At 37.7% G+C, this 115,343-nt stretch carries 100 protein-coding genes, 2 tRNA genes, 1 other RNA gene, 2 pseudogenes and 1 riboswitch (1 of these 106 running past the window's edge); of the genes and pseudogenes, 43 read left to right on the top strand and 62 right to left on the bottom strand.

Annotated features, from left to right (window positions below; genetic code table 11):
- The 17 genes from KKW16_RS00515 to purE form a co-directional block, all read right to left on the bottom strand.
- Positions 1-375, bottom strand: partial view of a HyaD/HybD family hydrogenase maturation endopeptidase gene (locus KKW16_RS00515; protein WP_005638555.1) — the 5' portion only. Its footprint begins 99 nt before the window's first position; only the first 375 of its 474 coding nucleotides appear in the window; the start codon lies at positions 373-375; its stop codon lies beyond the left edge, outside the window.
- Positions 375-2,084, bottom strand: a complete 1,710-nt coding sequence (gene hybC, locus KKW16_RS00510; protein ID WP_048953233.1) for a hydrogenase 2 large subunit — start codon at positions 2,082-2,084, stop codon at positions 375-377. Before hybC ends, KKW16_RS00515 begins: the two co-directional genes overlap by 1 nt.
- Positions 2,084-3,310, bottom strand: coding sequence for a Ni/Fe-hydrogenase cytochrome b subunit (gene hybB / locus KKW16_RS00505; RefSeq protein WP_005629305.1), 1,227 nt, complete (start codon positions 3,308-3,310; stop codon positions 2,084-2,086). Before hybB ends, hybC begins: the two co-directional genes overlap by 1 nt.
- Positions 3,303-4,343: a hydrogenase 2 operon protein HybA gene (gene hybA / locus KKW16_RS00500; RefSeq protein ID WP_005636015.1), complete on the bottom strand. Its 1,041-nt coding sequence runs from the start codon at positions 4,341-4,343 to the stop codon at positions 3,303-3,305. The genes hybB and hybA overlap by 8 nt, the downstream gene beginning before the upstream one ends.
- A 2-nt stretch (positions 4,344-4,345) precedes the next feature.
- Positions 4,346-5,491, bottom strand: coding sequence for a hydrogenase 2 small subunit (gene hybO, locus KKW16_RS00495; RefSeq protein WP_048953232.1), 1,146 nt, complete (start codon positions 5,489-5,491; stop codon positions 4,346-4,348).
- A 209-nt stretch (positions 5,492-5,700) separates the two neighbouring features.
- Positions 5,701-7,134, bottom strand: coding sequence for a bifunctional indole-3-glycerol-phosphate synthase TrpC/phosphoribosylanthranilate isomerase TrpF (trpCF, locus tag KKW16_RS00490; protein WP_048953239.1), 1,434 nt, complete (start codon positions 7,132-7,134; stop codon positions 5,701-5,703).
- Positions 7,135-7,174: 40 nt separating this feature from the next.
- Positions 7,175-8,176 (bottom strand): anthranilate phosphoribosyltransferase, encoded by a 1,002-nt coding sequence (trpD, locus tag KKW16_RS00485; protein ID WP_048953231.1) that lies wholly within the window; start codon positions 8,174-8,176, stop codon positions 7,175-7,177.
- Positions 8,177-8,228: 52 nt separating this feature from the next.
- Positions 8,229-8,615 carry a tautomerase family protein gene (locus tag KKW16_RS00480; RefSeq protein WP_005636019.1) on the bottom strand — a complete coding sequence of 129 codons (387 nt, stop codon included), beginning with the start codon at positions 8,613-8,615 and terminating at the stop codon, positions 8,229-8,231.
- A 48-nt stretch (positions 8,616-8,663) separates the two neighbouring features.
- Positions 8,664-9,245 (bottom strand): aminodeoxychorismate/anthranilate synthase component II, encoded by a 582-nt coding sequence (locus KKW16_RS00475; RefSeq protein ID WP_048953230.1) that lies wholly within the window; start codon positions 9,243-9,245, stop codon positions 8,664-8,666.
- Positions 9,246-9,257: 12 nt separating this feature from the next.
- Complete coding sequence (gene trpE, locus KKW16_RS00470) at positions 9,258-10,808, bottom strand: anthranilate synthase component I (protein WP_048953229.1); 1,551 nt, start codon at positions 10,806-10,808, stop codon at positions 9,258-9,260.
- 104 nt (positions 10,809-10,912) lie between these two features.
- Positions 10,913-11,677, bottom strand: a complete 765-nt coding sequence (locus tag KKW16_RS00465) for a glycosyltransferase (RefSeq protein ID WP_048953238.1) — start codon at positions 11,675-11,677, stop codon at positions 10,913-10,915.
- 188 nt (positions 11,678-11,865) lie between these two features.
- A complete protein-coding gene (locus tag KKW16_RS00460; RefSeq protein WP_048953228.1) occupies positions 11,866-12,702 on the bottom strand; it encodes a DUF4198 domain-containing protein in 837 nt (278 codons plus the stop codon).
- Positions 12,703-12,857: 155 nt separating this feature from the next.
- Positions 12,858-13,787, bottom strand: coding sequence for a universal stress protein UspE (gene uspE / locus KKW16_RS00455; RefSeq protein ID WP_048953227.1), 930 nt, complete (start codon positions 13,785-13,787; stop codon positions 12,858-12,860).
- 133 nt (positions 13,788-13,920) lie between these two features.
- Positions 13,921-14,694 carry a fumarate/nitrate reduction transcriptional regulator Fnr gene (gene fnr / locus KKW16_RS00450; protein WP_048953226.1) on the bottom strand — a complete coding sequence of 258 codons (774 nt, stop codon included), beginning with the start codon at positions 14,692-14,694 and terminating at the stop codon, positions 13,921-13,923.
- A 257-nt stretch (positions 14,695-14,951) separates the two neighbouring features.
- Complete coding sequence (locus KKW16_RS00445; protein WP_065264795.1) at positions 14,952-16,142, bottom strand: amino acid aminotransferase; 1,191 nt, start codon at positions 16,140-16,142, stop codon at positions 14,952-14,954.
- Positions 16,143-16,281: 139 nt separating this feature from the next.
- A complete protein-coding gene (gene purK, locus KKW16_RS00440) occupies positions 16,282-17,370 on the bottom strand; it encodes a 5-(carboxyamino)imidazole ribonucleotide synthase (protein WP_065264796.1) in 1,089 nt (362 codons plus the stop codon).
- A gap of 69 nt (positions 17,371-17,439) precedes the next feature.
- Complete coding sequence (gene purE / locus KKW16_RS00435; RefSeq protein WP_065264797.1) at positions 17,440-17,934, bottom strand: 5-(carboxyamino)imidazole ribonucleotide mutase; 495 nt, start codon at positions 17,932-17,934, stop codon at positions 17,440-17,442.
- A gap of 170 nt (positions 17,935-18,104) precedes the next feature.
- Here purE and KKW16_RS00430 point away from each other — a divergent pair, with 170 nt between their 5' ends.
- The 6 genes from KKW16_RS00430 to KKW16_RS00405 all read left to right on the top strand — a co-directional run bounded on the left by KKW16_RS00430 (position 18,105) and on the right by KKW16_RS00405 (position 25,724).
- Positions 18,105-18,353, top strand: a complete 249-nt coding sequence (locus KKW16_RS00430; RefSeq protein WP_048953222.1) for a type II toxin-antitoxin system HicA family toxin — start codon at positions 18,105-18,107, stop codon at positions 18,351-18,353.
- Positions 18,350-18,694, top strand: a complete 345-nt coding sequence (locus KKW16_RS00425) for a type II toxin-antitoxin system HicB family antitoxin (protein WP_048953221.1) — start codon at positions 18,350-18,352, stop codon at positions 18,692-18,694. The genes KKW16_RS00430 and KKW16_RS00425 overlap by 4 nt, the downstream gene beginning before the upstream one ends.
- Before the next feature lie 53 nt (positions 18,695-18,747).
- A complete protein-coding gene (gene pepN, locus KKW16_RS00420) occupies positions 18,748-21,357 on the top strand; it encodes an aminopeptidase N (protein WP_215767733.1) in 2,610 nt (869 codons plus the stop codon).
- 198 nt (positions 21,358-21,555) lie between these two features.
- Positions 21,556-23,826 (top strand): 5-methyltetrahydropteroyltriglutamate--homocysteine S-methyltransferase, encoded by a 2,271-nt coding sequence (gene metE / locus KKW16_RS00415; RefSeq protein ID WP_048953219.1) that lies wholly within the window; start codon positions 21,556-21,558, stop codon positions 23,824-23,826.
- Positions 23,827-23,999: 173 nt separating this feature from the next.
- A complete protein-coding gene (locus KKW16_RS00410) occupies positions 24,000-24,749 on the top strand; it encodes an ESPR domain-containing protein (RefSeq protein WP_048953218.1) in 750 nt (249 codons plus the stop codon).
- A 357-nt stretch (positions 24,750-25,106) separates the two neighbouring features.
- Positions 25,107-25,724 carry a YadA family autotransporter adhesin gene (locus KKW16_RS00405; protein ID WP_053087831.1) on the top strand — a complete coding sequence of 206 codons (618 nt, stop codon included), beginning with the start codon at positions 25,107-25,109 and terminating at the stop codon, positions 25,722-25,724.
- A gap of 331 nt (positions 25,725-26,055) precedes the next feature.
- Here the strand turns inward: KKW16_RS00405 and metF are convergent, their stop codons facing one another.
- Positions 26,056-26,937: a methylenetetrahydrofolate reductase gene (gene metF, locus KKW16_RS00400; protein WP_048953217.1), complete on the bottom strand. Its 882-nt coding sequence runs from the start codon at positions 26,935-26,937 to the stop codon at positions 26,056-26,058.
- 310 nt (positions 26,938-27,247) lie between these two features.
- Between metF and rplM the strand changes: the two genes are divergently transcribed.
- The 4 genes from rplM to KKW16_RS00380 all read left to right on the top strand — a co-directional run bounded on the left by rplM (position 27,248) and on the right by KKW16_RS00380 (position 29,349).
- Positions 27,248-27,676, top strand: a complete 429-nt coding sequence (gene rplM / locus KKW16_RS00395; RefSeq protein ID WP_005628896.1) for a 50S ribosomal protein L13 — start codon at positions 27,248-27,250, stop codon at positions 27,674-27,676.
- A 16-nt stretch (positions 27,677-27,692) separates the two neighbouring features.
- Complete coding sequence (rpsI, locus tag KKW16_RS00390) at positions 27,693-28,085, top strand: 30S ribosomal protein S9 (protein WP_005631594.1); 393 nt, start codon at positions 27,693-27,695, stop codon at positions 28,083-28,085.
- Between the two features lie 173 nt (positions 28,086-28,258).
- Positions 28,259-28,897: a stringent starvation protein SspA gene (sspA, locus tag KKW16_RS00385; protein WP_005633569.1), complete on the top strand. Its 639-nt coding sequence runs from the start codon at positions 28,259-28,261 to the stop codon at positions 28,895-28,897.
- Entirely contained in the window at positions 28,897-29,349 is a 453-nt protein-coding gene (locus KKW16_RS00380; RefSeq protein WP_048953216.1) for a ClpXP protease specificity-enhancing factor, read from the top strand. Before sspA ends, KKW16_RS00380 begins: the two co-directional genes overlap by 1 nt.
- Before the next feature lie 35 nt (positions 29,350-29,384).
- Here KKW16_RS00380 and dxs read toward each other — a convergent pair whose 3' ends face one another.
- The 3 genes from dxs to xseB are packed head-to-tail and all read right to left on the bottom strand — an operon-like array spanning position 29,385 to position 32,446.
- Entirely contained in the window at positions 29,385-31,262 is a 1,878-nt protein-coding gene (dxs, locus tag KKW16_RS00375; protein ID WP_048953215.1) for a 1-deoxy-D-xylulose-5-phosphate synthase, read from the bottom strand.
- Between the two features lie 54 nt (positions 31,263-31,316).
- On the bottom strand, positions 31,317-32,207 hold the full coding sequence (ispA, locus tag KKW16_RS00370) for a (2E,6E)-farnesyl diphosphate synthase (protein WP_048953214.1): 891 nt from the start codon (positions 32,205-32,207) through the stop codon (positions 31,317-31,319).
- Complete coding sequence (xseB, locus tag KKW16_RS00365; protein ID WP_048953213.1) at positions 32,207-32,446, bottom strand: exodeoxyribonuclease VII small subunit; 240 nt, start codon at positions 32,444-32,446, stop codon at positions 32,207-32,209. Before xseB ends, ispA begins: the two co-directional genes overlap by 1 nt.
- Positions 32,447-32,604: 158 nt before the next feature.
- Between xseB and thiI the strand changes: the two genes are divergently transcribed.
- The 5 genes from thiI to moaE all read left to right on the top strand — a co-directional run bounded on the left by thiI (position 32,605) and on the right by moaE (position 36,585).
- A complete protein-coding gene (gene thiI, locus KKW16_RS00360) occupies positions 32,605-34,056 on the top strand; it encodes a tRNA uracil 4-sulfurtransferase ThiI (RefSeq protein ID WP_048953212.1) in 1,452 nt (483 codons plus the stop codon).
- 163 nt (positions 34,057-34,219) lie between these two features.
- Positions 34,220-34,361, top strand: a riboswitch (molybdenum cofactor riboswitch).
- Positions 34,350-35,363: a GTP 3',8-cyclase MoaA gene (gene moaA, locus KKW16_RS00355; protein ID WP_048953211.1), complete on the top strand. Its 1,014-nt coding sequence runs from the start codon at positions 34,350-34,352 to the stop codon at positions 35,361-35,363. (Overlaps the previous riboswitch by 12 nt.)
- Positions 35,364-35,393: 30 nt before the next feature.
- Positions 35,394-35,876, top strand: a complete 483-nt coding sequence (gene moaC, locus KKW16_RS00350) for a cyclic pyranopterin monophosphate synthase MoaC (protein ID WP_048953210.1) — start codon at positions 35,394-35,396, stop codon at positions 35,874-35,876.
- A gap of 9 nt (positions 35,877-35,885) precedes the next feature.
- Positions 35,886-36,131, top strand: a complete 246-nt coding sequence (gene moaD, locus KKW16_RS00345) for a molybdopterin synthase sulfur carrier subunit (protein WP_048953209.1) — start codon at positions 35,886-35,888, stop codon at positions 36,129-36,131.
- A 1-nt stretch (position 36,132) separates the two neighbouring features.
- Positions 36,133-36,585: a molybdopterin synthase catalytic subunit MoaE gene (gene moaE, locus KKW16_RS00340; RefSeq protein ID WP_048953208.1), complete on the top strand. Its 453-nt coding sequence runs from the start codon at positions 36,133-36,135 to the stop codon at positions 36,583-36,585.
- Positions 36,586-36,628: 43 nt separating this feature from the next.
- On the opposite strand, the gene trpA is transcribed toward moaE, so the two are convergent.
- The 4 genes from trpA to KKW16_RS00320 form a co-directional block, all read right to left on the bottom strand.
- Positions 36,629-37,435, bottom strand: a complete 807-nt coding sequence (trpA, locus tag KKW16_RS00335) for a tryptophan synthase subunit alpha (protein ID WP_048953207.1) — start codon at positions 37,433-37,435, stop codon at positions 36,629-36,631.
- Positions 37,435-38,631, bottom strand: a complete 1,197-nt coding sequence (trpB, locus tag KKW16_RS00330; RefSeq protein ID WP_048953206.1) for a tryptophan synthase subunit beta — start codon at positions 38,629-38,631, stop codon at positions 37,435-37,437. The genes trpA and trpB overlap by 1 nt, the downstream gene beginning before the upstream one ends.
- 17 nt (positions 38,632-38,648) lie before the next feature.
- On the bottom strand, positions 38,649-39,407 hold the full coding sequence (locus KKW16_RS00325; RefSeq protein ID WP_080351544.1) for an SDR family oxidoreductase: 759 nt from the start codon (positions 39,405-39,407) through the stop codon (positions 38,649-38,651).
- Positions 39,408-39,582: 175 nt separating this feature from the next.
- A complete protein-coding gene (locus tag KKW16_RS00320) occupies positions 39,583-40,167 on the bottom strand; it encodes an FMN-dependent NADH-azoreductase (protein WP_048953204.1) in 585 nt (194 codons plus the stop codon).
- Between the two features lie 284 nt (positions 40,168-40,451).
- Between KKW16_RS00320 and thrS the strand changes: the two genes are divergently transcribed.
- The 7 genes from thrS (at position 40,452) to recD (ending at position 50,407) form a co-directional block, all read left to right on the top strand.
- Positions 40,452-42,383, top strand: coding sequence for a threonine--tRNA ligase (thrS, locus tag KKW16_RS00315; RefSeq protein ID WP_048953203.1), 1,932 nt, complete (start codon positions 40,452-40,454; stop codon positions 42,381-42,383).
- A 62-nt stretch (positions 42,384-42,445) separates the two neighbouring features.
- Entirely contained in the window at positions 42,446-43,258 is an 813-nt protein-coding gene (locus KKW16_RS00310) for a D-hexose-6-phosphate mutarotase (RefSeq protein WP_048953202.1), read from the top strand.
- 129 nt (positions 43,259-43,387) lie between these two features.
- The gene (gene infC / locus KKW16_RS00305) at positions 43,388-43,933 is read left to right on the top strand and encodes a translation initiation factor IF-3 (RefSeq protein ID WP_498932704.1); all 546 of its coding nucleotides are present in this window, start codon (positions 43,388-43,390) and stop codon (positions 43,931-43,933) included.
- A gap of 210 nt (positions 43,934-44,143) precedes the next feature.
- Entirely contained in the window at positions 44,144-44,341 is a 198-nt protein-coding gene (rpmI, locus tag KKW16_RS00300; RefSeq protein WP_005596065.1) for a 50S ribosomal protein L35, read from the top strand.
- A 65-nt stretch (positions 44,342-44,406) separates the two neighbouring features.
- Positions 44,407-44,760 (top strand): 50S ribosomal protein L20, encoded by a 354-nt coding sequence (gene rplT / locus KKW16_RS00295; protein WP_005596075.1) that lies wholly within the window; start codon positions 44,407-44,409, stop codon positions 44,758-44,760.
- 110 nt (positions 44,761-44,870) lie between these two features.
- Positions 44,871-48,485: an exodeoxyribonuclease V subunit beta gene (recB, locus tag KKW16_RS00290; RefSeq protein ID WP_140524486.1), complete on the top strand. Its 3,615-nt coding sequence runs from the start codon at positions 44,871-44,873 to the stop codon at positions 48,483-48,485.
- Positions 48,485-50,407 carry an exodeoxyribonuclease V subunit alpha gene (recD, locus tag KKW16_RS00285; protein WP_140524489.1) on the top strand — a complete coding sequence of 641 codons (1,923 nt, stop codon included), beginning with the start codon at positions 48,485-48,487 and terminating at the stop codon, positions 50,405-50,407. The genes recB and recD overlap by 1 nt, the downstream gene beginning before the upstream one ends.
- A 37-nt stretch (positions 50,408-50,444) precedes the next feature.
- Here recD and ybaK read toward each other — a convergent pair whose 3' ends face one another.
- Positions 50,445-50,921, bottom strand: a complete 477-nt coding sequence (gene ybaK / locus KKW16_RS00280) for a Cys-tRNA(Pro) deacylase (protein WP_140524491.1) — start codon at positions 50,919-50,921, stop codon at positions 50,445-50,447.
- 58 nt (positions 50,922-50,979) lie between these two features.
- On the opposite strand from ybaK, the gene KKW16_RS00275 reads away from it, so the two are divergent.
- Both KKW16_RS00275 and KKW16_RS00270 read left to right on the top strand, forming a co-directional pair.
- The gene (locus tag KKW16_RS00275; RefSeq protein WP_140524494.1) at positions 50,980-51,933 is read left to right on the top strand and encodes an oxidoreductase; all 954 of its coding nucleotides are present in this window, start codon (positions 50,980-50,982) and stop codon (positions 51,931-51,933) included.
- Between the two features lie 25 nt (positions 51,934-51,958).
- Positions 51,959-52,315, top strand: coding sequence for a DsrE/DsrF/TusD sulfur relay family protein (locus KKW16_RS00270; protein ID WP_118795721.1), 357 nt, complete (start codon positions 51,959-51,961; stop codon positions 52,313-52,315).
- 109 nt (positions 52,316-52,424) lie between these two features.
- Here KKW16_RS00270 and KKW16_RS00265 read toward each other — a convergent pair.
- From KKW16_RS00265 to ftnA (KKW16_RS00255), 3 genes are all read right to left on the bottom strand, one after another.
- A tRNA-Leu gene (locus KKW16_RS00265) sits at positions 52,425-52,510 on the bottom strand.
- 147 nt (positions 52,511-52,657) lie between these two features.
- Entirely contained in the window at positions 52,658-53,152 is a 495-nt protein-coding gene (gene ftnA, locus KKW16_RS00260) for a non-heme ferritin (RefSeq protein ID WP_048953196.1), read from the bottom strand.
- 15 nt (positions 53,153-53,167) lie between these two features.
- Positions 53,168-53,656: a non-heme ferritin gene (gene ftnA / locus KKW16_RS00255; protein WP_048953195.1), complete on the bottom strand. Its 489-nt coding sequence runs from the start codon at positions 53,654-53,656 to the stop codon at positions 53,168-53,170.
- A gap of 640 nt (positions 53,657-54,296) precedes the next feature.
- On the opposite strand from ftnA (KKW16_RS00255), the gene KKW16_RS00250 reads away from it, so the two are divergent.
- On the top strand, positions 54,297-54,647 hold the full coding sequence (locus KKW16_RS00250) for a hypothetical protein (RefSeq protein WP_053087830.1): 351 nt from the start codon (positions 54,297-54,299) through the stop codon (positions 54,645-54,647).
- Positions 54,648-54,819: 172 nt separating this feature from the next.
- Here the strand turns inward: KKW16_RS00250 and sbcB are convergent, their stop codons facing one another.
- The 6 genes from sbcB to mukF all read right to left on the bottom strand — a co-directional run bounded on the left by sbcB (position 54,820) and on the right by mukF (position 64,980).
- A complete protein-coding gene (gene sbcB / locus KKW16_RS00245) occupies positions 54,820-56,241 on the bottom strand; it encodes an exodeoxyribonuclease I (RefSeq protein WP_048953194.1) in 1,422 nt (473 codons plus the stop codon).
- Positions 56,242-56,253: 12 nt separating this feature from the next.
- Entirely contained in the window at positions 56,254-57,129 is an 876-nt protein-coding gene (locus KKW16_RS00240; RefSeq protein ID WP_048953193.1) for a DMT family transporter, read from the bottom strand.
- A 3-nt stretch (positions 57,130-57,132) separates the two neighbouring features.
- The gene (locus KKW16_RS00235) at positions 57,133-58,041 is read right to left on the bottom strand and encodes a DUF5655 domain-containing protein (RefSeq protein WP_048953192.1); all 909 of its coding nucleotides are present in this window, start codon (positions 58,039-58,041) and stop codon (positions 57,133-57,135) included.
- 78 nt (positions 58,042-58,119) lie between these two features.
- Positions 58,120-62,652: a chromosome partition protein MukB gene (gene mukB, locus KKW16_RS00230; protein ID WP_048953191.1), complete on the bottom strand. Its 4,533-nt coding sequence runs from the start codon at positions 62,650-62,652 to the stop codon at positions 58,120-58,122.
- Positions 62,652-63,386, bottom strand: coding sequence for a chromosome partition protein MukE (gene mukE / locus KKW16_RS00225; RefSeq protein ID WP_048953190.1), 735 nt, complete (start codon positions 63,384-63,386; stop codon positions 62,652-62,654). Before mukE ends, mukB begins: the two co-directional genes overlap by 1 nt.
- Positions 63,387-63,645: 259 nt before the next feature.
- On the bottom strand, positions 63,646-64,980 hold the full coding sequence (gene mukF / locus KKW16_RS00220; RefSeq protein ID WP_048953189.1) for a chromosome partition protein MukF: 1,335 nt from the start codon (positions 64,978-64,980) through the stop codon (positions 63,646-63,648).
- A 370-nt stretch (positions 64,981-65,350) separates the two neighbouring features.
- Here mukF and KKW16_RS00215 point away from each other — a divergent pair, with 370 nt between their 5' ends.
- Positions 65,351-65,908, top strand: coding sequence for a YbhB/YbcL family Raf kinase inhibitor-like protein (locus KKW16_RS00215; RefSeq protein ID WP_106014275.1), 558 nt, complete (start codon positions 65,351-65,353; stop codon positions 65,906-65,908).
- Here KKW16_RS00215 and KKW16_RS00210 read toward each other — a convergent pair.
- A complete protein-coding gene (locus KKW16_RS00210) occupies positions 65,905-66,693 on the bottom strand; it encodes an AraC family transcriptional regulator (RefSeq protein ID WP_240610353.1) in 789 nt (262 codons plus the stop codon). The genes KKW16_RS00215 and KKW16_RS00210 overlap by 4 nt on opposite strands.
- 446 nt (positions 66,694-67,139) lie before the next feature.
- Between KKW16_RS00210 and ttcA the strand changes: the two genes are divergently transcribed.
- The 3 genes from ttcA (at position 67,140) to KKW16_RS00195 (ending at position 68,729) form a co-directional block, all read left to right on the top strand.
- Entirely contained in the window at positions 67,140-68,081 is a 942-nt protein-coding gene (ttcA, locus tag KKW16_RS00205) for a tRNA 2-thiocytidine(32) synthetase TtcA (RefSeq protein ID WP_111407424.1), read from the top strand.
- A 1-nt stretch (position 68,082) separates the two neighbouring features.
- Positions 68,083-68,412: a TusE/DsrC/DsvC family sulfur relay protein gene (locus KKW16_RS00200; protein WP_111407425.1), complete on the top strand. Its 330-nt coding sequence runs from the start codon at positions 68,083-68,085 to the stop codon at positions 68,410-68,412.
- A 107-nt stretch (positions 68,413-68,519) separates the two neighbouring features.
- Entirely contained in the window at positions 68,520-68,729 is a 210-nt protein-coding gene (locus KKW16_RS00195; protein ID WP_005631673.1) for a TOBE domain-containing protein, read from the top strand.
- Between the two features lie 93 nt (positions 68,730-68,822).
- On the opposite strand, the gene cdd is transcribed toward KKW16_RS00195, so the two are convergent.
- Complete coding sequence (cdd, locus tag KKW16_RS00190; RefSeq protein ID WP_111407426.1) at positions 68,823-69,701, bottom strand: cytidine deaminase; 879 nt, start codon at positions 69,699-69,701, stop codon at positions 68,823-68,825.
- Positions 69,702-69,974: 273 nt separating this feature from the next.
- On the opposite strand from cdd, the gene KKW16_RS00185 reads away from it, so the two are divergent.
- Positions 69,975-70,457 carry a Dps family protein gene (locus tag KKW16_RS00185; protein ID WP_111407427.1) on the top strand — a complete coding sequence of 161 codons (483 nt, stop codon included), beginning with the start codon at positions 69,975-69,977 and terminating at the stop codon, positions 70,455-70,457.
- A gap of 95 nt (positions 70,458-70,552) precedes the next feature.
- Here the strand turns inward: KKW16_RS00185 and topA are convergent, their stop codons facing one another.
- A complete protein-coding gene (topA, locus tag KKW16_RS00180) occupies positions 70,553-73,159 on the bottom strand; it encodes a type I DNA topoisomerase (RefSeq protein WP_111407428.1) in 2,607 nt (868 codons plus the stop codon).
- 95 nt (positions 73,160-73,254) lie between these two features.
- Between topA and KKW16_RS00175 the strand changes: the two genes are divergently transcribed.
- A complete protein-coding gene (locus KKW16_RS00175; protein ID WP_111407429.1) occupies positions 73,255-74,148 on the top strand; it encodes a LysR family transcriptional regulator in 894 nt (297 codons plus the stop codon).
- A gap of 38 nt (positions 74,149-74,186) precedes the next feature.
- On the opposite strand, the gene KKW16_RS00170 is transcribed toward KKW16_RS00175, so the two are convergent.
- The 8 genes from KKW16_RS00170 to KKW16_RS00140 form a co-directional block, all read right to left on the bottom strand.
- Complete coding sequence (locus KKW16_RS00170; RefSeq protein WP_111407430.1) at positions 74,187-75,011, bottom strand: PHP domain-containing protein; 825 nt, start codon at positions 75,009-75,011, stop codon at positions 74,187-74,189.
- Positions 75,011-76,030 carry a quinone-dependent dihydroorotate dehydrogenase gene (gene pyrD, locus KKW16_RS00165; protein ID WP_111407431.1) on the bottom strand — a complete coding sequence of 340 codons (1,020 nt, stop codon included), beginning with the start codon at positions 76,028-76,030 and terminating at the stop codon, positions 75,011-75,013. Before pyrD ends, KKW16_RS00170 begins: the two co-directional genes overlap by 1 nt.
- Positions 76,031-76,171: 141 nt before the next feature.
- Positions 76,172-78,706: a translation initiation factor IF-2 gene (gene infB / locus KKW16_RS00160; RefSeq protein ID WP_111407432.1), complete on the bottom strand. Its 2,535-nt coding sequence runs from the start codon at positions 78,704-78,706 to the stop codon at positions 76,172-76,174.
- A gap of 11 nt (positions 78,707-78,717) precedes the next feature.
- Positions 78,718-80,205, bottom strand: coding sequence for a transcription termination factor NusA (gene nusA, locus KKW16_RS00155; RefSeq protein ID WP_111407433.1), 1,488 nt, complete (start codon positions 80,203-80,205; stop codon positions 78,718-78,720).
- Between the two features lie 16 nt (positions 80,206-80,221).
- The gene (gene rimP, locus KKW16_RS00150) at positions 80,222-80,677 is read right to left on the bottom strand and encodes a ribosome maturation factor RimP (protein ID WP_111407434.1); all 456 of its coding nucleotides are present in this window, start codon (positions 80,675-80,677) and stop codon (positions 80,222-80,224) included.
- Between the two features lie 185 nt (positions 80,678-80,862).
- Positions 80,863-80,939 (bottom strand) — tRNA-Met (locus KKW16_RS00145).
- Between the two features lie 103 nt (positions 80,940-81,042).
- A complete protein-coding gene (locus tag KKW16_RS09030) occupies positions 81,043-81,177 on the bottom strand; it encodes a hypothetical protein (protein ID WP_258183674.1) in 135 nt (44 codons plus the stop codon).
- The gene (locus KKW16_RS00140) at positions 81,177-81,899 is read right to left on the bottom strand and encodes a BUD32 family EKC/KEOPS complex subunit (protein WP_111407436.1); all 723 of its coding nucleotides are present in this window, start codon (positions 81,897-81,899) and stop codon (positions 81,177-81,179) included. The genes KKW16_RS09030 and KKW16_RS00140 overlap by 1 nt, the downstream gene beginning before the upstream one ends.
- A 68-nt stretch (positions 81,900-81,967) precedes the next feature.
- Here KKW16_RS00140 and KKW16_RS00135 point away from each other — a divergent pair, with 68 nt between their 5' ends.
- On the top strand, positions 81,968-82,531 hold the full coding sequence (locus KKW16_RS00135; protein WP_111407437.1) for a YceB family lipoprotein: 564 nt from the start codon (positions 81,968-81,970) through the stop codon (positions 82,529-82,531).
- A 29-nt stretch (positions 82,532-82,560) separates the two neighbouring features.
- On the opposite strand, the gene bioD is transcribed toward KKW16_RS00135, so the two are convergent.
- From bioD to apbC, 4 genes are all read right to left on the bottom strand, one after another.
- Complete coding sequence (bioD, locus tag KKW16_RS00130) at positions 82,561-83,292, bottom strand: dethiobiotin synthase (protein WP_048953265.1); 732 nt, start codon at positions 83,290-83,292, stop codon at positions 82,561-82,563.
- Positions 83,293-83,394: 102 nt separating this feature from the next.
- Positions 83,395-83,661: a YcgL domain-containing protein gene (locus KKW16_RS00125; protein ID WP_048953264.1), complete on the bottom strand. Its 267-nt coding sequence runs from the start codon at positions 83,659-83,661 to the stop codon at positions 83,395-83,397.
- A gap of 3 nt (positions 83,662-83,664) precedes the next feature.
- Entirely contained in the window at positions 83,665-84,693 is a 1,029-nt protein-coding gene (gene add / locus KKW16_RS00120) for an adenosine deaminase (protein ID WP_111407438.1), read from the bottom strand.
- A 108-nt stretch (positions 84,694-84,801) separates the two neighbouring features.
- Positions 84,802-85,914, bottom strand: coding sequence for an iron-sulfur cluster carrier protein ApbC (gene apbC / locus KKW16_RS00115; protein ID WP_111407439.1), 1,113 nt, complete (start codon positions 85,912-85,914; stop codon positions 84,802-84,804).
- A gap of 150 nt (positions 85,915-86,064) precedes the next feature.
- On the opposite strand from apbC, the gene metG reads away from it, so the two are divergent.
- Positions 86,065-88,113, top strand: coding sequence for a methionine--tRNA ligase (metG, locus tag KKW16_RS00110; RefSeq protein ID WP_048953261.1), 2,049 nt, complete (start codon positions 86,065-86,067; stop codon positions 88,111-88,113).
- Positions 88,114-88,225: 112 nt separating this feature from the next.
- Entirely contained in the window at positions 88,226-89,086 is an 861-nt protein-coding gene (gene tehB / locus KKW16_RS00105; protein ID WP_048953260.1) for an SAM-dependent methyltransferase TehB, read from the top strand.
- A gap of 66 nt (positions 89,087-89,152) precedes the next feature.
- Here tehB and dapD read toward each other — a convergent pair whose 3' ends face one another.
- Positions 89,153-89,980, bottom strand: coding sequence for a 2,3,4,5-tetrahydropyridine-2,6-dicarboxylate N-succinyltransferase (gene dapD, locus KKW16_RS00100; RefSeq protein ID WP_048953259.1), 828 nt, complete (start codon positions 89,978-89,980; stop codon positions 89,153-89,155).
- Positions 89,981-90,333: 353 nt separating this feature from the next.
- On the opposite strand from dapD, the gene purR reads away from it, so the two are divergent.
- Both purR and ppc read left to right on the top strand, forming a co-directional pair.
- Complete coding sequence (purR, locus tag KKW16_RS00095) at positions 90,334-91,344, top strand: HTH-type transcriptional repressor PurR (RefSeq protein WP_048953258.1); 1,011 nt, start codon at positions 90,334-90,336, stop codon at positions 91,342-91,344.
- Between the two features lie 182 nt (positions 91,345-91,526).
- Positions 91,527-94,166 carry a phosphoenolpyruvate carboxylase gene (gene ppc, locus KKW16_RS00090; RefSeq protein WP_215767731.1) on the top strand — a complete coding sequence of 880 codons (2,640 nt, stop codon included), beginning with the start codon at positions 91,527-91,529 and terminating at the stop codon, positions 94,164-94,166.
- A 37-nt stretch (positions 94,167-94,203) separates the two neighbouring features.
- On the opposite strand, the gene KKW16_RS00085 is transcribed toward ppc, so the two are convergent.
- Entirely contained in the window at positions 94,204-95,616 is a 1,413-nt protein-coding gene (locus tag KKW16_RS00085; protein ID WP_215767730.1) for a YcjX family GTP-binding protein, read from the bottom strand.
- A 69-nt stretch (positions 95,617-95,685) separates the two neighbouring features.
- Between KKW16_RS00085 and KKW16_RS00080 the strand changes: the two genes are divergently transcribed.
- The 5 genes from KKW16_RS00080 to KKW16_RS00060 are packed head-to-tail and all read left to right on the top strand — an operon-like array spanning position 95,686 to position 101,072.
- Positions 95,686-97,380: an ABC transporter substrate-binding protein gene (locus tag KKW16_RS00080; RefSeq protein WP_215767729.1), complete on the top strand. Its 1,695-nt coding sequence runs from the start codon at positions 95,686-95,688 to the stop codon at positions 97,378-97,380.
- Entirely contained in the window at positions 97,380-98,345 is a 966-nt protein-coding gene (locus KKW16_RS00075; RefSeq protein ID WP_065264851.1) for an ABC transporter permease, read from the top strand. Before KKW16_RS00080 ends, KKW16_RS00075 begins: the two co-directional genes overlap by 1 nt.
- Entirely contained in the window at positions 98,335-99,222 is an 888-nt protein-coding gene (locus KKW16_RS00070) for an ABC transporter permease subunit (RefSeq protein WP_065264852.1), read from the top strand. Before KKW16_RS00075 ends, KKW16_RS00070 begins: the two co-directional genes overlap by 11 nt.
- 3 nt (positions 99,223-99,225) lie before the next feature.
- The gene (locus tag KKW16_RS00065) at positions 99,226-100,275 is read left to right on the top strand and encodes a peptide ABC transporter ATP-binding protein (RefSeq protein ID WP_048953252.1); all 1,050 of its coding nucleotides are present in this window, start codon (positions 99,226-99,228) and stop codon (positions 100,273-100,275) included.
- Positions 100,275-101,072 (top strand): peptide ABC transporter ATP-binding protein, encoded by a 798-nt coding sequence (locus KKW16_RS00060; RefSeq protein WP_111407442.1) that lies wholly within the window; start codon positions 100,275-100,277, stop codon positions 101,070-101,072. Before KKW16_RS00065 ends, KKW16_RS00060 begins: the two co-directional genes overlap by 1 nt.
- A gap of 2 nt (positions 101,073-101,074) precedes the next feature.
- On the opposite strand, the gene rnpB is transcribed toward KKW16_RS00060, so the two are convergent.
- Positions 101,075-101,451: RNase P RNA component class A (rnpB, locus tag KKW16_RS00055), an RNA gene on the bottom strand.
- Between the two features lie 171 nt (positions 101,452-101,622).
- On the opposite strand from rnpB, the gene KKW16_RS00050 reads away from it, so the two are divergent.
- Entirely contained in the window at positions 101,623-102,558 is a 936-nt protein-coding gene (locus tag KKW16_RS00050) for a KpsF/GutQ family sugar isomerase (protein WP_111407443.1), read from the top strand.
- 9 nt (positions 102,559-102,567) lie between these two features.
- The gene (locus KKW16_RS00045; RefSeq protein ID WP_111407444.1) at positions 102,568-103,110 is read left to right on the top strand and encodes a KdsC family phosphatase; all 543 of its coding nucleotides are present in this window, start codon (positions 102,568-102,570) and stop codon (positions 103,108-103,110) included.
- A 60-nt stretch (positions 103,111-103,170) separates the two neighbouring features.
- Here the strand turns inward: KKW16_RS00045 and pntB are convergent, their stop codons facing one another.
- The 9 genes and pseudogenes from pntB to KKW16_RS09055 all read right to left on the bottom strand — a co-directional run.
- Positions 103,171-104,595, bottom strand: a complete 1,425-nt coding sequence (pntB, locus tag KKW16_RS00040; RefSeq protein ID WP_005637794.1) for a Re/Si-specific NAD(P)(+) transhydrogenase subunit beta — start codon at positions 104,593-104,595, stop codon at positions 103,171-103,173.
- Positions 104,596-104,605: 10 nt separating this feature from the next.
- Positions 104,606-106,144: a Re/Si-specific NAD(P)(+) transhydrogenase subunit alpha gene (gene pntA / locus KKW16_RS00035; protein WP_111407445.1), complete on the bottom strand. Its 1,539-nt coding sequence runs from the start codon at positions 106,142-106,144 to the stop codon at positions 104,606-104,608.
- Positions 106,145-106,434: 290 nt separating this feature from the next.
- Complete coding sequence (locus KKW16_RS00030) at positions 106,435-106,965, bottom strand: ankyrin repeat domain-containing protein (protein WP_111407446.1); 531 nt, start codon at positions 106,963-106,965, stop codon at positions 106,435-106,437.
- 1 nt (position 106,966) lies between these two features.
- A pseudogene (locus KKW16_RS00025) lies at positions 106,967-108,502 on the bottom strand (polymorphic toxin-type HINT domain-containing protein); the annotation flags it as partial.
- Between the two features lie 7 nt (positions 108,503-108,509).
- Positions 108,510-108,836 carry a hypothetical protein gene (locus KKW16_RS00020; RefSeq protein ID WP_048953336.1) on the bottom strand — a complete coding sequence of 109 codons (327 nt, stop codon included), beginning with the start codon at positions 108,834-108,836 and terminating at the stop codon, positions 108,510-108,512.
- 3 nt (positions 108,837-108,839) lie between these two features.
- On the bottom strand, positions 108,840-109,148 hold the full coding sequence (locus tag KKW16_RS00015) for a hypothetical protein (protein ID WP_111407447.1): 309 nt from the start codon (positions 109,146-109,148) through the stop codon (positions 108,840-108,842).
- A gap of 2 nt (positions 109,149-109,150) precedes the next feature.
- Positions 109,151-109,453 carry a MafI2 family immunity protein gene (locus KKW16_RS00010; protein ID WP_048953334.1) on the bottom strand — a complete coding sequence of 101 codons (303 nt, stop codon included), beginning with the start codon at positions 109,451-109,453 and terminating at the stop codon, positions 109,151-109,153.
- A 6-nt stretch (positions 109,454-109,459) separates the two neighbouring features.
- On the bottom strand, positions 109,460-110,266 hold the full coding sequence (locus tag KKW16_RS09075) for a polymorphic toxin type 50 domain-containing protein (RefSeq protein WP_502793451.1): 807 nt from the start codon (positions 110,264-110,266) through the stop codon (positions 109,460-109,462).
- Positions 110,255-115,343, bottom strand: a pseudogene (locus KKW16_RS09055) (hemagglutinin repeat-containing protein); the annotation flags it as partial. The gene KKW16_RS09075 and the pseudogene KKW16_RS09055, both read right to left, overlap by 12 nt.

Raw genomic sequence — 115,343 nt, 5'->3', positions numbered from 1 at the left:
CGGCTCAAAAGTTTCTGGTTGAACCCCAATTAAACATAGGTTTTTAGGGAATTCATCCGTTAATTTTAACGCAGAAAGCACATCACAAATGCCAAGTTGGTGTGGTGAAATTTTACGCGAGAAAAATACTGGCACTTGCTCATCATGAAGCACAATGATTTCTCCTGGCTGTTTATTGGCGAGTACAGCATCAATGATGATGATATGCTCACGATTTGCCATTTCATCGAGTAATTCCATGCCGCAAGTGCCACCGTCAACCACATCAAAGTGCGGTAAAATTTCAGGGCGATTTTCTAGGGCTTGGGCGATTCGTACGCCCACCCCTTCATCGCCGAGTAAAATATTACCAACACCTAAGATTAATGGTTTCATTAGAGCACCTTCACTTGTGTGACTTCACCATTTTCTGTGTTCACAACATGCACTGCGCATGACATACAAGGGTCAAAAGAGTGAATTGTGCGCACAACTTCTAATGGTTTTGTCGGATCTGCTACGGGTGTGCCGATGATGGAAAGCTCATAAGGCCCCATTTCATCATTTTGGTTACGAGGACCTGCATTCCAAGTTGATGGTACAACGGCTTGATAATTTTCGATTTTGCCATTTTTAACGACAACCCAGTGAGAGAGCATGCCACGAGGCACTTCACCAAACCCAACACCTTTAAACTCACCAGTTTGTGGAATGTCTGTTTTGAGATAAGCAACGGTATCACCTGTGCCAATATTATCAACAAGTAGTTTCCATTGTTGTTCAAGAATATCATTTAGCACGCAACAATGTACGGTACGAGCAATAATACGCCCTAAGGTTGAATGTAAATGGTCAACGGATAAGGTATTGCCGCTCAGTTTTTCATACAGCCCTTTAATATGGTTAAAGTGATGTAATGTATCTTTATTTTGGTTTGCCAAGTTACACATTAAATAGGCAAGAGGGCCGACTTCAACAACTTTTCCGTAGAAACTTGGCGCTTTAACCCATGAATATTTGCCTTCATCTTGCCAGCCTGTATATTTCGGACGTGTTAAGCCAGCCCAAGGTTCAAGCGGTTCATCGTCTTCATACCAAGCGTGTTTACCACTTTCTTTAATGCCTTTTACAACAAATTCATCTTTCTGTTGGGTAATTAGACGGAAGGTCGAAATATCGAAGTTTTCAATATAGCCACCCGTTAGAACAAATTTAGAATTATCACCATCAATTGGATATTCAGGCACTGAAAGGTAGTTACCCGATGTTTTACCAAGATTGAGCCATTCAGGGTAATAGGCCGCAATGATCGCCGCATCAACACGATAAACTTGGGTAACAAAGTCATTTAAACGATCAATACAGGATTTTACAAACATTAAACGTTCTAAGTTTAATACTGATTGAGAGTCTAAGTTGATTGGGTTTGCCACGCCACCAATTGCTAAGTTTTGAATGTGCGGTGTTTTTCCGCCGAGTAATGCCACAATACGGTTACAATCACGTTGACATTCAAGGGCTTGTAGATAGTGAGCCACAGCGATTAGGTTTACTTCTGGAGGTAATTTCATTGCAGAGTGACCGAAATAACCGTTGGCAAAAATACCAAGCTGACCGCTTTCAACTAAAGATTTAATTTTATTTTGTACATTGCGGAATTCATTTGCACTGTTTAGCCCCCATGTTGAAACACCTTTAAGCATTTCAGCGGCTTTATCGGGATCAGCGTTAAGTGCCGCAGTGATATCCACCCAGTCCATCGCAGAAAGTTGATAAAAATGAACGATATGGTCGTGCATGCTATGAGCAGAAAGAATCATATTGCGGATATATTGTGCATTCACTGGTACTTTGGCACCGAGAGCATCTTCCACTGCACGCACACTCATAATGGCGTGAACGGTTGTACAAACGCCACAAATACGTTGCATAATCATCCAAGCGTCACGCGGATCTGAACCTTTCACGATATTTTCCATACCACGCCACATTGTGCCTGATGACCAAGCGTTTGTTACTACGCCATTTTCAATTTCGCAATCGATACGCAAATGGCCTTCAATGCGTGTGATAGGGTCGATTGAGATACGTTTTTTTTCAGTCATTATTCTGCTCCGCTCATTTTTTTACTGAATTGTGCTTTTTCGGCAATAATTTGTTCCGAGTCTTCATGATGTTTTTCTTTCAACACTGGTAAGACAGGGAATAGACGAATTATTAAAATATAGGCGCAAATTTCGATGGAAACGAAACCAATAGAAATTAGCAATTCTTCTGCTGATGGGAAGTAACGATAGCCATTACCTGGATCGTACATAATCATTGAGTAATTTAAACGCCATAGGGCTGCGCCGAGTAACATGCTCAAGGCTGAGATAAATAGCCAACGTGAATCAGATTTTTTCTCACCAAGGAATAAAGTGAGTAATGGTAATGTCATTAACCATACTTCCATCCAAAACATCCAAGCTTCAAATTTACCAAGTTTATCGAATCCGAATACATAATGGAGTTTGTCATGGTAAATCAACTCACCAAAGCGTACTGCAAGGAAAAGTGCGATTAATCCAGCGGTCACTTTTGCAAGCTGGGTAAAGAGTGAACGTTCATCTGGTGTTTTTCCTGCTAAACCTGCGCGCACTAAAGAACCTTCAAAAATTACGATAGAAAAGCCCATAATAAATGCGGTAAGCAAGGATAAGATTGGTAATGCTTCATAGCTTTGCCACACTTGATGAACTTTATGACCAGCGGCGATCATTAATGATCCCATAGATGATTGGTGCATCATCGGTAATAGTGCGCCAAGTGCGATGACAAAGAACATAATTTTGTTGAGCTTATTGAACCATTTTTTCAATCCTAAGAACCCGAGCCAAACTGGCGCAAATTCAAGGGTAACAACAATGATGTAAATCGTCATACAAAATGCGGTTTCAAATAACACCGAGTTTGTATTGAATTGACCTGGAATGTAGAAGTAAGGCAAGTGCCAGTAACGCCCCATATCAATGGTGATGGAAAGACCACCTAGTGAATAGCCGAATAAGCTTGCAAGCAATGCGGGACGCACAAGAGGGTGATATTTCCCTTTATTGAAAATATATACTGTCCAAGCTAATGCCCAACCACCACAGGCAAAACCTGTACCTACAAGTAAGTCAAAGGAAATCCATAAGCCCCAAGGATAACCCCCGTTAAGTGCGGTGACGGAACCGATACCTAAGAACAAACGCTTAATAATTAATAAGATACAAATTACAGCCAAAGGTGCAAAAAAGAGAATACTGGCGGAAACTAATCGTCCGCCTACCGGACGTGGATTACCCATGATGTTCATCCTCCGCTTCTTCCATTTCTTTACGTGCTTGGCGCATTGCTTCTTTTTGCGCTTCAATTCGTTCACGAATCTTATCGCCGTGCATATTCTTATAAGTCATCATTGTTAAACCAGCTAACGCCACCAGTGGCAATGCCAAACCGCGATACAGGAAGTGTTGTAAATGCGCTGCGCGTGCACCTGTAGCAATATCATCTAACTCAGGAAAACCTAAATTTTCTTGTGGAACCGCACTTAACACTAATACTTGTGTACCGCCACCTTCTTTTTCACCGTAAATACGATATTGATAGGCTGGCACAGTTGCGCGATAAGTGTCTTTACTGTTTACATGTTGGCGAGGATAGTCATATTCTGTGCCACGTAATAAACTTAAACGACGTTTTGCTTCTGCTAAAAGTTCTTCACGGGTACCAAAAATAATTGCCCCAGTTGGACAAACATGACAACAACCTGGTAATTCACCTTTATCTAAGCGTTCCACACCTTTTTGGTTGCAAAGTTCACATTTGCTGATTTGACCAAATGGATTGTCATAATCATATTTTGGCACGTCAAACGGACAGCCCACCATACAATAACGGCAACCAGTACAAATATCAGGATCGTATTTAACAATACCTGTTTTAGGATCTTTGGTTAAAGCCTGTACAGGGCAAACAGAAACGCAGTTTGGATCAACACAATGCATGCATTGTTTTTTAACATAAGCATAACCGTTTTCTGTTTTATCTTTATTTTTGCCGTCGCCATCACTCCATACTTGAATCACATTGCGTGTGAACGGAGTGAGTTTGTCATTGTTTGCCCAAGTTTGCTCACCTTTTGGATTGACAGGTGTTTTGTTTACTTGCTGACATTCTGCTACACAAGCCTGACAGCCAACGCAAAGTGTGGAGTCATAAAGCATCCCAAGTGCGCCAGGAATTGGAGGAAGATTTTCCACCGCTTCTGCTTTTGCAACGGGCAGACCTGATGTGACTGTTCCCAGCAGACCTGCTTTAAGGAAATTTCGTCTATCCATCTTTAGTGTCCTTGATCTTGATTGGCTTGATTGTCTGCAGCTTTGTTCGCTTTATGTTGTTTGCTCAATTCTTTCAAGGTCATCACGCTGACACCTGCTAAAATGGCTGCAGCACCGCCTAATAAGCCAATCGCCGTCATTGAGGCACCTTCGCCTTCAACATTGTTTACATCTGGTTTTTCCACGCGTGGCGTTGGATTTTCGACGTTCGCTAATTGGAAAATGCCTTTGGTAAAGCCGATACCTTGATCGTTACAGCCATAGCAAGGATGTCCGATACCTACTGGCCAGTTATTACCACCAACATCACAGAATTCTAGTGTAGAGCAGTTGCCGTAAGTTTCTGGTCCTTTACAACCTAAATGATATAAACACCAGCCATGGCGATGACCATAATCGCCAAATTCTTTTGCGAAACGGCCTGCATCAAAGTGCGGTCGGCGATAACAGTTTTCATGGATTAGACGGTCATAAGCAAACAATGGGCGATTTAATTTATCCATTGCTGGTAATTTTTTATAAGTGATGATATAGGCAACGGTTGCCAAGAAATTATGTGGGTTAGGAGGGCAACCAGGAATATTAATAATTGGTGTGCCTTTTGGTAAAACTTCAGAAAGACTGACCGCACCTGTTGGGTTGCCACCGCAAGATGGAACACCGCCCCAAGATGAGCAGGATCCAATTGCAATAATGGCTGCGGCACCTTTTGCGGCTTCACGAATATGTTCCACAATTGGTTTGCCTGCCACCATGCAGTACACACCGCCGTCTTTAATTGGAATGGAACCATCGACCACAAGCACATATTTGCCATAATAATTATGGATAGCATTATGTTTATTTTCTTCCGCTTGTTCACCAAATGCGGCAGAAAGCACCTCATGATATTCGAGGGAAATTAAATCTAGTACGAGATTTTCAACAGTTGGGTGGGTTGCACGCAGTAAAGATTCTGTACAGCCAGTACATTCTTGTGCGCCAATCCAAAGCACTGGTGGGCGTGCTGGACTGGTCATTGCTGCCGTCATTTCCGCGCCCGCTTTAGAATTTAGCCCCATCGTAGCCGCAAGTGCGGTACATAATTTCATAAAATCTCGGCGAGAAACATCTGCCAGTGCAGAAAAAACGCCATCCGTATTATTCATAGTATCACTCCAAAGACACACATTTATTGTGGGAATTGGCCAATGATAAATGTTTTCTTTAAAAAAAATTTGATCATAATCATGAAATGAAGAATTTATAGAAAAAATATGTCTAAATTGTGAACGGAATGTTATTGTATTTGAGAGTAGTTCTTATTTGATTGAAAAAGAATAAAAATAAAGGCTGTAGAATACAGCCTTAGATTGGATTAAGCACAAATTTTTTCAAAAACTAACCGCACTTTTTCTTGATCTTTTACGCCCGCAGCACTTTCTACGCCAGAATTAAGATCTAAGCCTAAGCAATTTTGTTGAATGGCTTGTTCCGCATTATTTGGTGAGATGCCGCCAGCTAAAATAATCTTGTGTTTAAGATTTTCAGGAATTAATGACCAATCAAAAGTTTTCCCTGTGCCACCTTGTTGGTTCGCTGTTTGGCTATCAAAAATATAACGATCTACATTTAAATCATCAGTAAAATTGACCGCACTTTGGGCTTCAGTATTGACCGAAATCGCTTTCCAGATCTGCGTGTTTTTTGATAGTTGCTGACGAAGTGCTGTAATAAATGATTCATTTTCTGCACCGTGTAATTGCACCGCATAAAGTTGCAACTGGCTGGCTATTTTTGCGATAAAGTCAAGTTCTTGATTCTGAAACACACCAACAAATCGAAGTGGAGCAGTGGTTACCAATTCTTGCGCCTGGCGTAAACTCACACAACGTTTTGAATGTTCTACGAAGATTAATCCGCCGTAAAGTGCGCCGTTTTCGTAAACGATTTTGACATCTTGCGCGCGCGTTAAACCGCATACTTTATTTTCTCCAAAAATCACCGAGCGAACCGCATTATTCAAATCTTGGTTGCCCATTAAGCTGCTCCCAATTAAGAAACCATGCGCCACTTTTTGTAATTGACGAATTTGCTTGTGATTGTAAATGCCTGATTCGCTAATAATACGTACATCAGCAGGGATTCGGTCGGCGTATTTTTCAGTGAGTTCAACAACACGATTTAAATCCACTGTCAAATCATGTAAGTTACGGTTATTAACACCAATAATTTTCGCACCAAGCGCAAGGGCGCGTTCAAATTCTTCTTCATTACTAGTTTCTGTCAATACGCCCATACCAAGAGAATGCGCAAGATCTGCCAGTACATGATAAGTCTCATCGTTTACCACAGAAAGCATTAATAAAATTGCATCCGCTTGATAGTAGCGAGCAAGGTAAACTTGATATTCGCTAATCATAAAATCTTTGCAAAGCACAGGTTGACTCACGATACCGCGAACTAAAGGCAAGAACTCAAAATTACCTTGGAAGTATTTTTCATCTGTCAGCACAGATACAGCAGAGGCATAATGTTTATAGACATTGGCGATATCTTCCAAATTAAATTCAGCACGAATTAATCCCTTGGAAGGAGAGGCTTTTTTACATTCCAAAATATAGGCTGGCTTTTGATGTGTGCCTTTTGATAATGCAGCGTAAAAAGAGCGGTCAGATTTTTGAACGTTTTGTTTAAACTGAGAAAGCGGAAATTCAGTTTCCTTTGCTTTAACCCATTGTGCTTTATCAAGTACAATTTTTTGTAACACCGTAGCGGAATCAATGGGTTTGGTAAAATCTTGAGTGATCATCATTTTTCTTCTTATTATGGCGTATTAAATTAGCTTTTTATTAATATGTGGTTAATTTCTGTAATGTTTCAAAGGCTTTACCTGATGCAAGATGCGCCAATACATTTTGCACATTTTGTTTTAAGTCATCGTGTCCGAATAATTTCAATAATAATGCCGTGTTTGCTGCTACAGCATTTGCGTGTTCAGCTTTTCCTTTGCCTTGTAAAAGTGCGGTGAGCATTTGGGCATTTTCTTGTGGTTCACCACCGCGAAGAGTTTCGAGGGATTGCGCTTTTAAGCCAAAATCTTCAGGCGTTAAAGTGAAATATTCAATTTTGCCATTTTTAATTTCTGCCACTTGTGTTTCACCGTGTAATGCGACTTCATCTAAGCCTGAACCATGTACAACAAAGGAATGTTGATGCCCTAAGGCGACTGCGGTTTCAGCATAGGTTTTCACTAATTCAGGTGCATATACGCCAAGTAAATGATAAGTCGGGCGAGCAGGATTGATAAGCGGCCCTAAAATATTAAAGATAGTGCGTGTTTTTAAAGCTGCACGGACTGGCGCAACGTGGCGGAAACCAGAATGATATTGTTGAGCAAATAAAAAGCAGACACCAATTTCATCTAATGCTTGTCGAGCTTGCTCTGGTGTGACATTCACATTCACGCCAAGTGCGGTTAACACATCGCTAGCACCTGATTTGCTTGATACGCTGCGGTTACCGTGTTTTGCTACTTTTGCTCCCATTGATGCTGCAACAATGGCACTAGCAGTAGAAATATTAATGGTGTTTTGCCCATCACCACCCGTTCCTACAATATCCGCAAAAGGATAATCTGGACGTGGAAATACTTTGGCATTTTGTAATGAGGCAGCAACCGCACCCGTAATTTCTTCAGTATTTGCTCCCCGCACTTTTAACGCAATCAGCATTGCAGCAATTTGTTCATTGGAAAGCTCACCTTGGATGACTGCATTAAAAAGTGCGGTGCTTTCTGAAGCCGAAAGTGAATGTCCGCTATAAAGTTGTTCTAATAATTGGTTGTGTTGCATAGTCTATTCCTGTTTTTCTTTGTATATGGATTTGCTAATTTTCTATATTTTATTAAACATAAATATCGTAATCTAAATCGCGCGCTTCATCGCCTGTCATTCCGCGGAAGCCCCAGCAATGCGCAGGTTGTTCCTTAATCGTAATCTCCACATCGTGAGCACGGATGCCGAGCTTGTACTCTAATTCGCTAAATAGCATTTTTATCAAGCGTTTTTTCGTGCCTTCCATACGACCAGCCATCAGGTTAATTTCGATGACCGTGTAATCATCGCTACGGTCGAAAGGGTAGTAAAAATCTTCTTTTTCTAAACACAAAAAGCGAATCGCGTGTTTGCCTTTTGGAATATCTAAGCCAAGGTAGAGGCTGTTATAAATGACTTCTGCCAGTTGTTCACGACGTGGTGCGAGTTTGGATTTAAGTCCGAATACGGTGATCATTTTTTCTCCTTTAAAGTGCGGTTAAAAATCACCGCACTTTTTGATGTCTTATCTATTTAACAACCATTCAATTGATTGTTGTAATAATTGCGAACCTTGCACAGTTAAAATGCTTTCAGGGTGAAATTGGAATGCGCAAATGGGTAAATCGCGATGACGAATTGCCATGATAATGCCATTATATTCCGCATTGACGATAAATTCTTTTGGTGAATCTTGTCCCATTAAAGAATGATAACGCGCTACAGGCATTGGATTAGTAAGATCTTTAAACATGGCTTCGTTATCATGGGTGATACGAGAAACTTTACCATGCAATACTTCGCCAGCGTGAACAACCTTCCCGCCAAAGGCTTGAATCAATGCTTGATGGCCTAAACAAATTCCAATAATTGGAACATGATTTTTTAAGCGTTCGATCAATGGCAGCAAAATCCCCGCTTCTGATGGTGTTCCTGGCCCTGGAGAAAGTGCAAGAATGGTATCTGGTGTATTAAGTGCCGTTTCTACTAGTTTTTCTAAATCGCAATCATTGCGGTAAATTGTCACGTTGTGACCCAATACACGGAATTGATCCACAAGATTGTAAGTAAAGGAATCGAAGTTATCTAAAAATAAAATATTAGCCATAATAATTCTTCCTTATTTTGCTTGTGTATTAACTTGACGAATAGCTTTTAAGACAGCCGCTGCTTTGTGGCGTGTTTCATCGGCTTCCATTTGTGGATCAGAGTCCAATACTTCTCCGCAACCTGCCTGTACATGAGCTATCCCATTTTGTACGAAAGCAGAACGGATCACGATACAGGTATCAAAATGTCCATCAGAAGTGAGATAACCCACTGCACCACCGTAACTATGGCGTTTTTGTTGTTCAAATTGATAAATAAGCTGCATTGCTTTGATTTTTGGCGCACCAGTTAATGTGCCCATATTCATACAGGCTTGATAGGCGTGGAGCGCATCTAACTCAGGGCGTAATTTACCCACTACGCGAGAGACCAAATGCATAATGTGAGAATAGCGATCCACTTGCATTAATTCTGCCACTTTACGGGTGCCGCTTTGGCAAACTCGAGCAATATCGTTACGCGCTAAATCAACCAACATTAAATGTTCCGCTTGTTCTTTGTGATCAAGACGAAGTTCCAGTTCTAAACGTGCATCTAATTCAGGATCGATATTGCCGTGAGCATCAAAACCACGAGGGCGTGAACCTGCGATTGGGTAAATTTCTAACTGACGATTTTCTGGCTCATATTTCAGCGCACTTTCTGGCGATGCACCAAACAAAATAAAGTCTTCATCGTTCATATAGAACATATAAGGGCTTGAATTATTTTGTTTGAGTTGGGCGTAACTGGCTAATGTATTCGGGCAAGCAAGGGAGAAACGTCGAGAGGGTACAATTTGGAATACATCACCAATGTTAATATGGTGTTTTAAGGCTTTCACAATGCCAGTAAATTCTGGATCGTCAAAGTTTGTTTTAACTTCATCACTTGCAGCTTTGATAGAAAGAACATTATCAATATTTTTTAGTTTTTGTGCGATAGAAAGTGAGGTTTTGGCAATATTGACTTGTTCTTCTTGAGCAAAACAGAAACTTTTTAGTGTTGCTTGTTGATTTTGATGGTCGATAGTAATGAGGTGATCGGCAAGATAGAAACTGTAATCAGGGCAGTTGATACCATCATGTTGCAATGTAATGCCATCCATTGGAATGAAATTTGCGACGAGATCGTAAGCAAACAATCCACCTAAGAAAATAGGCGTTTGGCTATGTTGATAAAGAGTAGAAACAACACGCAGTCCATCAAAAATAGTAGCAGACTGTAATTTGCTATCTTCATCGAGTTGATTATCAAGTGGAGAAAATTGTACAGAAAATTCATCATCAAAATTGACCGCACTTATTTTTCCAAGTGCGGTTAATTTTGGATGAATTTCTTTTAAAACTTGTTTTCCATTTTCATTTAATGCTTTAAATGTGACGTTGTGACCTAAGCAAGTTATCTTAACTGCAGCATTGACTAAGATAAGGCTTTGTAAGCTGTTTTTATTCCCGATTTCGGCAGAGTCGAGTAGAAGAGAATTTGAATTAGGTTGGCAAAGTGTATTAAAAATAGCAGTGGTGTCAGCATAATAAGGAACGGGTTGAGCTGTCACCGCAATAAAGGCTTGAGTTTGCATATTGATATCCTTTTGGAAACTTTTGTACTATTAAACTAGTACATGAGAAATAAGTCAAGCCTGAATTAAGATTTTTTATGTTTTTTGATGAAAAATGTTTACTTTTATTCCTTTGCCCAAGGACGGCCGTCGTAATATTCAATATTTTGCTGATTAATTAGCTTTAATATGCCGGCAGAAATATGATCATTTAATTCATCTGATAGTGTTAATTGAGGGAAGAAACTACGAGCAACGATTAATTTATTAAAATCAATGGTATATTTGACAGTATATTTTCCAGAGGTTTGTCCCATTAAACCTAAATCTTTTAGGGCTGATAAAAATCCTCGGTCACCGATAGATGGGGTATACCAGCCATACGCTGCTTTCTGAGCTATTTCACGAGGCACGGCATAACAATTGGTATCGATATGAGCATTGATGCCATTAAAGTTAAAATGTATTTGTTTTTGAATATCTTCTATTTTAACATCTACGAAAATATCGCTTTTTGTATTCCAATTTCCTAGAGATTCAAAATCATCATGGCAAATAAATTGATGATTTAAGTCGTAAAAAGCTCGTAAGGAATAAGCAAAATCAGCACCTTGTTCAATCACGTTTACTAAGCTTTCCACGTGATCATCTCGTAGCTGATTGTCATCATCTAAATAACAAATAATGTCTTCTTCAACAAGAAAAGCTGCAGCAGCATTAATGGCTCCGTTAAGGATTCTGTTTTTTCCTGTATTCATTGGTAAGTAAATAGGAATTACATCAGGGAATTGTTCTAATATAGATTTAGCCTTATCCCAGAAAATATTGCTATCGATAAATACATAATGCTTACATGGATAAGTTTGATTTTGCACGCTTTTAATAGCCAAAGCTAATTCTGGACGACCAATTGTTGAAGTGACTACCGCAACGGTTTTACTATTTTGTTTGTTCATCGATATACATCTCTTTTTATTTTGCTATATTGAATAAAAATGGATATTTTTCGTAAGAAAAATATCCATTTTATTGCTAGCGTTTTTGCATTCTATCACCACTATTTTATGGTGTATAGACATTAATGATGGTGATGCTCTGGTCGTGGCGGCAGTTTATCTAAACCTTTTCCAATTGGAAGAATCAATGTTGAGTAGTTTGCCGATTGTTGGCAAATTTGTTGTTCTGGAAATGAAGTTTTATGAATAACTTTGATTTTCCAAATTCCCTCAATAAGAGGAATAATATTTACACGACCTTGTTCATCGGTTTTCCCTGAGAATCCTTGTGGTTCACGATGTCCATCAACGGCCTCAAAATCTTTCATTGCGATGGTATCGGATGTCGCAATGACAGTTTCTCCCGCTAAAGGCTGATCATTATAGAAGATTTGAACAGGGAACGGTTCGCCTGCTTTTACTTTACTTGGATCCTCTAATGGTACAATTTCAAGTGGTAAACCAATACGTGTTTTTGCCATTTCAGCATTTAATTTTTGTTTACCTACAGTAATAAGTTTTTTAGCAAACATTTGGGTTTCTTCGCAATAGGTCGCATTAGGTAAACCTTTTAAATTTTCCATTTTCCAACCTTCTGCATTTTGTGACCAGAATGTTGGTTTGTATGTTGCTGTTACCCAGTAAGAGCCATTAGTTAAAGGTTTACTTGATTGATATTGGTAATTTTCTCCTTTTTGAACCAGTATTTGTTTTTCGCCATCTTGACTGATAACTTCCATTGGCGCAAAAATTTTTAAACGAGCTTCAGGAATTTTTTCTACATAAGGATAGTGACCATATCCCATATTAGCCTTTAATATACTATCTGATGGAATTTGAGCAGGAACATCAACCCAAAGATCATGTGCTTGGGCGATACTTGCAAATGCAAGTAAGCTTACAATAAGTGTTTTTTTCATTTTTTGTCCTTAAATTAAAACGAGAGAGAAATAATTTTATGGATTCTAAATGAAAACAAATCTTATTTAAATAGATTGTGTAGAAAAAGTGTGGATTTGTGATCTAAATCACAAAAGTGCGGTAATATTTTCCGCACTTTTATGTGTGAGATGAATTATTCATCCTTTTTAGATGGTTTGATACCTAAGAGATTACAGCTTAATTTACTTATAACATGTTCTGCAGTATTACCAAGTAAAGCGGCAGATAGTCCTGTACGACCAACAGTGCCAAGGATAACTAGTTCTGCTTCAATTTCTTTAGCTACAGTAGGGATAACCTCCTCAGGGAAACCTTCACGTACATGAGTATGATCTTCTGCTATACCAAATTGTTGTCGTAAGGCTTTCATATTAATAAGATGTTGGCCTCGAATACCATTTTCATAACCTGATGTGTTAAATTCAGGTAAGTCAATGGCCATGTTGATTGGTGTTGAAGGGTAGGCGGCAACTAAATGCACATTGCCACGATTTAAGTTTTCAGCTAATGATATACCAGTTTCAACAAGTTCTAGATTAAATTCATTTTGGTATTCTTGTTCGCCTGAAACATTTACCGCTACTAAAATACGGCGTTGATGTTTCCAGTCGCCATCGCGTACCATTAATACAGGAATCGGGCATTTACGTAGTAATTGCCAATCAACTGGCGTGAAAATTAGAGAAGTAAAACTTTCTTGATCTTTGGTATATTTCACTACAAGATCATAATCATTATTTTCAACTTCTTCTTTTATCGCCTCTGCCTCATTACTGTGCCAAACAATGTGAGATTGTAATTCAATTTCTGGATCAGCATATTTATCTAAGTAATATTGTACAGCATGATGATGCTTTTCAATCACCTGACGATGCATTTCAGAACGTTCTTCTGAAGAAAGTAAGGCAGACATTTCATAAGATAAATCATATACAGATAAAAGGGCGGTAATTTTTACTTTTGTTTCATTTTTTTGTTCTTTCGCTAAACGAACAGCACGAGCAAGAGCATATTGTTTTTCGTTTTCAGGATTAAGAACAACTAGGATATTTTTAAATTTCATCATAACCTCCGAAGCTTTTCATAGAATAAAAAAGAATCTTTAGAATGGCAAGGTGTGAGAGATAAAAAGGTGATCTTATTCTAAGATTATTTTTATCTATGTAAAAAAGGCGTGAATTTGCACGCCTTTTTCATTATTCAACCATTGTAATTTTGGTTTTATTTGTTCCAGTTAACTCAATCAAACCATCAATATCATTAATAGTAATATATTTTCCTTGTACGGTGAGGATACCCAATTTTTGGAAACGACCTAATAAACGACTAATAGTTTCAACAGTTAAACCAAGATAATTTCCTATATCGCCTCGAGTCATGGTTAAACGGAATTCTTTAGCTGAAAAACCACGAGCAGAGTATCGTTTAGAAAGATTATGAATAAAAGCAGCCAAGCGTTCTTCCGCATTCATTTTAGACAGTAATAAAATCATTTCTTGATCACTTTTAATTTCATTACTCATTAAGCGTAAAATTTGTTGGCGTAATTTTGGCATTTTACCGGCTAAGTCATCCAAAATATCATAAGGAATTTCGCATACCATTGCAGTCTCTAATGCTTGAGCAAAACTTGGGTGTTGCATTTGAGTAATTGCATCAAAACCAACTAAATCACCAGGTAAGTGAAAAGAGGTAATTTGTTCTTCACCAGATTCACTAATGGTATAGGTTTTTATGGTGCCAGAACGAATAGCGTAAATAGAATTGAGTGTGTCACCGGCTTTATAAAGTACTTGGGATTTTTGAATGGGTTTTTTTCGTTCGATAATATTATCAAGCTGATCTAATTCGTGTTCGTTCAGTGTAAAAGGGATACAAAGTTGGCTAATACTGCAATCCTGGCAATGAATAGCACAACCTCCCGATTGAATCCGGCGTCCTGCCTTGGTTTCTGCAACGAAATTCTTCATGTAAACCTCAAATATTTCGAGAAATTAGTGTAAAATTGATCTAACGCAAAAAAGTATACCACTAATTAGTCATATAAAGAAGAGTAAATCATCAATGCCTGCTGAGAAATTAACCAAAAAACGTTTGATTCAAATTTTGATTATGTTGTGCATTCTTATAATCGCATTTGTTTGTCGATATTTTTGACATTGAGGGATATTGGTAAAGAATAAGGGCTAAATTTTTTTAAATTTTAGCCCTCTTAAACTCAGAATGATTAAAGCACTTTCACAATACTTTCACATAAATAACGAATATTATCTTCTGTGATACCTGCCACATTGATACGACCAGAACGAACAGCGTAAATGGCAAACTCATCTTTTAAACGATCTACTTGTTCAGGTGATAAGCCACTGAAAGAGAACATACCGTTTTGTTCCATGATGAAGCTGAAATCTTGTTCTGCACCATATTCTTTTAATAACTGAACGAATAAATGACGCATTTTTTTGATACGTTCACGCATTTCAGTCAATTCATTTTCCCATTCTTGGCGAAGTTGAGCATCATTTAATACTGTTGCTACAGTTGCCCCACCATGAGATGCTGGGTTAGAGTAGAGTGTACGAATAATTGATTTCACCTGTGTTAATGCAGTTGAAGCAATTTCTGCATTTTCAGCCACAAGGGTAAAAGCGCCTACACGCTCATTGTATAAACCAAAGTTTTTAGAGAATGAACTTGCCACTAATAATTCTTTATGATTTGCCGCAAAAGCACGTAAGCCATAAGCATCTTCATCTAAGCCATTGGCTAAACCTTGATAAGCAAAGTCAAAGAGTGGTAACCAGCCATTTTTTGCTGAAAGTGCGGCTAATTCTTGCCATTGTTCAGGGGTCGGGTCAATACCAGTTGGATTGTGGCAGCAACCGTGTAAAAGCACCACATCACCTTCACTTGCTTGGCTTAAATCTTCAAGTAAATGTTCCCAGTCAAGGGCTTTGCGTTCAGCATCATAATAACGATATTCACGAATCGTCATGCCCACCGCATTGAAAATGGCATTGTGGTTTGGCCATGTTGGGGTGCTGATCCAAACATTTTGTGCTTTGGTTTGACGTTTAATAAATTCAGCCGCAATGCGTAATGCGCCTGTTCCACCTAAACTTTGTACTGTTCTCGCACGATTAGATTGGATGACTTCAGAATCTTTACCGAAAAGGAGTTCTTTTGTTCGTTCGTTATAATCAGCAATACCATCGATAGTTAGATAATTCTTCGTTTTTTCCTTATCAAATAAGCGTTTTTCTGCTTCTTTCACTGCACGCATAATCGGGGTTGTGCCTTGTGCATCTTTATAAACACCAATACCTAAATTGATTTTATTTTCACGTGTTTCGGATTTGAATGCTTCGCCTAAGCCTAAGATTGGATCGGCTGGTGCCGCTTTGATATGTTCAAACATAGCTTTTCCTTATGTATGTGTTGTGTGGTGTATAATTTTATACTTCAGCCGTTTTATTTTATCAAGAAAGATTTTTATAAAAATTAACCGCACTTTGATATTTTTAAATATTCATCAAAAAGTGCGGTCATTTTTTACATTATTTTAGTTTTTCAATCGCCCAATTTAATCCAGATTGATAATCTTCTGGTAATTCAGTACGGAGTTTTTCTAATTGTTGAATAATGACTGCTTTGTTAGGATGAGAAAGATTGATATGCCCAACCTTACGTCCAGCTCTGACTTCTTTACTGTACCAATGAAGTTGTGCAAACGGTGTATTAAGCCATTTTAGATTATGGTTTGTGCCGATTAAATTCACCATCACGCTAGGGGAGAAAACCTGTAGTTCAGGTGTTGGCAAATCAAGTAGCGCACGTAAATGTAATTCAAATTGGCTAATCGAGCATCCTAGTTGTGTCCAATGTCCACTGTTATGTACACGAGGCGCAAGTTCGTTAATCAGTAATTTGTCGCCTACAACAAAACATTCCATTGCCATTACACCCACATAGCCTAATTTATCCATAATTTTGCCGAGCATGGCTTCCGCTTGTTTTTGTTGTGTGGATTGTTGAGGAAACGCAATATCAACCACACTGTAACGCAAAATACCGTTTTGTTGCAGATTATGTGTAACGGGATAAAAACGTTTTTCGCCATTTTTAAATCTTGCGCCTACAATAGAAACCTCATAATCGAAAGGAATAAATTTTTCTGCGATCACTTCACCAAATAAGTCATCGGTGATGTCCGCTTTGTTTTCATTGTTGATAATCCATTGACCTCGTCCATCATATCCGCCTGTTCTGCGTTTAACGACAACTTTCTCGCCAACAGTTTGGAAAACATCATTCCATTGCGTTTTATCTTTTAATAAACACCAAGGCGAGGTCGAAAGATTCAGTTCATCAAGCAAGGATTTTTGAGTAAAACGATCGGCTAATAATCCAAATACATGTTGATTAACGAAGTTTTTATGGTTACCGAGTAATTCAGTCAAAGGCGTTTTTTCCCAGCGTTCAATTTCCGCAGTGATGATCGCATTTTCAGGTAAGCCAAAAACTGGCGCATTGAAGGCTAAGGGTTCAACATAAATATCTAAAGGGGCACCTGCGTAACGTAACATTCTGCCGAGTTGTCCGTTGCCGAGTACATAAACGGTTGGATATAAGGTGGAGTTTTGCATAATATTTCTCGTTAAATTTACGAAAAAAACAACCGCACTTTAGAAGTGCGGTCAGAACTGAAGAAATTTTTATGTGCGTGGATCGGGATTGTCCAGTACAGCATGAGTTTGGCTTTCACGGAAAGATTGCAAGCGTGAAAGTAATTCTGCATCCCAACCCGCTAGAATTTGGGCTGCTAACAATCCAGCATTTGCTGCACCTGCAGGGCCAATTGCTAATGTTCCGACAGGAATCCCTTTTGGCATTTGCACAATCGAATAAAGGCTATCTACGCCACTTAACATAGAACTTTTTACTGGTACACCCAGCACCGGCACAAGTGTTTTCGCTGCGATCATACCAGGTAAATGTGCTGCACCGCCTGCCCCAGCAATAATTACTTTATAGCCATTTTTTTGTGCATTTTCAGCAAATTCAAAAAGTTTATCAGGCGTACGATGAGCCGAGACGACTTCCACATGATAAGGTACTTTTAATTCATCTAAAATCTGAGTTGCCTCTTGCATGGTAGCCCAATCGCTTTTGGAACCCATTACAACGGCAATTTGTGCAGTGTTTGACATGCTATTTTCTCAATTTTTTAATTAAAAACGTGGCGTAGAATAGCACATCTTACACATATTAGGCAAACGTTTGCTATTTGCGTAGGTAGTATCTAGTCTTATTTTATAATTATTTGATTTTTAAATTTTAGTAACTATACTTGATACCAAATTAATGGGTGATAGTTTATATGGGACGAACTGAAAAATTATTAGATAAGCTCGCACAGTCAAAATCTACATTTGATTGGAATGAATTAGTTTCTTTGTTAGCTCAACAAGGTTATGAAAAGCGAGAAATGGCCGGTTCTCGAGTGAGATTTTATAATAGAACGCTCGATCATACGATTTTGTTACACAAGCCTCACCCTGAAAATTATATTAAAGGCGGTGCTTTAAAGTCAGTGAAAGAATCATTAAAACAGGTAGGTATTCTATGAAGTTATTAAATTATAAAGGTTATGTAGGCACGATTGAGGCGGATTTAGAAAACAATATATTGTTTGGCAAACTTGCTTACATTCGTGATTTAGTGATTTACGAAGCAGAGTCATTATCTGAGCTAGAAAAAGAATTTCGTCAATCTGTTGATTTATATTTACAAGATTGTTTGGAATTAGGTAAAGAACCGAATAAGCCTTTTAAAGGTGTATTTAATGTACGAATTGGCGAGGAATTACATAGAGAAGCAACGATCATAGCAGGCGAGCGTTCGCTTAATGCTTTTGTGACGGAAGCGATTCAAGAAAAAATTTTTCGTGAAAAACCAAGTTTAAGATAACAAAACGTAACGATATCATACTCACATTTTCTTTCTTCAAAGTAGGGCAAATTATGTTAGCCAAAGCAAAATATAGAAAAGATTACAAACAACCAGATTTTACGGTTACCGACATTTATTTAGATTTTCAACTCGATCCTAAACATACTGTGGTAACCGCAACCACAAAATTCCAACGCTTAAATGATGAAGCAACTTCTTTACGTTTAGATGGGCATAGCTTCCAGTTTTCTTCTATTAAATTTAATGGTGAGCCATTTTCTGCCTATCAACAAGATGGGGAGAGTTTAACGCTCGATTTAAAAGGTAAAAGTGCGGAAGAATTTGAACTTGAAATTGTGACCTTCCTTGTACCAGCCGAAAACACTTCATTACAAGGGTTATATCAGTCTGGTGAAGGCATTTGTACGCAATGTGAGGCGGAAGGTTTCCGTCAAATTACTTATATGCTTGATCGCCCCGATGTACTGGCACGTTATACAACCAAAATTACTGCAGATAAAACTAAATATCCTTACTTACTTTCTAATGGTAACCGCATTGCAAGTGGTGAATTAGAGGATGGTCGTCATTGGGTGGAATGGAACGATCCGTTTCCGAAACCAAGCTATTTATTTGCTTTAGTGGCGGGAAATTTTGATTTATTACAAGATAAATTTATTACTAAAAGTGGACGAGAAGTTGCATTAGAGCTTTATGTAGATCGCGGTAATCTTAACCGTGCAACTTGGGCAATGGAAAGTCTGAAAAAAGCGATGAAATGGGATGAAGATCGCTTTAATTTAGAATATGACCTCGATATTTATATGATCGTTGCAGTGGACTTCTTCAATATGGGCGCAATGGAAAACAAAGGGTTAAATATCTTTAACTCTAAATTCGTGTTGGCAAATCCACAAACAGCAACAGATGAAGATTATCTTGCCATTGAAAGTGTGATTGCACACGAATATTTCCATAACTGGACAGGCAACCGTGTTACCTGCCGTGATTGGTTCCAATTAAGTTTGAAAGAAGGTTTAACGGTTTTCCGTGATCAAGAATTTTCTTCAGATACGGGTTCTCGAGCTGTTAATCGCATTAATAATGTGAAATTTTTACGCACGGTTCAATTTGCTGAAGATTCAAGCCCAATGTCGCACCCAATTCGCCCTGAAAAAGTGATTGAAATGAATAATTTTTACACGGTGACCGTATATGAAAAAGGGGCAGAAGTGATTCGTATGTTGCATACTTTATTAGGTGAGCAAGGTTTCCAAAAAGGGATGCAGCTTTATATTGCTGAAAATGATGGTAAAGCGGCAACCTGTGAAGACTTTGTTTCCGCAATGGAACGTGCAAATAACCTCGATTTAAATCAATTCCGCCGTTGGTATAGCCAATCGGGTACACCAGAATTATTGATTAGCGATACGTATGACGAAAAAACGCATACTTATCGTTTAACAGTTTCACAATCCACACCGCCAACCGCAGATCAAATGGAAAAAGTGAATTTACATATTCCATTAAAAGTGGCGCTTTATGATGCGAATGGCACGAAACAAATGCTACAACATAATGGCGAATTGTTGAGTGATGTATTAAATGTTACTGAAAAAGACCAAGTCTTCGAGTTTCATGGCATTTATGGTCGTCCAATTCCAGCATTGTTATGTGATTTTTCTGCACCGGTAAAACTGGATTATGATTATAAAACGGAGCAGTTATTAGGCTTGCTGAAATTCGCAGATAATCAATTTATCCGTTGGGATGCGGCTCAGATGTTATTTGCACAAGAATTACGCCGTAATGTTGTGCGTTTTCAACAAGGTGAGGCACTAGAAATTTCGCCTGAAATCTTGACCGCACTTTCTCATGTTCTGAACCATTATGAGAAAGATATTGAACTGGCAACCTTAATTCTCACCCTTCCAAAAGAAATGGAATTTTCGGAAGGTTTCAAAACCATCGTTCCTGATGGCATTTCAGCCGCAAGAGCATTTATGCAAGCGCAAATTGCCGAGACTTTAAAAGATGATTTCTTGCGCGTTTATACTCATATTCGTCTTGATGATTATCAAGTTACGCAACAAGACATCGCCTTACGCGCAATGCGTAATCTTTGCTTAACTTATTTGGCTTATACCAATTTGGGTAACAACTTAGTCCAAAAACACTACAATAATGCGAATAATATGACCGATACATTGGCTGCATTAAGTGTTGCGACTAAAGCGGCATTACCTTGCAGAGATGCGTTATTAGCTGATTTTGAACAAAAATGGCAACATGATGGATTAGTGATGGATAAATGGTTTGCATTACAAGCCACTCGCCCAGATGAAAATGTGTTGGAAATTATTCAGTTATTAATGGATCACCCAAGTTTTAACTTCAACAATCCAAACCGTTTGCGTGCATTAGTAGGTAGCTTTGCAAATCACAACTTAAAAGCATTCCATAATGTAAGTGGATCAGGCTATCGTTTCTTAACTGATGTGTTAATTCGTTTAAATGAAAGCAATCCGCAAGTGGCTGCGCGTTTAATAGAGCCATTAATTCGTTTTTCTCGCTTTGATGCTCAACGCCAAACCTTGATGAAACGTGCTTTAGAACGCTTAAGCATTGTAGAAAATCTTTCAAAAGATTTATTTGAAAAAATTGAGAAAGCGTTGCAGTAAAAGTGTGGTAAATTTTGCAATAGTTTTGGGGCATTTAGTATGCCCCTTTATTTTATACGTGGTTTTAGTATTAATTTATTTCATACAAATCCTGAAAATAATAAGTTTGCATAATACACTGAGATGACGCATTCTATACCCGTACAGACGTTTAGCCGTCTAAATGATTAAGAAGATTACTTTAAAACGGGAGTTATTATGACAACATCACATATCTTAGGCTTTCCTCGTGTAGGTGCAAAACGTGAATTAAAATTTGCACAAGAACGTTATTGGCGTAAAGAATTAGCAGAGCAAGATTTATTAGATTTAGCGAAAGCGTTGCGTGAAAAAAACTGGAAACATCAAGCAGCGGCGAATGCGGATTTTGTGGCTGTGGGCGATTTCACGTTCTACGATCATATTTTAGATTTACAAGTGGCAACAGGGGCAATTCCTGCTCGTTTTGGTTTTGATAGCCAAAATTTAACCCTTGATCAATATTTCCAACTTGCACGTGGTAACAAAGATCAATTCGCAATTGAAATGACTAAATGGTTCGATACGAACTATCACTATCTCGTGCCAGAATTTCATAAAAATACACAATTCAAAGCTAATCCAGCACATTATGTAAATCAAATTCGTGAAGCAAAAGCCTTAGGTTTAAACTTCAAACCTGTGATTGTTGGCCCATTAACATTCTTATGGTTGGGTAAAGAAAAAGGCGAAGCATTTAACCGTTTCGATTTATTAAATCAATTAGTGCCTGTTTATGTTGAAATCTTAAATGCATTAGTGGCTGAAGGTGCGGAGTGGATTCAAATTGATGAACCTGCATTAGCATTGGATTTACCTGCAGAATGGGTTGAAGCCTATAAATCTGTGTATGCTGAATTAAGCAAGGTGAATGCAAAATTATTGTTAGCCACTTATTTTGGTTCCGTTGCACAACACGCTGAGTTATTAAAAGCCTTACCTGTTGCGGGCTTGCATTTAGATTTAGTTCGTGCACCAGAACAACTTGCAGCCTTTGAAGATTACAGCAAAGTGTTATCTGCAGGTGTGATTGAAGGCCGTAATATCTGGCGTGCAAACTTAAACAAAGTGTTAGATGTATTAGAGCCATTAAAAGAAAAATTAGGCGAGCGTTTATGGATTGCACCAAGCTGTTCATTATTGCACACCCCATTTGATTTAGAAGTGGAAGTACAATTAAAAGAAAAAAATCCTGCACTTTACAGCTGGTTATCTTTCACACTACAAAAAGTAGAAGAATTAAATGTATTAAAACAAGCCTTAAATCATGGCAGAGCCTCTGTACAAGCGGCATTAGATGCAAGCCAAGCGGCAGCAGATGCACGTGCAACCTCAAAAGAAATTCATCGTCCTGAAGTGGCAGATCGATTAGCAAACTTGCCAAAAGGTGCGGATCAACGTAAATCGCCATTTGCAGAACGTATTGTTAAGCAAAATGCGTGGTTAAATTTACCGCTTCTTCCAACCACAAACATTGGTTCATTCCCACAAACGACTGAAATTCGTCACGCCCGTGCAAGTTTCAAAAAAGGTGAATTATCCCTTGCAGATTACGAAGCGGCAATGAAAAAAGAGATCGAATATGTGGTACGTCGCCAAGAAGAATTAGATTTAGATGTATTAGTTCACGGCGAAGCAGAACGCAACGACATGGTGGAATACTTTGGGGAATTATTAGATGGTTTCGCATTCACTAAATTTGGTTGGGTACAAAGCTACGGTTCACGTTGTGTGAAACCACCAGTAATTTACGGTGATGTAACTCGCCCAGAGCCAATGACAGTACGCTGGTCACAATATGCACAAAGCTTAACAAACCGCGTGATGAAAGGGATGTTAACAGGCCCTGTGACAATTCTTCAATGGTCATTCGTGCGTAACGACATTCCACGTTCAACCGTATGTAAACAAATCGGCGTGGCATTATCTGATGAAGTGTTAGATTTAGAAGCAGCAGGCATTAAAGTTATCCAAATTGATGAGCCAGCTATTCGTGAAGGTTTACCACTTAAACGTGCAGATTGGGATTCATACTTACAATGGGCAGGCGAAGCATTCCGTTTAAGCTCAATGGGCGTGCAAGATGATACGCAAATTCACACTCATATGTGTTATTCCGAGTTTAACGACATCTTACCAGCGATTGCTGCATTAGATGCGGACGTGATTACCATCGAAACTTCACGTTCAGATATGGAATTATTAGATGCCTTCGTGAAATTCAACTACCCGAATGACATCGGTCCAGGTGTGTATGATATTCACAGCCCACGTGTACCAACCGCAGGTGAAATCGAACACTTATTACGCAAAGCGTTAAATGTCATTCCAAAAGAACGCTTATGGGTAAACCCAGACTGCGGTTTAAAAACTCGCGGCTGGACAGAAACTATCGATCAACTAAAAGTGATGGTGGATGTAACCAAAAAATTACGTGCGGAATTAGCGTAAATTTTAAGTTTATTACTTAACTGTAACTTAAGGACTGAGGTTGTATTTTACCATTTCAGTCCTTTATATTTATGGTGAAACATAAAATAGATGATTGTTATAATTATGTTGTTGTTGTTGTTGTGTACAATCCGTGTTCAATTTTTTACTGTTACTATTTAAAGAGGAAAATTATGAATAAAATTTTTAGAATTGTATGGAACGAAGCAGCTCAAGCCTGGGTCGCCGTATCTGAACTGACTAAAAAACACAAAAAACGTGCTTCTGTAACCGCCGTTGCAGCTACTCTTGTTGCTGGCATGCTTTCTCCTTTCGCGCAGGCGAGTACGACGGACTCGGATGTGGCTAAGAATCTTCAACCTTCTGAGTTGGGAACAGACTATTATTTTCGTGTTACGACAGCTAACACTGGTGAGCCAGACGATCTTGATTATTATAATGGATGCAAGAATGGAAATGTAGACAGTGCATGCCCAGATACAGAGATGAATATAGGCGTATTAGATAAAGATTCAGTTATAACAGAAGAGACAAAGGATAAGAGCGATAATTCCAGATTGATTTTAGAAGGGAATAAAGGGATTAGACTTACAAGAAAGAACGATAACTATACGGCTCATAAAATCACCTTTGATGCGCCAGTCGAGGTTGCTAGCGGTAGCGGTGCGGTATCAATAGAGCAGCCTGTGGAAGGTGATAACGCAGGCCATACAATTATTAAATCTGAAATCATATCCGGTACTCCAGATAAAATAGGAGTGGAATCTAAAGATGGTGTAACCAAAATTACCTGGGTAGGTGGTGCTGGTGGTGCAAAAGGTGCTGACGGTAAATCGGCTTACGACCTCTGGAAAGCAAAAGATGGCAATGCTGATAAATCTGAAGCAGACTTCTTAGCTTCACTTAAAGGTGATAAAGGTTAGAACGGTACTAATGGTACTAACGGTAAATCAGCTTACGACCTCTGGAAAGCAAAAGATGGCAATGCTAATAAATCTGAAGCAGACTTCTTAGCGTCCCTTAAAGGTGAGAACGGTACTAACGGTAAATCGGCTTACGACCTTTGGAAAGCAAAAGATGGCAATGCTGATAAATCTGAAGCAGACTTCTTAGCTTCACTTAAAGGTGATGCTGGCCGTCAAGTAGTTGCGGGTAAGGGTATTACTGCTACAGTAAATACAGATGATACATTAAGGATTGAAGCAAAAACCAAACCAAACGGTGGTATTAGCGCACAAGAAGAAGGTCTTTCTATCGATACTGATGGCACAACAATCACATTGAAGTCAGGTAAAGTTTCAGCGGCAACGGGTACGATTACAGCGGGAGAGACTCCATCTGTTGCTACAGCTGATGCGAATAAACTGGCGAAAGCTGGCGAAGTAGCGGAAGCGATTAAGGCTGCGAAAACTAAAGTAGTTGCTGGTAGTGGCATTAAAGTCACATCTAGTGGCAATGGATATACTGTTTCTGCCGACTTACCGTTTACTAAAAATGCAGATAAGTCAATTAGCTTAAATGAGGAAGGTGTAATCCGTAATGTGGCTAATGGACGTGTAGCTAAAGACAGTAAAGATGCCGTGAATGGTAGTCAGTTACATGCTGTTGAACGCCGTTTGAGTGGCAATATGGATAAGTTAAACCATCGCATCGATAAAATGGGCAAACGTGCAGATGCTGGTACGGCAAGTGCAATTGCTACGGCAAACTTGCTCCAATCTTATCGACCTGGTTTGTCAGCTGCTACTGCTGCAGTAGGTGAATATCGTGGCCAATCTGCGGTTGCTGTTGGTTATAGTCGCCTTTCTGATAATGGAAAATATGGTGTGAAATTATCACTAGGTGCTAATACACAAGGTAATGTTGGTGCCGGTGCTGGTGTAGCATATTTCTGGTAATAACCTGATTTTCCTTTAACTTTCGAATGAAAGGTTGATATTAAAATGTGATGATTGCGTTGTGATCATCACATTTTTTATTATTTGCACATTATTCCTGTTCCTCGTAGAATACGAGCAATCTTACCTTTAAAGTGCGGTGAAAATTAACCGCACTTTTCTTACAGTCAACTATCCTGAGAGATAAACGAGTATGTATCAATTATTCCGTCACGGCATTTTCCAAAAGCTCGGTTTTTTTGATAATCATTTATCTAAGATAAAAATTGTAAAGAAAAAAGAACCCACGCTTTGAAAGAGCGTGGGCTTTGAATATTAAATAAGTCGTATATTAGCTAGGTCTTACACCTAACATATGACAAATTGCATAAGTTAATTCACTACGATTTAGCGTATAGAAATGGAAGTCATTCACTCCTTCGCGAGATAAAATTTTCACCATATCCATCGCAACACTTGCTGCTACAAGATTACGAGTAGTTTGATCATCGTCTAATCCTTCATAAGCGTTAACAAGCCATGCAGGAATTTTCACATTAGTGAAAGAAGCCATTTTTTGTAATTGCTTAAAGTTAGTTACAGGTAAAATGCCCGGCACGATTTCAGTATCAATACCAATTGATGCACAACGATCACGGAAACGTAGGTAGTTTTCAATATCAAAGAAAAATTGAGTGATAACATGATTTGCACCTGCATCAATTTTACGTTTTAAATTAATCAAGTCTGCTTGTGCTGATTTTGCTTCTGGATGAACTTCTGGATAAGCAGCCACAGAAATATCAAAATCAGCGACAGAACGGAGTAATTCCACGAGATCTGACGCATAAAATGGTTTTTTGGCATATCCTTTGGGTTCGTCACCGCGTAACGCAACGATACGACGAATACCACTGTTCCAGTAATCTTTAGCAATTTGTTTTAATTCTTCAGGTGTGGCATCAATACCAGTTAAATGCGGAGCCGCTTCTAATCCAGTTTCTTGTTTGATTGCTTTTACAATGCTATGAGTGCGGTCACGCTCGCCTGAGTTTGCGCCATAAGTAACAGAAACGAATTTCGGTTTTAACACTTTTAAACGATGAATCGAATCCCATAAAAGCGTTTCCATTTTTTCATTTTTGGGTGGGAAAAATTCAAAAGAAACATTAATTTTTTTATTGAAGTCAGCGATGTGCTGATTAAGTATGTCAATTTCTTTAGCGTAGCTCATAAAAATTCCTATAACTAGTATGATGATATTTGAGTTAACAATAAAATAACTTTATGTATGAGTCAATTTTAATAAATTCATTAAAAATATTAATTTAGTTAATGTAAATAGGTTTCAGCAAAAATACTAAAATATTGCATAAAAAATTAGCATTCATGAAATAAATATGTATAATACACCGACCCTGTAAATGTGCGAATTCCCATCGTACATTATTTTATCGAGATCTCACTCGAAGGGGTGGCGATTAAGATCAATGGTTGTGTTCGTAAGAACACTGGGTATCAAACTAATTTTTGGTAATTAATTAATGAAAACTTTTGTAGCAAAACCAGAAACGGTTAAACGCGACTGGTACGTAGTAGATGCGACAGGTAAAACTTTAGGTCGTTTAGCGACTGAATTAGCACGTCGTCTTCGTGGTAAACACAAGGCTGAGTACACTCCACACGTAGATACTGGTGATTACATCATCGTTATCAACGCAGACAAAGTGGCAGTAACTGGTCGTAAAGAAACAGATAAACTTTACTACTGGCACACTGGCTATGTAGGTGGTATTAAACAAGCGACTTTCAAAGAAATGATCGCTCGCCGTCCTGAAGCAGTGATTGAAATTGCGGTTAAAGGTATGTTGCCAAAAGGTCCATTAGGCCGTGCAATGTTCCGTAAATTAAAAGTGTACGCAGGTGCTGAACACCAACACGCTGCACAACAACCACAAGTATTAGATATTTAATCACGAGGTTTAGAAAATGGCAGAGAATCAAAACTACGGCACAGGTCGCCGCAAAAGCTCTTCAGCTCGTGTATTTATCAAACCGGGCAGTGGTAAAATCACTATCAACCAACGTGAATTAGACGTTTACTTCGGCCGTGAAACTGCGCGCATGGTAGTACGTCAACCATTAGAATTGGTTGAATTAACTGATAAATTAGACCTATACATCACTGTTAAAGGTGGTGGTATTTCTGGTCAAGCGGGTGCAATCCGTCACGGTATCACTCGTGCATTGATGGAATACGATGAAACATTACGCCCAGCACTTCGTGCAGCTGGTTTCGTTACTCGTGACGCACGTCGCGTTGAACGTAAAAAAGTGGGTTTACACAAAGCACGTCGTCGTCCACAATACTCAAAACGTTAATTTTTATTTTCGTTTCGAAAAAGAAAAGCAGAGAGAAATCTCTGCTTTTTTGTTATCTAACTTATTGATTATAAAACAATAAAAAAGAATTGTTTGGCAAATGACTTACGCTTTGTGGTAGAATACACACCCCTTATAAAATATAGAATATTTTTGGATCTTCGGAGGAATAAATGTCCAGCGCATCAAGTAAACGTTCAGTAATGACCCTTTTTTCAAATAAAGATGATATTTACTGTCATCAGGTAAAAATTGTTTTAGCTGAAAAAGGTGTACTTTATGAGAACGAAGAAGTTGATTTGCAAGCATTACCAGAAGATTTAATGGAATTAAATCCGTATGCTACGGTGCCTACGTTAGTTGATCGTGATCTTGTTTTGTTTAGTTCACGAATTATTATGGAATATCTTGACGAGCGTTTTCCGCATCCACCATTAATGCAAGTGTATCCAGTTTCTCGAGCAAAAGATCGTCTTTTGATGTTACGAATTGAACAAGATTGGTATCCAACTCTCAAGAAAGCAGAAAATGGTACAGAAAGTGAAAAAGCTGAAGCACTCAAACAATTAAAAGAAGAACTTTTAGCGATCACACCAGTTTTCCAGCAAACACCTTATTTCATGAATGAAGAGTTTGGTTTAGTGGATTGTTACGTTGCGCCATTGTTATGGAAATTAAAACATTTAGGCGTGGAATTTACAGGTCCAGGTAGTAAACCAATTAAGGGATATATGGATCGTGTATTTAGTCGAGATTCATTCTTGCAGTCTGTAGGTGAGGCTGCACCAAAAAATTTAATGGATGATAAGTAATGGAATATAAAGCTTCCCCTAAGCGCCCCTATTTATTACGCGCCTATTATGATTGGCTAGTAGATAATAATTTCACGCCTTATTTAGTTGTTGATGCGACTTACTTAGGTGTGAATGTTCCGGTCGAATATGTAAAAGATGGACAGATTGTATTGAACTTGTCTGCCAATGCTACGGGCAATTTACAACTTACAAATGATTTCATTCAGTTTAATGCCCGGTTTAAAGGTGTTTCTCGTGAACTGTATATTCCAATGGGCGCAGCGCTCGCGATCTATGCTCGTGAAAATGGCGATGGGGTGATGTTTGAGCCAGAAGAGGTTTACGATGAACTTAATTCTGAGCCAGATACTGAACAGCCAACTAGTTTTCATGAGGCTGTAGATAGCCCTAGAAAACGAGAAGAAAAAAAGAAAACAAAATCAGCTTCTCATTTAAGAATTATTGATTAAGAAAAAACGCGATGAAGTTATCATCGCGTTTATTTTTACAAATTGTCCTGTTTTGCAATAAAGTTGAGAATTTTTTCTTCAATTCCTTTTGAATCTAATCCTAAATCTTTCAATGCTTCTTGCTGTGTTGCTTGTGGAATAAAATAATCTGGCAAACCAAGCTGTAAAAGTGCGGTTGATTTTCCAGATGAATTTAGCACTTCCGCTACAGCAGATCCCGCTCCACCTTGAATTGCATTTTCTTCTAATGTGACTAAATAATCGTGAGTTTGTGCAAGCACATTAATCATTTCAATATCAATCGGTTTCACAAAACGCATATCGACAACTGTTGCATTGAGTTTTTCTGCTGCCTCTAAAGCGGACGGTAAAAGGGTACCAAAATTTAAAATCGCAATTTTTTGACCTTCTCGAATTAAACGTGATTTACCGATAGGAAGTATCTCTAAAGGAGTTAGTTCAACACCAATGGCATTTCCGCGAGGATAGCGCACTGCTGCAGGTTTCCCACATTGATAACCTGTATAGAGCATTTGACGGCATTCATTTTCATCACTTGGTGTCATGATAATCATATTGGGAATGCAACGCATAAAGCTAAGATCAAATGCCCCTTGATGTGTTGGGCCATCAGCCCCTACGATACCCGCTCGATCAATCGCAAATAATACAGGGAGATTTTGAATAGCCACATCGTGAATCAATTGGTCGTAAGCACGTTGTAGAAATGTCGAGTAAATCGCAACTACGGGTTTATATCCGCCAATAGCAAGTCCAGTGGCAAACGTAACGGCGTGTTGCTCTGCAATCGCTACATCAAAATATTGTTCTGGGAAACGCTGAGAAAATTCCACCATGCCAGAACCTTCGCGCATTGCAGGTGTAATACCAATAATTTTGGAGTCTTTTTCTGCCATTTCGCATAGCCAATCACCAAAAATTTTCGAATAAGTTGATTTAGTATTGTGTTTAGGCAATTCACCACTGATTGGGTCAAATTTTGGTACGCCGTGGAAACCAATTGGATCTTTTTCTGCAGGGGCGTATCCTTTACCTTTTTTAGTTTTGATATGTAAGAATTGTGGTCCCTTCAGATTACGCATATTCGTAAGTGTTGCCACTAATTCGTCAATATTATGCCCATCCACTGGGCCAATATAATTAAAACCGAGCTCTTCAAATAATGTACTTTCTGGTGAGAACATCACTCCTTTCATATGTTCTTCGGTTTTTTTCATAAAGTTTTTTACAGGTGGAACTTTATCGAGAATTTTTTTACTTCCATCTCGTAATGTGGAGTAGATAGAACCAGAGAAAATACGAGCAAGGTGATTATTTAACGCGCCAACATTTTCTGAAATAGACATTTCATTGTCATTTAAAATGACCAACATATCAGTGTGAACAGAACCTGCATGATTCAGCGCTTCAAAAGCCATTCCCGCAGTAATTGCGCCATCACCGATTACGCATACCGTTTTTCTACCTGCATTTTCTCGTTCTGCGGCGACAGCAATACCTAATCCAGCACTAATAGAAGTAGAGGAGTGGCCAACGCTTAATACGTCAAATTCACTTTCTTCACGCCAAGGGAAAGGATGAATACCGTCTTTTTGGCGAATTGTGGACATTTGATCTCGACGACCCGTTAAAATTTTGTGGGGATAAGCTTGATGTCCAACATCCCAAATTAACTGATCAAATGGTGTTTTATACACGTAGTGTAGTGCAACAGTTAGCTCTACAGTGCCTAAACCTGATGCTAAATGCCCGCTAGTTTGACTAACAGATTCTAAAAGATAACCACGTAATTCTTGGCAGAGTTGTGGTAGCTGCTCTTTATTTAAAAGACGCAAATCTTCTGGTGAATTAATCAAAGATAATAAGGGGTAATTGTTCATATTGTTAGTCATTTTAAAAACTTTATAATGTTTGACCGCACTTTGTCAGCATTGACGCGGTCGGTATTAACTTTTTCTTGTAATAATGAATTCAGCTAATGCACGAAGTGCGGTCGTATCAAAAGGAATTTTTTCTAATTCAGACAAAGCACTTTGATATAGATCTTGCGCTTTTTGTTTTGCGCCGCTTAACCCAAGTAATTTTGGATACGTACTTTTATCTAAATCAAGATCCGCGCCGACTTGTTTGCCAGTTTCTGCACTATCACCCTCAATATCTAAAATATCGTCTTGAACTTGAAAGGCTAAGCCAATGGCTTCCGCATATTGTGTTAAGGATTGTTCTAACCTTTTGTCGGCAAAATGCGGAGAACAAATAAAACCTAATTTTAATGCGGCAATCAGCAATGCGCCCGTTTTGTTACGATGGATTAATTCTAATTCGCTTAAACTAATTTGTTTATGCTCAGAGATAAGATCTAAACTTTGCCCTAAGCACATTCCTTGTACGCCAGAGCCTTGAGCTAAAATTTTAACTAAAGCCAGTTTTTGTTCAGAAGAAATATTTGGCGTTTTAGTTAACATTTCAAAAGCAAAACTTTGCAGTGCATCGCCCGCAAGAATAGCCGTAGCTTCATCAAATTGGATATGACAAGTAGGGTGCCCACGACGTAGATTGTCATCATCCATTGCAGGTAAATCATCGTGAATTAAGGAATAGGCATGAATGGCTTCAATAGCGGCAGCTGCGTAATCTAAGGTTTGTTTTTCAGCACCAAGCATTTGACCTGTTGCGTAAACTAAAAAAGGTCTAACTCGTTTACCACCAAGTAATAATGCGTATTTCATCGCGTCAAGCAAAGGTGCATTATGACTTTCAATGCCTTCAAATTGAGCTTCTAAAAAGCGATTGATACGAGTTTGAACCTGTTGTAATTCTTCAGAAAAGTTACCCATTAAGCATTCCCTTCATAATCATTCAATGGGGCATCTTCAGTTTTTTGCAATAAGATCTGAATACGTTGTTCTGCTTGTTGTAAACGTTCTTGTCCTAACTTAGCGAGTTGCACACCTTGTTCAAATTTTTTTAACGCTTCTTCTAACGGTAGATCGCCATTTTCTAAATGTGTAACAATATTTTCTAACTGCGCTAACGTTGTTTCAAAATCTTGTGAAGATGCGGGTTTACGCGCCATGGAATTATCCTTTTTCACGGTAAAAATTGCTTGCCATTGTACTGTATTTTACTTGAGTTGTTAAAAAATTATTTCAAGCTAGGACCAGTGGACTTTTCACTATCTTTGCGTAAAATACTAGCCACTTTAAATACCCAAGAAATGCCCAAGCTATTTATATGAAATTTATCGTTAAACTTTTTCCTGAAATTATGATTAAGAGCGAAACTGTTCGTAAACGTTTCTCAAAAATTTTAACCTCTAATATCCGCAATATTTTACAGAAATATGATGAAGAAACAGCAGTTGTACGTCACTGGGATTACATTGAAGTGCGGTCAAAAAATGAAGAAAATCGTGAAGAATTAATCGCCTTGTTACAACGTATTCCTGGTATTCATCATTTTTTAGAAGTTGAAGAAAAACCGTTTACCGATTTACATCATATTTTTGAATTGACGCTTGCTTATGTCGCGCAACAACTTCAAGGCAAAACCTTTTGCGTTCGAGTAAAACGTAAGGGGAAACATAAATTTAGTTCGATTGAAGCAGAACGTTATATCGGCGGTGGATTAAATCAACATATTGAAAGCGCAAAAGTGCGGTTGAAAAATCCAGAGGTGACAGTTCGTATTGATATTGAAGATGACAAAATGATGTTAGTTAAAGCACGTCATGCAGGCATTGGCGGTTATCCGATTGGGACGCAAGAGGATGTGCTTTCTTTGATTTCTGGGGGATTTGATTCAGGTGTATCGAGTTATATGTTGATTCGTCGTGGTTCCCGAGTTCATTATTGTTTCTTTAATCTTGGTGGCGCAGCCCATGAAATTGGCGTAAAACAAATGGCTTATCATATTTGGCAACGCTATAGCGCTTCACATAAAGTACGCTTTATTGCGATTAACTTTGAAGGGGTTGTCGGTGAGATTTTAGAGAAAGTCGATAATGGCCAAATGGGCGTTGTATTAAAACGGATGATGGTGCGAGCAGCAAGTAAAGTCGCTCAACGTTTTAATATTGAAGCGATTGTGACAGGGGAGGCATTAGGACAAGTTTCTAGCCAAACTTTAACCAATTTACGCTTGATTGATGAAGCCGCTGATGCCTTAGTATTACGCCCGTTAATTACGCATGATAAAGAACAAATTATCGCGATGGCGAAAGAAATTGGCACTGACGATATTGCAAAATCTATGCCGGAATTTTGTGGAGTGATTTCAAAAAATCCTACGATTAAAGCTGTTCGTGAAAAGATTCTAGAAGAAGAAGGGCATTTTAATTTTGAGATTCTTGAAAGTGCGGTGCAAAATGCAAAATATTTAGATATTCGCCAGATTGCAGAAGAAACAGAAAAAGAAGTGGTAGAAGTCGAGGCAATTTCTGTATTAGGTGAAAATGAAGTGATTTTGGATATTCGTAGCCCAGAAGAAACGGATGAAAATCCATTTGAATCGGATACACATGAAGTCATTCAAATGCCGTTCTACAAACTTTCTTCTCAATTTGCTAGCCTTGATCAAAGTAAAAATTACGTGTTGTATTGCGAGCGTGGCGTGATGAGCAAATTACAAGCCTTATATTTGAAAGAAAATGGTTTTTCAAATGTGCAAGTTTTCTCAAAAAAATAATGTTTAAATTTACTATATATTAGTAAGCATATATGTTGTTTTAAAATACCATTATATATTTTTTTATATAGTTTATTTTTAAGAATTTATATAAATTTTGTTTTTCATCAAAATTAGTAATTGTGTTAGCGAAGTGAAATCTTTTAAAATCACGAGTAATAAATTTTACGCATAACTCCGAGCTTGTTGACCTACGTTTATATTCAAAATAGGGTCGCAATGCCAATAACGATGTTTGTTATTCAGGGATACGCTGGAAACGGTTTATCCTCTCCATATTAGAAAGGTGTCACATGCAATCAATTCCCATTAAAAACGTAGGGAACGTGGGATTAGTCGATGCGTTCCAGCGTGCCTATTATTATTTACGACTGTCAATAACTGATCAGTGTAACTTTCGTTGTAACTATTGTTTACCCAATGGTTATCAGCCTGAAGCAAACAAGCCAAGTTTTCTTACCTTAAGTGAGATTGTTCGTGTCGCAGAAGCATTTGCTGCTATGGGGACAGAAAAGATTCGTTTAACTGGTGGAGAACCCACTTTACGTAAAGATTTTATTACGATTGCTGAAAATGTAGCGAATGTAAGTGGCATTCGTCAGTTAGCTTTAACTACAAATGGCTATCGTATGGCAAAAGATGTAGATGCTTGGCAACGTGCGGGCATTACTTCCATTAATGTTAGTGTTGATAGTCTTGATCCTAAAATGTTTCATCAAATTACAGGAATTAATAAGTTTGATGAGGTGATGAGAGGAATTGAGCGAGCCTTTGAGATTGGTTATAAAAAAGTTAAAGTCAATTCAGTATTGATGAAAAATTTAAATGATCATGAATTCAATCAATTTTTAGCTTGGGTAAAGAATCGTCCAATCCAAATGCGCTTTATTGAGCTAATGCAAACGGGAGAAATGGATACTTTCTTTCATCATCACCATCTTTCTGGTGAAATTTTAGTCAAGAAATTATTAGAGCAAGGTTGGCAATTACAACAAAAAGCTATAACAGATGGTCCTGCAAAGGTATTTAAACATCCTGATTATATGGGTGAGATAGGATTGATCATGCCATATGAAAAGAATTTCTGTGCAAGTTGTAATCGTCTTCGTGTGTCAGCAAAAGGAAAATTACATCTTTGTTTATTTGGTGAAGAGGGGATTGAACTGCGCGATCTTTTACGTTCAGATGATCAGCAATCAATTTTACAGGCTCGGATTTTTTCTGCGCTTCAAGGTAAGCGTGAACACCATTACTTACACCAAGGCGACACTGGCATTCGTCAGCATTTAGCATCTATCGGTGGATAAATTTCTTAAAATTAACCTCACTTTTAAATTATGAAAACATTTACGCATATCAATAGCCAAGGTGAAGCCAATATGGTGGATGTTTCTGGCAAAATAGAAACCGTACGCGAAGCACGTGCAGAAGCTTTGGTGACAATGGCGCCTGAAACTTTAACTATGATTCTTAGTGGGCAGCATCATAAAGGTGATGTTTTTGCAACTGCGCGTATTGCAGGCATTCAAGCAGCTAAACGAACATGGGAATTAATTCCGCTTTGTCATCCTTTGCTACTTTCTAAAGTAGAGGTCAGTCTTGAACCTTTAGTGGAAAAACACCAAGTACGAATTGAGTCTTTATGTAAACTTTCGGGAAAAACTGGCGTAGAAATGGAAGCATTAACAGCGGTAAGTGTTGCTGCTTTAACTATTTATGACATGTGTAAGGCTGTTCAAAAAGATATGGTTATTGAATATGTACGTTTATTGGAAAAAAGTGGTGGAAAATCAGGTCACTTTGTTGCCCAACATAAATAGGGAAATAACATGCTAAAAGTATTATTTTTTGCTCAAACACGAGAATTAATTGGTGTAGATGAACTTTCTATTGAGGCAGAATTTACTACAGCTGATAAATTACGTGAACATTTAGCGCAAAAAGGTGATAAATGGGCATTAGCTTTAGAAAAAGAAAAACTGCTAGTTGCGATAAATCAAACCTTAATGCCTCTTGAAAGTGCGGTAAAATCAGGTGATGAAATTGCATTTTTTCCACCAGTAACAGGGGGATAAGATGAGTAATATTCATATTTCAGTACAGGAAGCTGAGTTTGATCAAAATGCAGTTTATCATTGGCTTTCTGAATCTCACTCTGTTGGTGCAACAGTAATTTTTGTTGGAAAAGTTCGTGATCTTAATTTAGGTGATGATGTTTCGAGTCTATACTTAGAACATTATCCTGCAATGACCGAAAAAGCACTACAAGAAATTATTTCTGAAGCTCAATCCCGTTGGAATATCCAACGAGTTAGTGTGATTCATCGAGTAGGATTATTGCATACGGGAGATGAAATTGTATTAGTAGGAATAAGCTCTTCTCACCGTGGCGATGCCTATCATGCAAATGAATTTATTATGGATTATCTAAAATCTAAGGCACCTTTTTGGAAAAAAGAACAAACCAACAAAGGGGATCGCTGGATAAAGGCGAGAGATTCAGATAAAGAAGCATTAAAGAAATGGTAATAAAAAAGCGGTGGATTTCACCGCTTTTTTTGTATTTTATAAGTTATTTTGTTGCTGCTTTCATCGCTTGAACAAATTCAGCTAATTCAGCTAAACATTGCTCGTGATTATCCAGATTCCGCTCAATGATTTTCACCGTTGCAGAACCTGAAATCGCACCCGCTGCCCCCAAAGTCAATGTTTCTTTAACTTGCTCTGGTTGAGCAATACCGAAGCCTTGTAAAATTGGCGGAGCATTATGTGCCTTAAGCTGTTCTACAAGGGTATCTAAATTTGCTGCATGAGCTTGATTTTCAGCACTCGTTACGCCTGCGCGTGAGACTAAATAGGTATATCCTTCGCTATTTTGTGCTACACCTTGGATCGTTTTCTCATCCGCATTTGGCGGGCAAATAAATACCGGTTGAATGCCGTGTTTTTTGGCTGCTTGTACATAATCTTCTTTTGCGAGTAACGGAATATCTGCCACAAGCACAGCATCAACACCGACTTCTGCACAACGTTGATAAAAAGTATCTAGTCCTTTGGCAAAAATTAAATTGGCACAAAGTAACAAGCTAATCGGAATCTCTGGATATTTTGACCGCACTTTTTCTAATAACTTAAAGCTATCTTCAGTACTATGGCCTGCAGTTAAAGCACGATTATTCGCAGCTTGGATCACGGGGCCATCGAGTAGTGGATCAGAAAAAGGGAAGCCAAGCTCTAAAGCATCTGCACCGTTATCCACAAGCGTACAAATAATGTCAAAAGAGCGGTCAAAAGTAGGGTCACATAAGGTGACGAAAGGAACAAATGCCCCTTCATTTTTTGCTTTAAGCGCAGCAAATTGAGTTTCAAAACGGCTCATTATTTCATTCCTTTTTCTGTCAAAATTTTATCTACGGTGAAAATATCTTTATCACCACGGCCAGATAGATTCACGACTAAAATTTGTTCTTTGTTAGGTTCTTGATGAATCATTTTTAATGCTTGAGCAAGGGCGTGTGAGCTTTCTAATGCAGGAATAATACCCTCATGTTTAGCTAACTCTTGGAAAGCATTCAATGCTTCATCATCGGTAATACTTGGATATTCTGCTCGTCCAATACTTTGTAAATAAGCATGTTGAGGACCAACAGAAGGGAAGTCTAACCCGGCTGAAACAGAGTAGGATTCCTCTACTTGACCATCTTCAGTTTGCATTAAAGGGGATTTCATCCCGAAATAAATACCCACTTTTGCATGACCTAATGGTGCGCCATGTTCACCGCTTTCAATGCCTTTACCCGCAGGTTCAACGCCAATCAAATGCACATTTGCTTCATCAATAAAATCAGTAAACATGCCAATTGCATTCGAACCACCGCCAACAGCAGCAATTACTGCATCAGGTAAACGACCTTCTCGTTCGAGAATTTGACGTTTCGTCTCAATTCCAATCATTTTTTGAAATTCTCTCACAATCGTTGGGAAGGGATGAGGGCCTGCCGCCGTTCCAAGTAAATAATGGGTGGTTTCATAGTTTGCTGACCAATCACGCATAGCTTCGCAACAAGCGTCTTTTAAAGAGCAAGAGCCTTTTTGTACAGGAATCACTTCCGCGCCCATTAAACGCATACGAAATACATTCGGCGATTGACGCTCAACATCTTTTGCGCCCATATAAATACGGCATGGCATATTTAACATAGCACAAGCTAGGGCAGTAGCAACACCATGTTGACCCGCACCTGTTTCGGCTATAATACGTGTTTTACCCATACGTTTAGCTAATAAAATTTGCCCTAATACTTGGTTAGTTTTATGGGCACCACCGTGTAATAAATCTTCACGTTTAAGATAGATTTTCGCTTTAGTACCTTTTGTTAGGTTACGACAAAGGGTGAGTGCGGTCGGTCTTCCCGCATAATTTTTGAGTAAATCTTGAAATTCACATTGGAATTCAGGATCGTCTTTCGCTTCTACAAATGCTTTCTCAAGCTGTTTAAGCACTGGCACGAGTATTTCTGGTACGTACATCCCCCCAAACTCGCCAAAATAGGGGTTTAAAAGAGTTTCTGACATTGTGTTTCCTTATTGTTTTAATTTGAATTTCTTGCCACATTAAGCGGTGCAAAAGTTTGAGCAGTTGGCATCACTTCAATGCGATTAATATTAACGTGTTCTGGTTGTTGATTGAGCCATAAAACCATATTTGCAATATCTTGTGGTGTAACGTATTGCACATTTTCATAAACTTTTTCTGCTCGTTTATCATCACCTTTAAAGCGCACATTAGAAAATTCTGTTCCACCACAAAGGCCTGGCTCTAAGTTTGTTACACGAATATTTTTACCCGCGAGATCGGCCCTTAGATTTAAACTAAATTGCTTCACAAAAGCTTTCGTACCACCATATACATTACCACCCGGGTAAGCATAATTGCCTGCTATTGAACCAATATTTATAATATGGCCCGTATTTCGTACAACCATTTGAGGCAAAACAAATCGAGTAATATTTACCAATCCTTTAATATTGGTATCAATCATTTGTTCCCAATCATCAAGATTCGCTTTATCGGCAGATTCTAAGCCAAGAGCCAATCCTGCGTTATTAACGAGTAAATCAATATTTTTCCATTGTGTAGGTAAAGATGTAATTGCTTCTTGAGTCGCTAGTCGATCAGATATATCGAAAGCAAGAGGAAGAAATTTTTCACCCAATTCAGCTTTTAGTGAAGTTAAACGTTCAGTACGACGGCCAGTACCAATTACAAAATATCCAGCTTGAATAAGCGCTCTACAAATTGCAGTACCAAATCCTGCAGTAGCACCAGTAATAAGGGCAATTTTAGACATCATTTTCTCCTTTCTTATGTAGAATATTTTTATACTACTACACTAGTACAAAAAAATATATAAATTTATGAAGAAAATGTAGGAATTTTATTTTCTATAAAAAAACTACACTAGAAGTATTTGAATCTATCTAGTGTAGTCATTTTATAAGTTTCAGATGAAATAAAATGAAGGCTTAAAGAGCGGTAATAATTTCATTAATTTTTGCTTTTGCTGATACTTGTGCTTTTTCAATGGCTTCAGCGCCTAGTCCGATGCCTTTTGCATAGACAAATTTTACATCGGTGATACCAATAAAGCCCAAAATAGCTTTCATATACTGGGTCACCAAATTTTCTTCATCATACAGCCCACCAAATGCACATAACACAATCGCTTTTTTACCTTTTAATAACCCTTCTGGCCCATTTGCCGTATATTGGAAAGTGACGCGTGGGCGTGCGATAAAATCAAAATAAGTCTTTAATTGTGTTGGGATACCAAGATTATACATTGGAGCACCAATAACCAGAGTCTCTGCATTTTTTAATTCGGAGACTAATTCATCGGAAAGTGCAAGAAGTTGTTTTTCTTCATTATTTTTAGGTTCACCGCGTACAGCCGTTGCTGCTGTGGCATCAAAATATGGAAGTGGTTGTTGGGCTAGATCGCGTACCACAATGTGATTACCTTGTAATTTTTCGATAACATAATCGGCTAATTGATTGGTCTGGGCGTTATTTCCTGAAATGCTAGATTTTAATACTAATACGTTGCTCATTTTTATTCCTTAACTGTGTATTTAAAAGTGCGGTTATTCTATCCTTTATTTTTAGGATATAAAGTCCCTAGCCAGAAAAACATTATTTCCTTTTTGTAAAATATGGGCATTTATTTAACAATGTCTTAAGAAAGTGATAGAATTTGCCACTCATTTTTTGCCTAATTTCGCTCGTTCAATGGTAGGAATGAAGCCAAGTAGGGCAAAAGTGCGGTTAATTTTTATAGAATTTTAAACGAACACGTCACCTTTCGTATGGGTGACCACTGTATAAGGAAAAAACAATGCCAATTATTACTTTACCTGACGGTTCCCAACGTCAATTCGATCATCCTGTTTCTGTTCTTGAAGTCGCACAAGATATTGGTGCAGGTCTTGCTAAAGCTACTATCGCAGGCCGTGTAAATGGTGAGCGTCGTGATGCATGCGATATTATCGACCAAGATGCAACGCTTGAAATCATTACCGCTAAAGATGAAGATGGTTTAGAAATTATTCGCCATTCATGTGCACACTTGTTTGGTCATGCCATTAAACAATTATTCCCAGATGTAAAAATGGCAATCGGTCCAACTATTGAAAACGGTTTCTACTATGACATTGATTTAGACCGTTCTTTAACGCAAGAAGATTTAGATGCAATCGAAAAACGTATGTTGGAATTGGCAAAAACCAATTATGACGTCGTGAAAAAACGTGTTACTTGGCAAGAAGCGCGTGATACCTTTGAAAAACGCGGCGAGCCATACAAAATGGCAATTTTAGATGAAAACATTGAACGTACTGCAACGCCTGCGTTATATCATCATTTAGAATATATTGATATGTGCCGTGGCCCACACGTGCCAAATATGCGTTTCTGTCAGCATTTCAAATTACAAAAAGTTGCAGGTGCGTACTGGCGTGGTGACAGTAAAAATAAAATGTTACAACGTATCTATGGTACAGCTTGGGCGGATAAAAAACAACTTGCTGAATACTTAACACGCTTAGAAGAAGCAGCAAAACGCGATCACCGTAAAATTGGTAAAGCATTAGATTTATATCATATGCAAGAAGAAGCGCCGGGTATGGTGTTCTGGCACAATGATGGCTGGACAATTTTCCGTGAGCTTGAAACGTTTGTGCGTACTAAATTAAAACAATACGATTACCAAGAAGTGAAAGGTCCGTTTATGATGGATCGCGTATTGTGGGAAAAAACAGGTCACTGGCAAAATTACGCAGATTTAATGTTTACCACTCAATCTGAAAACCGTGAATATGCAATTAAACCGATGAACTGTCCAGGACACGTTCAAATTTTTAATCAAGGTTTAAAATCTTACCGTGATTTACCAATCCGTATGGCGGAATTTGGTTCTTGCCATCGTAATGAACCATCAGGTTCTTTACACGGTTTAATGCGTGTTCGTGGCTTTACCCAAGATGATGCGCATATTTTCTGTACTGAAGATCAAATTGAGAGCGAAGTAACTAGCTGTATCAAAATGGTGTACGACATTTATAGCACTTTTGGTTTCACTAATATCGCAGTAAAACTTTCTACTCGCCCTGAAAATCGTATCGGTTCAGATGAAATGTGGGATCGTGCAGAAGCAGGTCTTGCTGCAGCGTTAGCGCATAACGGTCTTGAATATGAAATTCAAGAAGGTGAAGGTGCATTCTATGGTCCGAAAATTGAATTTGCATTACGTGATAGCATTGGCCGTGAATGGCAATGTGGTACCGTGCAATTAGACTTCGCATTACCTGGTCGTTTAGATGCAACTTATGTGGCAGAAGATAATAGCCGTAAAACCCCTGTCATGATTCACCGTGCAATTTTAGGTTCTATTGAGCGCTTTATTGGTATCATTACCGAAGAATATGCAGGTTTCTTCCCTGCATGGTTAGCGCCAACCCAAGCAGTTGTAATGAATATCACCGATAGCCAAGCCGACTACGTACAAAAAGTCGCAAAACAGCTTTCTGATGTAGGTTTACGTGTGAAAACTGATTTACGTAACGAAAAAGTGGGTTTCAAAATTCGTGAACATACTTTACGTCGCGTGCCTTATATGCTTGTTTGTGGTGATAAAGAAATCTCAGAAGGCAAAGTGGCCGTACGTACCCGTAAAGGTGCTGATTTAGGTACATTTACAGTGGAAGAATTTGCGGAAATCTTGAAAAATCAAGTAAGAAATCGTGAATTAAAATTACTTAATGAAGAATAAAAAACTTTGAAAAAAGAGACCGCACTTTAGTGCGGTTTTTTCATCTCATATAGGGAATAAATATGAAGATTACTTTTCTTAAAACATTAACGTCAGAGCTAAATTTAGTTCAATATAATGATATCCCTGTTCTTCACTTAAAACATGCTGTTGGAACGGCAAAAATTTCCTTGCAAGGCGCACAGCTTATCAGTTGGAAACCGCAAAATGCGAAGCAAGATGTATTATGGTTAAGTGAAGTAGAACCATTCGAAAATGGCAATGCTATTCGTGGTGGTGTCCCGATTTGTTATCCTTGGTTTGGTGGTGTAAAACAACCTGCACACGGCACAGCTCGTATTCGCTTATGGCAGTTGAGTCATTACGATATTTCAGCGCATAAAGTGCGGTTAGAATTTGAGTTGTTTTCTGATTTAAATCTTATCGAAGCTAAAATTGTAATGGTGTTCACAGACAAATGTCATTTAACCTTTACACATTATGGCGAAGAACCTGCACAAGCAGCATTGCATACCTATTTCAATATTGGGGATATTAATCAAGTGGAAGTACAAGGTTTACCTGAAACTTGTTTTAATAGCTTAAACCAACAACAAGAAAATGTTCCGTCACCGCGTCACATTTCTGAACATGTTGATTGCATTTATTCCGCAGAAAACATGCGGAATCAAATTCTAGATAAAAGTTTTAATCGCACAATTGCACTGTATCATCATAATGCAAGCCAATTTGTCCTTTGGAATCCTTGGCACAAAAAAATGAGTGGAATGAGTGAAATTGGCTATCAAACAATGTTGTGCTTAGAAACTGCACGCATTCATCATTTGCTTGAATTTGGCGAAAGTTTAAGCGTAGAAATTTCGCTTAAAGGCTAAATTTTGTTGCATAAGTGGTGTGAATACTATAGAATTCGCGGGATTTTGCTCGTTCCTTACGGGCAACAAATTTGAAATCTTTTATTTTTAGCGAAAAGATTTTTACGATTAACCAATAGAAGGAATACGATTATTAAAACCGTAAAAAAAGCGCCGGCAGTAAATCGCCCAAACCGTATCAATGAAGAGATTCGTGTAAAAGAAGTTCGTTTAATTGACCAAGATGGTGAACAAGCAGGGATTGTTTCTATTCAACAAGCCCTAGAAATGGCAGAGCAAGTAGAGCTTGATCTTGTTGAAATTAGCCCAAATGCAGAGCCGCCGGTTTGTCGCATTATGAACTACGGTAAATTCCTTTACGAGAAAAGTAAAACCGCTAAAGAACAAAAGAAAAAACAAAAAGTTGTGCAAGTTAAGGAAATTAAATTCCGTCCAGGCACAGACGAAGGTGACTATCAAGTTAAATTACGTAGCTTAATCCGTTTCTTAGAAGAAGGTGACAAAGCGAAAATTACCGTGCGTTTCCGCGGTCGTGAAATGGCTCACCAAGACATCGGTTTTGATGTGTTGGAGCGCGTAAAAAATGATTTAGCTGAAATTTCTGTTGTTGAATCTGCACCAGGTAAATTAGAAGGCCGTCAGGCTGTAATGGTGTTAGCACCTAAGAAAAAATAAGAATTTTGCTGAGATTTCTCAGCAAATCTTTTTGTTTAAGTTTGACTTAAATGAAAAGACAACTGCATGTTGGGCACACTACGCAGCCTAACTGCTTTTGAAAAGGCAATTTAATTTGCCTTATGATGGAAATGATCAGTGCTTCCAAGTAACTTTTTAAGTTCGCCTGATTATGTTGTTTTAAACGAAAAATGCGGAGTTATTTTAACAATGCCTAAAATCAAAACAGTACGCGGCGCAGCGAAGCGCTTCAAAAAAACTGCTTCTGGTGGTTTCAAGCGTAAACAATCTCACTTACGTCATATTTTGACTAAAAAAACAACTAAACGTAAACGTCATTTACGTCATAAATCAATGGTTGCGAAAGCAGACCAAGTTTTAGTAGTAGCTTGCTTACCATACGCATAAGCCGTTATTTAAGCAAAACGTACGATTAGTTCATTTTAGAAAAATATTACATAGGAGATTAAATAATGGCTCGTGTAAAACGTGGTGTTATTGCAAGAGCACGCCATAAGAAAGTTCTTAAGGCTGCTAAAGGTTATTATGGTGCACGTTCACGCGTGTATCGCGTTGCTTTCCAAGCGGTGATCAAAGCTGGTCAATACGCATATCGTGACCGTCGTCAACGTAAACGTCAATTCCGTCAATTATGGATTGCACGTATCAACGCTGCAGCGCGTCAAAATGGTTTATCTTACAGCAAATTTATCAACGGCTTGAAAAAAGCATCTGTTGAAATCGACCGTAAGATTCTTGCTGATATCGCTGTATTCGACAAAGTAGCGTTCGCTGCATTAGTTGAAAAAGCAAAATCTGCACTTTAATTTTTAAAGTTTAGATAAAGAAGAATTAGGACGCTGAAAAGCGTCCTTTTTTGCATTTGTGACTTTAAATTTTGTAAAATAATGCCATTAGTTCTCATCTATTAAAATCTATGGCCGAAACAATCCCACTTAATCCTATCACGTTGCCTTTAAATCAAATTAGCTTAATCGAAGCGTCCGCTGGTACGGGGAAAACCTACACTATCGGTTCTTTATATCTCCGACTTTTATTAAAGGCTGGAGAAAATAACTTTTCTCGTCCGTTAAATGTGGAAGAAATTCTGGTGGTAACCTTTACGGAAATGGCAACAGAAGAACTCAAGAAAAAAATTCGTGAGCGTATAACAGATGCGATTGATAAACTCACAGCCTTTGCAGAAACCAAAGATAAATCCGCATTTAAAAATGATGAATTTCTTACCGCACTTTATCATGATTTAGATATTTTTGAGGCAATTCATCGCTTGAAATTAGCCGAGCAAAATATGGATTTGGCGGCGATTTATACCATTCATGGCTTTTGTCGCCGTATGTTGATGCAATATGCTTTCCATTCTGGCATTCACTTCAATTTAGAATTAATAAAAGATCAATCTGATTTGTTAGTTCGTTTTGCTAATGAATTTTGGCGAGAACATTTTTATCCATTGCCTTTTGAAATGGCTGATTTTATTGCGAATGAACTAGGTTCACCAGATTACGTGTTATCCCTATTAGAATCTGATTTAGGCAAAAATTTAATTGTTGATTTGGAGAACCAACAGGCATTATCTATTTCTATCACAGAATTTTTACACCAATATCTTGGTGAGTATTTTAAAGATATCAAGGCACTAAAACGCTTTTGGTTAGAAAGTGCGGGTAAAATTTCTGAATTAATCACAGAAGAATTGAATAAAGATTATGCAAAAGGCGAGCCTAAATCCTTAAGCCGTCGAAGTTATAATACATCACGTTTAGCGAAATGGATTGATCAAGTAAACGCCTGGGCAAATGATCCCCGTGATTATGTACTGAATGAAACCTTGATGTCGTATTTCACTCAATCAGCTTTAGATGAAAAAGGTGAGGAGGGCGCATCTCCCTTTATTGCCCCGATTTTTACTGAATTAGAAGAGCGTGCAAATGCTTTAATGTCTCCAGATTTACTTCGTCGAGTTATTCTTTATCATTATCGACAAGCTCTACAACAAAAACTTTTAGACTATAAACTTAATCACCAAGAAAAATCCTTTGATGATTTATTGCGTTTGCTTTGCGAAGCCTTGCAAGGTGCGCAAGGGGATGAATTAGCGGAAATGATTCGTTTCCAATATCCTTTCGCGATGATTGATGAATTTCAGGATACGGATTCACAACAATACGCTATTTTTTCAAAAATTTATCGTGATAATCCCGAAAAAAATACTGGTTTTATTATGATTGGTGATCCGAAGCAGGCGATTTATCGTTTCCGTGGCGCAGATATTTTTACTTATCTAAAAGCATCGGATGAAGCCCAATCTCGCTTTGAACTCACTAAAAATTATCGTTCAGAGAAGAATCTGGTTGATGGCGTCAATGCGTTGTTTGATTTTCCTCAATCGCCATTTATTTATCAAAATATTAACTTTACTGCTGTTGATTCTCGTGATGATCATCTGCGATTTTATTTAAACGGTAAAGCCGAACCAGCTTATCGTTTTTATCTAACCGAAAGTGACAAAGTGAATAAAACTGAAATGGCAAAAATATGTGCTATTTCTATTCAACATTGGCTGAAAAGTGCGGCAGAAAATCAGGCAGTTTTTCAAAATGAAGATACTTGTAAAACATTGCAAGCGGCAAATATTGCTGTACTTGTAAAAAATCGTTATGAAGCCGAGGATGTTATTCAAGAGCTACAAAAACTTGGTATTGCCTCAGTTTATCTTTCAGATCAAAGTAGTGTTTTTGATAGCCATGTAGCAGTGGAATTACTCAGAATTTTAAAAGCTTGCTTAAATGTTGCTGAACGTCCAATTTTGAATGCTATTGCGACCGCACTTTTCGGCTTAAATGCGGCGGATATTCATCAAATTCAGCAAAATGAGGCAGACTGGCAACGTTGGGCAGATAGCTTTGCTCAATACCAACAAACTTGGCAACGCCAAGGAATATTGGCAATGTTACATCAAATTTTATTGGAGCAAGGCATTTCAGAGCGATTATTAAGCCAAGCCACGGGCGAGCGAGATTTAACGGATTTCCTACATTTGGCAGAAATTTTACAACAAGCTGCCACGCTACACGAAACTGAAGCGGCATTGCTCAGTTGGTTTGAAAAGCAAATTCAAGGCGAAGGTCGTCAAGAGGCTCAAATTCGTTTAGAAAGCGAACGCCAGTTGGTAAAAATCGTGAGTATCCATAAATCCAAAGGCTTAGAATACGATTTAGTTTGGCTACCATTTTTAGCTGTACCAAGCAAAATTCCAACGGCTGGTGACATGAATGTTTATTATTCTAAAGAACGAGATGAAACCTTATGGGATATGGAAAATCGTAATTTAAACGCACTTTATGAAGAAACTTTTGCAGAAGAGTTACGTTTACTTTATGTAGCTTTAACGCGTGCCAAATATCAAATGGCATTCGCTTTGCCTACGCAATTTGATAAAAAATGGAATGCCTTACATTATGTATTAAGCCAAGGTGAAATAGGTAAGGAAATAGCCTTATCAGCGCCTAAAGATACAGAAACATTGTTGCAAACCTTCAAAGAAAAAATGCAAGATAATGTGGAAATCTGCACTAGGCCAAATCTAGAGGCTTTTCCGGCTTTATCTATCAATACAAAAAATGATGAGCTTAAAGCCGCAGAATTTACGGGCAATATTGAGCAAGATTGGCGAATAACCAGTTTTACTTCAATTGAACAAGCACATCGCCGACAAAATTATTTAGCTGAAAGTACGGGGAAAAAACACGCTGTTTTTGATGACGCAAAAGATTACGATAGCCAAAATGCTATTGAAATGTCCACCGCACTTTTAAACGAAAATGAATCAAATATTTTAGATTTGCCACGAGGTAAACAAGTCGGGACTGTATTGCATCGCCATTTTGAAAATTGCTATTTTTCTGACTTGGCAAATACAGAAGAAATTGACAAATTACGACAATCCTTACAGTTAGATGAAACCTTTACAGAACCGCTACAAAATTGGCTACAACAGATTTCACATACACCACTTTCTAATGAAATAGAAATAGGAATAGCATTAGCTGATTTAGCAAATAAAGATTGCATTAAAGAAATGCCATTTTATCTGGCTATTCGGGAACATTTTGATGTTGAAGCGTTTAATCGCGCGTTGAAAACTAATCATCATTTGCCAAGCGAGCCACTTCAATTTGAACAAATTCAGGGCATGGTGAGAGGTTCGATTGACTTAGTTTTCCGCCATAATGGGAAATATTATCTTGTTGATTATAAATCTAATTTCTTAGGTTCAAGCCTTGCTGATTACAATCAAGAGGCATTGAAAAAAGAAATGTTACACAGTCACTATGATTGGCAATATTTAATTTATACACTGGCATTACATCGTTATTTGCAAAGCGTTGTGCCTGATTATGATTATGCGCGAGATTTCGGTGGGGTATTTTATCTTTTCTTACGTGGAATGAACGGTGAGCCACAATCTGGCGTATTTTATGATCGTCCAAGCGTTGAATTAATCACAGAATTAGACGGGGTGTTTTAATGTTATCCGTATTACAAAAACTTAAAGAGCAGGGCATTCTTTCTCAAGGTGATTATTATTTTGCTAAGTTGATAGCTGATAAACAATGCCATACGGATTATGCAGAACCAGTCAAAAATTTAGCTATATTATTAGCCGCACTTTGTAGTTGGCGTTATACGCAGGGAAATACTTGCAGCCAATTAGATCGCTATTTAGAACATAATTTATTTGGTTTGGCTTATCGCACCACAGAAGAAAACTATTTAGCAGAAATCCTTGAAAAGATTGGTTATTTACCTGTGGAAGATTGGCAATGTGCGTTGTGCGGGCATATGGCATTTACGCAAGATCCCGTCAATCAAACTGCACCAATGGCATTTCAATTTGGCGCGTTGTATTTTTATCGAGCTTGGCAAGATGAATATCGCATCGCACAATATATAAAAAATACCTTAAAAAATAACCGCACTTTAGCCTTTTCTTATGATGAAATTCGTCAAAAATTAGATAAATATTTTCCTAAAAAGCAGGAAAAAACAGATTGGCAAAAAGTGGCAGTGGCGACAGCGATTAAAAGTCCATTTTCGATTATTACAGGCGGCCCAGGAACAGGAAAAACTACCACAGTTACGCGTTTATTGCTCGTTTTACAAGAATTATTTGATTGTAAATTACATATCAAATTAGTTGCGCCGACTGGTAAGGCTGCCTCTCGTTTGGAAGAGTCGATTAAAAATGCGTTAGGTTTTATGCAAGAAAAAATGAATTTATCCGATTCACTTTTCAATTCGATTCCACAAAAAGCCAGCACTTTGCATAGTTTACTGGGCGTGAATGCCTTTAATGATTACACACGCTATAACAGTCATAACCCTTTGCAGTTGGATGTATTAGTTGTTGATGAAACATCAATGATTGATTTGCCGATGATGGCAAAACTTATCAATGCGTTAAAGCCTGAAACTCGATTAATTTTATTAGGTGATCAGGCGCAATTAGCCTCTGTTGAGGCGGGGGCAGTATTGGGGGAATTGGCTCAATTTGTTACTCAACCTTATAGTCATGAACAAGCTGCGTATTTACAAGTGACAACAGGCTATAAAGTCGAAGGTTCTGATTGTTCAAATCCAATACGTGATTGCTTATGCCATCTAACAGAAAGTCGCCGTTTTGATAAAGATTCAGGTATTGGCAAGTTAGCTGAATTCATTCAAAAAGGCAAAGCAGACGATAGCCTTGGGTTATTTGAACATTATCCGCAAGAATTGCACTTTAATGCCTTAAATGATGAAAGCGATGCAGTCAATCAAGTGGTGAAAAGTGCGGTGGAAAATTACCGCACTTTCTTAAAAATGTTGGATGATTTACGTAAACAAAAAATTGATCTTAACACTAGAAATGAACAAGGCATTTCCTATGCCGAGGCTATTCAAGCACAATTTAATTCTGTGAGATTTTTAACCGCACTTCGTCATAACAATTTAGGAGTTGAAAACCTCAATAAAGAAATTGCGTTAGCGTTGCGAGAGGAAAAATTGCTTTGGTTCCGTAATGAACAAGATTGGTATATTGGCAAGCCAATTATGATTACTGAAAACGATCATAACGTTCGCCTTTATAACGGAGATATTGGACTTTGCTTGGCAAATGGCAAAGTATGGTTTGGCAATCGAGAAGTGCTGACAAGCCGAATTCCAGCACATAAGCCCGCTTTTATGATGACGATTCATAAATCTCAAGGTTCAGAATTTGAACACACTGTAATGGTGCTTCCAACAGAAGTGAATCCAGTATTGTCTCGGGAATTAGTTTTCACGGGTGTCACTCGTGCGAAAAAAGAACTCACTGTATTTGCCGATGAAAAAATATGGAAAATAGCGATTCGCCAGATAGTGAGACGCCAGAGCGGATTGGGTAAATTATTGGAAGAGTTGAATTAGTCAAAAGGCGGAATGAATCCGCCTTTTAAATCGCTAACTATTCATCAACAATATCAGTAAATTCTGCACCTAATACTTTTGCTAAATCTTGTGGCGCAATTTCTACGCTTAGCCCACGTTTTCCTCCTGAAACATAAATCGTTTCAAACTCAAGTGCGGTGGAATTTATCACGGTTTTCACGCGTTTCTTTTGACCGAGCGGGCTAATTCCCCCTACAAGATAACCTGTGCTTTTTTGCGCCGCATTTTTATCCGCCATTTCTACTTTTTTAACACCGATAGATTTTGCCGCTTTCTTTAAATTCAGCATATTGGCCGTTGCAAGCACAAAACAAGCGAGTTTTTTCTGATCGCCATTTTCTGCAACAAGTAAGGTTTTAAAAGAGCGGTTAGGATCAATGCCTAATTTTTCTGCCGCTTCATCACCAAAATGTTGATTGTTTGGATCATGATCATAAGTGTGCAAGATAAACGGGATTTTTTGTTTTTTAAGTAAATCAATTGCAGGTGTCATTATTTCGTTCCTGGTTTTGGTGTAAAATAATGCCGATTATTTTACAGCGGAGAGAAAAATGGACGCAACCTTAAATATTGCGATAGCAGCAGAATTTGAATTAAGTGAAAAAATTGTAGAGCGTTTAGAACAAAGTGCGCTTGAAATTAGCAGTGTTTCTATTGTTGAAATAACACCTTTTGAAGAAGAACAAAATATTCGTTTTCGCAATAAAGGCGTTGAACAACTTTCGCCAAATGAAGTTGAGTGGGCTGATTTTAATTATGTCTTTTTTGCAGGAAAAGTTGAGCAAGTTTCCCATATTGCGCAAGCAGCAGAGCAGGGCTGTATTGTCATTGATATGTTAGGCGTTTGCAGTACGCTTTCGGATGTGCCAGTTGTTGTTCCAACTTTAAATGAATCACAATTATTTGAACTGAGACAACGTAACATTGTTAGCTTGCCTGATCCACAAGTAAGCCAACTTGCTTTAACGCTTGCCCCGATTTTACAAGAAACGAATCTTAATCAAGTGTTTGTCACTTCTTTATTGCCGGCTTCTTATACGGATGCAGAAACCGTGGCTAAACTTGCGGGACAAACAGCCCGTTTATTAAATGGTATTCCATTGGATGAAGGAGAAACTCGCTTAGCGTTTGATGTTTATCCACATCAAGCACCTAGTTTATTGAATCAATTACAACGAATCTTTCCTCAATTAGATCGTGCTACATTCCACGCAATCCAAGTGCCTGTATTTTATGGATTGGGACAAAAAGTCACCGCACTTTCAGACTATGATTTCGACTATCAACCTCAAAATAGTGAGCTTATCGCTTTAGAAGAAACGCTAATTACGCCTGTTCTTAATGGAGAACAAGAAAATGGGGAAGAATCAGTAAAACTTCATTTAAGTCAAATAAGTGCGGTAGAAAATGGCGTAGAATTTTGGTCTGTGGCAGATGAACAACGCTTTAATCTCGCCTTACTTTCAGTGAAATTGTTGGAAGGAATTTATCAGCAAGGTTATTAATACCAAGGAAATTAAGGAGAATAGTATGCAAAATATTCTATTTATTATCCATTCATCCCCTTATGGTGACGAGCATTTTTTTAGTGCATTACGTTTGGCTTTACAGTTGCAAGAGCAGCATAAAAGTGCGGCTAATTTAAAAATATTTTTAATGTCTGATGCGGTAACTGGCGGTTTAGCAAAACAAAATCCAGCAGAAGGGTATCATTTACAACAAATGTTGGAAATTTTAACGGCACAAGGGGCGACAATTAAACTTTGTAAAACCTGCACCAATGCTCGTGGTATCACCGAATTGCCGTTGGCGGACGGGGTGGAAATAGGCACGTTAGCAGAGCTGGCAGACTGGACGATGGAAGCCGATAAAGTATTAAATTTTTAATCATTAAAATAGATACATATACTCCCTCATAACTAATGAGGGAATATATATTATAGTCATAAAGTCTGATAAAATAAAAATCCCTGCTCAAAGAGCAGGGATCTATATTTGGTGCCTAGGGTCGGACTCGAACCGACACGGTTATTCACCGGCGGATTTTGAATCCGCTGCGTCTACCAATTTCGCCACCCAGGCCATATTTATGAATCGAATTATACGGATATTTAGTCTATGAGCAAGAAAAAATTTAATAAAAAATCTTATTTGATTTATAAATAGTCAATATAATTTTTTTGAATAAAAAATACCTAGCTAAAAGCTAGGTATTTCAAAAAAGTAAATTTAAGCCGCTGCAAGATTACCTAAGTCTTTATCAACTAAGAATAAACCTTTACCATCGTCACCAAGAAGATTAAGTTTATCCAAAATACTACTGAATAATTTTTCTTCTTCATGCTGTTCAGCTACATACCATTGTAAGAAATTAAATGCAGAGTAGTCTTTTTCTTCAAAAGTTTTACCTACTAATTCATTGATTTTACTAGTAATCAATTTTTCATGTTCATAGGTAATTTCAATCACATCTTTTAATGATTTATATTCATGTGATGGAGCATCAATAGCAGAAATAATTGCTAATGCACCAGTTTCATTTAAATAAGTAAATAACTTACGCATATGTTGCATTTCTTCTGCCGCATGTGCAGATAAAAATTTTGCAGCACCTTCGAAACCTTGCTGTTCACACCATGCGCTCATTTGAAGATATAAATTAGAAGAATAAAATTCTAAATTCATTTGATCGTTTAATAGTTTTACTACATTTGCTGATAACATTTTATTTCTCCTATATTATTCTAAAGTTGCTAAATCACGATCGATAAAGAATAGAGCTTTTCCATCTTCACCAACAAGATTAAATTTATCAATAATACTACTAAATAATTTTTCTTCTTCGTGCTGTTCTGCTACGTACCATTGTAAGAAATTAAAAGTAGAGTAGTCCTTGTTTGCGAAAGTAACTTCAACTAATTCATTAATTTTTGATGTAACTAATTTTTCGTGTTCTAAAGTTATTTCAAACACCTCTTTTAATGAAGCATACTCATGTTTTGGTGCATCAATTTTACCTAAAAGTGGCATACCACTGGTTTCGCTTACATATTGGAACAATTTTTGCATATGTTCTAATTCTTCATCAGCGTGACGAAGCAAAAATGCGGCTGCACCTTCATAACCGTGTTTTGAACACCATGCGCTCATTTGTAGATAAACATTAGAAGAGTAGAACTCTAAATTGATTTGTTCATTGAGTTTGTTTGTGATGGCTTGATTAAGCATAACTAATTCCTTTCCATTTGATTGATAAAAATGCAATAAAGCTCAATTTGCGATTCTCATTTTAGGTATCTAAATGAGAATTTGCAAGTTTTTTCTTTGATTTTTTTTTATAACCTATTAATTTTAAAGAGTAAAATCAATAACAACTATTCTCATTTATGTTGAATTAATGTTCTGATTAATAATACAACGTCACATCTTAATGCTAAGTTTTAAATTGTAATGAGGTTATCCTGCAATAAAGTGCTCAGATTTTACGTAGCGCGATCTTATTTTTTGACTTCCATCGGGCGGACTGAAAAAAGCTTTGAAAGAAGAGTAGAAATTCATCCTATAAGCGTTACTTCACAATCAATTAATTTAACATAATATACATTATGCGAAATTAGTTATCAGGTTAGCGGAAACTACGGATTAAATAAATCACACAGTTATACACAAGTCACAGGTACTAGCAAAACAAGACAAAATAAGGCTGGATAACACGTTGTAACGTGCTATTTTATCGTTTTATTGAATGGTTAGGTTAAAATGTCAATGAAATGTAAAGATTATCTATGTTCAAGGCTGAGCTTGCAACTTGATAGAAAAACCTACATTTATATATAATTCCAACTTAGTTAGATAGAAAGGAGTCAGCATGACTGATAATAAAAATGAAATTATTAAATGCCCATTCTGTTTTACAGAGTCAGAAAGAGGTATTAAGGTTTGCAGAGGTTGCCAAGCTACCGTTAAGTATGGTGAAAGTTTAATGCCTTATTTCATCATCTCATTAATTATCAGCGTTATAGGTGCTTATTTCACCTTACGTTTCTTGGGTGAACATATTTTTACGTCTATACAAAATCTAAGTGGATCTGCAGGCTTTAGCCTTTTTGGCATTCTTGCATTTATTCTGTTTATTTTATCTATGTACATTTTGCTTATTTATGTCAGAAGCCCTGATGCAAGAAAAAAAGTGATGTTCTATAGAAAAATGCCTAAATAAAATATGTATTCGAGCGTTTCGCATTAAGTCCTGTAAGTAGTTAACTATCGCTTTGTTATTTACAGGGGCGAATTTAATGTGGTGATTTTTTGGATAATTCTTCCCAGAAAAAAACAAAAAAGCACGTTTTTATTAAAACGTGCTCTTCTAAAAAAATGTGACAACGTATCGACTAACCTAGTAGTTTTATACCATATTCATATACTTGTTGTAGCAAAGATAGTTTTTCAGGGTTATCTGAATGTTCCTCAGCTAAACGTTGTAAACTTGATTCAAAATCTACCGCTCTTTTTTCAAGTTTATTCTGTCGGTATTTTTGCCATTTAATTTGTTCAGCGCGTGTGAGGGTTTTATAAAAATGGCGCGCTCGATAATGGAATAATAATTCAGGGATACGTTTATCTTCAAAAGCTAAACCATGTTCAGCTAATTTTTCTGCAGGTAAACTACGTAAAATAGACATATTATTTTTATCAGCATTGCTGAAAAAGCCATTGTATAATTCAGTTTCTACATTATCATTCGATTCAAATTGACGTTCTTCATTAAAAATATCTGCCACTTTTTCACGAATATCAAAAGATGCTCGTAATTTTGCAAGATTATCCAAGCATAATTGTCGATCAATGCCCAAGCGATTTGCTGTTTCTGGTAACAAGGTTTTGGCTGGCGCCAAAATAGGACATTTATTGATATGCACAAGCTTTAATGGAACAGATGAAACTCCCCTTTCTTCTAATTCCGATTTTTTGGTATATAAATCTGTCCGCAATTCATCCGCACTTTTGGCTAATAAATTATCGATATTGCCAGTTAAATCACAAACAATGAGTGCGTTTTGATTTGTCGGATGCCAAGCTAAAGGTGCAACCCAAGTGCAATTTCCACGATAATTCCCTAACATACCAGAAACATGGACTAAAGGCGCCATTGCGCCTGTATCAACCAATTTTTCGATTTCTTTTTTACCTCGGTTTTCAAAGAAATATTGAAATAATTTAGGCTGTTTTTCTTTAATTAATTTCGCCATAGCAATAGTTGCATATACATCCGCCATTGCATCGTGAGCATTTTCATGTTCAATACCATTTGCTTTAGTGAGTTTTTCTAAGCGGAAACTTGGCATTCCATCATCGTCATAAGCCCAATTAATCCCTTCTGGACGCAAGGCATAACAAGCTCGCACTAAATCTAACAAATCCCAGCGTGAATTCCCGTTTTTCCAGCTGTATTCGTAAGGATCAATAAAATTACGATAAAATGTATAACGCGTCATTTCATCATCGTATCGAATATTGTTATAGCCCATGACACAAGTATTTGGTTGAGAAAATTCGGCTAAAATATTTGCGGCAAATTCAGGCTCAGAAAGCCCCTTTTCATTACATTCTTGCGGTGTAATTCCTGTCACCATTACCGCTTCAGGAGCCGGTAAATAATCGTTGGTTTGTTTACAATAAAACATTATTGGTTCACCAATGATATTAAAATCAGCATCAGTACGGATACCCGCAAATTGCGCAGGGCGATCTGTTGCTGGATTTACACCAAAACTTTCATAATCGTAAATAAAAAAGCTGAAATCTTTTGCCATGACTACTCTCTTTTACGCGATAAATTTATCTAAATAATATAGGCAGAAAATAGCCGATAAACTAAAAATAATACCAATCCAATTTAGCTTACTGATTTTTTCTTTAAAAACTAATGCGCCAGTTATCGTACCTAGGCAAATTACGCCAATATTCATTCCTGCGAAAACAAGCGTTGGATTTCCAGCAAAACTTTGATGTGCTTTTATGTAGAATAAAATATTAAAGAAATTCAATACACCTAAAACGATGCCGCCAATTACACTTGATGTTGTCCATTGGGTTCGTTTTAAGAATAAATAAATAAAAATAATGCAAGCTGCAAGCGAGAAAGAAATAAACAATGTTGCAGGAAATGCACCGCCGGTTTTCGCCACTTGCTTAAATAAAATATCAATGATGCCGTAACCAAACCATACACCGATTAATCCTAAAACACTTTTAAAATTGACCGCACTTTGCCCTTGATTTGGCTTAGTTAATAAACAAAATAAACCAATAAAGGCTAATACAACGCCAATGATTTTAGATTGGCTTAGTGTTTCATTAAAAATTAAAAACGCTGATAAAATAGGAAGAAATAACGAAAGACGTTGTGCTGCGTCAGAACGTACAATTCCAGCAAACTCCACCGCTTTTGACATAATAATAAACACGCTAGGTAACAATAAACCTAGCACTAAAAAAATGGGTGAGTTTTCGCTTTGTACAATGTAATCAGTAAATGCTAAGCCTTTAAAATCAGGTTTGAGTAAGAAATAACTGAAAGTGATGGCTGTAATGTAGTTGAATGCGATAGCTTGTTCAATAATGATATTTTTTTTACGGGCTATTTTCAGTAAAACTGAAACAGCTACGCTGCAGAGAATGGCAAGAATAAGATTGTGCATTTATTAATCCTTAATAGCTTGTTTAATTAAACTCATAATGTATTCAAGATATTGGGTGCTTTCAATGGTGATTTCATAATCGCCATTCCCCCAGTGACCAGTATTAGATACATTTTTTGCTAAATTTTTAGGATCATCTAACTCTCCATAAGGAAGATTAATCCAAATTTTTAAATTCTTTTGTTGGATACGAATATCTGCAATATTTCGATCTTTTTTGAATGCAATGTAAAGTTTTCTGGTATTAATTTCGATATCAGGATCTAAATTTAAAATGCCTTGTTTAAAATCTTCGTATAGTTCTTGAATAAAATCTGATTTATCACTTAAGTGATCAGATTCTTGATAAACTTTTATTTCTTTTAATGTAGAAAATTCTTCATTTTTTTCAATAGAAACAGCTTTAATATTCGGTGCTGATTTTGATTTATTAATAATATTGAGCGTAATAATATCATTATCAAAGCGATTAACTTCCCATAATTCAATAGGTAAATCTTTAAAATTCGTGGCTTGAATTTGGAAATCATTAAAAGCAGGTGAAACAAAAATCACCTTAGATTGTGACCAATCCACATCATTTCTTTTAAGTGGGAATTTTTGCTTTTCATTATATTCCACAATAAAATCAGCTTTGTATTCAAGCATCAAATTAAGATAAGAAATCCCTTGATCAACCACACTAGAATTTTGTTGTCTTTTATATTCAATAATGACAAAGGCTTGAGTCTCAGGATCAAAAGCTAAGGTATCAATACGTGAATTTTTAATAGAAAATTCCGAGCGAATAAAAATATAGCCACTTAATAAGGTAAGATTTTCTTCAAATAAACGCTGAATATCCTTTTCCAGCTTAAATTTTTGCTGCTTCAGCTGTGATAATTGTCCTTTTTTTGATGTAAAGATTTTCATTATTCCTTCCTTAAAGGCTTAAGTGCGGTAAAAAACACCGAAGTTTTCAACCGCACTTCTCTGCTCCTATTTATATTCTTATTCTGTCGCACCAAATCCGCGTAAACCAACAACGTGTACGTGCTCTTGGTTGCCTGCGATTTTACGCACGAGTTTATAAGTTGTCCCTTTTTCTGGGCTAATGTTTTCTGGTGCCGCAATAAGTAACTGCATATCTAAACGTTCGCAAAGTTCGAATAAGGTAGAAATAGATTTACCGTCTAAACGTGCTGCTTCATCTAAGAACAACAAACGACAAGGCACAATATCTTTACCACGAATTCGACGGCTTTCTTCTTCCCAGCTTTGAACAACCATTAAGAGAATTGACATACCTGTACCAATAGCTTCACCTGTTGATAATGCACCACTTTCAGCACGTAACCAACCATCAGCACCACGGAATACTTCTACTTCAAGTTCAAGATAATTACGGTAATCTAACAATTCTTCACCAATTGTTTGCGCTGTGCGTTGCCCCATATCAATATGTGGATTGATGCGTTGATAGAGCTTCGCCATAGCTTCAGAGAAGGTGATGCGGTTATCGTTGAATAAATCTTGATATTCATCTTGCTGACCAGAAAGCGAATCCAACAACATGGCATGGGTATCACGAATATTCACTACCAAACGAACAGATTTCACCTGACCAAACGCAATGTTTTGTAAGCCTTGGTTGAGCATACGAATACGATTTTGTTCACGCTGAATCGTTTTACGCATAATATTTGCAACACTTTCAGAACTGATAGCCAATTTTTTCTCACGGCCAGTTAATTCAGCCGTTAAACGAGAAAGCTCAATCTCCATTTGTTCAATGGCATCAATCGGATCATCCGTTTTAATGATGTCTTGGCGAATACGTTCACGTAAATGCTGATACACCGCAATAAAGAACCGCACTTTATTTTCAGGTTTGCGACTATCTTCAGACACTCTTAGGCTATCACGTAGATATTCATTATCCGCCACCGCTGTACGCAACGCACCTAATGCTTTATCCGACATTGAACGTAACTCATCTGCAGATAAATAAGCAAGTTCTCGGCGATTGAGGCGTTTTTCCATATCAGAGTTACGTGATAAACGTAAAACCACACACCAACTCACTTTCGCTGCCACAACTAATTCACGTTGAGTTTTATAATCACGTTCGGTTTTGCGGATTAGACGATTTAAGTTGTCAGCTTCGCTTTCAATTAATGTCAGTTGTTTTTCTACATAAGAACGACGCTGACGGCTCGTTGAAAGTTGTTGATGTAATTCATCACGACGGATACGAGCACGTTCTTCAGCACCATCATCAGCTCTCACGCCAAGATCGCTAATTTCACCAATCAACTCATTTAAGAGCTGATATTTACTATCGTAAGAACTTTGTAACTGAATCAATACGCGATTATATTCGGCAAATTGACTTTGTTTTTGACGAACTTGCTCACGTTGCGTATCTCGCTGAGCCTGCATTTGTTCTAAACGTTGGCGAAGTTTTTCGTTGAGTTCAGAAGTTTCAGCCTGCCCTGCATCTTCATAACCAAAATGCTGTTTACGTTGTACAACATCAGCTAACGCAAATACACGTTGTTGAACTTGTTTTTGACGCTCAATCGCTTGAGTTAATTCATTTTTTAAGCCTTCGTAATTTTCTGGATCACTTTGTAAACTATTTGCAATCGGCTCTAATTGTGACAACGTTACGCCATACTGACGAATAAAATATTCATCTTGCTCTGCAATATCTAATTGCTCGCGACATTCTTCAATACGATCAATTAAATCTTCATCAGCCAATACATTTAATTGTGGAATTAACTTATTGAGTAACTGTAGTTTTTCTTTTGCATTATCTAATTGAATGCGTAATTGTTGTTCGCCGCTATTAAATTGGTTTAATTCACGATCAATTTCATTGCGTTCGCGATTAATCTCAGACATTAACTCTTCTGGATTTGGCTGGAATGCCAGCGCCAAATGCAACCCAACAAATTGGCTGAAATGTTCGTGTAAACGTTGGCATTTTTGTACATCAAATGCAATTTGGGCATGTTGTTCTGCCACTTCATCACGTTCAATTTGTAATTCTTCTAAACGTTTTTCACGTGCTGCACGCCCGAATAATGGGATTTCAGGGAATCTTGAATAGCGTAATTCACGATCTGAAACTTGCACGACAACACCTAGCTCAAGTTCTTGTGCGGATAATACGCTGTCGTCAAATGCGGTAGGATCGCCTTCAATTAAATACAAATCATCAGGGCAATCTTCTAATTGCGCAAGTTGTTCACGCACAGCATTGAGATCACGCACAACAATAGCATGACGTGCAGGCCCGTAAAGTGCGGAGAAATAAGGCGCATCTTCAATGGTTACATCATCGTAAAGCTCTGAAAGCAACACCCCACCAAAACGTTCTGCCAACATATTTAAACGAGGATCTTCTGAACCATCTGGCTGACTTAAACGAGAAATTTGTTTATCTAATTGCAAACGTTTTTGTTCAAGTTGATCACGCTGCATCGTGAGTTCACGCTCTTTCACAAGTTGTGATTGCATAAAATTCATCACATCTTGGCTATGTTCAAACGTCTCGCCACTTTGTTGTTCCAAACGTTCTAATGCAGCTTGAGCTGTCAGCCATGCTGGGGCTTTACGCGCATTTTCATCATAAAGTGCGGTTAAATTTTCACGTTTTTGACGAAGCGCAGAACGATTTTCCACTTGTTCTGAAAGTTCAGCAGAAATATCTTCAATTAACGATTCTTGCTCTGCGTGATAATCCTCTAATTCTTCTGCCGTTCGTAAACTTAAATTAGCACGTTGATTAAAATCATTAAGTAATTTGACCGCACTTTGTTGTTGAGCATAACGTTGCTCAAGTTCATGTAATTTTGTACGAAGTTGTGGCGTTTGTTGTGCCTGCAATTTTTGGCTTGGATATTCACGTAATAATTCTTTGGCACTTTCCCACGCCGCAGAACGAGGCATTTCACCCGCAATTTTGCATACTAATTGGTACGCTTTATCAAACTGAGATTTTGCTGCTTCAGAAATAGACATTTTGTGCTCGAGTTCAAGCACGGTTTCCGTCAAACTTTCAGCATGTGCTTCAAATTCTTCGTGATAATCTTCTACATTTTTAACACTTAAATCAGCTAAACCGCATAATGTTTTCGCTTTTTCAAGAGCTGCAATGGCTTGTTGATATTGAAGTGCGCGAGTTTGTTGGGCATCTAATGCTTGTTGATAGTCTGCTAATTGAGCTCGTACCGCATCAATTTCAATTTCGGTTTGTTCAAATTGGGCTTGGCTTTCTTCTAACGCATCATTCGCATCTTCAACCACCATTTTTTGTTCTTCTAAACGCTCGGTGAGTTCTGCAATATCTTCTTGATAACGCGTGATTTTTTCTTGGTGACGCAAAGCATTTAACACTAAGTTAAGATGATCAACCGCACTTTGATGATCAACTTCTAAAGTACGTTCATTTTCTGCCAATTCAGCCGCTTCTCGACTTAAATCAACTAAACGATGTTGAGATAAATTCTGCTCTGCTTTTGCTTTATACCACTCACGACGAGATTCTAATGCAGCCTCAATATTGCCACGGCGTTCATTCGCATTACGCATATAATCCGAAGCAACATAATTAGTGGTTTCAGTAATTAAATGTTTGAATAAATCGCGATCTGATTGCGTGACCTTAATAGCCTCTAAAGTCATACGGTTCTCACGCAATGCACTTTCCATATCTTGGAAAGCTTTGCGCACACCTAAATTTTCTGGCAATAAATAGTCACGTAAAGAGCGTGTGATTGCACTGGAAATACCACCGTATAAAGACGCTTCGATAAGTTTATAGAATTTACTGCGGTCTGATGCTGAACGTAAACGTTTCGGAATAATACCTAAATCAAACATCATGCCGTGATAATCGGTGATGGAATGATATTGTTTGAATTGCGCACCAATATTTTCAATTTTATCTTTGAGTTCGTTTAAATTGAGTACACGAGCTTGACGTTCGCCCACTGTTTCAGTGAAAAGTGCGGTCGGATTTTGAGATAATTCAACACCCTGGATTGAGAACGTTTTTAAATCAACCTTTTTATCACGACCTGCAATTTGCTGCAGACGCACACCGACAAGAATACGTTGATGACGTGAGTTAATGGTGTCTAATACCGCGTAACAAACACCTGGACGCAATTTACCATGTAAACCTTTATCGCGAGAACCGCCTGTGGAGCCAGCTTCAGTTGTGTTTCGGAAATGTAAAAGGGTTAAATCTGGAATTAATGCGGTAACAAACCCAGCCATTGTAGTTGATTTACCTGCACCGTTCCCCCCAGAAAGCGTGGTAACTAATTCGTCTAAATCGAAAGTACGAGCAAAAAAACCATTCCAGTTAATTAAGGTTAAAGAACGGAATTTACCGCGCTCTACACCATTATTTGGTGTCATGCTAAAAGGCATTGGCGTTTCAACGATTTCTTCGACGTGTTCATTTTCCATAATGACTTCATCGCTCTCTAATTCGATTTCATTTTCTAATTCAAAAACATCAGACATTATTCTTGTTCTCCGTCAAATTCTTCGTCAATTTCATCCGCACTTTCCGCATCGTTTTCCACTAATTGCGCTTGTTTTTCCAACGCTAAGGATTCTGGTGTTGCCGCTTCCCCATCACGAATGAGTCGAGCTTGGGCTTCTAATGGATCATCTCCGCTACGTACTTCCGCACCAAAACGAAATACAGATTCAGAAATTGTAAATTTCCCACTATTTTGTTCACCAACAGTTTGAATCATACCTAAACGACGTAAACGACCAATTGCCGCCCGCACTTTTTCTGCCAATTTTTGTTTATCTAAGTCAGAACCACTTGAACGCTGATTAACTGCTTTTAATAATTTTCCTTCATCAGCAAGATTTAATAATTCATCATACACTTCTTGCGTGCTAAAAATGCCCTGTTGAGCTAAACGTTCTGGGCTTAAATAAAGATAACAAAGCACTTTACCAACAAGCATTTCCAACTCAGAAAGTACTGAACGCGCAATTAATGTCGTTGCTTTCGGACGGAGATAGAAAAATCCTTCTGGCGCACGAATTAGTTCCACGTTATAGCGACGATAAAATCCGTCTAATTCATTTTGGAAATCCATTAAAAATGCGTGATTATCTAAATGCTCCGTGCTGATATGGCGACCTGAGCGCAATAGACTATCTACCGCTGGAAATATTGGATTTGCAATCGCCACAGCGAGTTTTGGGGAAATTACATCTTGAAGGTTGTCTGTCATAGGTTATTTCTCTATTAAAACTTTATTCAGTTACTTTCTTCGTTAATCATTATTGCCAAATCTCCCCTAGCCCCTCTTTGCTAAAGAGGGGGATATTCTTTAACAAATCAATTCTTGCAGATTCTTTCAGCATTTTCTAACACAATGAAATAATCTCAATATCGATTATTTCATTATTATTCCCCTATTTAGCAAAGAGGGATTGGGGAGATCTAACAGAAGTAATTCCGTCGAAATTAGCTTTTAAATTATCTTAAAATCAATACTTATCAATCACATGCGCTTGCACTTCTGCACCACGTTCATTAATTGCTTGCCAATCTGGATAAATACCCGATAAATCATCATTTGCCATACCAAGGCGTACTGCTTGATCAACAATGATTCTAGCCACATCAAAATGACGAGAAAGTGGATAATTTTCCAGTTGTTTTTTTAACACTAAACTCAAATCAATCGGACGGTTATTTTCACGATAAGCAATCAGTAAGCCTTGCATATGCTCTACAATTTGATCATGTAAATCAGAAAGGGATTCGTATTGCAATTCTTCTGGTAATTCACCTAAAGCATCATCTTCACGCAACACCATTTCTTCATCGCGTAGATCAACTAAACGCTCAGCTTGCGCTGTCCATAAGAACCAAGGATGCTCAAAATAATGATGAATAGAATTACGTAAACGTTGTGAGAATACACGATTTTTATCCATATCAATGGCTGTACGAATAAATTTATGCACATGGCGGTCATAACCAATCCATAAGTCTATGGCTTGTTGTCCCCAGCTAATAATTCGGTCAAGTTTAGATTGTAAATCTGTAATTAATTGATCAATAAAATACAAATCATCACGCCCAATCACACAATCTTGAATACGCAATAATTGTGCCTGAAGCTTATCCCCAGCTGCATTTAACGTATCTTGCAATTCGCGCAAATTCCCTGATGTTTCATCTAATAAACGTTCACAGCTTGAAATTGCCGCTTGCCAATCTTTAGTAAGAAGCTCTGCAATTTCATCTTTAATACTTTGCTGGTTTTCATCCATAATACGTTGTGAAAGGTCGATGCTATCAAAAATCTCTGCAACGGAATATTTTAATGGTGCAAACACATTACGACGCCAATAATGTTCACTTTCATTATTCTCCACGCCTTCTTCTGCCGAGTCAGAAGCACGTTGAATTTCATCTGCCACTATGGAAAGTTGTACAGAAAGACGCAATGCAGAAAATTCACGCTGACGAATGTAATAATCAGACACACCAACACCTAATGGCGTTAAACGATAAATCGCCAAGCCCTCAGTAAATTCGCTACTAAAACGATTTAACAAACGTTGTTTCACTAATTCATTAATTGCATTATTCGCTCGTGTTGCAATGGCATCCGTGGATTGCTCAAAAGCATTCATCGTGTGGCGGAAAATATCCACAAGATCGGCTTCTAACATTTCGCCATCTAAACGTTCGTTGTTATAAATTGCAATCGCTAGCAGGAAAACCAAGCGTTCGGTAGGTAAATTCAAAGAAAACTCGCGATCTTTTGCCCAAGAGACGAGTTCTGGAATAGTTTGGGATGTTTCAATCATTGAATTGCAAAGCGTTAAAATTGAACAAAAAATTGGAAAGATTATACAGGATTTTTTGCGGATCTTAAAAATCTTCTTTTGAATTGACCGCACTTTTCCTATTTCTAACGCAGGAGAAACACAAATATTACCTATTTTATTAAAAAATAAAGATATTTATAGGTTTCTAAAAATATAATACTTTAGATAATTAATTTCAGGAGATTTCTGCTGTGAAAAGTGGTAGTTGGTAAAATAAAAGAAAGAATTTAATTTTTCAAAAAATTTTCAAAAAATACTAGAAATAAAAAACATTTGAGCGTTTTTGCACAATTTTAGTTAATAAGATTTCCTATACTGATACCTCATGTACATCAAAAAAGGAAAAATCATGAAAAAAATGATCTCAACAGTATTTTGTTCGCTTATTGCTGGTACATCTTGTGCCAACTCATCAGTTTTTAGCATTAATGTGCCAGATTTACCTAAACACGGATTTCACGCTAAAAACTTATTAAGTGCCGATTATGGTTTTGGTTGCAATGGAGGAAATCTGTCACCAGCGATTTCTTGGGCAAATGCCCCGAAAGGGACGAAAAGTTTTGTGGTGACGATCTATGATAAAGATGCACCAACAGGCATTGGCTGGATGCATTGGATAGTTGTAAATATTCCTGCAAAAACGACCGCTCTTCCTGAAGGCATTAAAGCTGATGGTAATAATTTACCACAAGGTGCGCTACAAACCCGCACTGATTTTGGCGTGCCAGGCTTTGGCGGAGCTTGTCCACCCGAAGGACAAAAACATCGCTACGAAATCAAAGTTACAGCGGTAAGTGTAGAAACCCTGCCAAATGTGACTGCAGATACAATGCCTGCTGTAGTCGGCTATTTTACTAAAGCTAATGCCCTTGCCGAAGCTTCTATTATTGTAGAACATAGTCGTTAAACAGCACTAGATTGCCGAACCTCTAACGGAGAACACCCAAAATATTGTTTAAACTTCACGGAAAAACGTGAATGACTTTCATAGCCAACTTCATAGGCGATTTGTGAAATTGGGCGTTGAGTGAGTTGTAACAAATTCAACGCTCGCATCATTCGAACTGTGGTTAATACTTCCCGAAACGATGTTTTTTCTGCGGCGAGGTGACGGCGCAATGTAGCTTCACTGGTATTTAACGATTTTGCAATATCACCAATTTTCCAGTGATACTCAAAATTTTCTGAAATTTTCTTACTAATTTGACATTTTAAAGAAGGTGTAGAAAAGGGATTAAAGATACCCCCCTGTTCAGACAACCAAGCCAGCAATTCCCACAAGCGAATTTCTACAATACGATCAGGAATTTCATCACTGGAAAGCGCTTTTGAAACAATCGAAAAAGCTTGCTGTATAAAAGGATGTGCAGGCAAGTGAAACAGGCTGTCAAAGGTTTTTGGATCCGAAAGCAGCCCAAAAAATCTCTCAACCACTGCATTATCAATAGATAACCAATCCACTTGATATACACCTATTTCATCAGGTTCATTAATCACATCAAAGCGTTGATTTCCTGCCAACATTATCATTTCACCAGCTTGGATAATTTTCTCTCCATTTATCCAACGCAAAATTTTCCTACCACGCCTAACCCAAATAACGGTAGGTTGCGTAAAATAGGATTTATCTAGTTTCAATTTATGTCGTTGTATAATGGTGTTTTTTTCAGCAAGATTAGGACGAATGGGCATAAAAATTCCTTGTAAAAGTGCGGTTATTTTAAGTAATTTTTTATGAATGTTCTATATTAGGCTAAACACTCTCCCAATTTTTAAATGAAGGATCATTTAGAATTAATCTGCTACCTATAGCTATTTTCAACGTACAAATAAATACTCGCTAGACAGATAAAAGTATCATTCAGTTATGTAATCATAATAGACGGAGAAGATTACAGAGAATCTAACTAGTTTATAGTTTAGGATTGTAGTAGATAGCTAGTACAAACCCTTAACTTATTGTTTTAAAATGGAAATTATAGATTTTATTTCACTATGATTAAAATGCCATTATTATCAGATTAGATCTGTTCATCTACAGTTAAGAAGATATTACTCCTAAATTTTAGGAAAATGCGATCTTGCTCTAATTTTTCACGTATAATGTGCGCCTTTCATGAATAACTAAAGATAATAGAATGAGCGAATTAACCCAGTTAGCCCAACAAGAAAAAAAACAAACCTATAATTTCAATAAATTACAAAAACGTCTTCGCCGCAACGTAGGTAATGCTATTGCAGATTTTGGAATGATCGAAGATGGCGATAAAGTCATGGTGTGTTTGTCCGGAGGAAAAGACAGTTATACGCTTCTCGATATTTTGTTGAATTTACGGCAAAGTGCGCCGATTAAATTTGATATTGTTGCGGTAAACCTTGATCAAAAACAACCGGGGTTTCCAGAACATGTATTGCCTGAATATTTAGAAAGCATTGGCGTAGATTACAAAATCGTACAAGAAAATACTTACGGAATTGTGAAAGAAAAAATTCCAGAAGGAAAAACCACTTGTTCACTCTGCTCTCGCCTACGTCGTGGAATTTTATACCGTACTGCCACAGAACTTGGTGCAACCAAAATTGCTTTAGGACACCACCGAGACGATATGTTAGCGACACTATTTTTAAATATGTTTTATGGCGGCAAAATGAAATCCATGCCACCTAAATTGATTTCTGACGATGGCAAACAAATTGTGATTCGTCCGCTTGCTTACTGCAAAGAAAAAGACATTGAAAAATATGCTATCGCGAAGGAATTTCCGATTATTCCTTGTAACCTATGTGGCTCACAACCAAATCTTCAACGCCAAGTGGTAAAAGAAATGCTTAATACTTGGGATCGCCAATATCCGGGACGCTTAGAAACTATGTTCAGCGCAATGCAAAACATTACATTGTCACATATGTGTGATCCAAAATTATTTGATTTCAAAGGAATCAAACATGGCCAACTAATTGATGGCATTGAAGGCGATACCGCATTTGATGAAGAACGAATCACGCCAATGCAATTTGAGGATGAAGATCAAACAGATTTTTCAAACAACGAAATGATTAACTTTAAAGAAGTAAATTAATATGTTGAATATCAATGGAATAGAAGTTAAAACTGATAAAGATGGTTATTTGCTTAATAGCCAACAATGGAACGAAGATGTCGCTCGTTCTATTGCGCAGTTAGAAAATATTGAATTAACAGATGCCCATTGGGAAGTGATTTACTTTGTACGAGACTTTTATCAAGAATATAACACCTCCCCAGCCATCCGTATGTTGGTAAAAGCAATGGCAGAAAAGCTTGGGGCAGATAAAGGTAATAGCCGTTATTTGCAACGCTTATTTCCTGAAGGCCCCGCAAAACAAGCTACAAAACTAGCAGGCTTGCCGAAACCTGCAAAATGCCTATAAAAGTGCGGTCAATTTTTTGAGAGTTTTAAACTCTAGGTTTATTTACGACTGGCTTTTTGTAAGATAATATATAGGCTCTTTCAAACCCCAACTAACAAGGAAATGTTATGAAAATTAGTGCAAGAAACCAATTAAAAGGTAAAGTTGTTTCAATCGAAAACGGTTCAGTAAACGCGATCGTTCACATTGATATCGGTGGCGGTAACGTACTTTCTTCTACTGTATCTTTAGCAGCAGTTAAAGAATTAAACTTAGAAGTTGGTAAAGAAGCGTACGCAATCATCAAAGCAACTTCTGTAATGGTTGGTGTGGAATAATTTCTTCCATAAAGATAGAACTTAATAAGCCGTACTTTTAAAGTGCGGCTTTTTCATATATTTATAATAATGACAAGATAGTTCTTTAAATTTCTATAATGCGATATATTCTAATTTAATTGCTGACAGCCCCAATAATAAAGATTCTGCCATGACTCGATGACTTAGTGTAAGTGCTTTTTCAACCATCACAACCCTTTCAATTTCACTTAATTTTTTATCATTTAAATAAGCAAAATTAAGCGCAGTTTGCAAAGCGGGTAAACTTGGGTTAAATGCAGCATTTTCCGCATAGCGTCCAGTTACGATATCTCCATCTTTAAATAAAATCGCAATACCGTGTGGACTATGCGAATAAGGACAATGGGATTGGTTAGCGGCTAAAATTGCATGATTTATAAGCGGATCTTGGGAGTCTGCTGCTAAATGATGCTCTTCTTTCGCTAAAAGATGTGTTTCGATATCTAAATCTTTAGGACCAAATGCATCAGGTAAATAAGTATGCAATAAATTATTTTGGCTATGTGGTAAGTGAATTGATAGTTTATCAGCGCTATCTAATTCATTCATAAATTGGCGGCAATGACCACAAGGCGTATAATTCACCACTATATCCGTAATTCGGCTTTCATTACGTAACCAGGCATGACTAATCGCACTTTGCTCCGCATGAATAGTTTGTTGAATCGCTTTTCCTGCAAATTCTTGATTGGCACCAAAATAAAAATCTCCTCGTTCACCAATCGCTATTGCACCAACATTAAAATGAGAAACTGCTGTATGGCTATAACAGGCCGCAATTGGTAATAAATGTATCGCAAGTTTTAATGGTGTTAATTCAAAATCACGACAAAGTTGTAACACTTGTGAGTGGCTTAAAAAGCCTGCCCAATGTTGTAAACGAAGTGCTTCTACAATCGCTTGATTCATTATATTTTCTTGTGGTAATGCATTTTTTATAAGTTCTTGCATAAATTATCCTTTTTAAAACATCGAAAATACATGTTACTTATTAGAACAAAATTTATTACTTACTGCGAGTGTCTCACTAAATATTCCTTAAAACTGTGATCTGGATCACTTAATTTGATAGATTTAAATTATTACATTTTATTAACATATAGCTAATAACTATCAATTTTATTGAATAGAACAATTTCACAGTATATTTTAGGGACGTATAATGACTCTCAACAAAGGGAGAGCATTAGCTCAAATTATTAACATTGATAGAAGGAAAATACTATGTCAAAAACATCAATAGGCTTAGATAAAGTTCAATCAGCTGAATTAGCAAATAAACTAAATGAATTACTTGCCACCTATCAAGTTTTCTACACAAATGTACGTGGCTACCACTGGAATATTAAAGGTGTAAATTTCTTCGAATTACATGCAAAATTTGAAGAAATTTATACCGATTTAATCACCAAAGTTGATGAAGTTGCAGAACGTATTCTTACATTAGGCTATGTACCGAATAATGCTTATAGCCAGTATTTAGAAATTTCACGCATTAAAGAAGATATCGCTGTAAGCGGTGCACAAGAATGTTTATCAGGTACATTACAAGGCCTAAAAACACTACTAGAACAACAACGTGAAATTCTTACTCTAGCAGGTGAAGCAGATGATGAAGGTACCGCTTCACAAATGAGTGATTACATTAAAGAACAAGAAAAATTAGTGTGGATGTTCCAAGCAGCTTGTCAAACCTGTCATGCTTAATTTATAAAGTTCTATCGAATAAGCCCGCCATTGCGGGCTTTTATTTTTTCTTCTTTATATACTAAAAAGTGCGGTGATTTACCGCACTTTTCTTCTTATTTTTTTCGTTCAACCCATTTTCCATTGGTGAAATCAACAATCCATTTCGTCGCTTTCCCATCTTTTTCAGAAGTCACATATTGTTTCTTCTCTTTACGACTAAAACGAACAATCGCTTCATTCCCTTCTGGGTCTTTTTGTGGGGCATCTGCTAAATAAGCTAATTTTTCAGGTAAACGCTCGCGATATTGCACTAGTTCAGCGATTTTAACTGGGCGTGTTTCGCGTGATTTCGGGAAGTTATGCGCTGACATAAATACACCACTCGCACCATCACGCAATACAAAATATGCATCAGATTTTTCGCATTTTAACTCAGGGAAATGTACTGGCTCTTCTTTTGGTGGGGCGACTTCGCCATTTTTCAAAATTTTGCGCGTGTTATCGCAATTTGTACATCCCATATACTTGCCAAAACGACCAAGTTTTAAATGCATATCCGCACCGCATTTATCACACTCAACAACAGGGCCATCATAGCCTTTAATTTTGAATGAACCTTCTTCAATCAAATATCCATCACAATTTGGATTATTACCACAAATATGGATCTTACGATGGGCATCGATTATATAGCTGTCCATTGCCGTTCCACATTTTGTACAACGTTTACGATCCATTAATGCTTTGGTTTCTGAAGATTCATCTAAAACATTCAATAATTCTGCTTCAGGAATTAAATTAATCGTCGTTTTGCACCGCTCTTTTGGCGGCAATGCATAACCCGTGCACCCTAAAAATACCCCTGTACTTGCCGTACGAATTGCCATTTTTCTACCACAGGTTGGGCATTTAATATCGGTTTCCACAAGGCTATTGGGGCGCATGCCGCCTTCAAGTTCATCCAATTCAGCTTTAGAAAGCTGGTTAGAAAAATCCTTAAAGAATTGATTCAATTCAGTTTTCCAATTCACTGAACCGGAGGCAATTTTATCTAAGGTATCTTCCATATTCGCGGTGAAATCGTAATTCATTAATTCACCAAAAGACTCATTGAGGCGATCAGTCACAATTTCGCCCATCTTTTCTGCATAGAAACGACGATTTTCAGTACGAACATAGCCACGTTCTTGGATAGTAGAAATAATTGCCGCATAAGTAGAAGGTCGGCCAATACCACGTTTTTCCAATTCTTTTACTAAAGCCGCTTCAGTAAAACGAGCTGGTGGTTTAGTAAAGTGTTGAGTGGGTTGGACTTCTTTTAAAGCAAGTTTTTCTGAAACAGTAACTAAAGGTAATTCTTGATCTTCAGGATTTTTGCCTATCTGTGGTAATACTTTTGTCCAACCATCAAAACGTAAAATTCTGCCTTTTGCTTTTAAGGTATAATCGCCAGCAGAAACAGTCAATGTACTACTATCATATTGTGCTGGCGGCATTTGACATGCTAAGAATTGACGCCAAATTAAATCATAAAGGCGTACCGCATCTTTTTCCATTCCCTCTAAAGATTCAGGCAATGCTCGAATGTCTGATGGACGAATAGCCTCATGCGCCTCTTGCGCATTTTCCTTACTAGAATAGAAATTTGGTTTTTCTGGTAAATATTGTGCACCAAAATGATTTTCAATATAGCTACGTGCCATATTAAGCGCATCTTGACTCAAATTGGTTGAATCCGTACGCATATAAGTAATGTAACCCGCTTCATATAAACGTTGGGCTAACATCATTGTCTTCTTAACACCAAATCCCAAGCGAGTACTTGCAGTTTGTTGAAGTGTTGACGTAATAAATGGCGCACGAGGACGAGAACTTGTCGGCTTAGTTTCCAAATCTGTGACAACGTAATCTGAAACATTAAGAAAATCTACCGCACTTTGTGCTTCTTTTTGATTTTTTGGATCAAATTTTTTACCTTTATAATCCGTGACATCTAAGCGTATAGCTTGTTTATTCTGATTATTCGTAAGGACGGCAACTTCCCAATATTCTTCAGGCTGGAAGGCTTTAATTTCACGCTCGCGTTCTACTAATAATTTAACCGCAACCGATTGAACTCGACCAGCAGAAAGCCCGCGCGCGACTTTTTTCCAAAGTAATGGCGACACCATAAAGCCCACTACTCTATCTAAAAAGCGACGAGTTTGTTGTGCATTAACGCGATCCATATTTAATTGTTCAGGCTTTTCAAAAGCCTGTTTAATGGCATTTTTAGTGATTTCGTTAAACACTACTCGGCTAAAGCGCTCATCATCGCCACCAATCACCTCGCGTAAATGCCATGCAATCGCTTCCCCTTCTCTATCCAAGTCGGTTGCGAGATAAATATGATCTGCTTTTTTAGCAAGCGATTTTAATTCGGAAACCACTTTTTCTTTACCAGGCAAAATCTGATAATTTGCTTTCCAATCGTGATAAGGATCAATTCCCATACGTTTAACTAAGGCATTACGTTCCTTTTCAGCCTTAATTTTTGCTTTTTCTTCGGCATCCATACCTTTGGTTGAAATTGGTTTAGCTTTTTCACCTGTACTAGAACCAACCGTCGGCAAATCACGAATATGTCCAACACTCGATTTCACCACATATTGGCTACCTAAATATTTATTAATGGTCTTTGCTTTTGCCGGCGACTCCACAATCACCAAGGATTTACTCATTTGATTACCTAATATCACTAGAATTTTGTAAAATTGGGGGTATAGTGCAAAGTTATGTAGGCAAAATCAAGCATTTTTTCAAAAAAGGTCTATAAATGGATAAACTCAACGCGATTTCTATTTTCTGCAAAGTCATTGAAACCCAAAGTTTTACATTGGCGGCAAAGCAACAAAATATTTCTGTGGCGATGGCAAGCAAATTAGTTTCACAGTTAGAAGAACATTTAAAAACACGATTGTTACAACGTACTACCAGAAAAATTATGCCTACTGAAGCGGGAATGATGTATTACCAACTCTGCCAAGGAATTTTACTTGATTTAGATGAGGCTGATTCTAGCATCACCCACCTTACCAGTTCATTACAAGGAAATTTACTCATTTCTGTTCCTCGGGATTTTGGTTTACTTTTCATCGTACCGAACTTACCGCAATTTATTGCTGAACATCCTAATCTACATGTTGAAATTGAGTTTAATGACAAAAAAATTGACCTTGTGGCAGAAGGCTATGATCTTGCATTACATATCGGCCATATGGCGGACAGTTCTCTTGTATCACGAAAAATCAGCACAAATACGCTACACTTTGTGGCATCACCAAACTATCTTGAAGCGAATGGTATTCCACAAACACCTGATGATTTGGAACATCACAATGGCTTACTTTATAAAAATGTAATGAATCAAGTGAATTGGGTTGGCTCACGCATAAATCAAACACAACGTTTCAAAATCCGACCCAAAGTGGTAAGCAATAGTGGTTTAGCCTTATTAGAAATGGCAAAAGCAGGACTAGGCATTGTGAATTTACCTAGATTTATTATTGGTCAATCTCTCGAAAAAGGTGAATTGATTGAAATATTACCAGAATATAAACAACAAAGATTAGAAATTCATGTGGTCTATCCGAACAGAAGACATTTACCGATAAAAGTGCGGGCATTTATTGAATTTTTATCTGGATTAGGTTTGTGTAATGAGATCTAATTAAATATATAGTAGGCAAATATTACTTGTCCTACGTACTAAAATAACGTCCAAACTGGGGTGACTTCATCCATTAAGGTTAAATTTTTTCCTAATTCAATCCATCCGCAAGGAAAATGAAAATCAGACCCTACTGAACCAACGAATTTAAATTCACCTGCTAATCGTGTAAGCATTTGACGCTGATCCTTTGTTGTACCGCAATCTGCCATTTCCATACCATCACCACCCCAGGTTTTAAAATCGGCCATTAACTTACGTACCCATTTCCCTGTCATATTATAGCGTAATGGATGGGCAATAACGGCGATGCCACCTGCCGCATGAATAGCTTCAATTGCAGTGGGAATATCAGTCCATTGTGATTTAACAAAAGCAGATTGTCCCTGTCCTAAATAACGCTTAAAGGCTTGTCCATCATTTGATACTTTACCAATATGTACTAAATAGCGTGCATAATGTGCGCGTGTGACCTCTCCATTGGCGAATAATTTTGCACCGTTATAAGCATTCGGTATACCTACCTTTTCTAATTTTGTACCAATTTCAATTGCCCTTTTAGCACGTAGTATTTTTTGACTTTCCAAAAGTGCGGTAATTTTTGGATGCATTTTATTAAAATTTAACCCAACGATATGAATTCCGCGCCCCTCCCAGTTGGTTGAAATCTCAACGCCTGTAATTAGCTTGATCCCTATTTCTTTTGCCGCTAATTGTGCCTCATCAATACCATCAACTGTATCATGATCGCATAATGCTAGTACATTTACGCCTTGTTCATGAGCACGTAGAACTACTTCACGAGGTGAAAGTACACCATCAGATGCCGTACTATGGCAATGTAAATCAAATATTTTTGTCATTATTTTATGTTTCTTATTAATTCCGCAACCAATTTAGGACCATGATAAATTAGCCCCGAATAAATCTGCAGTAATGTTGCCCCAACGTTCATTTTAGCTTGTGCATCTGATACGCTATCAATACCACCACAACCAATAATAGGGATACGCCCTTGTAATTCTTCATGTAATCGTTTGATAATAGCTGTACTTTTATATTGTAAGGGTTTTCCGCTTAATCCACCTTCTTGTTCTGAATATTTTAATCCAGTGACATTGTCACGGGAAGTGGTCGTATTTGTGGCAATCACCCCATCGATTTTATGACGGATTAACCCATCTGCAATTTGGACAAGTTCAGCATCACTCAAATCTGGTGCAATTTTCACTACAACAGGTACGTACTTATTATATTGTTTAGCTAAGACTGATTGGCGAGATTTAATCTCTTTTAATAAATCATCAAAATAATCACCATATTGTAATTGACGTAAATCTGGCGTATTAGGTGATGAAATATTCACTGTAATATAACCTGCATAATTATAAGCTTTATTTAAACAGAAAATATAATCGTCCTTGCCTCTTTCCAATGGGGTCCATTTATTTTTGCCAATATTAATGCCTATTACTCCCTTATAATGGGTGCTTTTTACATTTTCAATCAGATAATCAATACCTTTATTATTAAATCCATTATGGTTAATGATACCCTCAGCTTCTATTAAACGAAATTGACGAGGCTTTGCGTTACCATCCTGAGCAAATGGTGTTACCGTACCAACTTCAATAAACCCCAGCCCCAGCATGCCGAAACCATCAATTGCCTCACCATTTTTATCCGCTCCTGCCGCCAAACCAATAAGATTAGAAAAATTTATTCCCATTACTGTTTTAGATAAACCTTTCGGCGTATCAATGAGTGATTTAAAAAGTGGATAAAATAATGGATGAGCAGTCATTTTTAAACACTGAAGCGTAAAATCATGGGCTTTTTCAGCATCCATTTGGAAAATGGCATATCGAAATAATTTATACATACGCGTTTATCTCTCAGGATAGTTTACTGTAATAAAGAAAGGAGGATTTTTATACTTAATCAAGTGTATTTTAAGGTTAAGGATAATAATCTGCAAATAAAAAGGGCATATCTCACTATGCCCTACATAAATTATCTAGTATTAGATTGAACGTTTAACTTCAACCACTTCAAACACCTCGATTTGGTCGCCGACTTTCACGTCGTTGTAGTTTTTCACGCCGATACCACATTCCATACCGTTACGAACTTCAGATACGTCGTCTTTGAAACGGCGAAGAGACTCTAATTCCCCTTCAAAGATAACGACGTTGTCACGTAATACACGGATTGGGTTGTTACGTTTCACTATACCTTCGGTCACCATACAACCTGCGATTGCACCAAATTTCGGATGACGGAATACATCACGAACTTCAGCTAAACCAATAATTTCTTGTTTAAATTCAGGCTCTAACATACCACTCATTGCTGCTTTAATTTCATTCAACAATTCATAGATGATTGAGTAGTAGCGTAAATCAATGTTTTCAGCTTCAATGACACGACGCGCAGATGCATCAGCACGAACGTTAAAGCCAACAATAATGGCATTAGATGCTGCCGCTAAAGTTGCATCAGTTTCAGTAATACCACCTACACCAGAGCCAACCACTTTAACTTTTACTTCATTGGTAGAAAGTTCATTTAACGCTTGAACAATCGCCTCTACAGAGCCTTGTACGTCCGCTTTCACAATGACGTTCAATTCAGCCACATCGCCTTCAGACATATTGCTAAACATATTTTCAAGTTTCGCTTTTTGCTGACGAGCTAATTTCACTTCACGGAATTTACCTTGACGATATAACGCCACTTCACGTGCTTTTTTCTCATCACGTACAACGGTTGCTTCATCACCCGCTGCTGGCACACCTGAAAGACCTAATAATTCAACTGGAATTGAAGGACCTGCTTCATCAACTTCTTTTCCGTTTTCATCACGCATTGCGCGCACACGGCCGTATTCAAAACCACAAAGTACGATGTCACCTTTATGTAATGTACCTGATTGAACCAAGATAGTTGCCACAGGGCCACGACCTTTATCCAAGTAAGATTCAATGACTACACCACTTGCCATGCCGTCTTTTACAGCGGTCAATTCAAGTACTTCAGATTGAAGTAGGATTGCATCTAATAACTCATCAACTCCTGTACCTTTCTTCGCAGATACTGGAACGAATTGCACATCACCACCGAATTTTTCAGAAATTACATCATGTTGTAATAATTCTTGCTCAACACGGTCTGGATTGGCTTCTGGTTTATCGATTTTATTTACTGCAACCACTAAAGGCGCGCCCGCTGCTTTTGCGTGTTGAATCGCTTCAATAGTTTGAGGCATCACACCATCATCAGCAGCAACAACAAGAACAACAATATCTGTTGCTTTTGCACCACGCGCACGCATAGATGTAAATGCAGCGTGTCCTGGAGTATCCAAGAAGGTGATCATTTTGCCATCATCCATTTCTACGTGATACGCACCGATATGTTGGGTAATACCACCCGCTTCGCCTGCTGCCACTTTCGCTTTACGAATATAGTCAAGTAAAGAAGTTTTACCATGGTCAACGTGACCCATGATGGTTACAACTGGCGCACGCGTTACTTTTTCTGCGTTTACATCGCGATCGCCTAATACCGCTTCTTCAAGCTCATTTTCATTACGAAGAATCACTTTATGGCCAAGTTCTTCCGCTACTAATTGAGCGGTTTCTTGATCGATAACTTGGTTGATAGTAACCATTTCGCCCATCTTCATCATTGTTTTAATGATTTCAGTTGCTTTTACAGCCATCTTGTTCGCTAATTCAGCAACAGTAATGGTTTCACCAATGACAACATCCGCTTTTACAGCTTGAACTGGTTTAGTAAAGGCTTGTTGAAGTGCGGCACCTTTTTTGCCGTTTTTACCTTTACCAAACTTAGCGTCTTTTTGATTTTTACGATTAGATTCGCGCTCGTTTTTCGAGTTTTTGCTATTTTCATCGTCGCGACCGCCTTTTTTCGCTTTCGCTACTTTATTTTTGCCACGGCCACGATTTTCGTTACGACGATCTTCTTCATCTTCTGCTTCAAGTGCATATCTTGAACTTAAGTTGTAATCAGAATAGTCTTCTGAAGAAGATTCATTGTCTGAATCATCTGCTTCAGCATAACGTTTTGCTTCCTCTGCTGCACGGAGAGCTTGTTCTTCAGCTTTTTGACGAGCTAATTCTTCAGCTTTACGACGAAGTTCAGCTTCTTCTGCTTTACGTTTCTCTTTTTCAGGATCAACAGATTTAGCTTTAGAATCTACCGCACTTTTTGCTGGCTTAGCTATTTCTGCTTTCGCTTTTTCAGCTTTTGCTTTTTCATCAGCTTCTTTCTTAGCTGCTGCTTTTTCAGCTTCTAAACGAGCTTTTTCTTCTGCCGCTTTTTGTTCAGCAATTTTTTTCGCTTCCGCTTCTTGCTGTGCTTTTAATTTTGCTTCTTCTTGTTGAGCAATATCAGTTTTTACTGTGCGTTTTTTACGTACTTCTACTTGCACTTCTTTGCTTTTACCACCAGTTGTGGTGCTGCTCACTGTTGTTTTTGTTCTGCGTTGAATGCTTAATTTTTTTGGCGCATCAGCCTTAACATCTTCAGTCATTACTACTCTCCTTATTCTTCGCCAAACCAACAGATATTACGTGCAGCCATAATTAAATCTGCTGCCTGTTCTGCTGTTAATTCTTCAATATCTGCTAAATCATCTACACCCTGTTCGGCGAGTTCTTCGAGAGTAGTAATTTCTTTTTCAGCTAATTTAAATGCCACATGGCGATTCATGCCATCTAAATTCAATAAGCGCTCTTCAATATTCGCTTTTTTCAATGCTTCTTCTTCAGCTACTACTGCGGCTGTAATCGCATTTTTAGCACGAGTTTGAAGTTCTTCTACAAGATCCTCATCTTCTAAACCATCAATTGCAGTCAATTCATTCATTGGCACATAAGCAATTTCTTCTAAACTTGTGAAGCCTTCTTCTACAAGGATTTGTGCAAATTCTTCATCAAGTTCTAATGAGTTAATAAATAAGTTTAACACTTTGTTATCTTCTGCTTGATGTTTTGCATTTAAATCATCAGTAGTCATTACGTTTAGTGTCCAACCTGTTAACTGTGTTGCTAAACGCACATTTTGACCATTACGACCAATTGCTTGCGCAAGGTTAGCTGCTTCAACTGCAATATCCATAGAATGATTATCTTCATCAACGATGATAGAAGATACATCAGCCGGAGCCATTGCATTGATCACGAATTGTGCCGGATTATCATCCCAAAGCACGATATCAACGCGCTCACCACCAAGTTCATTAGTAATGGCTTGAACACGCGCACCACGCATACCCACACAAGCACCAACTGGGTCAATACGTTTATCGTTTGATTTCACTGCAATTTTAGCTCGAGAACCAGGATCACGAGCCGCACCACGAATTTCAATCATTTCCTCGCCAATTTCAGGCACTTCAATACGGAATAATTCGATCAACATTTCTGGTTTAGAACGCGTCACAAATAATTGTGCATTTTTGCCTTCAGGGTTCACTTTATAAAGCACACCACGTACGCGGTCACCCGGACGGAAATTTTCACGAGGAAGCATATCTTCACGGGCAATAATGGCTTCTGCTTTATTTCCTAAATCTAGGATAATATTATCACGAGTAACTTTTTTCACCGTACCCGTTACAATTTTACCTTCTTCTGAACGGAATTGTTCAACCACTTTCTCACGCTCTGCTTCACGAATTTTAGTACTAATGACCTGACGTGCTGTTTGCATTGCAATACGATCAAATTCGATAGATTCGATTTGATCTTCTACATAATCGCCAATTTGAAGATTTGGATCTTCAAATTGTGCCGCTTCCAAAGTGATTTCTTTCGTTGGCACTTTGACTTCATCAACAATTAACCAACGACGGAAAGTATCAAAATCACCTGTTTTTGGGTTTATTGACACTCGGATATCAATTTCGTATTCATATTTTTTCTTGGTAGAGAGCGCAATAGCACTTTCTAACGCTTCAAAGATTTTCTCACGTGGTAATAACTTTTCATTAGATACGGCTTCTGCCGCCAGTAAAATCTCTTTACTCATTTTTCTTTTACTCCTTTTAAAATTTTGCAACAACATTCGCTTTTTGAATGTTACCAAAGACTAAAACTTGTTCCTGTCCATCAACGATTAAAGTAACCATATCTTTTTCAATACGCTCTAACTTACCTTGCCATTTACGGCGTTCTATCACTGGAATTCGCAAATGCACTGCGATATCTTGCCCAATATAGCGTTCAAATTGTGGCAAGGTAAATAACGGACGATCTAAACCTGGTGAAGACACTTCTAGATTGTATTTATCCGCAATTGGATCTTCCACGTCTAAAATTGCGCTCACTTGACGACTTACATCAGCACAATCATCGACAGTCACGCCACCTTCTTTATCAATAAATAAACGCACAGTCATAAAACGGCCTGCTCGTTGACATTCAATGCCCCAAAGTTCACAACCTAAATCCTCTACTGCGCCTTGTAGCATTTCTTGTAAATTTTGTTCTAATGTAGCCAATTTCTACTCCTATACTGTGGTGTCAGTTTTTAGTCAAAATAACTGCTTTTGATTAATCTAAAAACTTCTACAAAAAATTTTAGGCATAAAAAAAGGGTTAGGTCACAGGAACCTAAGCCCAGTTTTTATTAAATTTCTTATAGAAAAAAACCCCAAAACTGGGGTTCTTTTACTGAACTTATTATTGGTTGCGGGGGCCGGATTTGAACCGACGGCCTTCGGGTTATGAGCCCGACGAGCTACCAAGCTGCTCCACCCCGCGTCCGAAATATGGGATGCATTATAGTGATAAAAATTTAAAATGCAAGAAGTTTTACTAAGTTCATTAAAAACTTTGTCAAAACTTACCGCACTTTCCATCATCACTAAAATCGAATACCAGAGCCAATCCCTAGTCCTAATCCAACGCCGTTACTTCCGCCACCAGCGCTGGCGCCACCACCTACAGTACAAGCCGCTAATATGCTTGATAATACAATAATAAAAAGTGTTTTCTTCATCATTTTTCCTTTATTAATAAAATTTCAAATAATCGATAAACGGCAATTAAGTCTGTCTTTGCAATAGGTTTAAAAGGCAGTAAAAGATAATAAACCCAGCGAAAACGGTGCAAAAATACGATCATATTCTGCCAATTTTCTACTCTACAATGAGCTTGATAATACAATGCCACTTTTTGAATAAAATCGTCTGAAATATCTTCTTCTCGACATAAACTATCAAAGAAAAATAGCATATCTCGAACGATTAACCAATTTTGATTTTGACTACTTGAACGAGATTCAAAATCAAGAAAAGTAACTTTTCCTTTATCCCAAGTAATATCTCGAATAGCAGGACGACCATGTACCAGATTTTTATCATGTAAATCAATCAAAGCGAGACAAGCATCATAAATGATAGAAAATTTTTGCTGATTATTTGCCCTCTTATCACATAACCATTGTGATAAAGTGATTCCCACATCTTCCAATACAAAAAAATCCTCATTATGATAAGAGACTTTTGGAACAGGTGCTTTTTTTTCAGCAAGATTCAACAAAGTTTGTAGTTCATTTTTAAAAGATTGCTTCGGATACGGTTTCAATAGTAGCCAAATCCCCTTCAATTTTTCAGGTTGCTTCAACCAGAATTTTTTGCCTTCATAGTGAAAAGGATAAATTCGTTCACCACGATGCTCTATAACTAATTGATTAACATATTGCCTAAACTCATGACTCATAACTACATCACTCTATTACTATTTATGGTATATTTGTCCACCATTTTTATTTTGCTTTTAACTAAAATATGAAAAAAATTAAATTATTATTTCTTACGTTAACGTCTATTTTAGCGGTATCCCCTAATATATCGGCCTCACCTTTTTCAATAACTGAATCTCAAATCAATCAATATCTACAGGAAAAAGGAGCTATTGCGGATAAATTTGGCTTACCAGGATTATTTTTTCTTGATTATGAAGTAAGAAATTTAAGTACAAAAATTGGGCAAACTAATGATAAACGCGTAGAAATGAGCGGTACTTTAGAGGGTTTATTTCAATTTGGCAATAAAAATTTGCCAGGAAAATTAAATCTGACCTTCGATACAGTTCCTTATTATAACTCCGAAGAAGGTGCGGTTTATTTAAAGAAAATGCGTATTTTACGTTGGTCAGGAGAACCACAGCAATATATGCAACAAATGCAAACAATCATGCCTTTTTTAAATGAAAATGTCGCTAAATTACTAGAACATATTCCTGTTTATACATTAGATAAAAACAATATGCGTGATGTGCTTATAAAAAAATTTGCAAAAAAGATTTTAATTGAACAAGGTAAACTTACATTGGATACAGGAATTTTTTAAATAACAAGTAGTACTCGTTATTAAGAATTTTATTTAACTAATTCTGTTTTCATATACATTAAACGTTCAATATTTGTTAAATAATGCCCTAATTCCTGTTCTTCTGGTTTATGTAAGTAGGGTATTTGTCCTAATAGAGGTGCCTCAATATGCTTCTCTAAAAGACTAATTATTTCAGCATAATGACCTAATAAAGGATTAACACGATTGGCTACCCATCCTAATAAAGGTACGCCTAGCTGTTGAATTGCTTGAACTGTCAATAAAGCATGATTAACACAACCGTCTTTAATTCCCACCACAAGCACTAAAGGCATTTTATGGGAAACAATCCAATCTGCAAAACTTTTTTCTTCTGACATTGGAGTCATTAATCCAAAGGATCCCTCTACCGCAACAGACTGATACTGGGAAGTTAAACGCATAAGATCCTGATTGATCTTCTCTAACTTAATTCTCGTTCTATCTTCTGTAAGCATCGGAAAACGATGAGTAAATGTATAGCTATTAATATCTTGATACTTTACATCCTGATTTGTTGAAGCCATCAATGTTAAAACATCAGAATTGCTGAAACTGTCATAATCTGAATCATTTTTCTCAACTTGAACGGTAGGATAAACCCCCTCCTCACCACAGCAGGCAATAGGTTTATATCCTACTATTTGAACACCCTTATTTTGTAAGGCTTGTATAATTGCTCGACAAGCAGTGGTTTTTCCCACATTTGTATCAGTCCCCGCAACAAAAAAGCTACTCATTTCGTTCTCCTTAAAAAAATTGCGGGCGATTCTAAAAGAATTTTTGAAGAAAGAAATTGAGGTAACGCAAACTTTTGTTTTTTAGCTTTGAAAATAAACAGATTATTTGATCTCACTCAAACTATTAAATAAACCATCATCCTGTTTAGGTATTTGTAAATAAAATCCCTGTTGTTTAATTTTTTCCAAAATCTCTTGATTATCTACAGAATGCAATCTTTTTGAGCCTAATAAATTAAACATCATCACGATTTCAGGTTTACCAAATTGCTCTAACAGTGCTTCAGGCAAAGAAGAAAAATCATCGCGTTTTGCTAAATATAAATAACTTCCTGGTTTCTTTTTACTCTTATAAATTGCACACAACATAAATTAATCTATTCCTTTCATTTTAATATATGTTTTTAATGCAATTTTATCTTCTATACTAAGAAATGATGCATTAATAGCATTATTCAGCAATTTTTTTGCTTCAAATTCAGTTAATTGATAATCAGACTCTAATAATTCAAATTCCTGTTTAATTTCAGTTTGTGATACGGTCATATTATCTGTGTTTAGCGTCGCCATAATCCCCTTTTGTAAAAAAGTTCTAAGTGGATAATTTTTTAAATTATCAATTGCTTTTGTCTGTAAATTACTACAAGGACACATCTCTACAGCAATATTTTTTATAGCTAAATCAGACATAACTTGCTCAGATTCTACCGCTCGAATACCATGCCCAATACGACTAGCACCAAGATTAATTGCCTGTTGCACATTTTCGGCCCCGGCTGCTTCACCTGCATGAATCGTAAAAGGAATACCAAGTTGATTAGCAAGCTGAAATTCTTGGGAAAAATTTTGGGTTGGATAACCTGCCTCTGGTCCAGCTAAATCCACCGCAACGACCCCGGCATCTTTTATAGTCAGATATTTTTTGGCTATATTAATAGTTTCTAAGTTATTTTCTAAAGAGCCAATACCTCTTAAACAACATAAAATTAAATTTACTCTAAAAAGTGCGGTATCTTTCAGTCCTTGTTTTAAGCCAACTAATGCGGCTTCCACCACTTCTGATTGATTTAATCCCTTTTTTATATGAAGCTGTGGTGCAAAACGAATTTCAGCATAAACTACACCTTGTTTATCTAAACGTTTTACCAAGTCAAAAACTGCAGAAGAAATGGAATCTTGTGTTTGTAATAAAGAAACGGGAATTGCAAAACAATTTAAATATTGATTTAAATCACTACAATCTTTGGGCGCCGAAATTAATCTAAGAAGTGATTCAATGTCATTTACAGGTAAGTTGATGTTTTGTTTTTCCGCCCACTCAAAAATCCATTCAGGAGAAAGCGAACCATCCAAATGAAGATGGAGGTCTATCAAAGCATATTTTGATATATTTTTCATCATAATGATCCACCAAATAAAAAATTGCGCTAGATTTTATTGAGAAACAGTAAGAAGATCAACCTAGGAAAAAAAGATAGGGCTGCAAATGCAGCCCTATCTTTTTTTCGATTATTTCACTTCTTTAAATAAAATCTCACTTGGTATTACGGAACCTTGCCAGTAAAGTTCTGTAGAGACTTTCTCAGCGAGTTGTAAGAATGCTTGTGAAATTTCATTTTCAGGCACTCGCACAACAGTTGGATTGCCCGCATCTAAATCTTCACGGATACGAATGTGTAAAGGAAGTTGAGCTAATACTTTCACATTGTATTTTTCAGCCATTTTTTCTGCACCGCCTGTGCCAAAAATTGCTTCGTGGTGACCGCACTCGCTACAAATATGCATTGACATATTTTCCACAATACCCAATACCGGTACGGATACTCGCTCGAACATTGAAATACCTTTCACCGCATCAAGCAAAGCAATATCTTGTGGGGTTGTCACTACCACTGCACCAGTCACAGGGATTTGTTGTGATAAAGTAAGTTGAATATCACCCGTGCCCGGAGGCATATCGATAACAAGATAATCTAAACTATCCCATAGAGTTTCATTTAATAATTGGCTTAATGCGCTACTCGCCATCGGGCCACGCCAAATTGTTGCGCTGTCTTCATTCATTAAAAAGCCAATGGAATTTGCAGATAAACCATGTGCCTTAATTGGGGTGATGTGTTGATTATCTGGCGAAGTCGGGCGTTGATCCGCTGCGCCTAACATATGTGGAATAGAAGGGCCATAAATATCCGCATCTAAAATCCCGACACGTGCGCCTTGTGCTTGTAATGCTAAAGCTAGATTAACAGAAACCGATGATTTCCCTACACCGCCTTTACCAGAACTCACAGCAATAATATTTTTCACACCTTTTACAGCGGGTTGATTATTCGCACGTTTAAGTGTAGCGATTTGATACGAGATCGCCCATTTAATTGCCTTGCAATCTGTTGCTTTCAATAACGCATCTGAAACCGCTTGTTTTAACTGTTCTGCACCAGAATTCCACGCAAAAGGTAATTTCAATTCAATGCGTAAAGTATCACCGCCCTTTTCCACTTTTTTCAAAGTATTAAGCGCAATCAGATCCTTTTGCAGGGTTGGATGCTGAAATTGTTGGATAATCTGCTGAACTTTATTTTGCTGCTCGGCAGTCAAATTATCAGAAAAGTAGGTTGCCATAATAACTTCCTGTTTAGTAGAGTAAATTTGTCGGGCATATTTAATCACGGAAAGTGCGGTATGTTAAGTTAAAGTTTTTCAAACTAGAAAAAAAGCCCTGTATCGGGTAAGATGTCCACAATTTTTATATGCTAAAAAAGAGAATAATAAATGACAACTCAACCCCGTAAAATTTTAGTCACTTGCGCTTTGCCTTATGCCAATGGGGCAATTCATTTAGGCCATATGTTAGAACATATCCAGGCGGATATTTGGGTGCGTTTTCAACGTATGCGTGGCAATAAAATCCATTTTGTCTGTGCAGACGATGCACACGGTACTCCGATTATGCTGAATGCCGATAAACTTGGCATTACACCTGAAGAATTAATTGCTAAAGCAAAAGCCGATCACGTGCGTGATTTTGCAGGTTTTAATATTAGTTTTGATAACTACCATTCCACTCACAGCGAAGAAAACAAACAGCTCACCGCAGAAATTTACAATAAACTCAAAGCCAATGGCTTTATTAAGAGTAAAGTTATTTCTCAGCTATTCGACCCTGAAAAAAATATGTTCTTGCCTGATCGTTTTGTGAAAGGCACTTGCCCAAAATGTAAAGCAGAAGATCAATATGGCGATAACTGCGAAGTTTGTGCTTCAACTTATAGCCCAATGGATTTAATTAATCCTCGTTCAGCTGTTTCTGGCGCAACTCCTGTTGTAAAAGAATCTGAACACTTTTTCTTTGACTTACCTGCATTTGAAGGCATGTTAAAAGAATGGACACGTTCTGGCTCACTTCAATCTGAAATTGCGAACAAAATGCAAGAATGGTTTGAAAGCGGTTTACAACAATGGGATATTTCACGCGATGCGCCTTATTTCGGTTTTGAAATTCCAGGTGCAAAAGATAAATTCTTCTATGTTTGGTTAGATGCGCCAATCGGCTATATGGCTTCATTCAAAAATCTATGCGATCATAAAGGCATTGATTTCAATGAATTTTGGGCTGAAGGCAGCGATGCGGAGCTTTATCATTTCATCGGTAAAGACATCGTTTATTTCCACAGTCTATTCTGGCCTGCAATGCTTGAAGGTAGTGGCTACCGTAAACCGACTAATGTGTTCACTCATGGCTATGTCACGGTGGATGGGGCGAAGATGTCAAAATCTCGCGGGACTTTCATTCAAGCCAGCACTTATTTGAATCATATCGATCCTGAATGTTTGCGTTATTACTATGCAGCAAAATTAAATGATCGCATTGAAGATTTAGACTTTAACCTTGAAGATTTCGTACAACGTGTAAATACGGATATTGTAAACAAATTAGTGAATTTAGCTTCACGCAATGCAGGCTTTATTACGAAACGCTTTGAAGGCAAACTTGCGGATAAACTGGAAGATGAAACATTATTTGCAGAATTTACCGCTCAAGCCGAGCAAATCGCCGCTTATTACGAAAGCCGTGAATACAATAAAGCCATTCGTGAAATTATGGCATTAACCGATAAAGCCAATAAATACATTGATGAAAAAGCCCCTTGGGTGATTGCAAAAGAAGAAGGCAAAGAGGCAGAATTGCAAGCCGTATGTTCAATGGGAATTGAGCTTTTCCGCGTGTTGATGTCTTACTTAAAACCAGTTCTTCCAAAACTAGCAGAACGTTCAGAAGCCTTCTTACAAGCTGAATTACGTTGGGATAATATTCATCAACCATTACTTGGCCATACTCTTGCACCGTTCAAAGCCTTATTCTCTCGTTTAGAGAAAAAACAAATTGATGCCGTTGTGGAAGAAACTAAAGCCTTATTTGCTGCAGCCAATAAAGCAGCAGAAAAAACCGAAGCAAAACCAACCGCACTTTCCGCCGTTGAACCTATTGCTGAAACCATCACTATTGATGATTTCGCTAAACTTGATATGCGTGTAGCAAAAGTGTTGAAATGCGAAGCGGTGCCAGAATCTAATAAACTTTTACGTTTTGAATTAGATCTTGGCGATCATACTCGTCAAGTCTTCTCTGGCATTAAAGCGGCTTACAATAAACCTGAAGAATTAGAAGGTCGTTTTGTGATTATGGTGGCAAACCTTGCACCACGTAAAATGAAATTCGGTGTATCTGAGGGAATGATTCTATCCGCAGGAACAGGCGGTAGTGATTTATTCTTGTTATCTGCCGATAGCGGTGTCACTGCGGGCATGCAAGTAAAATAATCAATTCAATCTAAATGAGGGCAACATTACGTTGCCCTTTTATTTTCTTGTTGAAAATAGGTGGCTTATAACCTACTATAACACTCAACTATTTACCTATTTGGAGAATATTATGAAAAACGAATTAATTTGCTATAAACAAATGCCAGTGTGGACAAAAGACAAATTGCCACAAATGTTCCAAGAAAAGCACAACACAAAAGTCGGCACTTGGGGGAAATTAACCGTATTAAAAGGTAAGCTCAAATTTTATGAGCTAACCGAAAATAGCGATGTGATTGCCGAGCATATTTTTACCCCAGAAAGCAACATTCCTTTTGTTGAACCTCAAGCATGGCATCGTGTTGAAGCGCTTTCTGATGACTTAGAATGTACTCTAGGTTTCTATTGCAAAAAAGAAGATTACTTCAGTAAAAAATACAATATGACTGCCACTCACGGCGATGTGGTGGATGCTGCAAAAATTATCTCGCCTTGTAAAGTATTAGATTTAGGTTGCGGACAAGGGCGTAATTCACTTTATTTAAGTTTATTGGGCTATGATGTGACCTCTTGGGATCACAATGAAAACAGCATTGCCTTTTTAAATGAAACCAAAGAGAAAGAAAATCTTAATATTTCTACCGCACTTTATGATATTAACGCCGCCAATATTCAAGAAAACTATGATTTTATTGTTTCAACAGTGGTGTTTATGTTCTTAAATCGTGAGCGAGTGCCGTCAATCATTAAAAATATGCAAGAACACACCAATGTTGGCGGGTATAACTTAATCGTTGCCGCCATGTCCACAGATGATGTGCCTTGCCCGCTTCCATTCTCCTTCACCTTCGCTGAAAACGAATTGAAAGAATATTACAAAGATTGGGAATTCTTAGAATATAACGAAAATATGGGCGAATTACATAAAACCGATGAAAACGGCAATCGCATTAAAATGAAATTTGCCACAATGTTAGCGAGAAAGAAATAATCACTCATTTATAAAAAATGACCGCCTTTATGAAAAAAGAGCGGTCATTATTTTATTTACGTTCTATTATTCTTCAATAGAACGTAATAATTCGTTGATACCAACTTTACCTAAAGTTTTTGCATCCACTTTTTTCACAATCACTGCGCAATATAAGCTATATTTTCCACATTTTGATGGAAGGCTACCAGATACCACCACAGAACCAGCTGGTACACGGCCGTAGTGAATTTCACCCGTTTCACGATCATAAATTTTGGTTGATTGACCAATGAATACGCCCATTGAAATAACACAGCCATCTTCTACAATAACGCCTTCTACCACTTCTGAACGAGCTCCGATAAAGCAGTTATCGCCGATAATGGTTGGGTTAGCTTGCAATGGTTCTAATACACCGCCGATGCCTACGCCGCCAGATAAGTGAACGTTTTTACCGATTTGTGCACATGAACCAACCGTTGCCCAAGTATCTACCATGCTGCCTTCGCCAACGTAAGCACCAATATTTACATAGGATGGCATTAATACGCAGTTTTTAGAAATGTATGCACCTTTACGCACCGTTGCAGAAGGCACAACACGGAAACCTTCTTCAGCAAAACGTTCTTCGGTGTAATCCGCAAATTTTAATGCTACTTTGTCGTAATATTTTGTTTCTGCTCCGTCAATGATTTGGTTGTCATTAATACGGAATGAAAGTAAAACCGCTTTTTTTAACCATTGATGTGTTACCCATTCGCCATCAATTTTTTCTGCAACACGGTATTTACCCGAATCTAATCCTTCGATCACTTCCTCAATTGCCGCACGCGTTTCTGCATCAACGGTTTTTGGTGTAATTTCTGCACGTTTCTCAAATGCAGCTTCAATAATTTGTTGTAAATTTGACATGATAATTCCTATTAGTTAATGAATAAAACGTTGTTATTTTTACCATACTTTTGCGTCTCAAGCAAAAACCTAAAAAAATACCGCCCTTTGTTTTCTAACAAAGCGCGGTAATTCATAAAATAAACACAATTAAAAAATTGATAGTGCTAGCCCTACAACAATAGTCATACTAAAAACAACCATTATCATGGCGTAACCAAAATCACTCATCTTTTTCTCCTAAATAAAAAATTTGCGTACATTCTAGCAATATTTATTAGAAAAAATCATCTCTTTTACAAAAAAATTATAATAAAAGTAACGAAATATTCTATAAACCTTTATAATAGGAAAAATTTTCTAGGGGTAAATGTATGGCAACAATTAAAGATGTCGCAAAAATGGCTGGCGTATCTACCACGACAGTATCACATGTAATAAATAAAACGCGTTTTGTTGCAAAAGAAACAGAAGAATCTGTATTACTTGCAATTAAACAACTGAATTATTCACCAAGCGCTGTTGCAAGAAGTTTAAAAGTGAATACAACCAAATCGATCGGCATGATTGTCACCACTAGTGAAGCCCCCTACTTTGCTGAGATCATTCATTCCGTCGAAGAACATTGTTATCGTCAAGGTTATTCCCTTTTCTTATGTAATACACAAAATGAACCTGAAAAAGTCAAAAACCATTTGGAAATGTTGGCGAAGAAACGGGTAGATGGTTTGCTTGTGATGTGTTCTGAATATACTCAAGACTCCTTGGATTTGCTTTCGTCATTTTCCAGTATACCAATGGTTGTAATGGACTGGGGCCCAAATGCGAATACCGATGTGATTGATGATCATAGTTTTGATGGCGGTTATTTAGCAACCCAACACCTCATTGAGTGCGGTCATAAAAAAATCGGGATTATCTGCGGTGAACTCAATAAAACTACGGCAAAAACTCGTTATGAAGGCTTTTTAAAAGCGATGGCAGATGCGAATCTTGAAGTGCATAAACCTTGGATTTTCGAAGGTGCATTTGAGCCTGAAGACGGTTATGAATGTATGAATCGCTTACTGGCTCAAGAGGAATTACCGACCGCCCTATTCTGTTGTAACGATGTGATGGCGCTCGGTGCAATTTCTGCACTGACAGAAAAAGGGTTACGCGTGCCAGATGATATGTCCATTATCGGCTATGATGATATTCATGCTTCACGTTTCTATGCGCCACCATTAACCACCATTCACCAATCGAAGCTACGATTAGGCAGACAGGCGGTGAATATCTTATTAGAACGTATTAGCCAAAAAGATCAAGGCGTTCAGCAATATAGCCGTATTGACATTGGCCCTGAGCTTATTATTCGAAAATCCGTTAAATCAATTTTATAAAACTTATCAAAAATAAACCGAACTTTTTAAATAATCTATAAAAAGTGCGGTTCTTTTTTATCTATTTTTTAGCTTTTCTTGATTATCTTCAAGGTTTCCTTGAATAGCATTTGCCCTATCTTCCGTTTTTAGCTATATCTATCGCCAACTTACGAATTTTATTTTTACTTTTAGGAGTTCCTATGACACAAGAGTACACCACTCTGCGCAATAACATTAGTATGTTAGGGCGTTTTCTCGGAGAAACCATCAACGATGCCCAAGGTGCCGATATTCTCGAATTAATCGAAAATATTCGTAAACTTTCTCGTAATTCTCGTGCGGGTGATGATAAAGCAAGACAAGAATTGCTCGACACGCTCGGTAGTATTTCTAATGACAATATTATTCCCGTCGCGCGTGCTTTCAGCCAATTTTTAAACCTCACGAATATTGCGGAACAATATCAAACGATTTCGCGTGAACATTCTCTAGCACAAAGTTCTTCTCAATCCTTAAGCGAACTTTTCAAACGCTTAAAAGAACAAAATGCCTCTGTGGAAGACGTGCATAAAACCGTTGAAAAATTATTAATTGAGCTTGTTCTGACCGCACATCCAACAGAAACAACACGTCGTTCACTCATTCATAAACACATTGAAATCAATAAATGTTTAAGCAAGCTAGAACATCATGATTTAACTGAAAAAGAACGTAATATTATTGAACGTCTATTACTTCGCTTAATCGCAGAAGCATGGCATACCAATGAAATTCGCACTGTTCGTCCAACACCATTCGATGAAGCCAAATGGGGCTTTGCGATGTTGGAAAACAGTTTGTGGCAAGCTGTGCCAGAGTTTTTACGCCAATTAAACGAAACTGCCCGTGAATTTTTAGGTTACGATTTGCCAGTAGGATTAAAACCCGTACGAATTTCCTCTTGGATGGGCGGCGACCGCGATGGAAACCCATTTGTCACCGCACAAATCACCAAAAAAGTGCTTTATTTTGCCCGTTGGAAAGCGGCGGATTTATTCTTACAAGACATCAGCAAATTAGCCGATGAACTTTCAATGGTGAAATGTAGCGATGAGTTTCGTGCTAAATATGGCGAGCATTTAGAACCCTATCGCTTTGTGGTGAAAAATTTACGCAATCAACTTACGGCAACATTAGCTTATTTTGATGATCACCTATCAGATCGCACACCGCGCGTATCTGAAAGCGAGATTATTTTAGAAGATAATCAACTTTGGGAGCCGCTTTACGATTGTTATCAATCTTTAATTCAATGCGGTATGCGCATTATTGCAAATGGTTCATTGTTGAATATTTTGCACCGTATTAGTTGTTTTGGCGTAACGCTTTCTCAAATGGATATTCGCCAAGAAAGCACACGTCACACCGATGCCATTGCTGAAATCACACGCTATATTGGTTTAGGCGATTACTCTCAATGGACGGAAGACGATAAACAGGCTTTCTTAATTCGGGAATTAAGCTCACGCCGTCCATTGATTCCGCAAAACTGGACGCCATCACCTGAAACCAAAGAAATTTTAGATACTTGCAAGGTCATTGCTCAACAAAAACAAGGTGTCATTGCGTGTTATGTTATTTCGATGGCACGCAGTGCATCTGATGTTTTAGCCGTTCATTTACTCTTAAAAGAAGCAGGCGTGCCATATCATATTCCTGTTGTGCCATTATTCGAAACCTTAGATGATTTAGATGCAGCCGAAAAAGTGATGACTCAACTTTTCAATGTGGGTTGGTATCGTGGCGTGATCAATAATCGTCAAATGGTGATGATTGGCTATTCAGATTCGGCAAAAGATGCGGGAATGATGGCTGCATCTTGGGCGCAATATCGAGCCCAAGAAGCCTTAGTGAATTTAACAGAAAAACTTGGCATTGAACTCACCTTATTCCATGGACGAGGTGGCACGATTGGTCGTGGCGGTGCGCCAGCACATGCGGCATTACTGTCTCAACCACCTCGTTCACTAAAAAATGGTTTACGTGTAACAGAACAAGGCGAAATGATTCGCTTCAAACTAGGTTTACCCGCTGTTGCAGTCGAAACCTTTGATCTCTACGCCAGCGCCATTTTAGAAGCAAATCTGTTACCACCACCAGAACCGAAACCAGAATGGCGCACTATAATGGATGAGCTTTCCACGATTTCTTGCGATATTTATCGCGGAGTGGTGCGTGGCGATAAAGATTTCGTGCCTTATTTCCGCAGTGCGACGCCAGAACAGGAATTATCAAAATTGCCACTTGGTTCTCGCCCTGCAAAACGCAATCCAAATGGCGGCGTGGAAAGTTTACGCGCGATTCCTTGGATTTTTGCGTGGATGCAAAATCGCTTAATGCTACCCGCTTGGTTAGGCGCAGGTGCCTCTATCCGTCAGATTATTGAACAAGGCAAAGGCGATATTATTCATGAAATGTGCGAAAACTGGCCGTTCTTTTCAACTCGAATCGGTATGTTGGAAATGGTCTTTAGTAAGTCAGATTCTTGGCTTTCCCAACAATATGATCAACGATTAGTGAAAAAAGAACTTTGGTATTTAGGCGAAAATTTACGTAAGCAACTTGAAGATGATATTCAAACCGTGCTTTCACTTTCTCACCAAAGTGAATTAATGTCTGATTTACCTTGGATTGCAGATTCAATCGCATTGCGTAATATCTACACGGATCCACTCAATCTACTGCAAGTGGAATTGCTTCACCGTTTCCGTGAAAATCCAGAGCAAGTAAATCCCGATGTGGAACAAGCATTGATGATCACCATCACAGGTATCGCGGCTGGGATGCGCAATACGGGCTAGAAAGATGAAAAAAGTGCGGAAAATTTTCCGCACTTTTTTATTCAAATCGATCACTTAATAAAAATTGTAAAACTGCATCCATTCTCAAATGAGGAATCGTTTCGCCTTGTTCCAAAGGCTGAGGTTCAAAACTATCGAAATCAAAGTGCGGTTGTTTTTGCCAGAATTCTGCTCTTGGTAATTTGCTCGGTACAGTGCCTGGATAAAGCGTAATCGGCTGTTTATCAATAGAACGAATCCCTTGAATTGCTTTTATTTCTTTTCCTTGCTGATTCACAATCACTTGCTTTGTGGTACGAACAGCCGCAATGGCGGTATATTCTGTATCGATTCCTTCAAATTCCACATGGCGCCCCCCCTCTTGCACAATTTGGCGCATTAAACTCACTAAATTAGGAATTTGATCACGAGTAATATGATCCGCCTTCGTCGCAACAAACATTAATCGATCAATTCGCGGAGAAAACAAACGATGAAGAAAATTTCTGCTGCCATAATGGAAATTATTAAATAACTGGTTTAAACCCATTTGCATATCTAAAAAGGCTTGCTGACTGTGATTTAAAGGCGTTAAACAATCCGCCAAAATCACTTGGCGATCAAAGGTAGAAAAATAATTTTCGTAAAAACCTTTCACAATTTTATTGCGATAATAATTATAACGTGTTGTCAGCACGGTAAAATAGCTATTCGATTTGGCAGTTTTTTTCAAGGTTTGCCACTGTTCTTCCGAAAGATGAATTAATGGAAAAAATTGTAATGCGGGCGCCCCCTCTAAATCACTCGGCAATACAAATCGTCCTGGCTGAATAAATTGCATGGCTTGCGACTTACATTGGTGTAAATAATCCGTATAACTTTTCGCTATCTTAGCTAAAACATCTTCATTTGCGACCGCACTTAAATCCAAATCCTGCAACATAGCAAGCCAATTCTGCGCCAATTCTTCACGAACGCCAGTGGTGACCTTGATTTGTTCTTGTGACCATTGTTGAAAATCTAGATTTAACAACGGTAAATCGAGCAGCCACTCCCCTGGATAATCAAAAATATCTAAATAAAGCGTGCCGCGTTCTTTCAAATGACGTAGCAAGCCAGATTGACGTTGAAAACGAATTGCTAAACGTGTTTCACTCACACCCCGAGTAGATTGAAACCATTGCGGCGGATTTTGTGACAAATCATTTAAATTACTTTCATAATCAAAACGTGGCACGCTGAGATCTTGTTGAGATACTCGTTTAACCGCCAAGATTGCCCCATTTCTAGCGGCTTCGAACAAGGGCAAATGCTGTGATGAATTTTGATTAATGGAGAGAAGTTGATTGATTAAACTTGTAATAAACGCCGTTTTTCCACTCCGACTTAACCCTGTTACCGCCAAGCGCAAAGTGCGGTCAAAACCACGATTAATAATTTGATTGATTTCGTTTTGAACCCTATTAAACATTCAATATCCTAGCCATTTTTACTAATATGCCTTACAATTTGGTACATAATTTATCACAATGCATTTGTTATGTTACGCAAAAATCTTACGTTTTTCTGTTTTCTATTTGGTATTGGCTTGAACTCCGGACTTCAAGCTGCTCCGCGCGTACCAGAACACCTAACAGAAAACGGACTAACTTATTGTACTAATGCCTCTGGATTTTCTTTTAATCCGCAAACTGCGGATGCAGGCACGAGTATGAATGTCGTCACAGAGCAAATTTATAATAAACTTTTTGAAATAAAAAACCATAGCGCGAATGTTACGCCTGTTCTTGCTCAGTCTTATACTATTTCACCTGATGGAAAAGAAATATTAATCAATTTGCGTCGTGGTGTTAAATTTCACCAAACGCCATGGTTTACCCCAACACGCGATTTTAATGCAGAAGATGTAGTATTTTCTATTAATCGGGTACTTGGTCATACAACTTATTTGCCACAATTAAGCGAAAACCTTATTACGTATAAAAATCCACAGTATCGTGTATTTCATGAACAAGCTAAGAAGGTACATTTCCCATATTTTGAAAGTATAAAGCTAAACGAAAAAATTAAATCCGTTACCGCTCTTTCACCTTACCAAGTCAAAATTGAGTTATTTACACAAGACTCATCTATTTTGTCACATCTTGCTAGTCAATATGCAATTATTTTCTCACAAGAATATGCGTATCAACTCAGTGCCGATGATAATCTTGCCCAATTAGATACCCACCCTGTTGGTACGGGGCCCTATCAAGTGAAAGACTATGTATATAACCAACATGTCCGCTTAGTGCGTAATGAAAATTACTGGAAAAAAGAAGCGAAAATCAAAAATATTGTTGTTGATCTTTCTACTGACCGAAATGGTCGTTTAGTTAAATTTTTTAACAACGAATGCCAAATTGCTTCTTATCCTGATGTTAGCCAAATTGGTTTATTAAAAAGCGATGACAAACACTATTATATGCAATCTACTGATGGAATGAACTTGGCATATTTAGCATTTAATTTTGATAAGCCGATCATGCAGGATCGTACTATTCGGGAAGCTATCTCGCAAAGTTTAAATCGGGCGCGTATTATTCACAATATTTATCATAATACAGCAACTGTTGCGAATAATATTATTCCTGAGGTTTCTTGGGCATCAAATGTGAATAGCCCAGAATTTGAGTTTGATTATAATCCCAAAATTGCTCAAAAAGTCTTAAAAAATAAACATCTTTCACTTAATTTATGGGTCATTAATGAAGAACAAGTATATAACCCCGCACCGTTTAAAATGGCTGAAATGATAAAATGGGATTTAGCACAAACCGGAGTTGAAATTAACGTTCGAGCAGTGACACGTACTTTTTTAAGTGAACAACTTCGTAATAAAACAGAAAATTATGATTTAATTCTTACAGGATGGTTAGCAGGGAATCTTGATCCTGATGGTTTTATGCGACCAATTTTAAGTTGTAATACACAAAATGAAGTAACTAACTTATCTAATTGGTGTAATCAGGATTTTAATCATTTAATGGATAGTGCTATTGCAACAACACACTTAGCAGAACGTGTTCGTTTTTATAACGATGCTCAAAATCTCGTATTACATGAATTACCCATTATTCCCATTGCGAATGTAAAACGCATCTTAGTTGCCAATACTCGTGTAAAAGGTGTTGAAATGACTCCTTTTGGTAGCCTAAATTTTTCGACTTTACATTTAAGTAAGGAGAAACCTTAATGTTGTGGTCTGCTATTCGTCATATTATCTGGGTAATCATATTATTATTAGTATTATCCTTAATCAGTTTTATGATCTTATTGCGTGATCCACTCAATGCTGATCTTGTCACACAAAATATCTATAACGCTTATTACGTCTATTTAAAAACATTGTTACAGGGTGATTTTGGCATCACTTATAACGGAGGAAAATCCTTAATTGATTTAATTTTGACTGTATTACCTCCTACTCTAGAGCTTTGCTTTACTGCACTTTTATTAGCTTTTATCTTTGGCTTACCTCTCGGTATCATCAGAGCAGTCAGTTCTCAACAAATTTTTGCTAAAAGTTTACAAAGTTTATCCTATTTAGGTTTATCCATTCCTATATTTTGGCTTGCACCTCTTTTACTTTATACCGCCTCCATCAATCATTGGGAGATTGCCGCTATAGGACAATATAATTTACTCTATGAAATCATACCGATTACAGGCTTTCCAGTTATTGATGTTTGGTTCGTTAATGAGCCATATCGCACTAAGATTATACAAAACGTCTTACAACATCTAGCATTGCCTACGCTTGTTTTATGTATTTTGCCTACAATGGAAATTATTCGTCTTATTCAACAACGGGCTGAATACATTCTTTGTCAAAACTTTGCTAAAGTAGCAACAACACGAGGTTGGTCAAAATGGAAAATTTTACATCAATATGTTTTTCGTAATACCCTTCCATTATTGATACCCCAAGTGCCACGTGTATTTACACTTGTGCTAACGCAATGTATGTTAGTCGAAACAGCACTTGGTTGGCCTGGTATTGGTCGTTGGCTTATTAATGCTGTAGCTGAACAAGACTATAACAGTATTGCAGCAGGCGTTATAGTTATTGGTATATGTATTATTTTAATTGATACCTTAATTAAAAGTATCACTTTTATACTCGATCCATTTAAAAAGAAAGGTTGGTATGCAAGATAAAGAACCTGAAGAATTTCGAGAAAATACCTCAATATTCCAAATTTGGCTACTATTTCGCAAAAATACCATTGCGTTGTTCAGCTTTTATTTATTAGCGTTGTTAACTCTGACCGCACTTTTCAGCAGTTGGATAGCGCCTTATTCTGATAACACACAGTTTGTTGGGCAAGAATTAATGCCACCATCTTGGGTTGATAAAGGACAAATAGCTTTTTTCTTTGGCACAGATGATCTAGGACGAGATATTTTAAGTCGCTTAATTATGGGTACTCGCTATACCCTGGGCTCTTCCTTATTAGTACTCATTGCCACCGCACTCATTGGGGGAGCCCTTGGCATTATTGCTGGTATGTTAAAAGGGATAAAGGCACGTTTTGTGGGACATATTTTCGATGCTTTTTTATCTTTACCTATTTTACTTATTGCAATCATCATTTCCACATTAATGGAGCCTAGTTTATGGAATGCTATGTTTGCAACGCTATTCGCAATTTTACCTTATTTTATCCATGCTATTTATCGCGCAATTCAAGAAGAATTAAAAAAAGATTATGTCATCATGCTCAAACTTGAAGGGATTTCTAACTGGACATTATTAAAAACCACCATTTTGCCTAATATCACAGTTGTGTATATTCAAGAAATCTCACGGGCTTTTATTGTTGCAGTACTAGATATCAGCGCACTAAGTTTTATATCTCTTGGCGCTCAACGTCCTACACCAGAATGGGGAGCGATGATCAAAGATTCACTTGAGCTACTCTATCTTGCGCCATGGACAGTACTTTTACCTGGTTTTGCTATTATTTTCACCATTTTACTCAGTATTATTTTTAGTAACGGCTTAATTAAAGCCATTAATCAATATTATGAATAACTTATGGCACTATTAGATATTCGCAACTTAAATATTGAAATAAAAACACCAAACGGTCGCATTAAAATTGTGGACGGTATTAATTTATCACTCAATGAAGGAGAAATCGGTGGACTTGTAGGTGAATCAGGTTCTGGTAAAAGTTTAATCGCTAAAGTTATTTGTAATGCGGTCAAAGAAAACTGGATTATCACCGCAGATCGTTTCCGATTTGACGATGTAGAATTACTAAAGCTTAATCCAAATCAACGTCGTAAACTTGTTGGTAAAGAAATATCTATGATTTTCCAAGATCCTCTTTCTTGCCTTGAACCAAGTCGAAAAGTCGGTAAGCAGCTTATCCAAAATATTCCTAATTGGACATTTAAGGGAAAATGGTGGCAATGGTTCGGATGGAAAAAACGCCGTGCTATTGAATTATTACACCGTGTTGGTATTAAAGATCACCATGATATTATGTCCAGCTATCCAAGCGAACTTACTGAAGGTGAAGGTCAGAAAGTAATGATTGCTATTGCCGTAGCAAACCAACCTCGTCTACTCATTGCAGATGAACCTACGAATACGCTAGAATCTACGACTGCGCTACAAGTTTTTCGATTACTTTCTAGCATGAACAAAAACCAAGGTACGACTATTTTACTTGCAAGTAACGATATTAAAAGCATCAGTGAATGGTGTGATCACATTTCTGTTCTTTATTGTGGACAAAATGCTGAATCTGCCCCAACAGAAATATTATTAGCATCGCCACACCACCCCTACACTCAATCATTAATCAATGCGATCCCGGATTTTACTCAGCCTTTAGGATTTAAAACTAAATTAGGTACATTAGAAGGAACAGTACCAATTCTAGAACAAATGCCCATAGGTTGTCGCCTTGGACCACGTTGTCCTTTCGCACAAAAGAAATGTATCGAAAAGCCGAACAAGACCAAAATTAAGCAACATGAATTTTCTTGCCATTACCCCGTTAATCTTCGCGAGAAAAATTTTAAAGAAAAAACCACTACTACACCATTAACGCTCCATCGTAAAGGAAATGAATAATGCCGTTATTAAAAGTAGAAGATTTAACTAAAACCTTCAAAGGTCGAAAACGCTTATTTGGTACCAGCTATTTTAATGCAGTAGAAAATATAAGTTTTTCTCTTGAACGCCAGCAAACAATCGCTATTATTGGGAAAAATGGCTCGGGAAAATCCACATTGGTCAAAATGATCGCGGGTATAATTCCACCCTCTTCAGGTCGTATTATATTTAATCATCATGAATTACAACATGATGATATCCAATATCGAGCCCAGCATATTCGCATGCTCTTCCAAGATGCTAATTCAGCTTTCAATCCACGATTAAATATTGGTGAGATACTTGATACCCCTTTACGTCTGGCTACTAATTGGGATGAGTCGCACCGTAATCAAAAAATCTTTGATACACTTTTACTTGTTGGACTTTATCCTGATTACACCAATTTAAAAATCAAACACCTTTCTGTAAGCCAGAAACAACGAATTGCATTAGCTCGAGCTCTTATTCTATCACCTGAAATTATCATTATTGATGATGCACTGGGTAATCTTGATGCTTCCGTACGCATACAACTACTCAACTTAACATTAGATTTACAACAACGGCTTGGTATTTCCTATATTTATGTTGGACAAGATCTTGGCATGATTAAACATATTGCCGATCAAGTTATTGTGATGGATGAGGGAAAAATGATTGAATATGGGCCACCAAGAACATTATTTAGCGCACCACAAACTGAAATTACTCGTCGTTTAGTTGAAAGTCATTTTGGAAAAATTCTTGATAAGAATGCTTGGATAAATAATTAGAAAAATTGAGTTGGTCGATAAGCCGAGTTCTGTCGTGGACAATCATTCCTCTAGGCGACAAATTACTCTGCCGCTCAAGCAACCTACCCGAATCCTGAGCGGGCCACTCATTGGATTCCTATTTGGTCTTGCTACGAGTGGAGTTTACCCTGCTGCCAACCGTTACCGGAGGCACGGTGCGCTCTTACCGCACCCTTTCACCCTTACCGTTTACACGGCGGTCTGCTCTCTGTTGCACTGGTCGTCGGCTCACGCCGCCCGGACGTTATCCGGCACTCTGCCCTGTGTAGCTCGGACTTTCCTCTCGTTTACTTGTCCCACTAGGTCGTATAAATACGGTTAAGGGCTTCAATAAACCAGCGATTGTCTAACCAACTCGGCGCGTAGTATAGGGGCAATCATTAGTGAGGTCAATAAAATCCCCAATTTTTAGATATTACGCGTCAATCTTATAAACAATAATGCCTAGCTTGCATCGAATTTTTCATTCGTATTTTTTTATGATTCCGCTAAAATAACGCCAATTTCAACCGCTCTTTTAGGAAGAAGAATGAACTATCTAAAAATCGCCCAGGATTCCCTTTCAGTGGAAAGTAACGCACTTTTACAACTCAGCCAACGTTTAGGTGAAGATTTTAATCAAGTTGTCGATTTAATCCTTGCTTGCGAAGGACGATTAGTCATCGGCGGGATAGGCAAATCCGGTTTAATCGGCAAAAAAATGGTGGCTACCTTTGCCTCTACGGGTACACCAAGTTTCTTTTTACATCCGACAGAAGCCTTTCACGGCGATTTAGGTATGTTGAAACCAATTGATATCGTGATGTTAATTTCCTATAGCGGTGAAACCGATGATGTCAATAAACTGATTCCAAGTTTAAAAAATTTTGGTAATAAAATTATTGCCGTGACGAGTAACAAAAATTCCACGCTCGCACGTCATGCAGATTATGTTTTAGACATTACTGTTGAGCGAGAGGTGTGTCCGAATAATCTCGCGCCAACAACATCCGCACTTGTAACGCTAGCACTTGGCGATGCACTCGCTGTATCGCTCATTACGGCACGCAATTTCCAACCCGCTGACTTTGCTAAATTCCATCCAGGTGGTAGTCTTGGTCGCCGTTTACTCTGTAAAGTAAAAGATCAAATGCAAACTCGTTTACCAATTATCAAACCGGAAACCAATTTCACTGATTGCTTAACTATAATGAATGAAGGCCGAATGGGCGTTGCATTAGTCATGGAGAATAATCAATTAAAAGGCATTATTACGGATGGCGATATTCGTCGAGCATTAACGACAAATGGCGCTGATACCTTAAATAAAACTGCACAAGATTTTATGACAAACTCACCTAAGACAATTCACCAAGATGAATTCCTAGCAAAAGCAGAAGACTTTATGAAAGCGAAAAAAATTCACTCGCTAGTTGTTGTTAATGATGAAAATCACGTGGTGGGTTTAGTGGAATTTTCAAGCTAAGGAATCCCAATGCAACAAAAATTAGAAAATATTAAATTTGTTATTACTGATGTGGATGGCGTGCTCACCGATGGACAACTCCATTATGATGCTAATGGTGAAGCGATTAAAAGTTTTCATGTGCGAGATGGTTTAGGCATAAAAATGCTGATGGATGCAGGTATTCAAGTAGCAGTGCTTTCTGGTCGAGACTCTCCTATTTTACGTCGTCGTATTGCCGATCTTGGTATTAAATTATTCTTTCTTGGCAAACTTGAAAAAGAAACGGCTTGTTTTGATCTTATGAAACAAGCAGGCGTCACTGCCGAGCAAACCGCTTATATTGGTGATGATAGCGTAGATCTACCCGCCTTTACAGTGTGTGGAACTTCTTTTGCTGTGGCTGATGCCCCTATTTATGTGAAGAATGCTGTTGATCATGTACTTTCCACTAATGGAGGAAAAGGCGCATTCCGTGAAATGTCCGATATGATTTTACTGGCACAGGGAAAATCTTCTGTGTTTGATAGTGCCCAAGGTTTCCTAAAATCAGTGAAAAACATGGGACAATAAAATACCTAAAAATAAACCGCACTTAGGCAACCCCAAGTGCGGTTATTTTTAGATGTATTTTTATAATGCTTTTAAGATATCTTCAACGCGATCTTTTGCATCACCAAAGAGCATTTGCGTATTCTCTTTGAAGAATAATGGGTTTTGTACGCCAGCATAACCCACAGCCATTGAACGTTTGAAAACAATCACATTTTGCGCTTTCCATACTTCCAATACAGGCATTCCCGCGATTGGGCTATTTGGATCTTCCATCGCAGCTGGGTTTACCGTATCGTTCGCACCTATAACCAATACTACATCAGTATCAGCGAAATCATCATTGATTTCATCCATTTCAAGTACGACATCATAAGGCACTTTCGCTTCGGCTAAAAGCACGTTCATGTGGCCAGGTAAACGTCCTGCAACAGGGTGAATACCAAAACGAACGTTCACACCACGTTCACGCAATTTTGCCGTAATATCAGCAACTGGATATTGTGCTTGTGCCACAGCCATACCATATCCTGGAGTGATAATCACAGAACTTGCATTTTTCAACAATTCAGCCACTTCTTCTGCTGTAGTTTCACGGTGTTCGCCTTGTTCTTCGCTTGAAGAAACTTGAACATCATTACCAAAACCACCTGCAATTACGCTCACAAATGAACGGTTCATTGCTTTACACATAATGTAAGAAAGAATTGCACCAGAAGAACCAACAAGCGCACCTGTTACGATGAGCAAGTCATTATTCAACATAAAACCTGCCGCCGCCGCTGCCCAACCAGAATATGAATTAAGCATTGATACCACAACTGGCATATCTGCCCCACCGATTGAAGCCACTAAGTGCCAGCCGAATGCAAGCGCAATCGCTGTCATTAATAACACAGGGAAAATGCTTTCTGGATTATTCAAGAATGCAACCATCAATAATGCAGATACCACAAGTGCGGCTAAATTTAATTTATGGCGATGTGGCAACATTAATGCTTTTGAATTAATTTTTCCGCTCAATTTACCAAATGCGACAACTGAACCAGTGAAAGTTACTGCACCGATAAAAATACCTAAAAATACTTCAACATTATGAATATTCGTTAATACTGCTTGCTCTGCTACAAATGCGGCTTGTGCTGCTGCATCTAATCCTTCTGGCATTAACGCCTCATGGTGTAAACCATAGCTATTAAAGCCGACGAGTACAGCCGCTAAACCGACGAAACTGTGAAGAATCGCCACAAGTTCTGGCATTTCAGTCATTTCTACTTTTAATGCACGTTGAACACCGATTGCACCACCGATGATCATTGCAATAATAATCCAAAATGTTCCTTCAGAATGAGGGCCAAAAATGGTTGCGATAAGAGCAATGGTCATACCAACAATACCGAACCAACAACCCGCTTTAGCAGTTTCATGTTTAGAAAGTCCTGCCAAGCTCATAATGAAAAGTAATGCTGCTAAAATATACGCAGCCTGTACTAAACCTTCAGACATTGTGCGCTCCTTAACCTTTTCTAAACATTGCTAACATACGTTGTGTGACACGGAAACCACCAAAAATATTGATGCTTGCCACCAAAATAGCCACAAAAGCTAACGCATCGATAAATAGATTGCCTGTTGGCTGACGAATTTGTAATAACGCGCCTACAATAATAATGCCTGAAATTGCATTTGTTACTGCCATTAATGGTGTATGAAGTGCATGGCTAACATTCCAAACCACGTAATAACCCACCACGCAAGCTAAAACAAATACAGTGAAATGTGATAAAAATGCAGCTGGCGCCACAGAAGCTAACCAAAGGAATAACACGCCAACACCTGCCATCACACCGTATTTCACACGAGGATCTGTTGGTTTAGATTCTTTTTTCTCTGCCACTGGTGCAGCTTTGATTTCTTGTTTTGGTTGTGCAGACACTTGAATTTGTGCTGGGGGAATTTCTTCCCCATCACGAACAACGGTTACACCACGAAGAACCACATCTTCAAAATCAATATTGATATTGCCATCTTTCTCTTTGCACAAAAGTTTTAATAAATTGACTAAGTTTGTGCCATAAAGTTGAGAAGATTGCGTTGGTAAACGGCTTGGGAAATCGGTATAACCAATCACTTTCACTTGATTTTCAGTTGTAACAACTTTCCCTGCTTGCGTATATTCACAGTTACCGCCTGTTGCAGCCGCTAAATCCACAATCACCGAACCTGGTTTCATTGAATCCACCATTTCTTTGGTGATTAAACGAGGCGCTGGTTTACCCGGAATAGCTGCTGTAGTAATAATAATATCGACTTCTTTAGCTTGTTCTGCGTAAAGCTCCATCGCACGACGGTTAAATTCTTCCGACATCACTTTCGCATAACCATCACCACTGCCGCCTTCTTCTTTAAAATCAATTTCTAAGAAGCTTGCGCCCATACTTTGAACTTGCTCTTTCACTTCAGGACGAGAGTCAAAAGCACGAACAATCGCCCCAAGGCTATTTGCTGCACCAATTGCCGCCAAACCAGCCACACCCGCACCAATCACCAACACTTTTGCTGGTGGAACTTTACCTGCAGCAGTAATTTGCCCGGTAAAGAAGCTGCCGAATTCATGCGCAGCTTCAATGACAGCACGATAACCAGAAATATTCGCCATAGAAGAAAGCGCATCCAATGCTTGCGCACGAGAAATACGAGGCACCGCATCCATTGCTAACACATTAATTTTCTTCGCGGTGAGTTTTTTCATTAACTCAGGATTTTGCATACGCCAAATAAAGCTCACAAGCGTTGCGCCTTCCTTCATTTGAGCGATTTCTTCATCTGTCGGTGCATTTACTTTGAAGATAATATCCGATTGCCAAATTTCAGCCGACGTACCGATCTTCGCGCCTGCCTCTAAAAATGCTTGATCTTCAAAACTAGCTTTAAAACCTGCATCGTGTTCCACGATCACGTCAAAGCCCAATTTCAATATTTGCTGAACCGTTTTCGGCGTTGCCGCCACACGGCTCTCATTCTCAAGCAGCTCTCTAGGTACACCAATTAACATACTGTTTCCCTCTGATTGATGATTGGGTTGATGAGATTAATGAACAAACCTTCGCCTATTCATCGTTAAAATGACAAAAAGTCAAACGGATACAACTGTATCATTGATTGAATGAAAATAGGTAACGTTTTTAAGTGGTTTTACAAGATATTGTGATAGGGATCACGAAAAATCTCATATAAAAACACTTCAAATTAGGTGTCCAGGTTTTGGGGGGCAGATCAAAGTGCGGTCAATTTTAAGAAGTTTTAAAACTCTTTAAAATTGACCGCACTTTCAAACATTAAATTCTACGAATACTTTTTCATTAATTCATAAATTGGTTTTAATTGAGGCTCATTAGCTGTAGGTTTATAACTTTCAAGAATGGTTTCATCCTCATTGACTAAGTAATGAACATTTGCCCCTTTTTGAAGCATAAGCTCTAAAACATCCAATCTCTCTGGGATATATCCAATCATAGATAAAGGGATTAAACCATCTTGGTTCGGTAAATTAGGATTTGCTCCTGCTTTGAGCAACGCTATCGCCGCCTCAGCATTTTTACTTCGTAATGCATAATGCAAAGGAGTCATTCCGTATATATCTTGAGCATTAACATCGACGCCATTATCAATATAGAATTGTATTAATTCTACTTTAGGTTCCGAATAGCAAAGTATCCTATGTAGATAGTTCCATTTATCTAAACTAGTAATTTTTTTTATATCTGCCAATTTGTTTTCTAAAAATATTTTTCTTAATAGTTGAAGATCATTATTAAAATTACTCTCTACAATTTTTTCTTCCAAATCCAAGTCATTAAATTTAGAAAAATCCATCTTATTTTCCTCCATTCATAAAATTTCTCATATCTTGTTTTATATCTAAGATATCATCTTTACCAGGCATCTCATTTCTATGACTTCGATTTTCAGACATATTTTCTAACCTAAATTTATTAGGTCTTGCATTTACATAATCATTAAATTGTTTTTGACTCCAATTTAACTCTTTAGCTGCAAGAGATAACCGTCTATGCTCCCAGCCATAAGCATGTCCTATATCGATTGGTCCTTTAACTATCGCACGAGTAATCTTATCTCGGTAATTACCATTAGGTAGAACCTCGTATTGTTCAAAGATTTTCTTCATGGTATCAGAGCGAAGATAAGAACGATTATAAAATTGATCTACAGGTTTATCTGTCGATAAATAACGTCCTGTTTGCTCATCAATTCGTTGAGATAGTCTATTAAAATGAGGATCTGTTCCTGCGTTGTGATTTACTGTTTCAAAACGATTTAAGTCTTTTTTGATCACTGTAATTTCTTTTCCATCCTGATTTTTAAACTTATAAGCATGATATCCATCAATATCTTTTACTCGCTTAGCTCCATCAGGTAAAGCATGCCAACAATCATTATGCACCCAAACCCCATCAGAATAACTATTAGATCCTTTAATGAAGTAAGTATGGTCATTTTCAACTGTCAAGTTATACGCACTTAACTTCTCAGCCTTGATGCTAACACTTTTTACCGTCTGCCATTGGTTATGTTCTGATAGCAGTTTATAACCCGCTTTCAGATTTTGTGCATCTACCCACTGAGCGTTTTGGATTTCTCCGTTGTAGTGATGCCCCTCAGAACTCGGTACTAGCTCACCTTGATTTACCTGGGTAAAGAATGGATGAATTTTGTTTGAAACAATGGTTTGGTGTTTGCCTTGTTCATCAATCACTTCTACATATACCGTAAAATCATACGGGTTGTTGTAGTGCGCTTGTACACGCTGATAGGTCATTTGTCCTGTCAGTTCGTTTTTCGCATAAACCTTATCTCCGACTTTAATAGACGCTATCGGCTTATAACCTTGCTCTGTTTTTACTTCCATGTCACCACGGAAAGAACAAGTTTTAGGTTTTATCTTCGCGACATTAATACCTGAATGAGCTACATCAATCGTGCCATTTTTTAATTTGGCAATAGACTTAGCTATCCCCAATCCCGCACCACTTAGAACTACTCCTCCAGTTGAAACACCTTTCATTTTACCTTGGCGGTAACCTTGCATTTCACCCGCAAGTTTTGGGTTCTCTTGAAGGGCAAGCGTATAAGCCTCATCCCAATCTTTCAACGAGACCACAACATTATTATAGATTTTCTCTGGATTTGAAATTGCTTCCCATAAAGACACTACGGTATCATCTAAATTAACAACTGCATCTGCTGTTTCTTTAACACTATCAATTTGCCCTTGAGCTTCTGCAAGCTCTAGACCTTCTTGATATTCTTTAGCTTTATCCTCATCTCCATTGAATAAAACCTTGGCATACATTTCAATGTTTTGCTTACGCTCATCACTAGGATGAAGATTTTACTAATTAGAAAAAGAAAAAAATACCGGTATTAGAATTTAATGCAAGTTTAACCAAGCGATATAATTCACGAAAAAAGGTATGGATATGTATATACCTTGATATTATATTTAACAACCTATTTAATCGGTTATTATCACAAATACTTTCATCTTCATAATCATCAATATTTTTATCTAACTCCTTATTAATCACATCAAAAAAATTAGTACTCCATATTTCTCTATAAACATCATCATCTAACTCTAATTCCTCAAGATCTCCAGGTATACACTGGTTATAATTAAGTCGATGCATAGCCTCTCTAGTAAGTGGAACAGAAATTAACTTCATAATTTACTCCTTAATTTTAAAATGAGTAACTTGATTGTATTCACTTTGAGTTCTACCTATTTTCTTTCCATTATCAAGAGTTTTATTATTAGGAACAACTCCATTAAGATCTAAATAATTTCTCTTACCTCTTATACTTGGATCATATATACGGAAATATTTCCCATTAATATCTTCAACAACTTGAACTTTAGTTGTAGGATTTTCATATATTCTTTTTCCTTTGTCTGTCATTGTAATGATAGGATTCTTTCCTGCAAACTTCTCTATGGACTTATGCAAATTAGCTTCGGTCCAATTTTTAGGTTCCAATCTTATTCATATTTTTCATGGCGCTTATATACACATATATAATTATCAAAAGATAAATATTTAGGGTAATCAATCCTAACTAAATTCTCATCAATAGTATAATCCTCACTAAAATTAGAAATAATATCTGTACCAACTTCATAAATCTCTTCATTCCAATAGGTAGAGATATCTCCATCAATAACGATATAAATACTTATACAATTTTCATTGATTCTTACATAAACACCTCTAACCTCTTTGGTAATTTTACCTATCAAGGCATTTTGGGTAACAATTCTTAATCTTATAATGTCATTATTCATAGACTATTATTCCTTTGGTTTAGCCGGAACTACATGATATCCATTTTTACTATAATGAATAATCCCCATAGTTGTTGGGGTTTGATTTCCTGTAACAGGATCGATATAAATACCGATATTTTTATTGAAGTTCACCCTTTCTTTAGAACCAGGAAGCCCAATTTCAGTTTTTCCCACCTGCTGTCCAGTTCCTACATAACCTTTTAAAGAATCTAAACTTACAGTGATAATGCTTTTCTGTTGTCCATTAGAAAGAGAAACTTTATACTCATTTGTGTTTTCTAAATGCTTATTTTGCTTAGATATCTCAATTTCTAAGTTATTTAAATTAACTTTTGTAGTGCGATATCCCTTAGTCTCCCCAACAATCGGCAATTTTTCGTTTGCATTGGCTCCTTTTGGCAACTTAGTTAAGGCTATCCCCCCTAACCCCACAGCTTCCGCAGCACCTAAAGCAAGAGTTGCATAGTGTACGCTCTTTGGTAACTGGTTTCTTGTTTTACCGTTTTCCAATTCCACAAAATCACTCAATTTAACCTGGGTCTCTCTACTTAAATTATTAAAATAGGATCCAAACCTTAAATAACTAGAGTTTTCATATGCTGCTTCATCTCCCGATTGCATCATCTGAATATGTGGTATATAACAAACTGGATTATCACCACAATCCTTCAATATTTTTCTTCTATTTTTCTCACTTAATTTCGCGTATTTCTCAAAAATAGGTCGAGTATCTTTTCCTTCCTTCTCTGCTTTAGCTAACTCTTTAACGAGGCTGTTTACCTCTCCGTTGTATAAATAATTATTCTCCACAGCATTCTTCGCCGTCTTAGCCGCAATAATCGCCCCATCAGAGCTATCTGATAAACTACCACCGGCAATACCTGCTGCTACTTGACTTAAAGAAGATACCGTACGTTTTTCTTCTTCGCTCAGCTTTTCAGGTGATTTATTATAAAGTGTTGACGCTAAGAAATGAGCCGCAACCTCTCCACCTGCTGCACCAGCCGCACCCGCAGCAACATTACGATTGCCCGCATAAGCCTCTACCGCGCCCCAAAGTGCATGAGCAGTCAAATTGAGAGCGGTATTTACATTACCTTTTGCATCTGTTGTCGCTTTCTTAATTTGATTATTCACCGCAGGTGATAATCCTGAAGCCACCACTTCCGCTGCCGGTCTGCCAGCTAAAGCGGTGCTGATAACATTTAATGCTGAATCAATGATAAGACGTTGACTTCCACCTGTTTCCCATTCTTTAGCTTTGCGACTCGCTGTCTCAAAATTATCTCGTGCTTGTTTGACTAAAGCGCGGTTCGTTTCGTTGTTGTTTTCTGCCTTGGCTTTTTCTGCTTCTTCTAACGCAATTGCGGCTTCATTACGTTTCGCTTTCGCTTCTTCACCAAATTTATTAGCAAGCAAACTTCCTGCTTCCGCGACATTTGGTCCAAATTTCTCTGTCACCTCACGTTGGAAATCAAGCTCTTTTTGAACATCATCTTTATTAAAACGATTCTCTAATTTACCACTTTGGCTTTGTGCACTCTCTGTAGTGATATCGGTTTTTATCGCAGCAATCTCTTCTTGTACCGTTTTACCTGTACGTTTTAATTGCTCAGCTTCATCTTTAATAATGATATTTTGTGTGTTAATACCACTTTTTGTTGTGGTGGATTGACTATCGGAATCTTTACCATAGCCCATGCCATAAGAGAATTGGAGAGATTCCTTGCCTTCAGCCAATTTCTTGGTGTTCTCTTGTCCATTTACTCCTTTAGAATTAACAGTTGTGTTGCCATTTTTATCGGTATAAAGCAGGTTACCATCTTTATCCGTGGCTTGTTTTGTACTTTGAGCTGCACCATTTTCGCCAAATGGTGTTTCAAAGTTAGCTGACACACTGCCACTTACACCAAAACTGCTGCCACTATAATTTGAGTGATTTTCAATATCTGAATGAGTAATGCTGCCAGTACTAAAATGGTTTTTACCATCTGCTTCTGCCTTTTGGGTAGACGTAATCAATGCACCTTTAAGATCGGTATGCTTATTAACATTAATATCATAACCTTCATCTCCAGCATAAATTCCAGCTTGTTCATTGATGCTGGCGTGGTCGGCATTGATTTTTGATTTATTGAAATTGCCTCCAACGGATGCGCCATACCCCACTGTCACACTACCATTTACATTCATTTGTTTACCATAGTAGCGAGATTTATCTTGCAAACTTTCGATATTCAAGTTTTCAGCATTAAGTTCTACTCGTTTGCCTTTTACTTGGCTACCAATAATATTGGCATCACCACCGGCTTGAATCACGGTTTTACTTTGACTATCACCTACATGGCTTGCAACATAAGTGGTTTCATCACCATTGCCATAACCTTTTCCGTAATTACCGCCTAAAGTAGCCCCAGCAACCGCACCATTACTCACTTTAATGCCTACCCCTGCATTAAAACCACTCGATTTATTGGTACTACGTTCTTGATGGTTTTCTTCTATTGCTTTGATATTGACTTGGTTATCTGCAATCAATGTCGTGCCTTGCTTACCTGAGATATCCGAACCTTCAATATTAATATTGGAATCCTTTCCTGCACCTGTCGCCATAATATTTACTTTGCCGCCAGCATTAACTTGGGATTTATAGGCTGTTTTTCCTTCAGTATGAGAGTGAGATTCGCTCTTCTGTTGACCATAAGTGATTTGTACACCGATCAAGGAGTCGACATCCCCTTCACCATTCATAAAATCTTTGACATCGGTTACAGCTTTTTTTCCAGATTGGTAGGCACGATAAGCCTCAAAGCCAGCATTAGCTGCCGACATAGTATTCACTCGGTCATGTTTACTATCGCCAACTTGTTTAGTGGATTCGATAGCCCCTTGTACTGCTTGAATAGCAGAAATAACAGGAGAGCTAATAGCAATAGTTAAACCTTTTTGCTCAAATTTTTGTTTGGTATTGGTTTCATATTTGTCATCTGCAGCTTTAATATCGACTTTTTTCGCCAGAATATTCACATCGCCGTCTTTGATTGCACTCACCTTACTCGCAGTTTGAGTATAAGTGTTTTCCGCAATCATCGTAGTATTACCGTTCAAGCTACCTACTTGGCTACCTTTCGCATAAAGCTTAGTCTGATCACTTTCTGTGGTTTGTTTTTGAGAACCAAAGGTTACTCCAATACCACCTCCCAATATGCCTGATTTTTTCTTGCTGTAATAATCATCAGAGTAGACTCGGTTCTCAGCTTCGCGAATATCAATGTTTTTAGCCTTCACCGTCAAACCATTACCAGCTGCTACATTTGAGCCCTGAATAGTGACATTACCTTTGCTTGAATGAAGATAAATCTTATCTGCATCTAAATTTGAGGCTTCCGCAACGTCATAATCGTGTTTATGTCGATAAACTTCTGTCGTTGAGCTTGTTAAACCTCTAGATTTACTTTTTGAACCACTAGAAAGCTGCTCTTTATAACGGGCTTCTTGGATATTAATATTCCCCTCAGACATCACATTCATAGTGCCATTACTGGTTACAGAAACGCCTCGCATTTCAACCGCACTTTTACCCACAGCATCAAGATTTCCAGTGACATTTAACTGACTGCCAACTTCTTGTTTTTGATCAAGCTTGTAATAATTATCAGCGTTAGAGACATAATGTTCTTTGTTTTGGGTTTCAATCGTGTCAAGATTTAATTTATCACCCGCTTGCAATGCCGCATCACCTTTAATATTAAAGTTAGCGCCTTTTACTGTGATATTTTCCGTTGCCATTAAAAGAGCAGTGCCTTTTTGCCCCTTATCAGCTGCATCTTTTCTACCCACATTAATTGAGGCTTGCTGAACAAGGGATTTGCGGTAAAAATTGCCAGTATCCTCGGTTTCACTCGTGCGGCTTTCTATATTAATGTTTTTAGCTTGAGCCACTAAACGCTCTTCTGCATTGAGTTCTCCACCGAGATTATTAAGAGTTTCTTTCGCTTTTAAGTAAAGCTCACGCCCTTGCAATTTTCCGCCTAGGTTTTCTATATTATTTGCCGCCAAATGGGTCAAATTACGCCCCGAAATAACTCCACTGTTTTGAATGTCGCCTTGAATATTGACAATTACATCGTTGGCTGAAATCACTGCGCCTCGACTATCAATATCTGCATTACGGCTCACTACATAAACCTGTGGTGCAAGTACTTCTTTTTTCGAACCATCTTTTAACGTTACTTCACGTTTTACCATCCATACCATATCTGAGGTGAGTTGTTTCATCTGCTCAGCCGTTAATGCCACGCCAGGGATCAAATTAAGTTTCTTCGCATATTGCGCACCATTATCCATCAAGGCTTTATACTGTTCATAATCAGATAAGTAACCTTGAAGGAAACGTCTGCCCGTGAGTTGATTGATTTGCTCATTTACTAAACGCTGTTCATAAAAACCGTCACCCAAACGCTTCAGAATATTTTTCGGATCGCTATGAATCTGTTTAAACATATAATCAGAACTTAGCCATTTAGATTTCTGAATAAAACGTGGATCAGTTTCCACTAGGTATTGACTAGATAGCACTGGGTTAATTTTGTAAAGGCTTGCCTGTGGCAATGAAATATCTGGTAAATGCGTTTTGATATCAAGGTTATCTTTATTTTTCATCACTCCAGACGTGATTGCTTCCAGGTTAACGCGGTGAACATTTAAATCTGTATTTAAAGGTGTTTTCTCCGCTAATGAAATGCCTTGGAAATCTGATTTATTCCCAACAATTGCGCCAGTAGACTCCACCGGCTCACCTATTTTTAAAAGTTCCAGCCCAAATTTAAACGGTTCGACAGGTAAGAGGCGGTCAATTTTTTGTTTATTTCGGCCATACACAGCCCAAACTTTTTTACCTCTCCAACCATGACGATGCCTTTCTTTTTTAATGTCTTCTTTCAAACCGATGTCTCGACGATGAATTTCACCATCAACATCAATATTATCAAGTTTTAGTAATCCTTGGCTTACTGTACTAACGGGTTCCTTAATCGCTTTATCTGCTAAATATAAAGTGTCACCAATCACAATTCGGGAGTGTTTATTCGTATACTCCCCCCCTTCCAAATGTAAAGATTGCCCGATAAGCAATTTACCTGGGTCTTGGTGTTCAATGGTATTAGTATCTGTGGTTCGAATGTAATCTTGTTTCAGCCAATTTTGAGCTGCCACTGCTTTACGTCCATCATTGAAACGAAAATATTGATTGCTATTATGACGACTATTATTAACATGATCTAAATAGCCCTCACCTTTTTCTCCTTCATTACCATAATAAGTCGCACTGCTATCAAACGGGGAATAAGTAACAAAATGATTTTTAGTATATTTATGTCCTAACTTTAAATGTAAATCGTGGTTTAGCAGACGATGCGTTTTAATCCAACCACTTCCTAAAGCTTCAATGGTCGCACTACCGTTATCAATGCTATTTGCATAACCAGTTGCTTGATTATTTTCATTTAACTGTCCACCAATATAGATATTACCTAAACTCATAATAAGTGAATGGTTACGGTTTACTAAATTACCGACACCTAAATCAAGTCTCTCACGAGCAGCAATTGTCGCCGCTGTTCCGTCAGCATTCTCAAGGTTATTTAAATTGTTTGCTTGAATTGCAAGGTGTCCTCCATAAATACGTGCCGTACCAATGTTATTTACATCATTGGCTTTAATCACTGTGGTATCGCCATCAATTAAGCCAAAGTTATTTAGCTTATTAGTTTGAATACGTGTATTTATTGAAGAAATTTCTGCATTAGCATTATTTTGAATAGTAGATCCTTCAACTGATGCTGAATGACCTACCACAAGGTTGGAATTATTAACAAAATCACCTTTT

This window comes from Haemophilus sp. SZY H8, from assembly GCF_018829755.1.
In the GTDB taxonomy this organism is placed as follows: domain Bacteria; phylum Pseudomonadota; class Gammaproteobacteria; order Enterobacterales; family Pasteurellaceae; genus Haemophilus; species Haemophilus haemolyticus_K.
Note: the sequence above shows the minus strand (reverse complement) of the source record. Positions and strands in the feature narration are given on the sequence as shown.

Bases quoted from the DNA above. Each gene is read 5' to 3' on its own strand.
- KKW16_RS00070 (WP_065264852.1), top strand. From the start codon at position 98,335: ATGCAAGATAAAGAACCTGAAGAATTTCGAGAAAATACCTCAATATTC.
- KKW16_RS00425 (WP_048953221.1), top strand. From the start codon at position 18,350: ATGAAGTTATTAAATTATAAAGGTTATGTAGGCACGATTGAGGCGGAT.
- KKW16_RS00140 (WP_111407436.1), bottom strand. From the start codon at position 81,899: ATGAGTCATGAGTTTAGGCAATATGTTAATCAATTAGTTATAGAGCAT.
- trpA (WP_048953207.1), bottom strand. From the start codon at position 37,435: ATGAGCCGTTTTGAAACTCAATTTGCTGCGCTTAAAGCAAAAAATGAA.
- KKW16_RS00475 (WP_048953230.1), bottom strand. From the start codon at position 9,245: ATGGCTAATATTTTATTTTTAGATAACTTCGATTCCTTTACTTACAAT.
- KKW16_RS00480 (WP_005636019.1), bottom strand. From the start codon at position 8,615: ATGATCACCGTATTCGGACTTAAATCCAAACTCGCACCACGTCGTGAA.
- KKW16_RS00085 (WP_215767730.1), bottom strand. From the start codon at position 95,616: ATGTTTAATAGGGTTCAAAACGAAATCAATCAAATTATTAATCGTGGT.
- KKW16_RS00445 (WP_065264795.1), bottom strand. From the start codon at position 16,142: ATGTTTGAACATATCAAAGCGGCACCAGCCGATCCAATCTTAGGCTTA.
- KKW16_RS00175 (WP_111407429.1), top strand. From the start codon at position 73,255: ATGGATAAACTCAACGCGATTTCTATTTTCTGCAAAGTCATTGAAACC.
- pntB (WP_005637794.1), bottom strand. From the start codon at position 104,595: ATGTCTGAAGGTTTAGTACAGGCTGCGTATATTTTAGCAGCATTACTT.
- rplM (WP_005628896.1), top strand. From the start codon at position 27,248: ATGAAAACTTTTGTAGCAAAACCAGAAACGGTTAAACGCGACTGGTAC.
- bioD (WP_048953265.1), bottom strand. From the start codon at position 83,292: ATGAGTAGCTTTTTTGTTGCGGGGACTGATACAAATGTGGGAAAAACC.
- trpCF (WP_048953239.1), bottom strand. From the start codon at position 7,134: ATGATCACTCAAGATTTTACCAAACCCATTGATTCCGCTACGGTGTTA.
- KKW16_RS00185 (WP_111407427.1), top strand. From the start codon at position 69,975: ATGTCAAAAACATCAATAGGCTTAGATAAAGTTCAATCAGCTGAATTA.
- KKW16_RS00010 (WP_048953334.1), bottom strand. From the start codon at position 109,453: ATGAATAATGACATTATAAGATTAAGAATTGTTACCCAAAATGCCTTG.
- sspA (WP_005633569.1), top strand. From the start codon at position 28,259: ATGTCCAGCGCATCAAGTAAACGTTCAGTAATGACCCTTTTTTCAAAT.
- ppc (WP_215767731.1), top strand. From the start codon at position 91,527: ATGACACAAGAGTACACCACTCTGCGCAATAACATTAGTATGTTAGGG.
- mukF (WP_048953189.1), bottom strand. From the start codon at position 64,980: ATGATTGAAACATCCCAAACTATTCCAGAACTCGTCTCTTGGGCAAAA.
- nusA (WP_111407433.1), bottom strand. From the start codon at position 80,205: ATGAGTAAAGAGATTTTACTGGCGGCAGAAGCCGTATCTAATGAAAAG.
- sbcB (WP_048953194.1), bottom strand. From the start codon at position 56,241: ATGGCAAAAGATTTCAGCTTTTTTATTTACGATTATGAAAGTTTTGGT.
- KKW16_RS00020 (WP_048953336.1), bottom strand. From the start codon at position 108,836: ATGAAGTTAATTTCTGTTCCACTTACTAGAGAGGCTATGCATCGACTT.
- purE (WP_065264797.1), bottom strand. From the start codon at position 17,934: ATGTCAAACACTGCACAAATTGCCGTTGTAATGGGTTCCAAAAGCGAT.
- KKW16_RS00250 (WP_053087830.1), top strand. From the start codon at position 54,297: ATGACTGATAATAAAAATGAAATTATTAAATGCCCATTCTGTTTTACA.
- hybC (WP_048953233.1), bottom strand. From the start codon at position 2,084: ATGACTGAAAAAAAACGTATCTCAATCGACCCTATCACACGCATTGAA.
- rpmI (WP_005596065.1), top strand. From the start codon at position 44,144: ATGCCTAAAATCAAAACAGTACGCGGCGCAGCGAAGCGCTTCAAAAAA.
- KKW16_RS00060 (WP_111407442.1), top strand. From the start codon at position 100,275: ATGCCGTTATTAAAAGTAGAAGATTTAACTAAAACCTTCAAAGGTCGA.
- KKW16_RS00030 (WP_111407446.1), bottom strand. From the start codon at position 106,965: ATGGATTTTTCTAAATTTAATGACTTGGATTTGGAAGAAAAAATTGTA.
- mukE (WP_048953190.1), bottom strand. From the start codon at position 63,386: ATGACAGACAACCTTCAAGATGTAATTTCCCCAAAACTCGCTGTGGCG.
- recD (WP_140524489.1), top strand. From the start codon at position 48,485: ATGTTATCCGTATTACAAAAACTTAAAGAGCAGGGCATTCTTTCTCAA.
- hybA (WP_005636015.1), bottom strand. From the start codon at position 4,343: ATGGATAGACGAAATTTCCTTAAAGCAGGTCTGCTGGGAACAGTCACA.
- topA (WP_111407428.1), bottom strand. From the start codon at position 73,159: ATGAGTAAATCCTTGGTGATTGTGGAGTCGCCGGCAAAAGCAAAGACC.
- apbC (WP_111407439.1), bottom strand. From the start codon at position 85,914: ATGGCAACCTACTTTTCTGATAATTTGACTGCCGAGCAGCAAAATAAA.
- ybaK (WP_140524491.1), bottom strand. From the start codon at position 50,921: ATGACACCTGCAATTGATTTACTTAAAAAACAAAAAATCCCGTTTATC.
- mukB (WP_048953191.1), bottom strand. From the start codon at position 62,652: ATGTCTGATGTTTTTGAATTAGAAAATGAAATCGAATTAGAGAGCGAT.
- KKW16_RS00210 (WP_240610353.1), bottom strand. From the start codon at position 66,693: ATGCCCATTCGTCCTAATCTTGCTGAAAAAAACACCATTATACAACGA.
- hybO (WP_048953232.1), bottom strand. From the start codon at position 5,491: ATGAATAATACGGATGGCGTTTTTTCTGCACTGGCAGATGTTTCTCGC.
- recB (WP_140524486.1), top strand. From the start codon at position 44,871: ATGGCCGAAACAATCCCACTTAATCCTATCACGTTGCCTTTAAATCAA.
- trpE (WP_048953229.1), bottom strand. From the start codon at position 10,808: ATGCAAACTCAAGCCTTTATTGCGGTGACAGCTCAACCCGTTCCTTAT.
- thrS (WP_048953203.1), top strand. From the start codon at position 40,452: ATGCCAATTATTACTTTACCTGACGGTTCCCAACGTCAATTCGATCAT.
- uspE (WP_048953227.1), bottom strand. From the start codon at position 13,787: ATGAAATTTAAAAATATCCTAGTTGTTCTTAATCCTGAAAACGAAAAA.
- tehB (WP_048953260.1), top strand. From the start codon at position 88,226: ATGAAAAACGAATTAATTTGCTATAAACAAATGCCAGTGTGGACAAAA.
- rplT (WP_005596075.1), top strand. From the start codon at position 44,407: ATGGCTCGTGTAAAACGTGGTGTTATTGCAAGAGCACGCCATAAGAAA.
- KKW16_RS00275 (WP_140524494.1), top strand. From the start codon at position 50,980: ATGGACGCAACCTTAAATATTGCGATAGCAGCAGAATTTGAATTAAGT.
- pntA (WP_111407445.1), bottom strand. From the start codon at position 106,144: ATGTTAATTGGTGTACCTAGAGAGCTGCTTGAGAATGAGAGCCGTGTG.
- KKW16_RS00075 (WP_065264851.1), top strand. From the start codon at position 97,380: ATGTTGTGGTCTGCTATTCGTCATATTATCTGGGTAATCATATTATTA.
- KKW16_RS00065 (WP_048953252.1), top strand. From the start codon at position 99,226: ATGGCACTATTAGATATTCGCAACTTAAATATTGAAATAAAAACACCA.
- moaC (WP_048953210.1), top strand. From the start codon at position 35,394: ATGAAAACATTTACGCATATCAATAGCCAAGGTGAAGCCAATATGGTG.
- KKW16_RS00050 (WP_111407443.1), top strand. From the start codon at position 101,623: ATGAACTATCTAAAAATCGCCCAGGATTCCCTTTCAGTGGAAAGTAAC.
- trpD (WP_048953231.1), bottom strand. From the start codon at position 8,176: ATGCAACACAACCAATTATTAGAACAACTTTATAGCGGACATTCACTT.
- dapD (WP_048953259.1), bottom strand. From the start codon at position 89,980: ATGTCAAATTTACAACAAATTATTGAAGCTGCATTTGAGAAACGTGCA.
- KKW16_RS00215 (WP_106014275.1), top strand. From the start codon at position 65,351: ATGAAAAAAATGATCTCAACAGTATTTTGTTCGCTTATTGCTGGTACA.
- ftnA (WP_048953196.1), bottom strand. From the start codon at position 53,152: ATGTTATCAGCAAATGTAGTAAAACTATTAAACGATCAAATGAATTTA.
- metF (WP_048953217.1), bottom strand. From the start codon at position 26,937: ATGAGCTACGCTAAAGAAATTGACATACTTAATCAGCACATCGCTGAC.
- KKW16_RS00135 (WP_111407437.1), top strand. From the start codon at position 81,968: ATGAAAAAAATTAAATTATTATTTCTTACGTTAACGTCTATTTTAGCG.
- rpsI (WP_005631594.1), top strand. From the start codon at position 27,693: ATGGCAGAGAATCAAAACTACGGCACAGGTCGCCGCAAAAGCTCTTCA.
- purK (WP_065264796.1), bottom strand. From the start codon at position 17,370: ATGCAAAACTCCACCTTATATCCAACCGTTTATGTACTCGGCAACGGA.
- add (WP_111407438.1), bottom strand. From the start codon at position 84,693: ATGATGAAAAATATATCAAAATATGCTTTGATAGACCTCCATCTTCAT.
- ispA (WP_048953214.1), bottom strand. From the start codon at position 32,207: ATGGGTAACTTTTCTGAAGAATTACAACAGGTTCAAACTCGTATCAAT.
- metE (WP_048953219.1), top strand. From the start codon at position 21,556: ATGACAACATCACATATCTTAGGCTTTCCTCGTGTAGGTGCAAAACGT.
- KKW16_RS00045 (WP_111407444.1), top strand. From the start codon at position 102,568: ATGCAACAAAAATTAGAAAATATTAAATTTGTTATTACTGATGTGGAT.
- KKW16_RS09030 (WP_258183674.1), bottom strand. From the start codon at position 81,177: ATGAAGAAAACACTTTTTATTATTGTATTATCAAGCATATTAGCGGCT.
- ftnA (WP_048953195.1), bottom strand. From the start codon at position 53,656: ATGCTTAATCAAGCCATCACAAACAAACTCAATGAACAAATCAATTTA.
- KKW16_RS00195 (WP_005631673.1), top strand. From the start codon at position 68,520: ATGAAAATTAGTGCAAGAAACCAATTAAAAGGTAAAGTTGTTTCAATC.
- KKW16_RS00380 (WP_048953216.1), top strand. From the start codon at position 28,897: ATGGAATATAAAGCTTCCCCTAAGCGCCCCTATTTATTACGCGCCTAT.
- moaE (WP_048953208.1), top strand. From the start codon at position 36,133: ATGAGTAATATTCATATTTCAGTACAGGAAGCTGAGTTTGATCAAAAT.
- thiI (WP_048953212.1), top strand. From the start codon at position 32,605: ATGAAATTTATCGTTAAACTTTTTCCTGAAATTATGATTAAGAGCGAA.
- trpB (WP_048953206.1), bottom strand. From the start codon at position 38,631: ATGTCAGAAACTCTTTTAAACCCCTATTTTGGCGAGTTTGGGGGGATG.
- KKW16_RS00410 (WP_048953218.1), top strand. From the start codon at position 24,000: ATGAATAAAATTTTTAGAATTGTATGGAACGAAGCAGCTCAAGCCTGG.
- KKW16_RS00270 (WP_118795721.1), top strand. From the start codon at position 51,959: ATGCAAAATATTCTATTTATTATCCATTCATCCCCTTATGGTGACGAG.
- KKW16_RS00430 (WP_048953222.1), top strand. From the start codon at position 18,105: ATGGGACGAACTGAAAAATTATTAGATAAGCTCGCACAGTCAAAATCT.
- KKW16_RS00460 (WP_048953228.1), bottom strand. From the start codon at position 12,702: ATGAAAAAAACACTTATTGTAAGCTTACTTGCATTTGCAAGTATCGCC.
- cdd (WP_111407426.1), bottom strand. From the start codon at position 69,701: ATGCAAGAACTTATAAAAAATGCATTACCACAAGAAAATATAATGAAT.
- KKW16_RS00310 (WP_048953202.1), top strand. From the start codon at position 42,446: ATGAAGATTACTTTTCTTAAAACATTAACGTCAGAGCTAAATTTAGTT.
- KKW16_RS00325 (WP_080351544.1), bottom strand. From the start codon at position 39,407: ATGTCTAAAATTGCCCTTATTACTGGTGCTACTGCAGGATTTGGTACT.
- KKW16_RS00320 (WP_048953204.1), bottom strand. From the start codon at position 40,167: ATGAGCAACGTATTAGTATTAAAATCTAGCATTTCAGGAAATAACGCC.
- xseB (WP_048953213.1), bottom strand. From the start codon at position 32,446: ATGGCGCGTAAACCCGCATCTTCACAAGATTTTGAAACAACGTTAGCG.
- fnr (WP_048953226.1), bottom strand. From the start codon at position 14,694: ATGAAGAATTTCGTTGCAGAAACCAAGGCAGGACGCCGGATTCAATCG.
- pepN (WP_215767733.1), top strand. From the start codon at position 18,748: ATGTTAGCCAAAGCAAAATATAGAAAAGATTACAAACAACCAGATTTT.
- ttcA (WP_111407424.1), top strand. From the start codon at position 67,140: ATGAGCGAATTAACCCAGTTAGCCCAACAAGAAAAAAAACAAACCTAT.
- KKW16_RS00125 (WP_048953264.1), bottom strand. From the start codon at position 83,661: ATGTTGTGTGCAATTTATAAGAGTAAAAAGAAACCAGGAAGTTATTTA.
- KKW16_RS00170 (WP_111407430.1), bottom strand. From the start codon at position 75,011: ATGACAAAAATATTTGATTTACATTGCCATAGTACGGCATCTGATGGT.
- hybB (WP_005629305.1), bottom strand. From the start codon at position 3,310: ATGGGTAATCCACGTCCGGTAGGCGGACGATTAGTTTCCGCCAGTATT.
- moaD (WP_048953209.1), top strand. From the start codon at position 35,886: ATGCTAAAAGTATTATTTTTTGCTCAAACACGAGAATTAATTGGTGTA.
- KKW16_RS00080 (WP_215767729.1), top strand. From the start codon at position 95,686: ATGTTACGCAAAAATCTTACGTTTTTCTGTTTTCTATTTGGTATTGGC.
- metG (WP_048953261.1), top strand. From the start codon at position 86,065: ATGACAACTCAACCCCGTAAAATTTTAGTCACTTGCGCTTTGCCTTAT.
- KKW16_RS00240 (WP_048953193.1), bottom strand. From the start codon at position 57,129: ATGCACAATCTTATTCTTGCCATTCTCTGCAGCGTAGCTGTTTCAGTT.
- KKW16_RS00200 (WP_111407425.1), top strand. From the start codon at position 68,083: ATGTTGAATATCAATGGAATAGAAGTTAAAACTGATAAAGATGGTTAT.
- pyrD (WP_111407431.1), bottom strand. From the start codon at position 76,030: ATGTATAAATTATTTCGATATGCCATTTTCCAAATGGATGCTGAAAAA.
- purR (WP_048953258.1), top strand. From the start codon at position 90,334: ATGGCAACAATTAAAGATGTCGCAAAAATGGCTGGCGTATCTACCACG.
- KKW16_RS00235 (WP_048953192.1), bottom strand. From the start codon at position 58,041: ATGAAAATCTTTACATCAAAAAAAGGACAATTATCACAGCTGAAGCAG.
- dxs (WP_048953215.1), bottom strand. From the start codon at position 31,262: ATGACTAACAATATGAACAATTACCCCTTATTATCTTTGATTAATTCA.
- moaA (WP_048953211.1), top strand. From the start codon at position 34,350: ATGCAATCAATTCCCATTAAAAACGTAGGGAACGTGGGATTAGTCGAT.
- infB (WP_111407432.1), bottom strand. From the start codon at position 78,706: ATGACTGAAGATGTTAAGGCTGATGCGCCAAAAAAATTAAGCATTCAA.